The 90,300-nt window shown below is 59.8% G+C and carries 72 protein-coding genes and 2 tRNA genes (1 of these 74 only partly in view); 29 read left to right on the top strand and 45 right to left on the bottom strand.

Features of this window, described 5'->3' with window-relative positions:
- Positions 1 to 82: 82 nt before the first annotated feature.
- From F3G95_RS06750 to F3G95_RS13780, 4 genes are all read right to left on the bottom strand, one after another.
- Entirely contained in the window at positions 83 to 469 is a 387-nt protein-coding gene (locus F3G95_RS06750; RefSeq protein ID WP_149794339.1) for a DUF2500 domain-containing protein, read from the bottom strand.
- A 1-nt stretch (position 470) separates the two neighbouring features.
- Positions 471 to 818, bottom strand: coding sequence for a DUF6054 family protein (locus F3G95_RS06745; protein ID WP_112122180.1), 348 nt, complete (start codon positions 816 to 818; stop codon positions 471 to 473).
- Between the two features lie 173 nt (positions 819 to 991).
- Positions 992 to 1,195 (bottom strand): transposon-transfer assisting family protein, encoded by a 204-nt coding sequence (locus F3G95_RS06740; RefSeq protein ID WP_149794338.1) that lies wholly within the window; start codon positions 1,193 to 1,195, stop codon positions 992 to 994.
- The gene (locus tag F3G95_RS13780; protein ID WP_188117522.1) at positions 1,185 to 2,270 is read right to left on the bottom strand and encodes a YodL domain-containing protein; all 1,086 of its coding nucleotides are present in this window, start codon (positions 2,268 to 2,270) and stop codon (positions 1,185 to 1,187) included. Before F3G95_RS13780 ends, F3G95_RS06740 begins: the two co-directional genes overlap by 11 nt.
- 332 nt (positions 2,271 to 2,602) lie before the next feature.
- On the opposite strand from F3G95_RS13780, the gene F3G95_RS06730 reads away from it, so the two are divergent.
- Positions 2,603 to 2,664, top strand: a tRNA-Ala gene (locus tag F3G95_RS06730).
- 127 nt (positions 2,665 to 2,791) lie between these two features.
- Here F3G95_RS06730 and F3G95_RS06725 read toward each other — a convergent pair.
- The 5 genes from F3G95_RS06725 to F3G95_RS06705 form a co-directional block, all read right to left on the bottom strand.
- Positions 2,792 to 3,451, bottom strand: coding sequence for an alpha/beta hydrolase (locus tag F3G95_RS06725; protein WP_243130303.1), 660 nt, complete (start codon positions 3,449 to 3,451; stop codon positions 2,792 to 2,794).
- Positions 3,452 to 3,533: 82 nt separating this feature from the next.
- Positions 3,534 to 4,274, bottom strand: a complete 741-nt coding sequence (locus F3G95_RS06720) for a GNAT family N-acetyltransferase (RefSeq protein ID WP_149794337.1) — start codon at positions 4,272 to 4,274, stop codon at positions 3,534 to 3,536.
- 122 nt (positions 4,275 to 4,396) lie between these two features.
- Positions 4,397 to 4,552, bottom strand: coding sequence for a hypothetical protein (locus F3G95_RS06715; protein WP_243130302.1), 156 nt, complete (start codon positions 4,550 to 4,552; stop codon positions 4,397 to 4,399).
- Between the two features lie 10 nt (positions 4,553 to 4,562).
- Positions 4,563 to 5,459 carry an NAD(P)-dependent oxidoreductase gene (locus F3G95_RS06710; RefSeq protein WP_149794336.1) on the bottom strand — a complete coding sequence of 299 codons (897 nt, stop codon included), beginning with the start codon at positions 5,457 to 5,459 and terminating at the stop codon, positions 4,563 to 4,565.
- Between the two features lie 15 nt (positions 5,460 to 5,474).
- Entirely contained in the window at positions 5,475 to 6,275 is an 801-nt protein-coding gene (locus F3G95_RS06705; RefSeq protein ID WP_149794335.1) for an aspartate dehydrogenase domain-containing protein, read from the bottom strand.
- A gap of 339 nt (positions 6,276 to 6,614) precedes the next feature.
- Between F3G95_RS06705 and F3G95_RS06700 the strand changes: the two genes are divergently transcribed.
- The 7 genes from F3G95_RS06700 to F3G95_RS06670 all read left to right on the top strand — a co-directional run bounded on the left by F3G95_RS06700 (position 6,615) and on the right by F3G95_RS06670 (position 12,546).
- The gene (locus F3G95_RS06700) at positions 6,615 to 8,534 is read left to right on the top strand and encodes a hypothetical protein (RefSeq protein WP_149794334.1); all 1,920 of its coding nucleotides are present in this window, start codon (positions 6,615 to 6,617) and stop codon (positions 8,532 to 8,534) included.
- 74 nt (positions 8,535 to 8,608) lie between these two features.
- On the top strand, positions 8,609 to 9,466 hold the full coding sequence (locus F3G95_RS06695) for a PHP domain-containing protein (protein WP_149794333.1): 858 nt from the start codon (positions 8,609 to 8,611) through the stop codon (positions 9,464 to 9,466).
- A gap of 98 nt (positions 9,467 to 9,564) precedes the next feature.
- Positions 9,565 to 9,825, top strand: a complete 261-nt coding sequence (locus F3G95_RS06690; RefSeq protein ID WP_149794332.1) for a TIGR03905 family TSCPD domain-containing protein — start codon at positions 9,565 to 9,567, stop codon at positions 9,823 to 9,825.
- Between the two features lie 279 nt (positions 9,826 to 10,104).
- A tRNA-Gly gene (locus tag F3G95_RS06685) sits at positions 10,105 to 10,180 on the top strand.
- A 72-nt stretch (positions 10,181 to 10,252) separates the two neighbouring features.
- Positions 10,253 to 10,633 carry a hypothetical protein gene (locus F3G95_RS06680; RefSeq protein ID WP_149794331.1) on the top strand — a complete coding sequence of 127 codons (381 nt, stop codon included), beginning with the start codon at positions 10,253 to 10,255 and terminating at the stop codon, positions 10,631 to 10,633.
- Positions 10,630 to 11,544 (top strand): DnaD domain protein, encoded by a 915-nt coding sequence (locus F3G95_RS06675; protein ID WP_149794330.1) that lies wholly within the window; start codon positions 10,630 to 10,632, stop codon positions 11,542 to 11,544. Before F3G95_RS06680 ends, F3G95_RS06675 begins: the two co-directional genes overlap by 4 nt.
- A 21-nt stretch (positions 11,545 to 11,565) precedes the next feature.
- Positions 11,566 to 12,546: an ATP-binding protein gene (locus F3G95_RS06670; protein WP_149794329.1), complete on the top strand. Its 981-nt coding sequence runs from the start codon at positions 11,566 to 11,568 to the stop codon at positions 12,544 to 12,546.
- Between the two features lie 70 nt (positions 12,547 to 12,616).
- On the opposite strand, the gene F3G95_RS06665 is transcribed toward F3G95_RS06670, so the two are convergent.
- The gene (locus tag F3G95_RS06665) at positions 12,617 to 12,814 is read right to left on the bottom strand and encodes a hypothetical protein (protein ID WP_149794328.1); all 198 of its coding nucleotides are present in this window, start codon (positions 12,812 to 12,814) and stop codon (positions 12,617 to 12,619) included.
- A complete protein-coding gene (locus F3G95_RS06660; RefSeq protein WP_243130300.1) occupies positions 12,798 to 13,187 on the bottom strand; it encodes a BrnT family toxin in 390 nt (129 codons plus the stop codon). The genes F3G95_RS06665 and F3G95_RS06660 overlap by 17 nt, the downstream gene beginning before the upstream one ends.
- Positions 13,188 to 13,387: 200 nt before the next feature.
- Between F3G95_RS06660 and F3G95_RS06655 the strand changes: the two genes are divergently transcribed.
- Both F3G95_RS06655 and F3G95_RS06650 read left to right on the top strand, forming a co-directional pair.
- Entirely contained in the window at positions 13,388 to 14,320 is a 933-nt protein-coding gene (locus tag F3G95_RS06655; protein WP_149794327.1) for a carbohydrate kinase family protein, read from the top strand.
- A gap of 167 nt (positions 14,321 to 14,487) precedes the next feature.
- A complete protein-coding gene (locus tag F3G95_RS06650; RefSeq protein ID WP_149794326.1) occupies positions 14,488 to 15,858 on the top strand; it encodes a sodium-dependent transporter in 1,371 nt (456 codons plus the stop codon).
- Positions 15,859 to 15,910: 52 nt separating this feature from the next.
- Here F3G95_RS06650 and F3G95_RS06645 read toward each other — a convergent pair whose 3' ends face one another.
- Positions 15,911 to 16,447 carry a TIGR00730 family Rossman fold protein gene (locus F3G95_RS06645; RefSeq protein WP_149794325.1) on the bottom strand — a complete coding sequence of 179 codons (537 nt, stop codon included), beginning with the start codon at positions 16,445 to 16,447 and terminating at the stop codon, positions 15,911 to 15,913.
- 14 nt (positions 16,448 to 16,461) lie between these two features.
- Complete coding sequence (locus F3G95_RS06640; protein ID WP_149794324.1) at positions 16,462 to 17,421, bottom strand: 2-dehydropantoate 2-reductase; 960 nt, start codon at positions 17,419 to 17,421, stop codon at positions 16,462 to 16,464.
- A gap of 414 nt (positions 17,422 to 17,835) precedes the next feature.
- Here F3G95_RS06640 and F3G95_RS06635 point away from each other — a divergent pair, with 414 nt between their 5' ends.
- Positions 17,836 to 18,117, top strand: coding sequence for a hypothetical protein (locus F3G95_RS06635; RefSeq protein ID WP_149794323.1), 282 nt, complete (start codon positions 17,836 to 17,838; stop codon positions 18,115 to 18,117).
- Positions 18,118 to 18,298: 181 nt separating this feature from the next.
- Here F3G95_RS06635 and F3G95_RS06630 read toward each other — a convergent pair whose 3' ends face one another.
- From F3G95_RS06630 to pheS, 14 genes are all read right to left on the bottom strand, one after another.
- Positions 18,299 to 21,085: a PT domain-containing protein gene (locus F3G95_RS06630; protein WP_149794322.1), complete on the bottom strand. Its 2,787-nt coding sequence runs from the start codon at positions 21,083 to 21,085 to the stop codon at positions 18,299 to 18,301.
- A 298-nt stretch (positions 21,086 to 21,383) separates the two neighbouring features.
- The gene (locus tag F3G95_RS06625; RefSeq protein ID WP_347562904.1) at positions 21,384 to 21,734 is read right to left on the bottom strand and encodes a cupin domain-containing protein; all 351 of its coding nucleotides are present in this window, start codon (positions 21,732 to 21,734) and stop codon (positions 21,384 to 21,386) included.
- Positions 21,735 to 21,891: 157 nt separating this feature from the next.
- Positions 21,892 to 23,097 carry an elongation factor Tu gene (gene tuf, locus F3G95_RS06620; RefSeq protein ID WP_149794321.1) on the bottom strand — a complete coding sequence of 402 codons (1,206 nt, stop codon included), beginning with the start codon at positions 23,095 to 23,097 and terminating at the stop codon, positions 21,892 to 21,894.
- Positions 23,098 to 23,268: 171 nt separating this feature from the next.
- The gene (gene fusA, locus F3G95_RS06615; protein WP_149794320.1) at positions 23,269 to 25,395 is read right to left on the bottom strand and encodes an elongation factor G; all 2,127 of its coding nucleotides are present in this window, start codon (positions 25,393 to 25,395) and stop codon (positions 23,269 to 23,271) included.
- Between the two features lie 24 nt (positions 25,396 to 25,419).
- Positions 25,420 to 25,890 (bottom strand): 30S ribosomal protein S7, encoded by a 471-nt coding sequence (gene rpsG / locus F3G95_RS06610; protein WP_005930552.1) that lies wholly within the window; start codon positions 25,888 to 25,890, stop codon positions 25,420 to 25,422.
- A 163-nt stretch (positions 25,891 to 26,053) separates the two neighbouring features.
- Positions 26,054 to 26,482 carry a 30S ribosomal protein S12 gene (gene rpsL, locus F3G95_RS06605; protein WP_015564943.1) on the bottom strand — a complete coding sequence of 143 codons (429 nt, stop codon included), beginning with the start codon at positions 26,480 to 26,482 and terminating at the stop codon, positions 26,054 to 26,056.
- Positions 26,483 to 26,775: 293 nt separating this feature from the next.
- On the bottom strand, positions 26,776 to 30,351 hold the full coding sequence (rpoC, locus tag F3G95_RS06600; RefSeq protein ID WP_149794319.1) for a DNA-directed RNA polymerase subunit beta': 3,576 nt from the start codon (positions 30,349 to 30,351) through the stop codon (positions 26,776 to 26,778).
- Positions 30,352 to 30,484: 133 nt separating this feature from the next.
- On the bottom strand, positions 30,485 to 34,312 hold the full coding sequence (locus F3G95_RS06595) for a DNA-directed RNA polymerase subunit beta (protein ID WP_149794318.1): 3,828 nt from the start codon (positions 34,310 to 34,312) through the stop codon (positions 30,485 to 30,487).
- A 389-nt stretch (positions 34,313 to 34,701) separates the two neighbouring features.
- Positions 34,702 to 35,781 carry an RNA polymerase sigma factor RpoD gene (gene rpoD, locus F3G95_RS06590; protein ID WP_149794317.1) on the bottom strand — a complete coding sequence of 360 codons (1,080 nt, stop codon included), beginning with the start codon at positions 35,779 to 35,781 and terminating at the stop codon, positions 34,702 to 34,704.
- 36 nt (positions 35,782 to 35,817) lie between these two features.
- Positions 35,818 to 37,596 (bottom strand): DNA primase, encoded by a 1,779-nt coding sequence (gene dnaG / locus F3G95_RS06585; RefSeq protein WP_149794316.1) that lies wholly within the window; start codon positions 37,594 to 37,596, stop codon positions 35,818 to 35,820.
- A gap of 21 nt (positions 37,597 to 37,617) precedes the next feature.
- Positions 37,618 to 38,616: a deoxyguanosinetriphosphate triphosphohydrolase gene (locus tag F3G95_RS06580; RefSeq protein ID WP_149794315.1), complete on the bottom strand. Its 999-nt coding sequence runs from the start codon at positions 38,614 to 38,616 to the stop codon at positions 37,618 to 37,620.
- Positions 38,617 to 38,802: 186 nt separating this feature from the next.
- Positions 38,803 to 39,423 carry a YigZ family protein gene (locus F3G95_RS06575; protein ID WP_149794314.1) on the bottom strand — a complete coding sequence of 207 codons (621 nt, stop codon included), beginning with the start codon at positions 39,421 to 39,423 and terminating at the stop codon, positions 38,803 to 38,805.
- A 129-nt stretch (positions 39,424 to 39,552) separates the two neighbouring features.
- The gene (gene pheT, locus F3G95_RS06570) at positions 39,553 to 41,964 is read right to left on the bottom strand and encodes a phenylalanine--tRNA ligase subunit beta (RefSeq protein WP_149794313.1); all 2,412 of its coding nucleotides are present in this window, start codon (positions 41,962 to 41,964) and stop codon (positions 39,553 to 39,555) included.
- Positions 41,965 to 41,982: 18 nt separating this feature from the next.
- A complete protein-coding gene (gene pheS, locus F3G95_RS06565; protein ID WP_149794312.1) occupies positions 41,983 to 43,005 on the bottom strand; it encodes a phenylalanine--tRNA ligase subunit alpha in 1,023 nt (340 codons plus the stop codon).
- A gap of 924 nt (positions 43,006 to 43,929) precedes the next feature.
- On the opposite strand from pheS, the gene F3G95_RS06560 reads away from it, so the two are divergent.
- Entirely contained in the window at positions 43,930 to 45,123 is a 1,194-nt protein-coding gene (locus F3G95_RS06560) for an MFS transporter (protein WP_149794311.1), read from the top strand.
- A gap of 361 nt (positions 45,124 to 45,484) precedes the next feature.
- Here F3G95_RS06560 and F3G95_RS06555 read toward each other — a convergent pair whose 3' ends face one another.
- From F3G95_RS06555 to F3G95_RS06540, 4 genes are all read right to left on the bottom strand, one after another.
- The gene (locus tag F3G95_RS06555) at positions 45,485 to 46,666 is read right to left on the bottom strand and encodes an MBL fold metallo-hydrolase (protein WP_149794310.1); all 1,182 of its coding nucleotides are present in this window, start codon (positions 46,664 to 46,666) and stop codon (positions 45,485 to 45,487) included.
- A 296-nt stretch (positions 46,667 to 46,962) separates the two neighbouring features.
- The gene (gene rmuC, locus F3G95_RS06550) at positions 46,963 to 48,321 is read right to left on the bottom strand and encodes a DNA recombination protein RmuC (protein WP_149794309.1); all 1,359 of its coding nucleotides are present in this window, start codon (positions 48,319 to 48,321) and stop codon (positions 46,963 to 46,965) included.
- On the bottom strand, positions 48,322 to 49,806 hold the full coding sequence (locus F3G95_RS06545; protein WP_149794308.1) for a transglutaminase-like domain-containing protein: 1,485 nt from the start codon (positions 49,804 to 49,806) through the stop codon (positions 48,322 to 48,324).
- A 15-nt stretch (positions 49,807 to 49,821) separates the two neighbouring features.
- Positions 49,822 to 50,877, bottom strand: a complete 1,056-nt coding sequence (locus tag F3G95_RS06540) for an alpha/beta hydrolase (RefSeq protein WP_188117521.1) — start codon at positions 50,875 to 50,877, stop codon at positions 49,822 to 49,824.
- Positions 50,878 to 51,023: 146 nt separating this feature from the next.
- Here F3G95_RS06540 and F3G95_RS06535 point away from each other — a divergent pair, with 146 nt between their 5' ends.
- Both F3G95_RS06535 and F3G95_RS06530 read left to right on the top strand, forming a co-directional pair.
- Positions 51,024 to 51,821, top strand: coding sequence for a histidinol-phosphatase (locus F3G95_RS06535; protein ID WP_149794306.1), 798 nt, complete (start codon positions 51,024 to 51,026; stop codon positions 51,819 to 51,821).
- A 91-nt stretch (positions 51,822 to 51,912) separates the two neighbouring features.
- Positions 51,913 to 52,431, top strand: coding sequence for a GNAT family N-acetyltransferase (locus tag F3G95_RS06530; RefSeq protein WP_149794305.1), 519 nt, complete (start codon positions 51,913 to 51,915; stop codon positions 52,429 to 52,431).
- A gap of 56 nt (positions 52,432 to 52,487) precedes the next feature.
- Here F3G95_RS06530 and F3G95_RS06525 read toward each other — a convergent pair whose 3' ends face one another.
- The 3 genes from F3G95_RS06525 to F3G95_RS06515 all read right to left on the bottom strand — a co-directional run bounded on the left by F3G95_RS06525 (position 52,488) and on the right by F3G95_RS06515 (position 54,643).
- Positions 52,488 to 53,003, bottom strand: coding sequence for an HD family phosphohydrolase (locus tag F3G95_RS06525; protein WP_149794304.1), 516 nt, complete (start codon positions 53,001 to 53,003; stop codon positions 52,488 to 52,490).
- A gap of 332 nt (positions 53,004 to 53,335) precedes the next feature.
- On the bottom strand, positions 53,336 to 53,761 hold the full coding sequence (locus F3G95_RS06520; protein ID WP_149794303.1) for a hypothetical protein: 426 nt from the start codon (positions 53,759 to 53,761) through the stop codon (positions 53,336 to 53,338).
- 102 nt (positions 53,762 to 53,863) lie between these two features.
- Positions 53,864 to 54,643 carry an alpha/beta hydrolase gene (locus tag F3G95_RS06515; protein ID WP_149794302.1) on the bottom strand — a complete coding sequence of 260 codons (780 nt, stop codon included), beginning with the start codon at positions 54,641 to 54,643 and terminating at the stop codon, positions 53,864 to 53,866.
- Positions 54,644 to 54,938: 295 nt separating this feature from the next.
- Here F3G95_RS06515 and htpG point away from each other — a divergent pair, with 295 nt between their 5' ends.
- The 3 genes from htpG to galT all read left to right on the top strand — a co-directional run bounded on the left by htpG (position 54,939) and on the right by galT (position 60,235).
- The gene (htpG, locus tag F3G95_RS06510) at positions 54,939 to 56,867 is read left to right on the top strand and encodes a molecular chaperone HtpG (RefSeq protein WP_149794301.1); all 1,929 of its coding nucleotides are present in this window, start codon (positions 54,939 to 54,941) and stop codon (positions 56,865 to 56,867) included.
- A 588-nt stretch (positions 56,868 to 57,455) separates the two neighbouring features.
- A complete protein-coding gene (locus tag F3G95_RS06505; protein ID WP_149794300.1) occupies positions 57,456 to 58,742 on the top strand; it encodes a galactokinase family protein in 1,287 nt (428 codons plus the stop codon).
- The gene (gene galT, locus F3G95_RS06500) at positions 58,739 to 60,235 is read left to right on the top strand and encodes a UDP-glucose--hexose-1-phosphate uridylyltransferase (RefSeq protein WP_149794299.1); all 1,497 of its coding nucleotides are present in this window, start codon (positions 58,739 to 58,741) and stop codon (positions 60,233 to 60,235) included. Before F3G95_RS06505 ends, galT begins: the two co-directional genes overlap by 4 nt.
- Positions 60,236 to 60,281: 46 nt before the next feature.
- Here galT and F3G95_RS06495 read toward each other — a convergent pair whose 3' ends face one another.
- Entirely contained in the window at positions 60,282 to 61,109 is an 828-nt protein-coding gene (locus tag F3G95_RS06495; RefSeq protein WP_149794298.1) for an RNA methyltransferase, read from the bottom strand.
- Positions 61,110 to 61,313: 204 nt separating this feature from the next.
- Here F3G95_RS06495 and F3G95_RS06490 point away from each other — a divergent pair, with 204 nt between their 5' ends.
- Together F3G95_RS06490 and F3G95_RS06485 are read left to right on the top strand one after the other, a co-directional pair.
- Entirely contained in the window at positions 61,314 to 62,036 is a 723-nt protein-coding gene (locus tag F3G95_RS06490) for a YoaK family protein (RefSeq protein WP_149794297.1), read from the top strand.
- 113 nt (positions 62,037 to 62,149) lie between these two features.
- Positions 62,150 to 63,640 (top strand): DUF1846 domain-containing protein, encoded by a 1,491-nt coding sequence (locus F3G95_RS06485; protein WP_149794296.1) that lies wholly within the window; start codon positions 62,150 to 62,152, stop codon positions 63,638 to 63,640.
- Between the two features lie 78 nt (positions 63,641 to 63,718).
- On the opposite strand, the gene F3G95_RS06480 is transcribed toward F3G95_RS06485, so the two are convergent.
- The 5 genes from F3G95_RS06480 to F3G95_RS06460 form a co-directional block, all read right to left on the bottom strand.
- Positions 63,719 to 65,032, bottom strand: coding sequence for a 2-hydroxyacyl-CoA dehydratase (locus tag F3G95_RS06480; RefSeq protein ID WP_149794295.1), 1,314 nt, complete (start codon positions 65,030 to 65,032; stop codon positions 63,719 to 63,721).
- Between the two features lie 14 nt (positions 65,033 to 65,046).
- Positions 65,047 to 67,974 (bottom strand): acyl-CoA dehydratase activase, encoded by a 2,928-nt coding sequence (locus F3G95_RS06475; RefSeq protein WP_149794294.1) that lies wholly within the window; start codon positions 67,972 to 67,974, stop codon positions 65,047 to 65,049.
- Between the two features lie 357 nt (positions 67,975 to 68,331).
- Positions 68,332 to 69,117 (bottom strand): sensor histidine kinase, encoded by a 786-nt coding sequence (locus F3G95_RS06470; protein WP_149794293.1) that lies wholly within the window; start codon positions 69,115 to 69,117, stop codon positions 68,332 to 68,334.
- A 33-nt stretch (positions 69,118 to 69,150) separates the two neighbouring features.
- Positions 69,151 to 69,876, bottom strand: a complete 726-nt coding sequence (locus F3G95_RS06465; protein ID WP_149794292.1) for a hypothetical protein — start codon at positions 69,874 to 69,876, stop codon at positions 69,151 to 69,153.
- Complete coding sequence (locus F3G95_RS06460) at positions 69,873 to 70,184, bottom strand: hypothetical protein (protein WP_149794291.1); 312 nt, start codon at positions 70,182 to 70,184, stop codon at positions 69,873 to 69,875. Before F3G95_RS06460 ends, F3G95_RS06465 begins: the two co-directional genes overlap by 4 nt.
- 426 nt (positions 70,185 to 70,610) lie before the next feature.
- On the opposite strand from F3G95_RS06460, the gene F3G95_RS06455 reads away from it, so the two are divergent.
- The 8 genes from F3G95_RS06455 (at position 70,611) to F3G95_RS06420 (ending at position 81,112) form a co-directional block, all read left to right on the top strand.
- Entirely contained in the window at positions 70,611 to 73,850 is a 3,240-nt protein-coding gene (locus tag F3G95_RS06455; protein ID WP_149794290.1) for an ABC transporter ATP-binding protein/permease, read from the top strand.
- Between the two features lie 400 nt (positions 73,851 to 74,250).
- A complete protein-coding gene (locus tag F3G95_RS06450; protein WP_149794289.1) occupies positions 74,251 to 75,258 on the top strand; it encodes a LacI family DNA-binding transcriptional regulator in 1,008 nt (335 codons plus the stop codon).
- Positions 75,259 to 75,325: 67 nt separating this feature from the next.
- Positions 75,326 to 76,663 carry an ABC transporter substrate-binding protein gene (locus F3G95_RS06445; RefSeq protein WP_149794288.1) on the top strand — a complete coding sequence of 446 codons (1,338 nt, stop codon included), beginning with the start codon at positions 75,326 to 75,328 and terminating at the stop codon, positions 76,661 to 76,663.
- 86 nt (positions 76,664 to 76,749) lie between these two features.
- Positions 76,750 to 77,601, top strand: coding sequence for a sugar ABC transporter permease (locus F3G95_RS06440; RefSeq protein WP_149794287.1), 852 nt, complete (start codon positions 76,750 to 76,752; stop codon positions 77,599 to 77,601).
- Positions 77,601 to 78,443 (top strand): carbohydrate ABC transporter permease, encoded by an 843-nt coding sequence (locus tag F3G95_RS06435; protein WP_149794286.1) that lies wholly within the window; start codon positions 77,601 to 77,603, stop codon positions 78,441 to 78,443. Before F3G95_RS06440 ends, F3G95_RS06435 begins: the two co-directional genes overlap by 1 nt.
- Positions 78,444 to 78,461: 18 nt before the next feature.
- Complete coding sequence (gene malQ, locus F3G95_RS06430; RefSeq protein WP_149794285.1) at positions 78,462 to 79,937, top strand: 4-alpha-glucanotransferase; 1,476 nt, start codon at positions 78,462 to 78,464, stop codon at positions 79,935 to 79,937.
- A gap of 326 nt (positions 79,938 to 80,263) precedes the next feature.
- Entirely contained in the window at positions 80,264 to 80,743 is a 480-nt protein-coding gene (locus tag F3G95_RS06425) for a hypothetical protein (RefSeq protein WP_149794284.1), read from the top strand.
- 39 nt (positions 80,744 to 80,782) lie between these two features.
- Positions 80,783 to 81,112, top strand: coding sequence for a hypothetical protein (locus F3G95_RS06420; protein ID WP_149794283.1), 330 nt, complete (start codon positions 80,783 to 80,785; stop codon positions 81,110 to 81,112).
- A gap of 71 nt (positions 81,113 to 81,183) precedes the next feature.
- Here F3G95_RS06420 and F3G95_RS06415 read toward each other — a convergent pair whose 3' ends face one another.
- Entirely contained in the window at positions 81,184 to 82,476 is a 1,293-nt protein-coding gene (locus tag F3G95_RS06415) for a galactokinase family protein (RefSeq protein WP_149794282.1), read from the bottom strand.
- 201 nt (positions 82,477 to 82,677) lie between these two features.
- Here F3G95_RS06415 and F3G95_RS06410 point away from each other — a divergent pair, with 201 nt between their 5' ends.
- Both F3G95_RS06410 and rlmD read left to right on the top strand, forming a co-directional pair.
- A complete protein-coding gene (locus tag F3G95_RS06410; protein WP_149794281.1) occupies positions 82,678 to 83,541 on the top strand; it encodes an AraC family transcriptional regulator in 864 nt (287 codons plus the stop codon).
- Positions 83,542 to 83,555: 14 nt separating this feature from the next.
- Positions 83,556 to 84,938, top strand: a complete 1,383-nt coding sequence (rlmD, locus tag F3G95_RS06405; protein WP_149794280.1) for a 23S rRNA (uracil(1939)-C(5))-methyltransferase RlmD — start codon at positions 83,556 to 83,558, stop codon at positions 84,936 to 84,938.
- A 153-nt stretch (positions 84,939 to 85,091) separates the two neighbouring features.
- On the opposite strand, the gene glpK is transcribed toward rlmD, so the two are convergent.
- The 4 genes from glpK to F3G95_RS06385 form a co-directional block, all read right to left on the bottom strand.
- Positions 85,092 to 86,591 carry a glycerol kinase GlpK gene (gene glpK / locus F3G95_RS06400; protein ID WP_149794279.1) on the bottom strand — a complete coding sequence of 500 codons (1,500 nt, stop codon included), beginning with the start codon at positions 86,589 to 86,591 and terminating at the stop codon, positions 85,092 to 85,094.
- Positions 86,592 to 86,627: 36 nt separating this feature from the next.
- Positions 86,628 to 87,419 (bottom strand): MBL fold metallo-hydrolase, encoded by a 792-nt coding sequence (locus F3G95_RS06395; RefSeq protein WP_149794278.1) that lies wholly within the window; start codon positions 87,417 to 87,419, stop codon positions 86,628 to 86,630.
- A gap of 133 nt (positions 87,420 to 87,552) precedes the next feature.
- Positions 87,553 to 88,836: a UDP-N-acetylglucosamine 1-carboxyvinyltransferase gene (locus tag F3G95_RS06390; protein WP_149794277.1), complete on the bottom strand. Its 1,284-nt coding sequence runs from the start codon at positions 88,834 to 88,836 to the stop codon at positions 87,553 to 87,555.
- A gap of 252 nt (positions 88,837 to 89,088) precedes the next feature.
- A protein-coding gene (locus F3G95_RS06385) for a fructose-1,6-bisphosphatase (protein ID WP_149794276.1) crosses the window boundary here: on the bottom strand, positions 89,089 to 90,300 show its 3' portion. Its footprint extends 795 nt past the window's final position; the window shows 1,212 of its 2,007 coding nt (coding positions 796-2,007); its start codon lies beyond the right edge, outside the window — the gene reads right to left on this strand; the stop codon is at positions 89,089 to 89,091.

The raw sequence follows: 90,300 nt of genomic DNA, 5'->3' as shown, positions 1-90,300 counted from the left end.
AACTCTGTTCCAGTCGATGGTCAGCCCTTGGATAAACAGATCATTCATACAGTACTCCTTACTATATAATGTAGGAGAACGCTTAGTTCCGCTCAAACCCAAGATAGCGGGTGCCCTGAAAACTCAGTTTTCCGATGTCGCCCTGCACGAGCAGACCATAATCGCTTCCGTCCACTTCAAATTCCATCCGGTCTCCGCTTTCTACCTGAAAGGTCACATAATAGGAAGTGTAGGTGCTGGTTCTATATCCATGTGCACCAGACAAATCCCCAGCGTTTGCAGCGTCGGAATGCGAAATATCAGTTCGCTTTGCTACCACTGCTGCTGGAACAGATAGACGGGGTGAGTGGTTGTTTTTGTTCCATGTGCGAAGATTTGAAATCAGCGTAAAAATAAATAGACACATCAATCCGAAAAAGATAAGTGGGAATACTATGCTGAACACAGTGTTAAACCAGCCAAAAAACATATTACTCCTCCAAAATTTCCTCCAGCAGGTCTTTTACATCGTCCAGAAAAGATTCTTCTCCGAGGGTGTTCACCTTGAAGAACACCGCTTGACTGCCGCCCGCTGTAATTGCAGACAGCCGAATCGGGCTATCTCCATTCTGGAACATGGTCAGTGTCAGACTCAGGCGGTTGCCGCCCATCATGCTGTACCGTTCAAACACACGGACACTGCACCGGGCATCGCCCTCTTTGAAATCACTGCCTGCCTCTAAATCTGCCGACCAACTGCTGTCCGGGATTTCTTGTTCCAGCTTCCGAAGCAACTTGTCAAAATTCTTGTTTCGGATGGTCTTTTCAAAGATTGCCATAATGGTTCCTCCGTTCTGACAATTAAAAATCAGTCCCTTATTTTTGATACGAGCAGAGCCACAGGAAAATTGCGGAGAAATCGCTTGAAGAGAGGAATTTTGTCTAATTTGATTATAGCATATCTTTTGGAAGAACAAAATACTTTATGTACGCCGCCCGCAGGCGGCAAAAGTCAGTCCGGGGGAAATTCCAGTTCGGCAAACTCTGCATCGGTCAGCAGTTTCAGTTTTTCGATAACGCCCTCCGACAGTTCCCGTAGAGCGGTCTCGTCCGGCATCAGATAGCATTGCATGAGCCGCAGTTCGTGGATAAGCCCCAGCTGGGTGCCGGTGTTGTAGAGCATCATCAGCATGAGTTCCTCATGGTCAAAGTTCATGTTCAGTCCTCACTTTCCGACAGACGGTGGGATTGCACTCCGGGGCATCGCACTTCTCTTTGAGATTTTGCAGGACAGAGGTGCGTTCCGGCTGCTTGTCCAGAAAACCCTGTAAATCCTTGAAGCCGATGCTGTCCACATAATGCACAGACACCTCGCCATTGCGTTTAAGTGCGATCACATCGCTGACGGACAGGCTGTGTCCATGATAATCCGTTGGGCGGGCGCAGCTGAATTTCTGGTACAGTTGTTCCAGTAACTCCGCTTGCGGAACGCTGCGCTTTCCTTCCGGGAGATTGCCCCGGTACAGGATTTCGTAATTTTCAATGGACGGAGCAATGTTCTGCTTATTCAGATAGCGCATGGCGGCAAATCGGAGCGCAGGGTCTGCATCCTGATGCAGCTGCATGACCAGATAACAGTCGTGGCCGCTTTGCTGGAATTGCTTCATACGGTATGACTGTATCTCATTTCGGTCTGCAAGTTTCTGGGTAAACTCCTCTTGCGTGAGCGGAATGCAGTCCTTGTTCCGTAGGTTGTGGGTGTACATAATTTCGTCCCGCACTTCTTCGATCATCAGTTCGGGCGCGTCAATTTTTCCGCGCTCCAACAGGCAACAGTCGCCCTGATAGAGAGCATAATTCCATGCGCCATCCTCTGCCTGCACGGTGAGGTAATAGTCATATTCCAGATTCCACGCCCACTGCTCCTGCTGTGTCAGCGGCTCCGGCTCCACGATGGCATGACTGCGCGCCATGCGCTCTGCAAATTCACAGATGTGCTGCACTGTGGACCCAATCTTCATGTGATAGTCATCGAGATATTCGACCACCTCGGAACGCTGGTGCCCATCCGGGAAAGTCATCTGCACAACGCCGCCGTCCGGCACACGGAACAGAGCGTCATCCAGTTCAAGATATTTCCGCCCCAGTTTTTCATCCCGCAGCCTCCGGAACTCACGTTCAATTTTGTCGCGCTCACAGGCAGCCCGCTGGTAGCGAGGTGTCTTCATCAGCTCCGTCCATATTGGACGTACTATTTTGTCGTAGTAGGTCAGCATAAAATCTTTATCCATAGGCATTCTCCTTTTGAAATATGTTGGTGGGTAAAAACAAAAGCGCATCTTCCATTCATCAAGAGTGGAAGTTGCGCTTTTACGTTATATCGTATTTTATTGTGAATTGGGATGCGATACATCTGAACCCCATGTGAGTTGCATCTCAAGGGCCTGTAGCTCACTTGTCCGCCAACCATATTACGCCCCAAACTGCATCATCTTGAAAATCCGCGGCTTGGAGACCATACTTGCGAGCGAGAAAGGTCGTTTGGATGGCGGAACATTTTATACAGACGAATATACGTTGATTTTTCTTTTCTCGCAGTGCATAAGGTGTGCATAAAAGCGATATTGCTGGGAGAGCGTTCGGTTCGCATCCGAGAGGTCAAGGGTTCGAATCCCTCTAGGTCCACTTTTAGCAGCAGCGTAATTTTAACGCTGCTGCTTTTCTTTTGCGTACACATAAGTCACACGCTGGCTTTGTGACCCAGAGGGATTCGAACAGCACGGCCCTGCCGCAGGCAGGGCAAGCAACCAACTCAGTTCCCAGAACCATAAGCAGGAGAAGCGAAGCCGTCCTTATTTTCTGTTTCATTGCAGGGTCTCCTATTCTTTATCCAGTGATCCAGAAATTGCATCTGCTCTTTCGTATGAAACCAATGCTCTCCGCCCGGCATAACGGTCAGCTCTGCGTTGTTCTTTTCCGCAAAGGCTTTTATGGTTTCCATGGAGGTCAGAGCATCCTTTTCCCCATACAAAATGCGGGTAGGGATTTTCCATGAAATCGGATGCTCTCGGACATAGCAGAGATATTTCCACGACAGCGTTTCTCCAAATGTCGTGGGAATTTCCAGTTTCTCTGCAAGTTCTGCTTCGGAGACGTCAGCCCATTGCATCATGTTGCAAATCAGTTGCTCCATATCAACTACTGGAGAAATAAAATAAGCGGTATCCACCAATTTCTCATTCAACGAGGACAAAGATAAAAACGCACCAATGCTATTTGCCACCAGTGTGAGCTTCCCGCAGCGTTTCCGCACTGCCGTAAAAAATCCGGAAAATTCCTCCGTGGCTTCCCATGGAGATTGTGCGTGGTAGTCGAAACCAATTACTTCACAATTAGGGAATAGGGCTTTATAATGCTCGGCCTCTTGTGCCGAACCGCCCTTTCCGTGAACATATACAACAATTTCTTCCATATAAAATCCTCCAAAAAACGCAGCGCACCCCAATTCTATGGGCTGCACTGCGTCTGAGCGTCTAGCGTCTGGCTTGATTCAATTATTCTGCCGCCAATTTCAAAAATTTCTTGTCCGACTGGATGCTCTGGGTCACAAACTTCCCATCCCGGAACAACGCGTATGTTGTGACAGGTGCAGGCACATTCTGGGCCGTCTCCTTCTCGGTGATGTGAACGGCTTTGAACGGGATCCCATGTTCCTTTGCGACCTCCTGCACCTTTGGCACCCAATAATAGGTGTAGGGGCACTGGTCGGTATAGTAGAGGACAAAGCCGTTTTCCTCCACCTTGGGATGCTTGGCACAGTCCTTGAATTTTGGCGGCCGGGCATTCTCTGCAAGGGGCAGGCACATGAGGTTGATGCCGCAATCGGAGATGTCTGAGACCTTGAATCCCTTATGGGTCAAAAACTTGGAGTCGGCGAGAAATTCCCGTTTACGTCCCTCTGCACACAGAATGCAAACGCCGTTTTTGCCCTGCGCCTTGGCATCCCGAAGGCATTCTTCCAGCAGATCGCTGGAATAGCCGTGACCTTTCAAGGAACCGGAGACCCACAGACAGTTGATATAAAGCCAGCCTGCTGCATCAATGGGTACCCATGCGTTTTCTGCCGGGATGTACTCGATAAAGCATTTGCCGCGCTCTGCACTGCGGTAAAAAACAAGTCCCTCCTCAAAGCGCTGCTTGAGCCATTCTTTCTTGGCAAAGCTCTGTTTGCCGGACATGGCACAACAGATGTGTTCCTTGTCGATGTTTTCTTTGGTAACTCTGATATAGTCCATCGAAGCACTCTCCCCTATCTTTGTACTTTTTCATGCCTTCTCCGACACAGTTTCTTCCAGTTTTCCATCGGTGCCGCAGAGCACTTCTCCGACACAGCGACCTTTTCGTTTTTGGCTGCGGCTTACCGCATCCGTCCATCGCCGCCCATCAAGGCAGTCATTTCCTCAATATAATCCAGCGGGAACGGCGGAGCGCACAGCGGCTTCATGGCAATGCTCATGAGCTTCATGGGGTTGTCGTCTGCCGCCGCACGGTCTCCCATGCAGCGGCTTTTCAAAAGTTATAGCTTATTCTCCCAGCGCCGTCTCGATGTTCGCCAGCACCTTCTGGCTCAGCAGAACGAAAGCCTGCCTGGTGCGGCCTGCCGAGACACCCGGGCTGTGGACATTGGGCCGCCGGAAGAAGCCCTCGCTGACGGGGCCTGCGGCGGCGTAGGTATCACAGAAGAAGTGGGTGCCGGGCTTATCCAGCCACTTTTCCAGCGCGGCGGAGTCAAAGCCGGGGCCGATGGAGGTATTGAAAAGGACTTTCCCCTCCCCCAGCGCCTCGAACTCCGACTCACCCAGGAGCAGGACATTCTTGTTCAAACAGGTAAAGACCACTTCGCTCTCCCGGAGCAAAGCGTCCAACGGCTTATACTTCATGCCTGCGGCCTCGGCGTCGGGCTTATGGCTGCGGCTGTAGTAGGAGATGTCCGCGCCGAGGAAGGTCAGTGCATCGGCGATCATCCGGCCCGAGACGCCCAGACCCACGATACCCACCTTGAGGCCGTAAATCTCCACCGGCTCGTCGTGGAGCATCGGCATCCCGAAGCCGTGGAGCAGGCCGGTCAGCTCGTGGAGGACGTACTCCACCACGCCGCGGTCGCCGTAGTCCCGGATGCCCAGCACCTTGATGCCCTTTTCCCGGGCAAAGGCGATGTCCACATTGGCGCTTTCCTCCGAGTAGAGGCTGCAGCACATCCCGATGTAGCGCAGGTTCGGGCAGCGCTCGATGACGTTTTTGCCCATGCGGGAGGTATAGCTCAACAGCGCCGCGTCGGCGTCTCCGATGCGGCGAACAATTTCTTCGTCGTCGGCGGGAATATCGCGGTAAAGCTCGACCTGCTCGGCGTACTGATGCAGCGCTTCCTCTGCTGTGGGGATGAGGCTGACCGGCTCGATGGCCACCAGTTTCTTGAACATGAGGCTCCCTCCTTTTTAATAGAAGCAGACCGGCGAGGCGAGGTTGCGCAGAAGAGCCACGGCGCTCCAACCGGCGATGGCACTGGTGGACGAGCAGATGTCCACCACGGCCTTCACGCCCTCGATCTCGGCAGTGATGCAGTGGTCGTCGCCCACCCAGCCGGGTACGGAGTGCATGGTCACGCCGGTGATGTCGGGGCCGGTGGTGGCCAGCGAGGTGGCCACAGCGACGTTGACCCGGCGCGGGAAGGTTGCGATGGCTTCCTTGGCGCTGCCGGTGAAAACGGTAGTCTTCTCGGTGTCGGTCAGCAGATGGTCGGCCCAGACGGGGGTGTTGCGGAAGCCCTTCGCACCGGTGTGGGTCTCGATGCCGGCCTTCTCGTCCAGCTTCAGGGCCTCGGCCATGAGAGTGACGGTCTGCAGCACATCGAAGCCGCCGATGGCGCCGCTGGCCAGATGCACCTTTGCGCCGCCCTCCCGGGCCGCCTGCTTGACCTCTTCATAAAACGCAAGATCCGCAAATGCACCGATGGACAGCACCACGAGGTTCACGCCCCGGCGCAGCACCGGAACGGCCATTGCACGCACCGCTTCCACCGAAGCGGCTTCCACGATGTATTCTGGCTCCAGCGCCAGCAGAGCGTCCACGTCCGCGCAGGCCGCACACCCCACGCTTGCCGCCGTCTTCTCTGCCGAAGCGAAGGTGCGGCTGGTGACGCCCACCAGCTCGTAGTCTTCCAGCAGGCCCTTCTTCCACGCATCGGCCACGATATTGCCGAGGAAACCACAGCCCACGATGCCAAATTTCGTTTTCATGTTTCCGTTTCTCCTTTTTCCCGCCGGGTTGGCGGATTTTTCTTTTCCAGTATACCATGCCTTGTGCAGAAAAGCAAAAGCCGGCATTTTTCATAGTTTTTTGTCATTCACGCACAAAAAGCAGCATTTCACGCAGGTTTGCTTGCTTACTTCCCCAGAAGTGCTATAATTGTATCAATCAAACGTCCATATTTTTTCAACATCCAAAGGAGGTTTTTGTATGCTGTCTTATCGTAAGCTTGCGATGCGTGTTCTGGGTCGCCCCCTCCATACGGGGGGGGTATCAATTCGCCTCGTCCGGCCTCTCAGCGGGCAGCAGCGTTTATCCTGACCGCCGCAATGCTCACCACCCTTGCCGCCCCGGCCTTTGCAGGGACATGGTACATCGAAAATGGTGACATTACGATTTCGGCAGGCGAGACCGGCAACGACGTCACCCAGAACAATAAGACCACCTACGGCGACACCGGCACCATCATCACCGGCACGTCGGATGAGAACACCGTGACCATCGAGGCCAAAGATAAGGACGATAAGGTCGAGGTCACGCTCAAGGATGTGAACATCGAGGCTACTGGCGGCAAGGCCGCCGTGAGCGTGACCGGCAGCGGCAATACCACGATTGAGCTGGATGGCGACAACAAACTCTCTGGTAGTGGTGCACACGCCGCCCTTGAACACAACCAGACCGTAGACAGCGAAAGAAATGTGACCAGCGGCAAGCTGACCATTCAGGACGACAATGATAAAGCTGGCAGTCTGACTGCCACAGGCGGCATCCAAAACGGTGCTGGTATCGGTGCTGGTGGTTACGGCGTAAGTTCTGGCAAAATCGAAATCACTGGTGGTGACATTACAGCCGTCGGTGGAAAAAGTGCGGCAGGCATTGGCGGCAGCGGCTATCGAGGCAACGCCGATATTACCATAAGCGGCGGCACTATCCGCGCCACGGGCGGCGATCAAGCCGCAGGCATCGGCGGCGGTACTTCTGGAAACGGCAAAGTCACTATCACTGGTGACGCCGTTATCGAAGAATCCATTGGCGGTTCCTCTGGCGCGGGCGCAGGCAATGCTACCGGCGGCGCTGGCATCGGCGGCGGTGCAAACGGACACGGTACGATTGACATCTCCGGCAATGCTCAGGTCAAAAACGCTTTGGGCAAAGACGGCGGCGCTGGCATTGGCAGCGGCTATGAGGGCGATGGCAACGTGAATATTTCCGATAACGCCACCATTGAAAATGCAGAAGGCGGCAAATTCGCCGCTGGTATTGGCGGCGGCTATCGTGGTGATGGCAACGTGACCATCTCCGGTAACGCTAAAATCGATAATGTCTCTGGCGGTAAGCAAGCTGCCGGAATCGGCGGCGGCTCTTTTGGCGACGGCACGATAATCATCAAAGATAATGCAATGATCGGTACCGCTGCGGGCGGCAACTATGGCGCAGGTATTGGCGGCGGCGCGCTCGGTGTCGGTGACGTGACCATCGAAGGCAATGTCACCATCAAAGATGCACGGGGCGGCTCGAACGCCGCTGGCATTGGCGGTGGGTACGGTGCAAAAAACGACAAAGACGGCAACGGCAACCAGATCACCATCAAGAGCAACGAGAGCGGCGCACCCACTGTGAACGCGACCGGCGGCGTGTCGGATGTAGACAGCGATACCGGTGAAACGATTCCCGGCGGTGCAGGCATCGGCAGCGGCTTAGGCGACGCCAAGGCCGACATCACCCTCGAGGGCAAAGTGACCATCGCTGCCAAGGCGGGCGAGGGCAATGCCGCCATCGGCGACATGAACGGCGAGCAGGAGTTCAACGGCCTTGCTGAGGGCAGTTCCATCACCCGCTACGACTCCAAGGGCAATGACACCACCCTCCCCACCGACCCCGGCTACCCCGTCCCTGCGGACACCTCCTCTTCCGGCGGCGGCTCTGCGGGCGCCTCTGTGCAGGAGTCGGTCTTCCCGGGCCTCGTCGTCACCGACAAGGACGGCCAGCGCATCTCCTACACGAGCACCCAGAGCGGCAATACCCTCACCGTCTGCGTCGGACGGTTCACAGCCTCCTTCCGCATCTCGCTGGCCGCGCTGCGTCAGCTGCGGGCTGAGGGCATCGAGACCATCACCTTCCAGACCATCCTCTGCTCCACCACCCTCTCGGTGGACGAGCTGCTGGCCATGGGCGGCGAGGACGCCGAAGTCGTTCTCACCCACCACATCCGTTCTTCCACGCTCACGGTGGGCGGCAAGGCCGTGTAAGGCTCCCTTGTTCCCCGATGATTTTTGTGGTACACTAATCGCAGAAATCTGTAAAAATCGAGGGAAAGTAACTTATGGCTGGCGACCTTCATACTCATTCCACCTGTTCTGACGGCTCTGTCCCCATCCACCGCCTGCCCCTGATGGCAGCGCGGCTGGGGCTGAGCGCTCTGGCCCTTTCTGACCACGATACCACACTCAGCGCCCAGTACGCCTACGACCACCCGGTGCAGGACGGCGTGCGGCTCATCCCCGCCGCCGAGCTCACCGGCTACGACTTCGAGCGCAGCCACCGCGTCCACCTGCTGACCTTCTGGCCCGACCTCGACTGCCCTGCCCTGCGCCGGCACTGCGACATCATGCGCCAGCGCCGCAACGAGTGCGCTCTGCAGAGCTGCCGGGAGATCGAGGCGCTGTACCCCCAGTTCCGCACCGAGCAGGCGCTGGAATATGCACAGGACAGCGGCGTCCTCTTCAAGAGCGGCATCATGCAGGCGCTGCAGCAGCTGGGCCTGTGCGACGGCATCTACACCGGGCTTTATCACGAGTTGTTCGGCTGGGAGCCGCGGGGCAAGTGCCTCCACTCCCCCACTTACCCTCCGGTGCGGGAGGTGCTGGCCACGGCAAAGGCCGCCGGAGCCGTGGTGGTGTTCGCCCACCCGACGGTGTACAAGAGTATGCCTCTGCTGCGGGAACTGGTGGCCGAAGGGGCCATCGACGGCATCGAGGTGCATCACCCCCGCAACAGCCCCGAGGACAGGGCCGAGTGCGCTGAGCTCTGCAAGAAGCACGACCTCATCGTCACCGGCGGCAGCGACTTCCACGGCGCGAACCACGGCAAGCCCCACCCGGTGGGTGCCTGCGTCACCGAGGACGACCAGATCGCGCGCATCGAGGCACTGGCCCGCAAGCGCCGGGGCGGCGCTCTGTGACCGGGTCACATTGACTTCCTCGTCTGACAAGTATATAATAAAAATGCTATGCGAGTCCGCTCGCCTGTCAGTCGGATATAAAGAGAGGAAGTTTGAATATGAGCAAGTCTTTCAGCTACCCCAACAAGGGTACCTGCTCCAAGGAGACCCACATCGTGCTGAACGATGACCACACCATCGAGTCCATCGAGGTCATCGGCGGCTGCAACGGCAACCTGAAGGGCATCAGCCGCCTGCTCAAGGGCATGAAGGCTGAGGACGCCATCGCCCGCATGGAAGGCACCACCTGCGGCCCCCGCCCCACCAGCTGCCCTGACCAGATCGCCCAGAACCTCAAGCGCGCTCTGGCTGAGCTGTAATTCACAGTCCGTTCAAAAGACCACCGTTCTGCCCTTATTTCCTGCGGGCAGAACGGTGGTCTTTTTTGTTTATCGCAATTTTCAAAAATAGTGCCTATCGAAACGGCATCTTTGCGATAGGCAATTCAACGCTGTTGCTGTTGCATTAAAAAGTTGAATTGCTATAAAGTAAAATTTGATCTTCTACGCTGCCGACAGAGGAGTTTCTGGTTCCGACCAAAATCGAGCCAAAAAGCGGTTGACAAAACCCGCGTCCTTTGCTACAATAAATGAGTAAACGCAGGGTTAGCTCATCCGGTAGAGCGACTGCTTCCCAAGCAGTAGGCGGCGGGTTCGAGTCCCGTATCCTGCTCCACAAAAAGAGCGCTGATTCGTCAAGAATTGGCGCTTTTATCATTTCAGCAAGTCTAAAATTGAGAGGGACGTCATGATTTTTGTACCCCTTCTGCACTATTTCAAGTGCAAGAATCAATACAGCGGCAGCGAAGACGGGATGCGCTATCTGCTCTCGCCCGGCAAGCGCAGCGTGCCTGACCCGGACGGCGGCGAGGGCGCACAGAAAGAGGAAGCCATCCTCACGGTGGACATCTGGCCCGATCCCTGGGCGCTGGACCGCACAGACCCCGCCCTGCGTCGGCAGATGGTCTTTCCGCTGACGGACGAGGGCCGGGCCGCAGCGGCAGAGTATCTGTCCTCTGCCTACAGCACTGACCTGGCGCTCTGGAAGCAGCGGCCCTCCATCCTGGACTGTGAGCCCTGGTCACCGCCGCCGAAGGACGAGGACGCAGAAAGCGGGGAAAGCAAATGATATACCGTCTCAAAGAGCTCAAGGGCGACACCATCCCGGTGCCGCAGCTCATCTTTTCCAAGCTGGGCATCGCCGAGGAATACAACGTCCGGGTAGCGCTGTATGTGCTGGCCACCGGCGTCACCGACCCCGAAAAAATTTGTGCCGACCTTAAACTGCGCAGCCGCATCTCAGCCGAAAGCGCCCTCTCCTTCTGGGCCGGTGCGGGGCTTCTCGAGCGCTACGACGAGAACGCCGCGCCGGGAGCAGAGCCCTCTGCTCCTGCCCCCATGACCTGGGCGGAGATCGCCGCCGCAAGCCGCACCGACCCCATGATCTCGAGCCTCATCGACTGCGCTCAGACCGGCTTTGCCCGCCCGCTGACCCACAGCGAGATGGAAAAGCTGGTCAACCTCTACGTGCAGGAGGGTTTTGCCCCCGAGACCGTCATGCTCTGCGTGGCCTATGTGGCCAGCCGGGGCAAGCGGACGATGGCCGCCGTCCTCCACGAGCTGAAAGTCTGGCGGGCCGAGGGCGTGGAGACCGGCGAACAGGCCGACGCTCACCTCAAGCTGCTGGCCCTCCGCCAGACCCGGGAACAGTATGTTGCCTCCCTGCTGGGCATCCCGGACAGCGAGCTCACCCTCGGCGGGCGGAAAGCCATCGCCCGGTGGTATGAGGTCTACGGCTACGACGATGCCATGGTGCAGGAGGCCGCTGTGCAGGCCGGGCCGAAGCGCGACCTGTGGTACTGGAACAGCATCCTCAAAACCTGGAACGCCAAGGGGCTGCGCAATATCCACGATGTGCGCACTCCGGTGGCCGCTGCCGGAGCCAGCCGGAACATCCGGGTGGACCGCGAGACCCCCAGCGGCAACGACTTCCTCAAGAACGCTGCCCGCCGCCGCACCCTCAAGAAAAAGTCCGAGTGACCCCCGGCATAAGGAGACACTATGCGTACCAAAAACGAACTGTATCAGGAAGCCCTGCGCACCGTCGCCCGCCGTCGTCAGACCGCACGGGCCAAGGCGGAGGACGCCCGCGCTGAGGCCGAGGCTGCTGTCCCCGGGCTGCGCCACGCCGAAGAAGAGGTGCGGGTGCGGGGCATCCGCTGCGCACTGGCCGGTGCGGCGGGCAAGGACCGCACCGATGCCGCTGCGGCCCTCACCGATGCCCGCAAAAAGCTGGCCGACCTGCTGGCCTCCAGCGGCCGTCCCGCCGACGCACTGGAGCCGCACTTCACCTGCAGGCTCTGCGAAGACACCGGCATTGTGGACGGACACACCTGCAGCTGCGTCCACAAGGTGATGCAGCAGCTCCGCCGGTCGGAGATCGAGGCTCTGTCCAGCCTCTCCATTTCCAGCTTCGATACCATGGAGCTGCGCTACTACCCCGCCCGGATGGACGCCTCCCTCGGCGAGCCGGTGCGGAGTTATATGTCCACCCTTCTGGACGACCTGCGCGGCTACGCCGACGAATTCGACACCACCAGCGAGAGCCTGATGCTCCTCGGCAACGCCGGTCTGGGCAAGACCCATGCCGCTCTGGCCATCGCCGGAGAGGTGCTGGAAAAGGGCTTCGACGTCATCTATGTGTCCAGCCCCGACTTCTTCTCGAAGCTCGAGGCCCTGCACTTCGGCTCCGACCCCGCCGGGGAGGAAGAGATGCTCCTGCGCACCGCCGCCGGGGCCGACCTGCTCATCCTCGACGACCTGGGTTCCGAGTTCAACTCCAGCTTCCTCATCAGCACCCTTTACAGCCTGCTGAACAACCGTCTGGGCGCGAAGCTGCCCACCATCGTCACCACCAACATCACCGACGGCGCTCTGCTGGAAAAGCTCTACACCGAAAAAATCTCCAGCCGCCTCTCCTCTTTTGTCCCCTTCCTCTTTATGGGCGACGATATTCGGGCGCAAAAGGCAGAAGAAGCGTAAATTCACACATTTCATATGCAAAAAGCACCTGCTCACAGCTTTCGCCGTGAGCAGGTGCTTTTCTATCTCTTTATGCTCCGTGAGCATCCAAACGCTTTCGCGGCGGGTTCACACGCCGGAATTTCAGCGCTTTTTCCGGTGTAACTTCCGGGCAGTCCTCATCGAAGGTGATCGGCATCTTTCTGGCACGCTCAAGCTCTGCCAGCTCTTTTTCCGTAAATGCCAGTTCTTTTTCCAGTCTGGATGTCATATCATTCGCATTTACCATAATAAAGCCCCCTTTCAAAGTTGGTTGCCAGTCGGGCTGAGATCAGTCGCGTCACGTCTGTTTTCTCACCATTTTCCTCTACGCGAATCCTTTCTGTGTAGACAACGAACAAAATATCATTTGCCTGCCCGATGAGAGTGTTTCCCCCTCCCTGCCGGAGCATTCCCGCAGAGGTGTCGCCTATCGTGTCGTACCGATTTTCCTCTTCACTGTGCTCTTCATCAAACAGCTCGATGCGGTCGTAGTCAAAAAACACACGGGCTGCACTCTTAAAGGAAATGCCATGCTTGCAGATATTCGTCTGATTCTTCTGCTCGTCATATTCAAAACACATTCCGCCCAGTGTAAAGCTGACCTGCCGTTCGTCGTCCATCGCACTTTTCTCCGCCATTTGTTTTGGAACACCGTTCTTTTCTTTATATTACCACAATCATATGCCTTTCGCAAGCCGCTCCGGCGCCTTCCTATCTCTAAAACAATCGACAAAGAAATGTAAAAAAGATGGATTCTCCCTGTAAAATACGCTATAATGGAAATAAAAAAGAGCTTTTATTCAGGAAAGGAATTTCAAATATGGGAATCGTAGTCATCGGCGCAGTTTTCGTGGACATCAAGGGCTATCCCCTCTCCACCTACATCCCCGGCGGACGGAACGCCGGCCGCATTGAACAGGTGCATGGCGGTGTGAGCCGGAACGTGGCGGAGGACATCGCCAATGTGGAGCTGCGCCCCACCTTCGTGGGTCTGGTGGACGACACCGGCATGGGCCAGGACGTCATCGACAAGCTGGACAACCACAAGGTCAACACCAGGTACATCCAGAAGGTCCCCGATGGCATGGGGACATGGCTGGCCATCTTTGACAACGACGGCGATGTCCACGCTGCCATCTCCAAGCGCCCTGACACCACCCCGCTGACCACCCTGCTGGAGGAGAAGGGCGACGAGATCTTCAAGGACTGCGACGCCATCGCCATCGAGTTGGACCTGGAGAAAGACACGGTCAAGCAGGTGCTCCGCTATGCCAGGAAATACAACAAAAAGGTCTTTGCCGCAGTCTCCAACATGAGCATCGCCATGGAGCGCCGCGACTATCTGCAGCAGATCGACTGCTTCGTCTGCAACCAGCAGGAGGCCGGTCTGCTCTTCTCGGACGACTATGAGCATCTCGCCCCCAGCCAGATGGCTCAGGTACTGGCCCGGAACGTCCACAGCGCCAACATGACCAGCATGGTGGTGACCATGGGCGGTCAGGGTGCCGTGTACGCCAAGCACACCGGCGAGTGCGGCGTCGTACCCGCCAAGAAGGTGGACGTCATCGACACCACCGGCGCAGGCGACGCCTTCTTTGCCGGTACGGTCATCGGCCTGACCTACGGCAAGAATCTGGCCCAGTCCTGTGAGATCGGCAGCCGCCTGGCCGCGTCGGTCATCTGCATCACAGAGAACGTCTGCCCCCGTTTCCGCCCGCTGGAATTCGGGCTGGATGTGCCGGTAGTGGACTGAATCTGTATCTTCAAGCGCAGAGGTCTCTGGGCCTCTGTGCTTATTTTTTAATGCTGCCGTTCGATTCTTTCGATGCATTTCGCGGTTTTTATCGGGAAATCTGTTGAATCCCACCTGCGGCAGTGTTACACTGGACTTATTCAAATTTTTGAAAAGAGGAGAATCTAATGAACCAAAATCAACACAAGCGAAGCGCCTTTTCGGGCAAGATCGGCTTTGTCCTCTCGGCGGCAGGCGCTTCGGTAGGCCTCGGCAATATCTGGCGTTTCCCCTACCTCGCAGCAAAGTACGGCGGCGGCATTTTCCTGCTCATCTACATCATCCTCGCCTTCACCTTCGGCTACACCATGATCGTGGCCGAGACGGCGCTGGGCCGGATGACCAGGAAAAGCCCGGTGGGCGCATTCGCCGCCGTCCGCAAGGGCGGGCGCTCCTTCGGCGGCTGGATAAACGCCATCATCCCCATCCTTATCGTGCCTTATTACTCGGTCATCGGCGGCTGGGTCATCCGGTATCTGGCCGACTACGTCAGCGGCCACGGCAGTGAGCTGGCCACAGACGGCTACTTCTCGGCCTTCATTTCCAGCGGCGCTTCGGCGGAGATCTGCTTTGTCATCTTTACCATCTTCACCCTTGCCATCATCTTTGCAGGCGTGCGCAACGGCGTGGAGCGGGTCTCCAAGGTAATGATGCCCATTCTCGTGGTGCTGTCCGTCATCATCGCGGGCTACTCCGTCACCCGCCCGGGTGCGCTGGAGGGCGTGAAGTATTTCCTCGTGCCGAATCTCTCCAACTTCTCCTGGATGACCGTCGTGACCGCCATGGGGCAGATGTTCTACTCCCTCTCCATCGCAATGGGCATCCTCGTCACCTTCGGCTCCTACATGAAGAAAGATGTCTCCATCGAGGAGTCCACCGAGAACGTGGAGATCTTCGACACGGCCATTGCCATCATGGCGGGCCTGATGATCATTCCGGCGGTCTTCTCCTTCTCGGGCGGTGACCCGGACACCCTGCAGGCCGGCCCGGCCCTCATGTTCATCACCATCCCGAAGGTCTTTGAGAGCATGGGCCTCGGCACCGTGGTGGGCATCCTCTTCTTCACGCTGGTGCTTTTCGCCGCCGTCACCAGCTCCATCGCCCTGACGGAAAGCGCCGTCTCCACCTTCGAGGACGAGCTGGGCTGGAACCGTAAGCAGGCCACCGTCCTCATCGGCATCATCATGCTGGTGCTGGGCAGTCTGTCGGCTCTGGGCTACGGCCCTCTGGCCCGGTTCACGGTCTTCGGGATGCAGTTCCTTGACTTCTTCGATTTCCTCACCAACTCGGTCATGATGCCCATTGCAGCCATCACCACCTGCCTGCTGGTGTCCCGGGTCATCGGTGTAGAGAAAATCGAGGAAGAGGTCACGCTGGAAGGCAAGCCCTTCCGCCGCAAGCGCATCTTCAACTTTATGATAAAGTACCTCTGCCCCATCTTCGCGGCCATCATCCTCATCAGCTCGGTGGCAAACGCTCTGGGCGTCATCTCCATGTAAGCAGACAGTATAAAAAGCGCTGGAAGCCTTTACACCGCTTCCAGCGCTTTTCTTATGCCCGTTTCAGGATGCTCTTTATCTCGTCCAGATTCTTTACAAAATAAATGCCGCTCTGCCGCTCGGGGCTGGACAGCCCCATCTCGACCATGTGGGCCAGCAGAGCTTTCAGGCCGGCGTAGTAGCCGTCGAGGTCATAGAGGATGCAGGGCGCGTCCAGATGGCCCAGCGAGACCTTGGACATCACCTCGGCGATCTCTTCCAGCGTGCCGGTGCCGCCGGGGAACGCGATAAAGGCGTCGCCCAGCTCGATCATTCTGGTCTTGCGCTCGGTCATGTCCTGCGTGACGATGAGTCTGGTCAGGCCGTCATACTGCACCTCAGAGTCGATGAAGAACTGCGGCTCGACGCCGGTCACTTCGCCGCCCGCCGTCAGAACGCTGTGGGCCAGACGCCCCATCAGGCCGCTGCGGGAGCCGCCGTAGACCAGCGCGTTCCCGCTCTCGCCGATCCAGCGGCCCAGTTCCTCCACCGCCTGTTTCAGGGCCGGGTCGCTGCCCTCATTGGCCCCCAGATAGACCGTAATATTCATCTGCATTTCTCCTGTCACTTTGCCCATGTCATTTCCTGATTCGGGCCGGTATAATCAAACTTACCGTCGTTCTTTTCTTCCAGCGCTTTTATCATGTGATACGCAAACTCATTGTAGGGCGTCGGGATGCCCAGCTCTTTGCCCATCCGGATGAGCGCACCCGAGAACATATCGATTTCGGTATGGCGTCCGGCGTCGAGGTCTTGCAGCGTCGAGTAGCGGGCCGAGGGCTTGACGGCACAGCCCTTGCCGGACACGGCATCCACCTTCTGCATATCAATGCCTTTGGCTGCGGCAACGGCTTCCAGCTCACGGCGGAGACCGTCGCTGATGGCCTTCATATGGACGCTGTCACGGTAGCAGCCTACGCCTGCGCCGAGGATGGCCTGGGGCAGGTTGTTGCAGACATTGAGGCGGAACTTGCTCCACATCTCTTCCCGGATGCAGTCGGTGGCCCGGAAGTGCAGCTCTGTGCCGCCGAACAGGGCCTCCACGGCCTTGACGCGGGGGCTGTCGCAGGGCGGCTCCTTCTCGCCGAAGATGATGCCAACGGTGGTCGCCGGGTCAAAATGGAAGCCGTCCGCCTCCTTGTGGGACGCCACTTTGATGAGGGAGTAAAGCAGATGCTCCCCACCCACGGCAGAGGCAATGATGTCCTCGCTGTCCACGCCGTTCATCAGGCTCATGATGGTGGTATGGGGGCCGGTGACGGCTTTGATGCTGTCCAGTGCGCCGGGCAATGCGCCGTATTTCAGGCAGACGATGAGAAGGTCGGCGTCATGCGCCTCCTGCGGCGTCCAGACCGCCGGGCGGTAGATTTTGCCGTTGATGGCACAGCCATCCTTCTTCAGACGCTCGCCGTGCGGGCCATCGGCCACCACGCCAAGCTCAATGTCCCTGCGGGCCGAAAGCCCCCAGATCACGTAGGAGCCGACCGCACCGGCTCCCAGAACTGCCACTTTTTTGATGTCCATATCGTTCCACCTCAATATCATCCGCATGATTTGCGGGATCCATTTCTGCTTAGCGATATTATACCATGAACGCAGTGAAATGGTATCATTGCGCATCCAAAGCCGGTTGCCACGCAGCTCCGCAGGAGCAAGCGGCGAGGCGCTGCGCATAAAACTAGAATATCGCGTTAGCGATATTATACCACGCTTTTCTCTTTCGGAAAAGCCCGGAGTGTTTCGTTTTTGCACGTCAAAAATCCTTGACTTTTGGAGAAAAGTTATAACAAAAGTGTAGAATCTCTCTGGCAAATAGAATCTTTGCCAAAAAAGGGCTTGATTTTTTTCGAAAACGGACTAGAATATCTTTTTGCGGAAAGGTTTCACCTGTACAGCCTTCCGCGAAACTGTTTTTTCAAAAGTAAGGAGATTTTCGATATGAAACTCAAGAATGTTTGTGTTACCGTTGCTGCTCTGGTCCTGGCTGTCAGCATGACTGCCTGCGGCAGCTCTTCTTCTACTGCTGCTTCTACCTCTGAGGCTGCTTCTGCTGCCGCTCAGTCTGAGGCTGCTTCCACCTCTGCCGTGGCCGAGGAGAACAGCGCTTCCTCCGAGGCTGCAAGCGAGGCTGCATCTTCTGAGGCCGCATCCGAGGTCTCCAGCGAGGCTGCATCTTCTGAGGCTGCTTCCTCCGAGGTCGCTTCTTCCACTGCCGCCTGAGCTTGCCCGGCAGCACCCCCCAAAGCATGAGCAAAGGCTCCGGCCTCGCCCCCACCGGGCAGGCCGGGGCCTTTTTTTGCCCTGCGGCGCAAAGAGACCCCCGGCACCCTGCGGAAGGTGCCGGGGGTCTTGCAATATGGAGGTGGGGGGGCCATGCGGAGAGCCCCGCCGCCGGGGATGGTTAGTCTTTCACCAGTTCGCTGTGGTCTGCCTCCACCAGCAGCAGGGTGGGCTCTTCGGCCCCACGGTGGGTGAGGTAGAACACCTCGCTGCCGCTGCCCTGTGCCAGCAGGTCGTTGATGACAAAGCTGCTGGTCTGGCCATTGGTGACGAACTGGATGGTCTGTGCGCCGTGGTCCTGCAGGTAGCGCAGGGTGTCCAGGTCGCCGGTAAGGGTGGCCGTGTCGTAGGCACCGGTGTAGGTGCGCAGGGTGCCGTTCTGGTTCACGGTAAAGGGCTGGTCCATGCCCTCAGCGTCCACCACCCGCAGCTCAAGGGCGCTGTTGGTGTTGAAAGGCTGGCCCTCGGTGGCACCGCACTTGGTGCAGGTGTGGGTGCCGTCGCCGTTGTCCTTCCAGTGGTGGCCGGTGGCGGGGGTCGTTCTGGTCTCCACATGGCTGTGGTCACGGTTGCAGTAACGGGTCTCCACGCCCTCTTTGGTGCAGGTGGCGGGGGTGGTCACTTTCCATTCGCCCCAATCATGTGCGTCGGGGTCAATAGCTGTATTCTCCGTCCACTGTTCGGTGTGCTCCGGGTTGACAGCGCTGTTATTGCTCTCAAAGCTCTCAAAGGTGCATTTGTACGTTTTGCTGCCGGGGGTAGTGCAGGTAGCGGCGGTTTCACTCACCAGCTCTTTCTTGCAAAGGTTCTTGCTATGGACGATCTTCTGCAGTACACCATTGTAGTCAGTATACCACAGCTCTGTATTATCGCCAATAGTATTTACAAGACCCCCTGCTGTGGGGTTACTTCTTGTGCCCACCGCAGCCTCGTCATTGAACATGTTCTCTGTGATATACCTGCTACCAGACGAAGACCTCCCCTTCATTTTAAGTAAGACGTTGTTGCCGATCTTGACCTCGGTGCCGGAAATTGCACCATACAATCCAGATAATACACTGTTCTTGCCGATCTCCACTTTTCCGTTTTCTCCGCCGTCAATGGTCACCTTGACCGTTCGGTCTGCAGAGCTGTACATAGTGACGCCGCCGATAGCGGAGCTTGAGGTGGGCGAATTGCCCACGAACGCAGTATCCTCTGTATCAATCGCAGCATTGTCCTTTATGGTGACCTCTACATTCCCGTTTTCACTTCCAATCGCCACAAAATTTACAGTGCTTGCCGTCCGGATGGTCGCATGGCCCTGAATGGTGACTTTGGTATCTTTTCCACCATTGCCAATGGCAGCTCCGCCGCATCCGGTTGCCGTCACATGGACATCTTCCTTCTCTGCCGTAGCGCCATCCGTGCCAATGGTCACCTCGCCATTTCCACCCGACGCAGCACCGATGGCGGCACCACTGCCAGTGTTCTTTGCAACGACCGTTGCATGGTCACGGATCACAATATTTTTGGCCTCAGTAATCTTGGAACACGCGTAGCCGCTGCCGACGCCGCCGCCGATGGCAGCTCCTCCGCATCCGGTTGCCGTCACCTTGGAATAACCCTGAATGATGATGTTCTCCGCATCCCCATCACAACTAATGCCAGTGGATCCACCGCCGATACCGGCTCCGGTCTTCCCGCCGTCTGCCGTAACATTGGCATGGCCCTGGATGGTGATATTGCTGCCTTTTGCGCCAGCGCCGCCACCGATGCCGGCTCCATTATTATCCTTTGTATTTGCTTTTACCGTTGCATACCCTTCGATGGTGATATTCTCCGTGGCTTGACCGTAATTTCCACCAATAGCAGCACCTCCACCGGAAAGACTGTTACTTCTGTAACATCCTCCTTCTGCCCTCAGGCTTCCGGAGGTCTCTGTTTCCTCCTTTGCGGTAATGTTCTCGCCCTTGTCGCTGGTCTCATCCGTAATGGTCAGGTTTCCGCTGCCCTTTTTGCTCAGGCCCGCCCAAAAAACACATTTACTGCTGTCCAGAACATTCTGGCCGTCCAGCTCAATTTTGGTATTTCCGGTACCCTGTACCTCTGCTGCCGACACGCTGTGGTGAGTGTCAAACAAAACGTCCGTTGTTCCGTCCGCATATTTGCTGTTGGTATCCGATTCGATATTCACATTGCTGAGCCGGATATTCAGCACCTTCTCAGCCCAATCGTTGATGACCCGGATGACGTTTTTAGTGGGTTTTTTGGCGCTGCCCTCTGCCGGGGTCGTAGTGGCGGGATCAGCCGCCGGGGTGGCGGTGGGGGCGGCGGCCAGAGTGGTCTCATTGGTCTTTGCCGCAGGGGCGGCAGAGGTGGGGGCGAGTTTCGTGGCCTGCTGCTCCGGATTCGGGTCTGCCGGGTCGTACTCGTACACCACATCCTTCTTGGGATTCTCCGTGGGGTCGTCCGTAGGATTCTCTGCGGGAGTCGCCGTGGGGTTGTCCGTGGGGTTCTCTGTGGGGTCCTTACCCTCCTCAGAGTCCTCCTCTTCCTCGCTCAGGGTAAAGGCATCGTCCGGGTCAGGCTGGCTCTCCCCGGCAGCGTCCGCAGGCCCGGCTGCTTCCTGCGTGGCGGGGGTGGCGGCAGGGGCTACCGCAGGGGTCGCCGCAGCACGGTCAGCATCCTTCAGGGTGGTATCATTTTCGTCGGTGCCGTCCTTGATCACGATCTCGTTGTCCCTATCTATGTAGGCGATTCCGTTCTGAATCACATGTACATGCTCGCCGTCCGTACTCGTTACTACGTCAATGCTGCCTTTGCCGATATAGTAAGTACCCGCAAAGGCCGGGGCTGCAATGGACGTAACAATCGACATGATGGCTGCCGTAGACAGCACCCGCAAAGCTAAATCTTTTCGCTGCATACAAAATCCTCCCTGTTGTACATTCCAAGCCTGTCCCGCAGCAAAAAGGATCCCTCGTTCGCCTCCGCATGGCGGGCATCCCGGGGTGTCGTTCCCGCTTTTTGCACCAGCTCGGCACAGGTCTTTTTTACCATTCTACCCCCCCCCCCTACTTTTTCAATGGTAATAATCTACAAAGTTTCGCCATTTTATTTGTTTACTTTTCGCCGGGCCGGAAATGCAAAAACACCCTTCCCCTGCCGGTCAAGGCAAAGAAAGGGTGTTTTTATGCCCCGTGATGGGCGCGGCGGGCAGCCTCTCAGACAAAATCCTCCCGCATGGGGGTGAAGATGTCCAGCAGGATGCCGGCCTCGGTGCAGACGCAGCCGTGCTCCACGCCGTCCTCTTTCAGGATGGTATCCCCTGCCCTCACAGTGTGGGTCACGCCGTCCACCGTGAAATCGAACGCGCCCGACACCACATAGGTGATCTGGGTGTGGGGGTGGTGATGCAGTGCGCCCACGGCCCCCTTTTCGAAGGTGTTCTCCACACACATCAGGCCGTCGGTGTAGGCCAGCACCCGGCGGGTGACGCCCTCGCCTGCCGTCTGCGGCAGAGCCTCTGCATGATAGACCCAGCGCTGTTTCTTCTCGGGAAGCTTCATATCCATTCCTCGTTTTCCGCCGCCGGACAGCGGCTTTTTCTTTTATTATAGCGGCCCGGCCCCCGCAGCACAAGAGCAAACAAAAAAGACCTTCCCACTCTCCGGAATGGGAAGGTCTTTATCAGTGCTTAGTTCGCCTTAGAACTGACGTTCAAGGACATGATCACTCAATGATCTTGCCGACGACGCCGGAACCAACGGTACGGCCACCCTCACGGATAGCGAAACGCAGGCCCTCTTCCATAGCGACGGGGGTCAGCAGCTCAACGTGCATCATGACGTTATCGCCAGGCATGCACATCTCAGTGCCTTCCGGCAGGGTGATGATGCCGGTCACGTCGGTGGTACGGAAGTAGAACTGAGGACGATAGTTGGAGAAGAACGGGGTGTGACGGCCGCCTTCGTCCTTGGTCAGAACGTAGACCTGGGACTCGAAGACCTTGTGGGGATGAACAGAACCGGGCTTAGCCAGAACCTGGCCACGCTCGATCTGGGTACGGTCAACACCACGCAGCAGAGCGCCGATGTTATCGCCAGCCTCAGCGAAGTCCAGAGACTTACGGAACATTTCCAGACCGGTGATGGTGGTGCTCAGACGATCGGGCTTGATGCCGACGATCTCCATTGCATCGCCAACCTTGGCCATACCACGCTCAACACGACCGGTAGCAACAGTACCACGGCCAGAGATGGTCATGACATCCTCGATGGGCATCAGGAAGGGCTTGTCCTCCTCACGATCGGGGTTGGGGATATAGGTATCGACAGCGTCCATCAGCTCCTTGATGCAAGCATACTCGGGAGCATCGGGATCCTTAGAGTCAGACTCCAGAGCCTTCAGAGCGGAACCACGAATGATCGGGGTGTCGTCGCCCGGGAAGTCGTACTCGGACAGCAGCTCACGGATCTCCATCTCGACCAGATCCAGCAGCTCCTCGTCGTCGACCATATCGCACTTGTTCATGAAGACAACGATATAGGGCACGCCGACCTGACGAGCCAGCAGGATGTGCTCACGGGTCTGGGGCATGGGACCGTCGGTAGCAGCAACGACCAGGATAGCGCCGTCCATCTGAGCAGCACCAGTGATCATGTTCTTGACGTAGTCAGCATGGCCCGGGCAGTCAACGTGAGCATAGTGACGAGCGTCGGTCTGATACTCAACGTGAGCGGAGTTGATCGTGATACCACGAGCACGCTCCTCAGGAGCCTTATCGATGTTGGCGTAGTCCATGAAGTCTGCGTCACCCTTCAGAGCCAGGTACTTGGTGATAGCAGCGGTCAGAGTGGTCTTGCCGTGGTCAACGTGACCGATGGTGCCGATGTTAACATGCGGCTTAGAACGGTCGAACTTTGCCTTTTCAGCCATTGGAATATCCTCCCTTAAATTAGGTTTTGATATTGGTTACAACAGTCCTGCTAATACAGAATTGCATTGCAAAACTATTCTACTAGATTCCACCTGTAAAATCAAGTGTTTTACAGGAAATTTTGCCGGAGCTACACTACCCCGGCAAAATCTTTATCCGTTTTTCAACGATCAGCCCTTGGTGCGGCCTGCGATGATCTGATCAGCGATGTTCTTAGGCACCGGCTCGTAGTGAGACGGCTCCATGACATACTGGCCACGGCCCTGGGTCTTGGAACGCAGGTCAGTGGCGTAGCCGAACATCTGAGCCAGAGGAACGAATGCGTTGACACGCTGGGTGCCAGCCATTGCCTCCATGCCCTGGATCTGACCACGGCGAGCATTCAGATCGCCGATGACATCGCCCAGATACTCATCGGGAACGATGACAGCGACCTTCATGATAGGCTCGGTGATGATAGGATCAGCCTTGCGCATAGCATCCTTGAAGGCCATAGAACCTGCAATGGAGAAGGCCATCTCAGAGGAGTCGACCTCATGATAAGAACCATCCCACAGGGTGACCTTGACGTCAACGACAGGATAGCCTGCCAGAACGCCGGACTTCATAGCACCCTGGATACCGTTGTCGATAGCCGGGATGTATTCCTTCGGGATAGCGCCGCCAACGATGGCGTTGACGAACTCATAACCCTTACCGGGCTCGTTGGGCTCGATCTTGATCTTGACGTGACCGTACTGACCCTTACCACCAGACTGACGAGCGTACTTGGTCTCCTGGTTGGCCTCCTTGCGGATGGTCTCACGGTAAGCGACCTGAGGTGCGCCGACGTTAGCCTCGACCTTGAACTCACGGAGCAGACGGTCGACGATGATCTCCAGATGGAGCTCGCCCATGCCGGCGATGATGGTCTGACCAGTCTCTTCGTCGGTGTAGGTCTTGAAGGTAGGATCCTCTTCGGCCAGCTTTGCCAGCGCGATGCCCATCTTCTCGTTGCCGGCCTTGGTCTTAGGCTCGATGGCGACGCGGATAACGGGCTCGGGGAACTTCATGGACTCCAGAATGATGGGATGATTCTCATCACACAGAGTATCACCGGTGGTGGTGTTCTTCAGACCAACGACAGCAGCAATATCACCTGCGTAGCAGCAGTCGATATCCTTGCGGTGGTTGGAGTGCATCTGCAGGATGCGGCCCATACGCTCCTTGCTGTCCTTCACGGAGTTGTAGACAGTAGTACCTGCCTCGACCTTACCGGAGTAGACACGGAAGTATGCCAGCTTACCAACGAAGGGGTCGGTAGCGATCTTGAAAGCCAGAGCTGCGAAGGGAGCGTCGTCGGAAGACGGACGGGTCTCCTGCTCTTCGGTCTCAGGATTCACACCCTTGATGTCCTCGACATCGGTAGGTGCGGGCATATAGTCAACGATAGCGTCCAGCAGCTTCTGCACGCCGCGGTTCTTGTAGGAAGAACCACAGACAACGGGGACCAGAGTGTTCGCAATGGTCTCTTTGCGGATAGCAGCCTTCAGTTCCTCACGGGTGATCTCCTCACCCTCGAGGTACTTCTCCATCAGAGCCTCGTCGTTCTCGGCAACAGCCTCAACGAGGATGTTGCGATACTCCTCAGCCTGCTCCTTCATATCCTCAGGAATAGGCTCGGTGCGCATATCGTTGCCCATATCGTCGTAGTAGACCTCAGCGTTCATATCGACCAGGTCAACGATACCACGGAAGGTATCCTCCTGACCGATAGGCAGCTGGATGGCCACGCCGTTGGCGTGCAGACGATCGTGCAGCATCTTGATGCAGCGGAAGAAGTCAGCACCCATGGTGTCCATCTTGTTGACGTACACCATACGGGGGACTTTGTACTCATCAGCCTGACGCCAGACGGTCTCAGACTGAGGCTCGACACCGCCCTTGGCAGCCAGAACGGTCACAGAACCGTCCAGGACGCGCAGGGAACGCTGGACCTCAACAGTGAAGTCAACGTGGCCCGGGGTGTCGATGATGTTGATGCGGTGACGATTCTTCTTGAATGCAACAGGGTCCTTCTGAGTCTCAGAGTGGCTCCAGTAGCAAGTGGTAGCTGCGGAGGTGATGGTGATACCACGCTCCTGCTCCTGGACCATCCAGTCCATGGTAGCGCCGCCGTCGTGAACCTCGCCGATCTTGTGGTTGATGCCGGTGTAGTACAGAATACGCTCGGTAGTGGTGGTCTTACCAGCATCGATGTGGGCCATAATGCCGATATTTCTCGTCATCTGAAGAGAAACTTCTCTGGGAGTAGCCATGAAATTAACCTCCTACAGAACAGATCAATAACGGAAATGAGCGAAAGCCTTGTTGGCCTCGGCCATCTTGTGGGTATCCTCGCGCTTCTTCACGGCGTTGCCGGTGTTGTTGGCAGCGTCCATGATCTCAGCAGCCAGGCGCTGGGCCATGGTCTTCTCACCACGGCTGCGGCTGTAAGCAGTCAGCCAGCGCAGGCCCAGAGTCTCGCGGCGAGCGGGGCTGACCTCCAGGGGGACCTGGTAGTTAGCGCCGCCAACACGGCGGGTCTTGCACTCGAGGCTGGGCATGATGTTCTCCATCGCCTTCTCGAAAGTCTCGAGAGGATCGTTGCCAGTCTTCTCCTGAATCATGGAGAAAGCCTCGTAAACGATCTTCTGAGCGACGCCCTTCTTGCCGTCCAGCATGACGCTGTTGACCAGACGGGTGACCATCTTGGAATTGTAAATAGGATCAGCTAAGACATCGCGCTTAGCAATGTTACCTCTTCTAGGCATCTTTCTTCCCTCCTTCACAGAATGATATCATCGGTACTCGAAAGTAATAAAACTCCCGTTGTGTCACAAAGAGCTGACCTTACATAAACTGTTGCCCTCCGCACGTTTCTGCGGACTTGTTATTTATATAATGGAAAGCCGTTTATGGCGGTTCGTTCCTCAATTACTTCTTTGCAGCACCGGCCTTAGGACGCTTTGCGCCGTACTTGGAGCGGGCCTGATTACGGCCTGCAACACCCTGGGTATCCAGAGTACCACGGATGATGTGGTAACGCACACCGGGGAGGTCCTTAACACGACCGCCACGGATCAGCACGACGGAGTGCTCCTGCAGGTTATGGCCGATACCGGGAATGTAAGAGGTGACCTCGATACCATTCGTGAGGCGGACACGGGCGACCTTACGCAGAGCAGAGTTAGGCTTCTTGGGGGTCATGGTACGGACTGCAGTGCAGACACCGCGCTTCTGGGGGCTGTTCAGATCAGAATACTGTTTCTTCTGAGAGTTGTAAGTCTTCAGCAGTGCGGGAGCAGTGCTCTTCGTAGCCAGGACCTGGCGGCCTTTGCGTACAAGCTGGTTAAAAGTAGGCATTGGTTTTCTCCTTTCTTAATGATGAACATCGGATGTTTTCCGACTTTTTTGCCGCACTATCCCTGTGTGGGACGCGCAACGGTTATATAATACCCGTTTTCATCAGGAATGTCAACAGTTTTTCCAATATTTTTTTGTTTTATTCGCCGAAAGGGTTTTTAGAGCGCTTTACCGGCAGGCTTTGACTGAGAGGTTTTAACGGAACAGCATTCCAAACAAAAAGAGCCGCCTTCGCGGATACTCTCCACAAAAGCGGCTCTCCTATTTACCTTAAGAGAACTGTGACGGGAAGCTTACTGCCGTGCGGCAGCTGCCAGCTCAGCGGCGACCTCGGCGTCGCGCTCTTCCTCACGGCGCTTCAGGTCCTCACGCACCTCCGGGAGACCGGTACCTGCGGGGATGAGCTTACCGATGATGACGTTCTCCTTCAGACCGGCCAGCGGATCGACCTTGCCCTTGATGGCGGCCTCGGTCAGCACGCGGGTGGTCTCCTGGAAGGAGGCGGCAGACAGGAAGGACTCGTTTGCCAGAGCAGCCTTGGTGATGCCCAGCAGCACCTGCTGATACTCGACCAGCTTGATGCCCTGCTCACCGGCGTCGATGCGCTTCTGCAGCTCGGCGTTGATGTTCTCGACTTCCAGACGGTTTGCCAGAGCACCGCCGATGAGGTCGGAAGAACCGGAGTCGGTCACGCGGACCTTGCGGCACATCTGACGGACGATGACCTCGATATGCTTATCGTTGATCTCAACGCCCTGCAGACGGTAGACCTTCTGGACCTCGCTGATGAGGTAGTTCTGAACATCGCTCAGACCCTTGATGGCCAGGATGTCCTGAGGATACAGGACGCCTTCACGGGTGATGATGTCGCCCTTCTCCACGCGGTCGCCCGGCATCACACGTGCGTGCTGGGTGAACGGGATGGAGTAGCTCTTGACGACCTCAGCGCCGTTCTCGTCCTTGCCAGTGACCTTGACGACGACGTTCTTCTTGGTATCGTCGTGAGAGACGACACCGGAGATCTCGCTCATGATGGCCATGCTCTTGGGACGGCGGCTCTCGAACAGCTCCTCGACACGGGGAAGACCCTGAGTAATATCTTCAGCAGATGCGATACCGCCGGTATGGAAGGTACGCATGGTCAGCTGAGTACCGGGCTCGCCGATGGACTCTGCGGCGATGACGCCGATGGACTCGCCCAGCTGGACGGGCTCACCGTTTGCCATATCGCTGCCGTAGCAGTGTGCGCAGACGCCGATCTTGGCACGGCAGGTCAGCAGGCTGCGGATCTTCAGCTTGGTGATGCCTGCGGCCTCGATGTCGTTTGCATCGTAGAGGTCGATCATCTTGCCTTCGGGAACGATGACCTTGCCGGTGACGGGGTCGAGGACATCACCCACGGCATAACGGCCGATGATACGCTCACGGAAGCTCTCGATCTTCTCCTTGCCCTCGTGGATCTCGGAGACCCACAGGCCGTCGGTGGTGCCGCAGTCGATCTCGCGGACGATGACTTCCTGAGAGACATCGACCATTCGACGGGTCAGGTAGCCGGAGTCAGCGGTACGCAGAGCGGTATCGGCCAGACCCTTACGAGCGCCACGAGCGGAAACGAAGTATTCCAGGATATTCAGACCTTCGCGGTAGTTCGCACGAATGGGCATCTCGATGGTCTTACCGGCGGTGTTTGCCAGCAGGCCGCGCATGCCGGCCAGCTGCTTGATCTGGTTCATAGAACCACGAGCACCGGAGTCTGCCATCATGAAGATCTCGTTGTCCTCGGGCAGGTTTGCAGCCAGAGCCTTGGAGACCTTATCGGTGGTAGCCTGCCAGATGTTGATGGTCTGGGAGTAGCGCTCGTTCTCGGAGATCAGGCCGCGGTTGAACAGCTTGCTGACCTGAGAGACCTGCTTGTCGGCGTCGGCGATCAGCTCGTCCTTCTGGGGCGGGATGACAGCGTCGCAGACAGCGACGGAGATAGCGGACAGCGTAGAGTACTTGTAGCCCTGTGCCTTGATGGCGTCCAGCATCTTTGCACACTTGCGGCTGCCGTTGCGGGTCATGCAGCGGGAGATGATGTCGGGCAGGGTCTTCTTGGTCACGCGGAAGCTGACCTCGTACTCCAGCCAGTGCTCAGGGTCGGTGCGGTCGATATAGCCCAGATTCTGAGGCACGGGGTTGTTGAAGATGATGCGGCCGACGGTGGCGTCTACCAGACCGGTGCGCTCCACGCCGTCGATGACCATGGTGCGGCGCACCTTGATGGGTGCGTGCAGGGTGACGATGTGCTCAGCGTAAGCCATCAGAGCCTCGTTCTCATCGCGGAACACCTTGCCTGCGCCCTCTTCGTTCTCACGAACGGTGGTCAGGTAGTAGCTGCCCAGGATCATATCCTGCGTAGGAACGGTGACAGGTGCGCCGTCAGAGGGCTTCAGCAGGTTGCCGGAAGCCAGCATCAGCATCTTGGCCTCGCGGCAGGCATCCTCGCCCAGGGGCAGATGGACTGCCATCTGGTCGCCGTCGAAGTCGGCGTTGAATGCGGTACAGGCCAGGGGGTGCAGCTTGATGGCACGGCCCTCGACCAGCACGGGGTTGAATGCCTGGATGCCCAGACGGTGCAGGGTAGGTGCGCGGTTCAGCAGGACGGGGTGGCCCTTGATGACAGTCTCAAGGCTGTCCCAGACCTCGGGCTTTGCGCGCTCGACCATCTTGCGGGCAGACTTGATGTTGTTGGCAACACCCTTCTCGACCAGGTCCTTCATGACGAAGGGTTTGAACAGCTCCAGAGCCATCTCCTTGGGCAGACCGCACTGGTCCATCTTCAGCTCAGGACCGACGACGATAACGGAACGGCCGGAGTAGTCAACACGCTTGCCCAGCAGGTTCTGACGGAAGCGGCCCTGCTTGCCCTTCAGCAGATCGGAAAGGCTCTTCAGTGCGCGGTTGTTGGGACCGGTGACGGGACGGCCGCGGCGGCCGTTGTCGATGAGGCTGTCAACTGCTTCCTGCAGCATACGCTTCTCGTTGCGCACGATGATGTCGGGAGCGCCCAGCTCCAGCAGGCGGCGCAGACGGTTGTTGCGGTTGATGACGCGGCGGTACAGGTCATTCAGGTCGGAGGTGGCGAAGCGGCCGCCGTCCAGCTGGACCATGGGACGCAGGTCAGGCGGCAGCACGGGCAGCACGTCCATAACCATCCACTCGGGGCGGTTGCCGGAAACGCGGAAAGCCTCGACGACTTCCAGACGCTTCAGGATACGCACCTTCTTCTGGCCGGAGGACTTCTCCACCTCGGCAGTCAGCTCAGCGCTGAGCTGGTCGAGGTCGATCTCCTTCAGCAGGTCCTGAACGGCCTCAGCACCCATCGCAGCCTCGAACTCGTCGCCGTAGCGCTCGCGCATCTCGCGGTACTCTTTCTCGGTCAGCAGCTGCTTCTTTTCCAGCGGGGTCAGGCCGGGATCGGTGACGATATAGCTTGCAAAGTAGAGGACCTTCTCCAGCAGGCGGGGGCTGATGTCCAGCATCAGGCCGATGCGGCTGGGGATGCCCTTGAAGTACCAGATGTGGCTCACAGGAGCGGCCAGCTCGATGTGGCCCATACGCTCACGGCGGACCTTGGCCTTGGTCACCTCGACGCCGCAGCGGTCGCAGATCTTGCCCTTATAACGGATGCGCTTATACTTGCCGCAGTGGCACTCCCAGTCCTTGGTAGGTCCAAAAATGCGCTCGCAGTACAGACCGTCGCGCTCCGGCTTCAGGGTGCGGTAGTTGATGGTCTCAGGCTTCTTCACCTCGCCATAGCTCCAGTTGCGGATCTGGTCAGGAGAGGCAAGGCCGATTTTGATCGAATCGAAGACGTTGTTTTCCATGAAACGAACCCTTTCTTAATCTTTATAGTCTCGATGATAACAGTTGACGTTGGAAGACCCGCTGCCCTCCCCTGCCCTGCGGCGGCAGCACGCGCACCGCGCAGGGAAACACAGCTTTCTCAAAGGGGCCTTATTATTCGTCGATGTTCACTTCGTCAGAAGCGGACTCTGCAGCGGCAGAGTTGTCATCCTCCAGCACGGAGGGATCATCGAAACCAGCATCGGCGTCCTTGATGGTGTAATCGTTCAGCAGCTCGTTCTCGTTGGCGACAGTCTCGGTGCCGGCAACATCACGCATATCGAAGCCGGTCTCTTCGTCGTCGAAGTTCTGGCGCATATCGATCTCGTTGCCTTCCTTGTCCTGGACCACGACGTCCAGACCCAGAGACTGCAGTTCCTTGAGCATAACGCGGAAGGACTCGGGGATGCCCGGCTGCGGGATGGGCTCGCCCTTGACGATGGCCTCGTAGGTCTTGACACGGCCCTCGACGTCATCGGACTTGACGGTCAGGATCTCCTGCAGGGTGTAAGCAGCACCGTAAGCTTCCAGAGCCCAGACCTCCATCTCGCCGAAGCGCTGGCCGCCGAACTGGGCCTTGCCGCCCAGAGGCTGCTGAGTGACCAGAGAGTAGGGGCCGGTGGAACGGGCATGGATCTTATCATCAACGAGGTGATGCAGCTTGAGGTAGTACATATAACCGACGGTAACGCGGTTATCGAACTTCTCACCGGTACGGCCATCGTAAACGGTGGTCTTGCCGTCGCGGTCCAGCTCGATCTTGGAGAAGTCGATGATGTGGCCCTTCTCGCCCATCAGCTTGGGGAGCTTGGTGGGATATGCAGGAGCATTCTCGCCGTGCCACATCTCGCGGGCGGTATCGAAGGTATCGCCGATGTCAGCCTCGCGGGCGGAGTCGAAAACGGGGGTCATGACCTTGATGCCGCAGGCCTTGGCAGCGTAGCCCAGGTTGACTTCCAGCACCTGACCGATGTTCATACGGGAAGGAACGCCCAGGGGGTTCAGCACGATGTCCAGCGGGGTGCCGTCGGGCAGGTAGGGCATATCCTCCTGCGGCAGGATGCGGGAAACGACACCCTTGTTGCCGTGACGGCCTGCCATCTTATCGCCGACGCTGATCTTGCGCTTCTGAGCGATGTAGCAGCGGACGACCTCGCGCACACCGGGCTGCAGCTCGTCGCTGTTCTCCGGGGTAAAGACCTTGACGTCCACGATGATGCCGTACTCGCCGTGAGGCACACGCAGAGAGGTGTCACGCACCTCGCGGGCCTTCTCGCCGAAGATGGCACGGAGCAGGCGCTCCTCAGCGGTCAGCTCGGTCTCGCCCTTCGGGGTGACTTTACCGACCAGAATATCACCGCTCTTGACCTCGGCGCCGATGCGGATGATGCCGCGCTCGTCCAGGTCCTTCAGAGCATCCTCAGAGACGTTGGGGATGTCGCGGGTGATCTCTTCGGGTCCCAGCTTGGTGTCGCGGGACTCGGTCTCATATTCCTCAATGTGGATAGAGGTGTAAACGTCCTCACGGACGATCTTCTCGTTCAGCAGGACGGCGTCCTCGTAGTTGTAGCCCTCCCAGGTCATGAAGCCGATGAGGGCGTTCTTGCCCAGAGAGATCTCGCCGTTGCGCATTGCGGGGCCGTCGGCCAGCACCTGACCGGCCTTGACGTTCTCGCCCACCTCGACGATGGGGCGCTGGTTGATGCAGGTGCCTGCGTTGGAGCGGGCGAACTTGACCAGAGAATAGTTGTCCACGGCGCCCTGAGCGTTGCGCACCTCGACATGGTCAGCGTCCACCTTCTCAACGATGCCGTCGTTCTTTGCCAGAACAGCGGTGCCGGAGTCGGTAGCAGCCTTGTACTCCATACCGGTAGCAACGATGGGCTGCTGGGTGACCATCAGAGGCACTGCCTGACGCTGCATGTTGGAGCCCATCAGAGCACGGTTACAGTCATCGTTCTCCAGGAAGGGGATGCAGGCGGTAGCGACAGAGACCATCATTCGGGGCGAGACGTCCATATAATCGACCTTCTCGGCGTCGATCTCCAGGATGTCGTCGCGGCGGCGGGCAGAAACGCGGGCGCGCTTGAAGTGCTTGGTCTCGTCCAGAGGCTCGTTGGCCTGAGCAACGACGTACTCGTCCTCGACGTCAGCGGTCATATACTCGACCTCGTCGGTGACGACCTGGTCGATGAGGCGGCCCTTCTCGTCGTAGGTCTTCTTGACCTTGCGGTAAGGAGCCTCAACGAAGCCGTACTCATTGATCTTGGCGTAGGATGCCAGATAGGAGATCAGACCGATGTTGGGGCCTTCAGGAGTCTCGATGGGGCACATACGGCCATAGTGGCTGTAGTGGACGTCGCGGACTTCGAAGCCTGCGCGGTCACGGCTCAGACCGCCGGGGCCCAGAGCAGACAGACGGCGCTTGTGGGTCAGCTCAGCCAGAGGATTGTTCTGGTCCATGAACTGGGACAGCGGAGAAGAACCGAAGAACTCCTTGATGGCGGCGACCACAGGACGGATATTGATGAGGGCCTGCGGAGTGATGACGCTCTGGTCCTGGCTCTGCAGGGTCATGCGCTCACGGATGACGCGCTCCATGCGGGAGAAGCCGATGCGGAACTGGTTCTGCAGCAGCTCACCGACACTGCGGATGCGGCGGTTGCCCAGATGGTCGATGTCATCGGTGGTGCCGATGCCGTGGCCCAGGCCGTTCAGATAGTTGATGGAAGACAGGATGTCGGTCACGGTGACGGTGCGGCCGATGAGCTGGTCGTGGTTGCGGCGCAGCAGCTCCTTCTGCTCTTCCACATCCGAAGTGGTGTCGAGGATCTTCTTGATCTCCTCAAAGGAGCAGCGCTCGTTGATGCCGCACTCCTTGACGTCGAAGGAGAAGAAGCCCTGAGCGTCAACACAGCCATTGGTGATGACCTTGACCTTCTTGCCCTCGACGTTCAGCACGACGATGTTGACGCCGGCGTTGTCAGCGGCCTCAGCCATCTGACGGGTGATCTTGGCATCCTTCTCGATGAGCAGTTCGCCGGTCAGAGGAGCAACGACGTTCTCAGCGGCGATGTAGCCGGTGATGCGGCGTGCCAGAGACAGCTTCTTGTTCATCTTATAACGACCAAACCGGGACAGATCGTAGCGGCGGGGGTCGAAGAAGAGCATATTGAGCTGGCTGGTAGCGGACTCCACCGTGGGAGGCTCACCGGGGCGCAGCTTGCGGTAGACTTCCAGCAGGCCTTCCTCGGTGTTCTTGGTGGTATCCTTTTCCAGAGTGGCAAGGATGCGCTCATCCTCGCCGAAGTAGTTCAGGATGTCCTCGTTGGAAGACAGGCCCAGTGCGCGGCAGAGCACGGTGACGGGCAGCTTGCGGTTCTTATCGATACGGACATAGAACACGTTGGAAGCGTCGGTCTCGTACTCCAGCCAGGCGCCGCGGTTGGGGTTCATGGTGGCGCTGTACAGGTCGTTGCCCACCTTATCGTGATCGTGGCCGTAGAATACGCCGGGAGAACGGACCAGCTGGCTGACGATGGCGCGCTCTGCACCGTTGATGACAAAGGTGCCGGCGTCGGTCATCAGGGGGAAGTCGCCCATGAAGATCTCCTGGTCCTTCACCTCGCCGGTCTCCTTGTTCAGCAGACGGGCGGTGACGCGCAGGGGTGCTGCATAGGTCACGTCGCGCTCTTTGCACTCTTTGATGCTGTACTTGGGCTCTTTATCGAGACGGAAGTCCACGAAGCTCAGTGCCAGATTGCCGGTGTAGTCCTCAATGGTGCCGATGTCGTGGAAGACCTCTTTCAGGCCCTCGTCCAGGAACCACTGATAAGAGTTCTTCTGGACCTCGATGAGGTTCGGCATACTGATGACTTCGTCGATGTGGGAGAAGCTCATGCGCTCGGTCTTGCCGAGCTTGACGGGCTTGACTTTCATCATAAAATCAACCACTCCTTACTTTTATACTCTACGGATGTTGCAAAATGCAGGTCGAATTTGAGCAGACACACATAATTCGGCCTGCACCGCGCGCAGAAGTCCGGCGTTTTGCACAAACTTTTCGGTAGGACCCGTTCCGCTCATGCTGCGCAAACTCCCTTTTTGGCGCACTAGGCCATTATGTGATACTAATGCAGTATACACCCTAAAACCCCTGTTGTCAAGCCATTTTTCCGTTTTGAGGCAAAAAAATTCCCGGGCGCCCTCTTTTATCGGACGCCCGGGAACGTGTATGCTTCGCGTGATTTTGGGGTTGATTTTTTTGTTTTTTACGTTCCAGACAAAAACACCCTTGTGCATTTTGTCACCATTTACTCTTGCAATGCAGTTTATTCATCCAGATAATCCCGCAGGCGCTTGGCCCGGCTGGGGTGGCGGAGCTTGCGCAGGGCTTTGGCCTCTATCTGGCGCACCCGCTCCCGGGTGACGTTGAACTCCCGGCCCAGCTCTTCCAGTGTCCGGGCGCGGCCATCCTCCAAACCGAAGCGGAGGGCGATGACCCGCTCTTCCCGGGGCGTCAGGCTCTTGAGCACATTCATCAGCTCCCGGCGGAGCAGCTGCCGCCCGGCCTCGTCGGCGGGGACGCCTGCCTCATCGTCCTGGATGAAGTCCTCGAGGTGGGCGTCCTCTTCCTCCCCCACCGGCGTCTCGAGGCTGATGGGGTCCTGAGCCAGCTGTATCAGCTCCCGCACCCGGGCGGGCTCCATGTCCAGCTGGGCGGCGATCTCCTCGGCGGTGGGCTCCCGGCCTGTGCGGCGCAGCAGCTCTCCTGCCGTCTTCTTCACCCGGTTGATGCTCTCCACCAGATGCACCGGGATGCGGATGGTGCGGCCCTGGTCGGCGATGGCCCGGGTGATGGACTGGCGTATCCACCAGGTGGCGTAGGTCGAGAACTTGAAGCCCCGGTCCGGCTCGAACTTCTCCGCCGCCTTCATCAGGCCGAGGTTGCCTTCCTGGATCAGATCGAGGAAGGGCAGGCCCCGCCCGGCATACCGCTTTGCCACCGAGACGACGAGGCGGAGATTCGCTTCGCTGAGACGGCGGCGGGCGTCCTCGTCCCCTGCCTGCGCAGCACGGGCAAGGGCGGCTTCTTCTTCCGCCGAGAGCAGCGGCACCCGGCCGATCTCTTTCAGATAGGTCTTCACCGGGTCGTCCAGCGCCACGCCTTCGGCGGACAGCTCATGCTCAAGCTTTCCGATCTGCTCTTCGTCCAGAAGCGGCAGCTCTGTCTCTTCCTCGGCCACCTGCACGCCCCGCGTCTCCAGTGCGGCATACAGCTCATCCAGCCCCGCCGGGTCGAAGTCCTGCTCTTCCATGGCACGACTCACCTGCTCGGGCGTCAGGACATGGCGGCGGGCGCGTCCCGCCAGCATCTTCGCCATTTCTTCCGTCTGTGACATTTTCTGCATCTGTGCTTCTCCTTCCGGCCCCAGCCGGTGGAGAGATCAGACCGAATCTTCTGCGTCAGCAGTTCCCTGCTTTTGTTCCCGCATCGACTGGAGATACTGTTCAATATCGTTGGTTGACATACTGGCGGCGCGGCTGGCCACGGGAGTCCCCCGGGCGATGCGTTCCAGATAGAGCTTGATGTCCTCCGGCGTACAGTTCACATCGCTGTATTGTGCCGCAAGACGGCTCAATTCATTCAGAGCTTCCTCGCTGACAAAGGCCCGCAGGGTGGCGAGGCTCACCTCCACCCCCTGCTCCCTGCAGCGGAGCATGGCTTCGTACAGCTCCTTCTGCTGGGGCTGCAAGAACTGTTCCGGCCTGAGCTGGGCGCTCACCTTATCGATATAGCCCGGCTCCCGCAGCATGGCGGCAAGAAGCCGCTGCTCTGCGCTGGCCATGCCCAGTGCGCCCCGGCCTGCGCTGTAGGGGACTTTGATCTGGTTCATCTCCCCCTCCTGCAGGCGGGCGCGGTTCTGCTCCCGGCGGCGCTTGCTGCCCGCTTTCTTCACGGCGTCGGCCAGCTGGGCCATGATGGCAGTCTTGGAGATGTTCGTCTCCTCGGCCAGACGCCCGGCGTAGACCTCCTGCTCGGTGGGGTTGGAGCGCTCGGCCAGCATTTCCACCGCTTCCTTGACGTACTCGAGGCGCTGAGCATCCTGTTTGAGGTCGTACTGACTGCGCAGACGGCCCAGCCGGAAGTCCAGCGCATTGCCCACGCCGTCCAGCAGGGCTTTGAAGCGGTCGGCACCGTATTTCTTGATGTACTCGTCCGGGTCTTTCGCGCCCGGGATCTGCAGCACGCCCACCCGCACCGGGCTGTTGCGGAACAGCTCCAGCGAGCGGAGGGTGGCTTTCTGGCCTGCCTCATCGGAGTCGTAGCTGAGGATGACCTCATCGGCATACTGGCTGATGAGCTTGATCTGGTCGGGCGTCAGGGCCGTGCCGCAGGCGCAGACAGCGGTGTCGATGCCCGCCTGATGCATGGAGATGACATCCATGTAGCCCTCGCAGAGGACGTACCGATGGGAAGCGCTCCGCTTTGCGATCTGGAGCGCGAACACCGTGTCCGACTTGTGGTAGACCAGCGTCTCGGGGCTGTTGACGTACTTGGGCTTGGAGTCGTCCAGCACACGGCCGCCGAAGGCGATGATGTTGCCCCGCAGATCGAAGATGGGGGTCATGACCCGCCGCCAGAACAGGCAGTAGATGCGGCCCGACTGGCTCCGCTTGAACAGGCCGCTGGCGTCCAGCTCCTGCTGGTTGTAGCCCTTGTCCCGGAGATGCTGGTAGAGCGCCTGCCCGTCGTCGGGGGCGTAGCCCAGCCCGAAGCGGTTGATGGTCTTGTCGTCGAGGCCTCGCCGACGCCAGTAGGCACGGGCCTGCCGGGCCTCCTCCACGGTGGAGTTGAGGCAGGCGTGGAAGAAGCGGGCCGCGTCCTTGTTCATGGTGAGGATGCGGCTGCGCAGACGGCCCGTCTTGTCGTCCTCGGTGGGCTCAGGCATACCGGCCCGCTGGGCCAGCAGCTTGACGGCCTCCACGTAGTCGATGCTGTTTATCTTTTTGGTAAAGGTCACTGCATCGCCGCCAGCACCGCAGCCAAAGCAATAGAAGCTCTGGGTGTCCGGATAGACGTAGAACGAGGGGGTCTTCTCGCTGTGGAAGGGACACAGACCGCCGTAGAGCCGGCCCTTCCGCTTGAGCTGGACATAGTTGCCCACCAGCTCCACGATGTCGGTGCGGCGGGTCAGCTCTTCAATATATTCGTGTGGGATCATAAAGATGTTCGGCGCTCCTTTTTACAAAACGTGCCACTTGCGAGGCACAAAGACGTCCTCAAAGGTCCGGATGGCAAATTCGTCGCTCATGCCGCTGATATAGTCGGTGACGGCCCGCTCGGGGTTGTCCTGATAGGCCAGCTGGACGTAGAAGTTGGACATCTGGTCCACATGGGCCAGATAATACTCGTACAGCTCCCCGATGACCTTGTCCACCTTCTGCTCCTCGGCCTTGGCGGTCTTGTCCACATACACGGTGGCATACATGAAGTCCCGCAGGGCGAGGAAGGCTTCATTCTCCTCCGCGCCGACCCCCACATCCCCGTCGCTGTGGGCGAGGATGCTGTTTATCATGGTGGTGATGCGGGCGGACTTTGTCTGGCCCAGCACGGCGGTGCAGTCCTTCGGCAGGGTGGCCGGGTCCAGCACACCGGCCCGGACGGCGTCCTCGATGTCGTGGTTGACGTAGGCGATCTGGTCGGCCATCCGCACGATGCGCCCCTCGGGCGTCGCGGCCCAAGTGCCTTTTGTGTGGGTGACGATGCCGTTGCGCACCTCCCAGGTCAGATTGAGGCCCTGCCCGTCCTTCTCGAGCTTGTCCACCACCCGCAGGCTCTGCATATAGTGCTTGAAGCCGCCGGGCGTGAGCTTATCCAGCGCCCGCTCTCCGGCGTGGCCGAAGGGGGTGTGGCCAAGGTCGTGGGCGAGGCTGATGGCCTCGGTCAGGTCCTCATTGAGCCGCAGCGCCCGGGCGATGGTGCGGGCGATCTGGGAGACTTCCAGCGTGTGGGTCAGGCGGGTGCGGTAGAGGTCGCCCTCCGGCGAGAGAAAGACCTGCGTTTTCTGCTTGAGCCGCCGGAACGCCTTGCAGTGGAGCACCCGGTCGCGGTCCCGCTGGAACACAGGGCGGATGGGGTCCTGTTCCTCCGGTCTCTGCCTGCCCCGGCTCTCATCGCTGAACGTCGCCCACGGGGCCAGCGTCAGCCGCTCGATCTCTTCGGTGCGTGTGCGCACATCCATCCTGTGTCCCTCCTTTTTCTCTCGTTTTCCCTCCTCTCCGCGCGCGGCCGATCCCAATGCCGCGTCTGCGGCTATTGTAACCGATTCGCCCTGTCGAAGGGGGAAAATCCATGTCTCTTCGTCAGAAAATGTTTCGACTTGTCATTTGGTAATTTTTGGTATTTGTTATTTGTTCGACGTTATTTCTTAAAACGCCGCATAGAACGGCTCGCTCACGGTGACATTGGCCGTGCCTCTTGTCAGCTCCTGCAGCTGCGTCAGCAGCGGCCCTTCGGTATGCTCCGGCATCTGCCAGCGGAGGGTGACTTTATCGGTGAACTCCGGTTCGGCCAGCTTGCCGCCCGCCGCCTTGATGAGCAGGTCTGCCCGCTCATAGAGGCCGTAGTCCACCGTCACATCCAGCGCCACCACGCTGCGCACCGTCACCACCTCGGCGGCTTCCAGTGCGCGGGACGTGGCGGTCGTGTAGGCCCGGACAAGGCCGCCGGTCCCCAGCAGCACGCCGCCGAAGTATCGTGTGATGACCACGATGAGGTCGGTCAGTCCGCTGTGCTGCAAGACCTCCAGGGCAGGCGTACCCGCTGTTTTGGCCGGTTCGCCGTCGTCGGAATAGCGCTCCCGGCTCCCCTCCCGCAGGCGGTAGGCATAGACATTGTGGCGGGCGGTGCGGTTGGCCGCGCGCACCTGCTCGAGGAAGGCCACGGCCTTCTCCTCGCTGTCTGCAAAGGAGAGCTGCGCAATGAAGCGGCTCTTCTTCTCTTCGTATTCTCCGATGGCTGTCCCCCGGATGGTGCGGTAATCCTCCACGCTGAATCCTCCTGCTGTGTTTCTATATAAGATAAGTATAGCATAAATCGGCATAAAGAAAAAGAAGCTGCTGCACAAAACACCGTGCAGCAGCTTCTCAGTCTTCATTTCCGGACGGGTGAAACAGTTTTAGCGGATCTCGATGCCCAGCTTGAACTTCAGGTTGCCCAGCACCTTCTTGACGGTGCGCTCCACCTGCTCGTTGGAGACTTCGGCAGCGGGGTCAGAGAGGGTCAGGGAGAAGGCCATGCTCTTCTTGCCCTCGCCGAGGTTTGCGCCGCGATAAATATCGAACAGCTTGACCTCCGTGATGAGGGAGCTTGCCTTCTTGATGGTCTCTTCGATGTCGCCGCAGGCCACAGCCTCGTCGCAGACCAGAGCCAGGTCGCGCTTGACTGCGGCGTAGGGGCTGAGGGGCTTATAGCGCAGCTCACCCTCGACGCAGGACATCAGAGCCTCATAGTCCAGCTCGCCCAGATAGATGTTCTGGCTGTCCTTCTGCTCCTTGGCGATCTCCAGCTCCGCGTTGATCTCGTTGGCCAGCTTGCCGAAGACGCCCAGACGCTTGCCGTTGCAGTAGACGGCGGCGCTGATGCCGGGGTGGAGCCAGCTGGTGGTCTCACGCTGATAGGTGAAGGTCAGGTCAAAGCCCTCCGCCAGTCCTTCCAGAGCGCCCTTGACGGTGAAGAAGTCCTCTTCGGGGCCGAAGGCACCGATGCAGAGGGTCTGGCGCTCGTGGGGATGCTCGTTGATGGGCAGCTCCTTGGCGAGGTAGACGGGAGCCATCTCGAACAGACGGCCCTCAGCGTTGCCCTTCTTGAGGTTGTCCACGATGACGTTCAGCATGGACGGAGCCAGCAGGGTGCGCATGACGGACAGGTTCTCGCTGATGGGGTTCAGGATGCGGATGGCCTTGCGGGCCTCATCCTCCGCCGGGATGTGGAGCATATCGAACTCGGCATTGGAATAGAAGGCCAGCGTGGAAGCCTCATAGAAGCCCTGTGCGGCCAGCAGACGCTTGGTCTTGAGCTGCTGCTTCTGCTCATAGTTCAGACCGCCGTTGGTGACAGCGGCAGTGTTCAGGAAGGTGGGCACGATGTGGTCATAGCCGTACTCACGGATGACTTCCTCGGCCAGGTCGGGGAAGCTCTCCACATCCTCACGGTAGAGGGGTGCGGAGACGTCCCAGCTGCCGTCGGCCTGCACGTCCACGGTGAACTCAAGGCGCTTGAGGATGTCGATCATGGTCTGGTCCGGCACGGTGATGCCCAGCACGCCGCAGATCTTGGCCGGGGTGGTGACGATGTGCTTGCGCTCGAGAGGACGGCCATCGGTCAGATCGTATTCCAGCGTGGTGATGTCGCCGCAGTCCAGCTCCTGGATGAGGTGCAGGGCGCGGGCAAGGCCCAGCTCGGGAGAGTGGCGGTCAACGCCCTTCTCGTAGCGGGCGGAAGAGTCGCTGTTCTGGCCCAGAGCGCGGCTGGTCTTACGGACGGAGTCGCGTGCGAAGGTAGCGCACTCGAAGAGCAGGCTGGTGGTGTTGTCGTCCATGCCGGAGTTTGCACCGCCCATGATGCCGGCCAGAGCGACCGGCTTCTCTGCGTCGCAGATGACCAGATTGTTGGGGTTCAGGGTGAACTCCTTCTCATCGAGGGTGGTGATCTTCTCGCCTTCCACGGCGCGGCGGACGGTGATGCTGCGGCCGGCGACCTTGTTCAAATCGAAGGCGTGCATGGGCTGGCCCATCTCCAGCAGGGTGTGGTTGGTAATATCGACCACGTTGCTGATGGAGCGCAGGCCGCACAGGGCCAGATGGCGCTTCATCCAGCGGGGAGACTCGCTCATCCGGATATTGCGGACGTAGTGTGCCATGTAGCGGGGACAGAGGTCCGGAGCCTCCACCTTCACGCTGATCGGCTCGTCGGCGTCGCAGACGGTGTTGTAGTCCATGGCGGGCATGTGCAGGGGCTTGCCGAGGATGGCGGCCACCTCGCGGGCGATGCCCAGCACGGACTGGCAGTCGGGACGGTTTGCGGTGATGGAGATGTCGAAGATGTAGTCATCCAGACCCACCACAGGGGCGATGTCGGTGCCGGGGACGGAATCCTCGGGCAGGATGAGCAGACCGTAGACCTCAGAGCCCGGGAACAGGTCATCGTTCAGGCCCAGCTCCTCGCCGGAGCAGAGCATGCCGTTGGACTCAACGCCCTGCATCTTGCGGGCCTTGATCTTGATGCCGCCGGGCAGGGTGGAGCCGTCCAGAGCGGCAGGCACGCAGTCGCCCAGCTTCATGTTCGCCGCACCGGTGCTGATGCGGATGTCGTGGCCATACTCGCCGCAGTCCACAACGCACTTGGTCAGATGGGTGCCTTCCTGAGGCTCCATCTCCACGATCCTGCCCACGACGACCTTGCTGATGCCGGCGTCCAGCGGGATGAGTTCCTCGACTTCAAAGCCGCAGGAGAAAAGCTTTTCTTCAAGCTCCTGTGCGGTAACGTCAATATCGACGAGTTCTTTTAACCAACTGAAAGGTACTTTCATTGTTTGCTCTCTCCCCTCTTATTCGTGGAACTGCTTGAGGAACTGCAGGTTGTTCTCAAACATCAGGCCGATGTTGTTGATGCCGTACTTCAGCATGGCGATGCGCTCAATGCCGATGCCGAAGGCAAAGCCGGAGTACTCGTCCGGGTCGATGTTGCAGTTCTCGAGGACTTTGCGGTTGACGACGCCGCCGCCCAGCACCTCGATCCAGCCGGTGTGCTTGCACAGGGGGCAGCCCTTGCCGTGGCACTCGAAGCAGCTCACGTCCACCTCGACACTGGGCTCCGTGAAGGGGAAGTAGGAGGGACGCAGGCGGGTGCGGGTGTCGGCACCGAACATCTTCTGCACGAAGGTGTTCAGAGCGCCCTGCAAATCGCCCAGCGTGATGCCCTTATCCACGACCAGACCTTCCATCTGGTGGAACATGGGGCTGTGGGTAGCGTCGGAGTCAGAGCGGAAGACACGGCCCGGGATGAGCACCTTGATGGGAGGCTTCTGGCTGTCCATGGTGCGGATCTGGCCGCCGGAAGTCTGGGTGCGGAGCAGGAACTCATCGGACAGGTAGAAGGTGTCCTGCATATCGCGGGCGGGATGGTCCTTCGGGACGTTCAGGCGGGTGAAGTTGTGGTCGTCGTCCTCGATCTCGGGGGCGTCTGCCACAGCAAAGCCCATGCCCGAGAAGACGTCGATGATCTGGTTGGTGACGAGGGTCAGGGGGTGCAGACCGCCCACGGCGCGGGTCTTGGCGGGCAGGGTGATGTCCACCGTCTCGGCGGCGTTGCGGGCAGCAAGCTCAGCCTGCTTCACCTTGTCGGCAGCGGCGTCATACTCGGCCTGGACTCTGGCCTTCAGTTCGTTGATGATCTTGCCCATGGCCGGCCGCTCCTCGGGGGCGACAGAGCGCAGATTCTTCATCAGGGCGGGGATCTTGCCGTTCTTGCTCAGATATTCCTGCCAGAAAGTTGCCAGCGTTTCTTTGGAAGAGACCTGGCACAGGCTCTCTTCGGCCTGCTTTGCCAGCTCGTCGATCATTGCTTGCATGGATGTTCTCTCCTTCTCATTCGTGTTGTTCAGCGGACAGCAAAAAAAGCTCCGTCCCCTGCCCCGGCCTCCTGAAAGGCCCGGCAAAAGGGACGAAGCTCTAAAAGTTCACAGCTCCGCGGTACCACCCGGTTTCCGCCCGGCTCTTTCGCAAGCCGCGCGGCGCTCAAAACGCCGTAACGGGGCGCACCGTCCGGCCCTACTGTCGTTCAGGCCGGCCGCTCGGGAGCGAACTTCAGCCTGCGCCCGCGCGGAAGCCCTCTCAGCCGGTGAAGCTTCTCTCTTTGCTGCGGTGCGCCTGCCTACTCTCTCCGTCGCTGCGTTTGGAGTATTCAGGTCGTGGTCATTTTGATAACCGAGAACCATCTTATCACATTTTGGGGCGGTTTGCAAGCACAGCGGGCAGATTTTAAGGAATATCCGCATTTTTCTTGCTTTTCAGCAGTTATTATGGTATGCTGAGCTCAACGCTTTACGGAAAGGAGGGTACACCTGCGATGGGTTGGAACGGCTGTGTTTTCTTCAAAAAAGGAAACCCCTAAGCTTTTCCGGCTCGAAGTGTACCCTTTTATACCTTTCAGCAGAGCGTGGAGCATGATCTATGCGCCCCGCAGCTTTGCTATGGGGCGCTTTTGTTTTGCATAGGCGCTTTCCCTTTGTCAAAGCCTCTCCCCTTGGGAGAGGTGTCACCAAAGGTGACGGAGAGGGCAAGGCCGCTGACGGAGAAGCTCATATGCAGCGATACTCTTACTCTGACAAAGAGACAACTTCTCGCTGCGCAGAGGCTCTTCTCTACCGGGCTTGCCCTCTCAGGCGCTCACGCGCCAGCTCTCCCAAAGGGAGAGCCTTTTGGCCGAGGGAAGGCAGCAAACAGCCTACAAAGGGTACACATTTCTATCCATAATAATAGAAAGGGTGTTCCCCATGAACCTGAAAAAGCAGCTTGCCTGCATCTATACAAACAACTTCTTCTCCGGCCTGCGCATCGCCGACGCGGTGTGGGTGGCGCTGCTGGCCGCGCGGGGCTTCTCGCTGTGGGAGATCGGCGTTGCCGAGAGCGTGTTCCACATGGTCAGCCTCACCTTCGAGGTTCCCAGCGGCATGGCGGCTGACCTGCTGGGCCGCAGGAAGACACTCGTGGCCGGCGGGGTCTGCATGGTGCTCTCCAACCTCCTGATGGCCTTTGCGCCGGACCTCTTTTTCATCTGCCTGGCGATGGCGCTGAGCGCACTGGCCAACGCCATGTTCTCCGGCACCGCCTCGGCCCTGACTTACGACAGCCTCAAGCAGTGCGGACGGACAGACGACTACCTCCGGGTCTCCGCCAACTGCTCCCTGCTCTCCCTGCTGGCCACGGCTGTGGGGTCCCTCGCCAGCACGCTGGAACGGTTTCTCCGCTTTTCCGGTTTCTACCTGCTGAGCGCCGCCTTTGAAGGCACTGCCGCTGCCGCCACCGCCCTGATGACCGAGCCCATCGTCACCGAAATGCAGGCTCGCCGCGAAAAGCAGACCTTCCGCGACCTGCCCGGCCAGCTCGCGCGGCTGGTGCGGGACAGCATCACCGCTCTTCGCGCCACCCCGCTGGCGGCAAAGCTCATCGTCTCCGCCGCTGTCCTCTGCATCCCCAGCTACCTGACCAAGATGTTCGTCCAGCAGCGGCTCGTCGAGCTGGGCTGGCCCACAGCGCTGCTGTTCGTGCCGATGCTGCTGAGCGGGCTTGCCTCCATGCTGGGCGTTGAAGCGGCCCGGCGGCTCCATCCGAAGAGCCTGCGGCGGTTTTACGCCGTCTGCGCCCTGCTCTGCGGCGGGGGCTGCGCGCTGGTGGGTGCCGCCCCGGTGCTGGGCTGCATCTTCGGCTGTATGCTGGTGCAGGGCGTCATCGACGCCTACCTCCTGCATGAGGACCAGAAGCTCAACGATGTCATCCCCAGCGACCAGCGGGCCACCCTCATCAGCGTGGACGGCATGGTCTACAGCCTGCTCATGATACCCGCCAGCCCCCTCGTGGGCGCGGTGGGCGACGCCTTCGGGCAGGCCGGTGCGGGCCTTGCCGTGCTGGGCGTCCTCGTGGCCCTGACCGGCGCGGCGGCGCTTGGCCGGAAGACGCGCGCCTCCTGAGCAAAAAACGCACTGCCGGGTTTCTTGACAGATGTCCGGCAATGCGCTATAATAGCGATAGAAAAGGCACTGTGACAAGCGGTTTGGCCTCTTTCTAAGGATTTGGCTTTTTGAAAACCGTCACCTTGGCAGAGGTGGCGGTTTTACTTTTTGATTCGCAGTGTGAACGTGAGTCCAAACAAGTGAAACGTCAAAGTAATCGGCATCTTCTCACCTCCTTTCGGAAGTGAGAGACCAAACCGCCTACCGTATGTACAGCGCCTTACCGCCTTGCGGCGGCAGTATCAGTGTATCATAAACGCTGACAGAAAACAAGAAAATCCCCCACGAAAGTGGGGGATTTTCTCATGTTCGCAATCTTTTACTTCGCCAGCAGCTCATCCACCATGGCATCCATCTGCGCCTCAGCGGCGGCGTTGGAAGCAGAGCGGAGGGTGACGACGGCGTCACAGACGGTGATGTTCTTCATGCCGTCCAGCTCGGCGCGCATGAGCTTTGCAGCCATGGGCGCCCAGGTGCCGTTCTCCATCAGGGCGATGGTGCGGCTCTGGAATGCCTTGGTCTTGAGGTGGGCCAGCAGGTTCTCCATCGGCGGGAAGAGGAAGCCGTCATAGGTGGCGCAGGCCAGCACGGTCTTGCCGCAGCGGAAGGCCTCGGTGACGGCGTAGGAGACATCGACCCGGGTCAGGTCGATCTCCACCACCTTCGCCCCCTTGGCGCGGAGCTTTTCGGCCAGAATGTGGGCGGCGGCGCGGGTGTGGCCGTGGATGGAGGCGCTGGCGACCAGCACCTTCTCCGGCTCTTCGGCCTTATAGCTGGACCACAGATCGTAGTAGTTCAGGTACTTGCCAAGGTCGCCGGTGAGGACGGGGCCGTGGAGCGGGCAGATGGTCTTGATGTCCAGCGCAGCGGCCTTTTTCAGCAGAGCCTGCACCTGCGGGCCGTACTTGCCCACGATATTCAGGTAGTAGCGGCGGGCCTCGCTGGCCCAGTCGGCCTTCTCGTCGAACTTTGCCACCGCGCCGAAGCGGCCAAAGCCGTCGGCGGAGAAGAGGACTTTTTCGGTGGACTCATAGCTCACCATGACCTCGGGCCAGTGGACCATGGGTGCGAACACGAAAGTCAGGGTGTGAGCGCCCAGCGAAAGGCTCTCGCCGTCCTTCACGACGACGCGGCGCTCCTTGGCGATGGCCTCCGGGCCGAAGAACTGCTCCATATACTGGAAGGTCTTGGCGTTGCCCACCACCTGCATCTCGGGGTAGAGGGCGGCGAGGCGGGCCACATTCGCGCCGTGGTCCGGCTCCATGTGGTGGACAACGAGGTAGGCGGGCTTCTCCCCTGCCAGCGCCTCGGTGACGTTGGCCATCCACTCGTCGGTGGCACGCGCGTCCACGGTGTCGAGGATGGCGGTCTTCTCGTCCCGGATGACGTAGGAGTTGTAGCTGACGCCGGTGGGGACCGGGTACTGGCTCTCAAACAGATCGATGGTGGTATCGTCCACGCCCACGCCCAGAATGGCGCTGCTGATGTTCTTTACGCTCATAAGCACATTTCCTCTCTGTTATTGGTGTGTATGGTCTGCCATGGCCGGCAATTATTTTAAGAATCGTCTCAGTATAGCACAGTCTGCCGTCTTCGTCAACTATTTATCAGGCCGGATGGCCGAATGACGTTCTACTGCGGTAGATTATGTGGCAAAGTGACAAAATAATAATATAGATACGTTATATTTCCCCACTTTGCCAACTTGGCAAAGTGCTCATATCTGGCAAAGTGGTCAGTTTGCCAGCTCAGGCCAGTTTGCCACCCTGGCAAAGTGCACTTTTGACCGTCACTACGTCAATATTCTCCCACTTTGCCAGATGTCTCGCTGGTCTCAGAGAGTGCTTTCGGCAGCTCGTTCATATCGTCTATCTCCAAGAGGGCGCTGGCGCTGGCCTCGTCGAGGCTCTGGACGCTGCGCAGCTTCCGGCTGATGGCCCGGCTGCGGACGCCGATGAGCTGGTCCAGCTCTTCGTCGGTCTGGCGCAGACGCTGCTGCATCTTGGCGAGGCCCTGCCCGAACTTGTCGAACTCCGTCTTCACCGCGCCCAGCAGCTGCCAGACCTCGCCAGAGCGCTTCTGGATGGCGAGGGTCTTAAAGCCCATCTGCAGGCTGTTCAGCAGGGCCGCCATGGTGCTGGGGCCTGCCACGTTGACCTGATAGTCCCGCTGCAAGACCTCCAGCAGCCCCGCGTTCACCACCTCGGCATACAGGCCCTCAAAGGGCAGGAACAGGATGCCGAACGCCGTGGTATAGGGCGGCTCGACGTACTTTTCCCGGATGTCTCTGGCCTCGCTGCGGAGCACCAGCTCGAGGGCATGGCGGGCATCCTCCACGGCCTGCGCGTCGCCGGAAGCGTAGGCGTCCTGCAAGTGGGCGTAGGTGTCACCGGGGAACTTGGAGTCGATGGGGAGCCAGACGCTGCCGCCGTCAGCACCCGGCATCCGGATGGCGTATTCCACCCGCTGGGTGCTGCCCGGGATGGTGGCCACGTTGGTGTTATACTGCTCCGGGGCGAGGATCTCTTCCAGGATCGCGCCCAGCTGGATCTCGCCGAGGATGCCGCGGGTCTTGACGCCCGAGAGCACCTGCTTCAGGCCGCCCACGTCGGCGGCGAGGGACTGCATCTCGCCAAGGCCCTTGTACACCTGCTCGAGCTGCTGGTTGACGGCCTTGAAGCTTTCCGTCACCCGCTTCTGCAAAGCGTCCTGAAGCTGCTCGTCCACCGTGTGGCGTATCTCGTCCAGCTTGCGGGTGTTCTCAGCCTGCAATGCCGTCATGCTCTCGACCATGGCGCGGCGCAGCTGCTCCATCTGCTGGTTGTTGGCATGCTCGAGGCTCTGCAGACGCCGCTCCAGAATGCGCTGCTGGCTGTCCTGTCCCTGACCGAGGGTGGTGCTCATGCTCTGCACAGCCGTCTGCAGCGTCTCGCTGACGCTGCGGATGGCGGCGTAGTTCTGCTGGGCGATGGCGTCCTGACGGGCGTTGAACTCTTTGGCCTGAGCGGCCAGCTGCTCTTCGAGCCAGTCTTTCAGCTCTTCGCAGTCGGCTTCGTCCAACCCGCCGGTGGGGCGTCCGCTGCGGAAGAGCAGCACCGCCATCATCAGGCAGATGGCCACCAGCAGGACGGTATACAGCATTGCGAGAAATTCCATTTATTCTACTTCCTCAAACTTCAAAACTTCTTTGGTGGTCACGGTATCGTCACCGTACAGGCCCACGCCGTCGGCCTCCATCTCGCCGCTCTGGTTGTCGTAGGGGTCGCTGCGGAAGCCCAGCATCGGCGGGTCGAAGGGCGCTTCAAAGGCGCTGTTTGCCACCATGCGGCCCGTATCCAGACTGCCGAAATAGTGGCGGCGGAGCACTTCATCGCCCCGGCGGGCCATGGAGGCACCGTAGGAGCAGTCGGCATACATCCAGCCCTTGGGGGCGACGTAGAACCGCGCCCAGTCGTGACAGCCCGCATCCCCCGGGGCCACTGCAAAGCCGCTCTCCCACCGGGCCGGGATGCCCGCGATGCGGCAGAGGGTGATGAAGGTCAGCGCCATGATGCCGCAGTCTCCCCGGCGGCTGCGGGCGCAGTTCTCGGCGATGGACTCATGGACGAAATAGGACGGCTGGAAGTGATACCGGACGTTCAGGGTGACATAATCGTAGATGCGCTTCGCCTTCTCCGCCGGGCTGGCGATGCCCTCGGTGAGCTGAGCCGCCAGCGCCCGCAGGTAGGGCGTAAAGACGATGTGGGGCGCTTCCTCGCCGGTGTAGAAGTCCGGCTGCTCCGGGTCGGGCGTGAAGGAAAGCGGGTCGGCATAGACTGCCGTCTCCCGGTAGCTGTACTCGGCCCCGAAGGTGCGGTTCTCGGTCAGGTCGGCCTCCCAGCAGACGGTGCGCTGGGGCGCGTCCTCGGCGGCGATATGGGCGGGCGTCTCGGTGAAGCGGTCCAGCGTGATATGGCTCTGGGACGGGCAAGCGGCAGGCAGGGCCAGCCATGCCCGGACGTGGACGGCATCTCTGCCCTCGGCTTTCGCCTTTTCCAGCGCGGCGGCGAAGGCTTCGTCGGACATCCGGATGCTGGTGCGGAGGGTGATGTCGGCGCTGGCGCTCCCCTCCCGCTCCATCTTCTCGTGGAGGCGGTGGCGCTCTTCGTTCTTGTTGTTGGGGGCATCCGGCGTCAGCTTCCGGGCGGCGAGGTCGGCGTGGGTGGCCAGCAGCGTCTCGGCGAACCGGGCCTGATACCGCTTCTCCCCTTCCACGAACCGCCAGTCCATCCGGCCCTCCCAGTCGAGCTTCTTAAATTCCTCTGCGGTGAAGTCCCTGACCCGCTCCTGCATCCGGGCGATGGCCTCGGCTTCCGTCCAGCAGTATTCCCCGGGCAGCCGGCGCATGATCTCCTTCTGGACAGTCAGGGCCTCCCGCAGGGCGTCCACACCGTGGGGCGTGGGGTTCTCGGGCGGGACATACCCCTCCGGCGGGGCGATGCCGTTGGATGCCGGGCCGTTCTGGGTCTTTGTCCAGTCCTCGGCCAGCAGCCGGTCGATGCGGGCGATGGCCTCTTGATAATATCCGGCCGCTTTCAGCCGGGCGATGTCGTCGGGCAGGCCCACATTCAGGCTGCGGACAGCTTCATTCCAGTCGTACATATTCTTTTCCCCCTGTTATTCCGAAACGCTCTGCCAGAACTCGGCAGCACGTTCCACCCAGCCTTCGGCATCCGTCCCCACGCCGATGCCGATGCCATGTTTGGCGTTGTCGTAAACTTCCACCCGGTTGGGGACGCCGCTGGCTTCCAGTGCCTTTGCAAGGGTCGGCCCCTGCAGGGGGTAGACGAAGGCTTTCAGCATGGTGTCATTCCTGCCGTACCACAGGAAGGTGGGCGGATAGTCCGGCGTCACGAGCTTCGAGACGGTGTAGGAATAGTAGCGTCTTTCCAGCCGATCGGTATCCATCAGGAGATGGTAGGCAGGCTTTGCCCCAAGGAAGTTGTTGATGGGGTAGACCAGCAGCAATACGCCGGGCTTCGGCACACCGTAGCGGCCCCAGCCCTTTTCCTCATTGCCAAAGACGCCTGCGATCTGTCCGCCGGAGGAGTAGCCCAGCAGGGCGTAGTCTTCCGTAGAGACGCCGAAGGTGTCGGCATTGTCCATCACGAAGCGGATGGCCCGGGCCAGGTCTTCCAGCGGAGCGTCGTCCCCGGCCTCCCATCCGATGCGGTAGCGCAGCGAGAAGACGGCATAGCCCTGCTCGTGCAGCTCCCACGCCGTGGACACGCCGCCCCGCAGCTCGCCGCTGTAGTAGAGCGCGTTGCCCGACAGCACGATGGCAAACTTAGCCCCCGGCTGCTGGGCCGGGCAGTAATACAGCTCCGCATGAGCGCGGGCAGGCACGGCGGCGATCTCCTCTTCCGAATAGAGCGGATAGGTCACCCGGGTGCCGTCGTGGTAGACCTGCGCCAGATAGTTGAGGCCCGCTGCGCAGGCTTCGGCGGAGGTCTTGCCGACCACCTCGGTCAGCGTCTCGTCGTCGCGGCTGGTGGAGAGCTTTTCGCAGTCCCGCTCCCACACATAGGTGTATGTATAGAGGCCGCTGGCCTTGATGTCGGGGTCGTCGCGTATCTCCTTCATGGTGGTCTGGGGGGTAATGCTGGCTGCTGAGGCCGGGACGGCGAGGACACCGAGCATCAGCACAGCGGCAGCGATTCGTTTCCAATCCATCTTCATTTCTCCTTTTTCAGAGCAGCCTTCATTGCATTTTTCGGCAAAGAGGTCTATAATAGTCCCTGCCCCAAACGGGTATATATTCTATTGTATCACAACGGTGATGATTGTCAAAAAATTTCTGCCCGGGAGGGAGCCTTGTCATGCTGACCAATTACCACACCCACACCACCCGCTGCGGCCACGCCGAAGGCACCGAGGAGGAATACATCCTCACGGCCCTGCGCTGCGGCTACAAGGTGCTGGGGTTTTCCGACCACACCCCCTGGGCCTACGCGACGCCGGGCTTCGTCAGCCGCATCCGGATGCTGCCCTCCCAGCTGGACGATTACGTCCTGACCCTGCGCGGGCTGCGGGAAAAATATGCCGACAAGCTCCACATCCGCATCGGCCTCGAGGCGGAGTATTTCCCGGCCTATCTGGGCTGGCTCAGGGAAGAGACGGAGCGGCTGGACATCGAATATCTCATCCTCGGCTGTCACTACGACACCACCGACGAGCAGGACGCCAGAGCCAGCCGCTTCGGCGGCAGCACCTCCACCGCCCACGGCAGGCGGTATGCCGAACAGGTGGTGGAAGCGCTGGAAACGGGGCTTTACCGGTATCTGGCCCACCCCGACCTCTTTTTGAACCGGGTGACGGCCTTCGACGCCGACGCCGAGAAAGCCTGCCGGGACATCTGTGCCGCAGCGGCGCGGCTGGACATCCCCCTCGAGTACAACATGGCCGGACTGACCCTGCAGGACCGTCCCGACGGCTCTCTGGGCTACACCCGGGACGAGTTCTGGCACATCGCGGCGGAGTACCCCGTCAAGGCCATCGTGGGCTGCGACGCCCACGCCCCCTCGGAGCTGGACGTCGTCCCCGCCATCGAGGAAAAGAAAGCCTTCCTGCACAGCCTGGGCATCCCGGTGCTGGACACCCTGCCGGGGCTGGAATAAGGGGTCATTGCGCGGACAGGCTGCATCTGCTATACTGAGATAAGAGGAATGATGCAGGGCGCATTGGGGCGCTCTGCCGGGGAAGAATATCATGAGCAATATCACCATCCGGCCCATGGAGCCGGAAGACTGGGACGCTGTGTCCAAGATCTATTCAGAGGGCATCGCCACGGAGCACGCCACCTTCCAGACCACCTGCCCGCCCTACACGGCGTGGGACGCCTTTCACATCAAAGAATGCCGCCTCGTCATTCTGGACGGCGGCGAGCTGGCCGGTTGGGCCGCACTGCGGCGGGTAGACCCCCGCTGGTGCTACCGGGGCGTGGCCGAGGTGAGCATCTACGTCGGCGAGAAGTTCCGGGGCCGGGGCCTCGGCTCCCGCCTGCTGACGGCCCTCTGCGAGGAGTCGGAAAAAGAGGGCTACTGGACCTTACACTCCACCGTTTTGCAGGACAACACCGCCAGCCTCGGTCTCCACACGAAGTGCGGCTTCCGGGTGGTGGGGCGGCGGGAGCGCATCGCCCGGGACTGTCATGGCCGCTGGCTGGACACCTACCTGATGGAGCGCCGCGCCAGAGCCGACGAGCCTACGGGGTACAGGAAATTATAAAAAATGAGCTGCTGCACGTTACGTGCAGCAGCTCATTTTCGTATCAGACAAGGCCTTTACCACTCGTTGTCCGCCGCGTCCGTATCGGCCACCCGGGTGCGCTGGAACATGCTTTCCAGCACGGCGCAGTATTTGTCGGCCAGGCAGACGATGACCGCCTCCCGGCAGGTGGGGACATGGCGGAAGGTCAGGGGCCACATATGGCTCGAGATGATGTTCTGCTCTTTTCTGGTGATGGCGAAGCAGCGCTCGGCATTGACGCAGGCAGAGCCGGGATGGGCAAAGCCGTGCATCTCGAACAGGCGGCGCAGGCCCTGGAAAGAGCTGCGCTTGTGCCAGTCGTAGAGATAGAAGTCATGGAGGAAGGCCCCCACGGCCAGCGACGTCTCATCCGCGCCCAGATGGAAGCGGCGGTTGAGCCAGAAGCTCACCAACACCACATTCTTGCAGTGCTGGTAGGTGGTCACATCGCCGTGCTGGATAAATTCCCGCATCCGCTGCACTTCGGGGTGCTGGTCATATTGGGCCAGAATGGCGGTGAGGTGCTGACGCTCCGTATCAGAAAGCTGCATTGGTTCGATTCCTTTCTCTGCAAAAGGCTCTCCCTTTGGGAGAGCTGTCGAGCGAAGCGAGACTGAGAGGGCAAGGGCACTGACGGAGAAGACAGATACAGCGATAGCTTCGCTCTGACAAAGAGACAGCTTATCGCTGTACGAGCCGCTCTATCGCAACAGGCTTGCCCTCTCCGTCATCGCAAGCGATGCCACTGCCCGGGTTGCGGCTCCCAGCGTCTGCTTCGCTGCCGCTCGCATCCTGCTGGCCGCGGCCCCAACAGCTCCTCCCTGTTTCCGCCGCTGGCGGCAGTCGTCGCCGTTGCTCCCAAAGGGAGAGGCTTTCGCCGAGGTTAACTTCTCAGCTGCACCGGGTTGGAATTGCCGAAATTCTCGGCCTCGGTGGGGTTTGTGCGCTTGAGGCTCATATCCACGAGGTACTGCTTGCCGTCGCCCAGCTCCTCGAGCTGTGCCAGTTTTGCCTTGGCGGATGCTTCGTCCGGGTACCACTGGATGAGGAAGAAATTCTCCGCCTCCACGCCGTAATACAGCCACTGGCCGTCGGCCCGGAGCAGGTCGTCCAGATGGTCTACCTCGTCACCGTCGGTCAGGCCGAGACCCTCTTCCGCGTAGACGTTTTCCGGCTCCACCTGCAGCACTTCGATGACCTGAATGGCGCTCTGCAGATATTCGTCCTGAGCGATGCTCTTGTCGGAGAGCTCCCAGCCCGTCAGGAATGCCTGCATCAGCAGGTCTTTGACCGAGATCTTCTTTTCCATGTATGTTTCCTTCTTCCTCGTTTGTTTCCGCTGACCAGTATACGCTCAAATCTTGGGCAGGTCAACCATAAATTTATGAATTTTTTGTAGGAATGTCCAAATTTAACTCAATTTGAACCCAAACGTCTCCCCCAGCCACTCGAGGCAGAGAGCCACCCAATGGGCGCGGTGAGGGTCGGCGGCATCCACTTCGGCGGTACTGATGCTGGTGCCGTGAGCGCCCTTCTCGAACAGATGTGCCTCGCACGGCACGCCCGCCCTCCGCAGGGCGGCCAGCAGGAGAAGCGTGTTCTCCACCGGAACGGTCTTATCCTCCATGGTATGCCAGACGAAGACCGGCGGTGTGTCGGAGGTCACCTTATCCTCCAAGGTGAACACCTGCTGTGCGGCAGCATCCTCGCTGCCCGCCAGCTGGACGAAGCTGCCCCGGTGGGCAAACTCCCCTGCCGTGATGACCGGGTAGCCCAGGATCACTGCATTGGGCCTCTGCTGGGCCGTCTCGCCCGGAATGTCCAGCACCGCGCCGGACAGGGCCAGATGTCCGCCCGCCGAGAAGCCGCAGACGGCGATCTTATCCGGCAGGATGTGCCACTCTCCCGCATTCTGCCGCAGCAGAGCCAGCGCTTCGTTCAACTGTCGGAGAGGCCGGTAGTCCTGCGCCCCCTCCCCCACGCTGTAGGTCAGCACGGCGGTGTGATAACCCGCCGCCGCAAACTGCAGGGCCACCGGGTCGCCCTCCCGGGGGCTGACATGGTTGTAGCCGCCGCCCGGCACCACCAGCACCAAAGGCCGCTGCTTCACGGCGGGCATGGCGTCCAGCGACGCCCGCAGGGAAACCGTCAGCACACCGCCGCCTGCAAGTTCCAGCTCTATCTGCTGCATCTTTCATCCTCCTTATAAACAGGTCTGTCATTCCGGCCCATTATACGGCTTTGGCGCGGGAAAGTAAAGGCGGCTTTGGCCCCGAAAGGAAAGTTTTTTGAACTTTTTATGAAACCCCTTGATTTTTGTCTCTCAGCGGTGTATATTAGCACTCGAAAGTTATGAGTGCTAAGTTTTCACGAGTGGTTTTCCGCTCCGTGTGCCGGCACTCTCCACAGGCAGATCCTGATGCGACACGCGCCCGGGCAGTTCCGCCGCCGGGACGCTAAAATCTGATAAAAAGAGGTTTTGTATTATGGCGAAAAAAGAATTTCAGGCCGAGAGCAAAAAGCTGATGGACATGATGATCAACTCCATCTACACCAACAAGGAAATTTTCCTGCGTGAGCTGATCTCCAACGCTTCGGACGCCATCGACAAGCTGTATTATAAGAGCCTGACCGACACTTCCGTCGGCATGAACAAAGGCGATTTCCGCATCCTGCTCACCCGCGACAAGGACAGCCGCATCCTGACCATCTCCGATAACGGCATCGGCATGACCCGGGAAGAGCTGGAGCAGAACCTCGGCACCATCGCCCACTCCGGCTCCCTCGACTTCAAGAAGGACAACCAGGACGAGAACATCGACATCATCGGTCAGTTCGGTGTCGGCTTCTACTCTGCCTTCATGGTGGCCGACAAAGTGACGGTCATCTCCAAGGCTTACGGCTCCGACGAGGCCTGGCAGTGGGAGTCCAGCGGTGCTGACGGCTATGAGCTTGAGCCTGCTGAGAAGGAGACTGCCGGTACCGACATCATCCTCCACATCAAGCCCGACACGGAGACCGACAACTACGACAACTTCCTCGACGAGTACGGCATCGTGGCCATCGTCAAGAAGTACAGCGACTATGTGCGCTACCCCATCCAGATGGAACGGGAGAAGAGCCGTCAGAAGCCCGAACCCGACCCCAAGCCCGACGACTACAAGCCCGAGTGGGAGACCTACACCGAGCTGGAAACTCTGAACAGCATGGTGCCTATCTGGAAGAAGCAGAAGAGCGAAGTCACCGACGAGGAGTACGCAAACTTCTACAAGGATAAGTTCAGCGACTACGCTGACCCCGCCCGCGTCATCGTGAGCCGCACCGAGGGTACTGCAAACTATAACGCCCTGCTCTTCGTGCCCAGCCACCGCCCCTATGACTTCTACACCAAGGACTACGAAAAGGGTCTGGCTCTGTACGCATCCGGCGTCCTCATCATGGAGAAGTGCGCCGACCTGCTGCCCGACTACTTCAGCTTCGTCAAGGGCATCGTGGACAGCCAGGACCTGAGTCTGAACATCAGCCGTGAGATGCTGCAGAAGGACAATCAGCTCAAGCTCATCCACAACGCTCTGGAAAAGAAGATCAAGAACGAGCTCCACGCCATGCTGGCCAACGACCGCGAGAAGTACGAGAGCTTCTGGAAGGAGTTTGGCCGTCAGCTGAAGTTCGGCGCATACTCCGACTACGGGATGCACGCCGAGCTGCTGCGCGACCTGCTGCTGTTCTGGTCTGCCAAGGAGCAGAAGATGGTCACTCTGCAGGAGTACGTGGACAAGATGCCCGCCGAGCAGAAGTACATCTACTTCGCCGCCGGTGACTCCACCGACCGTCTGGCAAAGCTGCCTGCCGCTGAGCTGGTCATGGACAAGGGCTATGACGTCCTGCTCCTGACCGAGGATGTGGATGAGTTCTGCCTGCAGATCATGCGCACCTATCCCCGCAAGGATGCCGAGGGCAAGGACGGCACCGTCGAGTTCAAGAACGTCAACAGCGGCGATCTGGGCCTTGAGACCGAGGACGAGAAGAAGGCCGCCGAAGAGGCTACCACCGCCAACAAGGCTCTGTTTGACGCCATGAAGGACGCTCTGGACGGCAAGGTCAAGGAGGTCAAAGTCTCCACCCGCCTGAAGGACCACCCCGTCTGCCTGTCCGCCGACGGCCCGCTGTCCATCGAGATGGAGAAGGTGCTCTCCAAGCAGCCCGGCAGTGAGGGCGTCAAGAGCGACAAGGTGCTGGAGCTGAACGTCAACCACCCCGTCTTCGCTGCGCTGAAAGCCGCACAGGAGGCTGGCGATACCGAGAAGCTCAAGAAGTACAGCGCTCTGCTCTACGCACAGGCACAGCTCATCGAGGGCCTGCCCGTGGATGACCCCGCCGCTTACGCCGAGGCCGTCTGCAGCCTGATGCAGTGATCTTTCCCTGTGTTCCCGGGCCGGAGGGCGCTGCTCCCTCGCCTTCCGCCTGACATCATAATTTTCTTCCCTTAACAAGAAGGCCGCGCTCCGCTGGAAAAGTGGATCGCGGCCTTTTCTTTTGCACTGCCCGCCGCAGTAAGGTTTCTCCATATCGCGGCCCGCTCCCCCGCCGGGACGCGGCAGCGGGAAGTTTTGGCGCAGTTACACAATGCTTTCCCGGTTCTGAAAAAACTTTTGTCTCAGTTGTAATTTATCCGAGATTTTTATTTTGCATCCCTGCCGGACAGCCCCGGCGGGGATTTTTTGCAACTTTTCATTGAGATGCAACAATAACACATGGTTTTTTCCGGACAAATCCTTTACTATAGGATTAGAAGCGGGTTCTGTTGAATGTATTAACCTCTCAGTCTCGCTCACGCTCGACAGCTCCCCTACCGAGGGGAGCCTCTGGCGAAGAGATAAAGCTTTACGAAATGCCAAAGCCTCCCCTCGTTAGGGGAGGTGGCACGCCGTAGGCGTGACGGAGAGGTTTTCCAGCACCACCCAACAAAATTAAAAGTATCTGTCTGTCAGGAGGAAGATTCCATGATGAAGTCCATTCCCGTATGGAAGCAGGAGCTGTCCGACGGCGTCCACGCCGCACGCCTCGCCTCCCTGTATTGCTGTTCTCCCGCTGAGACGGCCTCCGAAGCCGCCCGTTACACCGCTGTGCTGGATGGGCTGGAAAAGACCTTCGGCTCCCACGCTGAGGCCGGCCTTTACAGCGCACCGGGCCGCACCGAGATCGGCGGCAATCACACCGACCATCAGCATGGCCGGGTGCTGGCCGGCAGCGTGAACATCGACATGATCGCCGCCGCAGCCCCCAACGACAAGAACCAGCTCCGCGTCCAGAGCGAGGGCTATGATCTGTGCGTCATTGATCTGAATGACCTCGAGGCCCGCAAAGAAGAGGAGAACACCACCGCCGCCCTGCTGCGCGGCGAGTGCGCCGCCTTCACCCAGCGGGGCGCAAAGCTGGCCGGTCTGGACATTTACATCTCTTCCAACGTGCCGAAGGGCAGCGGTGTCTCCTCTTCTGCCGCCTTTGAGGTGCTCATCGGCGTCATCCTGAACGACTGCTTCATGGCCGAGAAGGTCTCCCCCATCGCCATCGCGCAGATCGGCCAGTGGGCTGAGAACGTCTACTTCGGCAAGCCCTGCGGCCTGATGGACCAGATGGCTTCCAGCGTGGGCAACATCATCACCATCGACTTCGCCAGCCCCGCAAAGCCTGTCGTGGAACCGGTGGCTGTGGACTTCTCCAAGGCTGGTCTGGCCCTCTGCATCCTCGACTCCGGCGCAGACCACGCCGACCTGACCGACGAGTACGCCGCCATCCCGGCTGAGTGCCGCGCCGTGGCCGCTGTCTGCGGCGGCGAGGTGCTGCGGGATGTGCCGTTCGAGACCTTCCTTGCAAAGCTGCCCGAATGCCGCAGGCAGTGCGGCGACCGCGCCGTCCTCCGCGCCTTCCACGTCTACGCCGACAATGACCGTGTGGCAAAGCAGGTGGCCGCACTCCACGATGGCGACTTCGACACCTTCCTCTGCCTCGTGAACGAGTCCGGCCGCAGCAGCTGGGAATATCTGCAGAACGTCATCCCCGCAGGCTACAAGGAGCATCAGGAAGTGGGCGTGACCATCGCTGCCGCCAAGCATCTGCTGGGCGATAAGGGCGCTGTCCGCGTCCACGGCGGCGGTTTCGCCGGCACGGTGCAGGCTTTCGTGCCTGTGGAGATGCTGGACGAGTTCAAGGCCGGTATGGAAGCCATCCTCGGCGAGGGCCGCTGCCACGTCCTGTCCATCCGTCCGGAAGGAGGTGCTGTCCTGTGATCTCCACTGCCATCCAGCAGCTCGTCAACTACGGTCTGGACACCGGCCTCATCCTGCCTGACGACGAGATCTACATCCGCAACCAGCTGCTCATGACCATGCAGCTCGACAGCTTCACAGAGCCGGAGGGCGACGTCTGCTACGCCGACCTCGAGAGCATTCTGAAAACGCTGGTGGACGATGCCGTCGCCCGGGGCGTCTGCGACGACAGCCCCACGGCCCGCGACCTCTTCGATACCCGGCTCATGGGTGTGCTGACGCCCCGCCCCAGCATCGTCCGCGCCAACTTCGAAGAGCGGTACGAGACCGACGGCCCCCAGGCCGCCACCGACTGGTTCTACAAGTTCAGCCAGGACACCGATTACATCCGCCGCTACCGCATCAAGCGGGACGTCAAGTGGGTCACCAAGACCCCCTACGGCGACCTCGACATCACCATCAACCTGTCGAAGCCCGAAAAAGACCCCAAAGCCATCGCAGCCGCAAAGCTGGCTCCTCAGAGCGCCTACCCCAAGTGCCAGCTCTGCGTGGAGAACGAGGGCTATGCCGGCCGGCTGAACCATCCCGCCCGGGAAAATCACCGCATCATCCCGCTGACCATCAACGACAGTGCGTGGAATTTCCAGTACAGCCCCTATGTCTACTACAATGAGCACTGCATCGTCTTTAACAGCCAGCACACCCCCATGAAGATCGAGCGTGCCACCTTCCGCAAGCTGCTGGACTTCGTGGCCCTCTTCCCCCACTACTTCGTGGGCAGCAACGCCGACCTGCCCATCGTGGGCGGCAGCATCCTGAGCCACGACCACTTCCAGGGCGGCCATTACGAGTTCGCCATGGCCAAAGCGCCCATCGAGAAGAAGTGGGTCTTCCCCGGCTTTGAGGACGTGGACGCCGGCATCGTCCACTGGCCCATGAGCTGCATCCGCCTGACCTGCGCCGACGACGAACGCCTTGTGGAGCTGGCCGATCAGATTTTGACCGCATGGCGGGGCTACACCGACGAGAGCTGCTTTGTCTACGCCGAGACCGACGGCGAACCCCACAACACCATCACCCCCATCGCCCGGATGCGGGACGGCAAGTTCCAGCTGGATCTGGTGCTGCGCAACAACATCACCACGCCGGAGCATCCGCTGGGCGTCTATCACCCCCACGCAAAGCTCCACCACATCAAGAAGGAGAACATCGGCCTCATCGAGGTCATGGGTCTGGCCGTTCTGCCCAGCCGCCTGAAGCAGGAGCTCTTTGACCTGGCCGACCTGCTGGTGGCCCGGGCTCCCACCGCCGGGTACCCCGAGGCCCTGCAGAAGCACGCGGAGTGGGCTCAGGACATCCTGGACCGCCACCCCGAGCTGAACGCCGATAACGTCCATCTGATCCTGCAGGACGAGGTGGGCCATGTGTTTGCCGAAGTCCTCGCAGACGCCGGCGTCTACAAGATGGATGAGGCTGGCCGTGCCGGCTTTGAGCGATTCTTAGCAAGTATCTGAGCATAAAAAGGAATGCCTCCCCGGCGGGGAGGCATTCCTTTTTCGTTTATTGTTTGCCCAGCTGCCAGAACGCAACGGCGCTGGCGGCGGCGACATTCAGCGAATCCACGCCGTGGGACATGGGGATCTTGACCGTGTAGTCGCAGGAAGCGATGGTACCGGCGGCGAGGCCGTCGCCCTCAGTGCCAAGCACGATGGCAAGCTTCGGCTCTTTCGCAAGCTGCTCGTCGTCGATGCTCACCGAGCGGTCGCTGAGGGCCATCGCGGCGGTCTTGAAGCCGAGGGAGTGGAGGATGTCCATCCCCTTCTCCGGCCAGTCTGCCGGGGTCTCGCCCAGCTGCCCCCAGGGCACCTGGAATACCGTACCCATGCTGACGCGGACGGCGCGGCGGCAGAGCGGGTCGCAGCAGGAAGGGTTGATGAGGACAGCGTCCATGTTCAGTGCCGCCGCCGAGCGGAAGATGGCGCCCACATTGGTGGAGTCCACGATGCCCTCCAGCACGGCCACCCGGCGGGCGTTTTTGCAGAGCTCCTCCACCGGGCGGGGTGCCGGGCGGTGGAAGGCGCAGAGGACGCCCCGGGTCAGCTCAAAGCCGGTGAGCTCTGCCAGCATCTCCCGATCTGCCGTGTACACCGGCGCGTCGCCGCAGCGGCTCAGGATGCCCGCTGCCGGGCCGGTGATCTGCTTGCGCTCCATCAGCAGGGACACGGGCTTGTAGCCTGCGTCCAGCGCCCGGTCGATGACCTTGGGGCTCTCGGCGATGAAGATGCCTTTCTCCGGCTCGAGGCGATTGCGCAGCTGGTTCTGGGTCAGCCGGGCATAAGGGTCCAGCTCGGGTGCGTGGAAATCCGTGATCTCGATGATATTGGGCATACAGAAAGCCCCTCCTTCTCCTGAAAAAAGCTGTTTTATGTATTCTACCACAGTCTGCGCCGCATTGCAAAACAAAGCGCATCCTGCGATACCCGCCCGGAATCGTCATTATCTATAAAAAATATGGCACGGTTTTTGACAAAACGCCGGTTTTGCGCTATAGTATGGCATGGAATTATTTTCTGGATACAAGGAGGAGCTTTTATGCCATCTCTCAAACCTCACGGACAGATGTCCGAAGCTTTTATCACCGCCCTGTTTCTCTCCGTCTCGGGCGGCTTACAGGATGTTTACACCTATTTATACCGCGGCAAGGTCTTCGCCAACGCCCAGACCGGCAACATCGTGCTGATGGCCGTCAAGCTGTTTGCGGGCGAGTGGGGCGAGGCACTGCACTACCTGATGCCCCTTTGTGCCTTTGCACTGGGCATTTTTGTGGCCGAGTTCATCCGCCTCAAGCTCAAGCGGATGCAGTGGCTCCACTGGCGTCAGCTGGTGGTGCTGTTCGAGATCCTGCTGCTCTTCGTCGTGGGCTTTTTGCCGCAGGAGCTGAATCTGCTGGCCAACTCCCTCGTTTCCTTCTCCTGCGCCATGCAGGTACAATCCTTCCGCAAGGTGAACGGCTATGCCTTCGCCAGTACCATGTGCATCGGCAATCTGCGCGGCGGCATGGATTCCCTCTGCGCATGGCTGGTGGGCGGCAACACCAAAGCCTTCGGCAAGGCGCTTCACTACTTCGCCATCATCTTCCTGTTCGCGCTGGGTGCCGGCCTCGGCAGCCTTGCTCTGGCTCCCATGGGCAGCCGGGCCATCTGGCTGTCCTGCCTGCTGCTCTTCATCAGCTTCTGCCTGATGTTCCTGAAAGAGGACATCGAGGAGCTGGAAGAATTTGAGCACCTGGAGCACGAGGAAGCTCTCAAAAAATAATTGCGCCGAAGCCTGTCGTATGCTATACTATAGAGTGTTTGTGTGACCTTCCGGCCCGCCGCACCACCGACGTGCCGGAGATGAAGTTGTAGAATCAGGAAGAGGAGCATTCCATGAAAAAAGGCTTTGACAACGCGAAATACCTTCAGATGCAGTCCCAGCACATCCGGGAGCGCATCGCACAGTTCGACAACAAGCTCTACCTCGAGTTTGGCGGCAAGCTGTTCGACGACTACCACGCCTCCCGCGTGCTGCCGGGCTTTGAGCCGGACTCCAAGCTGCAGATGCTGCTGCAGCTCAAGGAGCAGGCCGAGATCGTCATCGTCATCAGCGCGCAGGACATCATCAGCAGCAAGGTGCGCGGCGACTACGGCATCACCTACGACCTCGACGTTCTCCGCCTCATCGACGCCTTCCAGGGCATGGGCCTGTTCGTGGGCAGCGTCTGCGTGACCATGTACACCGCCGCCCCCGAGGTCGAAGCCTTTGAGCACAAGCTGAACAGCGTGGGCGTGCGCACCTTCCGCCACTATAAGATCCCCGGCTACCCCAACGACGTAGCCCGCATCGTCAGCGACGAGGGCTACGGCAAGAACGACTACATCGAGACCCAGCGTCCCCTCGTCGTCATCACGGCCCCCGGCCCCGGCAGCGGCAAGATGGCCACCTGCCTGTCCCAGCTCTACCACGAGCACAAGCGGGGCGTCAAGGCCGGTTATGCCAAGTTCGAGACCTTCCCCATCTGGAACCTGCCCCTCAAGCACCCGGTCAACCTCGCCTACGAGGCCGCTACCGCCGACCTGAACGACGTGAACATGATCGACCCCTTCCATCTGGAGGCCTACGGCGTCACCACCGTCAACTACAACCGCGACATCGAGATCTTCCCGGTGGTCAACGCGATGTTCGAGCTCATCGCGGGCAAGAGCCCCTACAAGTCCCCCACGGATATGGGCGTGAACATGGCCGGCAACTGCATCGTGGACGACGAAGCCTGCCGCGAGGCCTCCCGCAACGAGATCATCCGCCGCTACTTCAAGGCCCTCTGCGACCACAAGACCGGCAAGAACGTGGACAGTGAGATCTTCAAGCTGGAGCTGCTGCTGAATCAGGCCGGTCTGGCTGTCGGCGACCGTGCCGTGGAAAAGCAGGCTCACGCCGTGGCCGAGCGCACCGGCGGCGCACCCGCTGCCGCCATCGAGCTGCCGGACGGCACCGTCGTCACCGGCAAGAACGGTCCCCTGCTGGGCGCAGCCTCTTCTGCCCTGCTCAATGCCCTCAAGAAGCTGGCCGGCATCGACCATGAGATCGACCTGGTCTCCGCCCGCGCCATCGAGCCCACCCAGACCCTCAAGACCAACTCCCTCGGCAGCCGGAATCCCCGCCTGCACACCGATGAGATCCTGATCGCGCTGTCCAGCTCTGCCGCCGAGAATGAGACGGCTGCTGTCGCTCTGCAGCAGCTCTCCAAGCTCAAGGGCTGCGACATGCACTCCACGGTCATCCTGTCCAGCGTGGATACGGACACCATCAAGCGTCTGGGGATGTACCTCACCTGCGAGCCCGCCTATGAGCAGGAAGACCGCAAGTATCACAAGAAATAAGCGCTCCGGCGCATAAGAAAAGCCGCACAGTGCAGCGAAAACTGTACCGTGCGGCTTCTTTGTTTCTTCTGTAGTTTCTCAGACGTGAGACAGGCTGGGCGCACCGCCCGCGATCTCCTCGGCGGTCAGGGGCTTCGCCTCGGCAGGAGCGTTCAGACGCTCCTTTGCTACGGCCAGCATCAGTTTGATGCGGTTCTCCTGATTGACCTTGGTGGCGCTGGGGTCGTAGTCGATGGGGGTGATGTTGGCGCTGGGGTACATCGCGCGGATCTTGTTTACCATGCCCTTGCCCACGATGTGGTTCGGCAGGCAGCCAAAAGGCTGTGCGCAGACGATGTTGCCGTAACCGCCCTGTACCAGCTCGATCATCTCAGCCGTCAGCAGCCAGCCCTCGCCCATCTTGGCACCCAGCGAGATGATGCCCTCGGGCTTTTCCACCAGCTCCTTGAAGGGGCCGGGGGCGTAGAACCCGGCGTCGGCCTCGGCCTTGAGCATGGAGCGCTCCACGCTGTCCAGCCAGTTGAGCAGCTGGTCGGTCCCCATCTTCATGGCCAGCTTGCCGCCGTAGAGGACATGGTCCTCGCCCATGTTGAAGATGCAGTACTGCACAAAGCCCATCAGACCCGGGAAGTTGACCTCGCAGTCCTGGCTCTCGAGGAACTTCTGCAGGTCGTTGTTGCCCAGCGGGCTGTACTTGACGTAAATTTCGCCCACGACGCCGACTTTGACCTTCGGCACACGGGTGACGGGAATAGACTTGAAGTCCTTTGCGATGAGGGGGAAGGTGTGCTTCATCTCACGGGAGGTGAAGCCCTTGCCCGCCAGCAGCACACGGCCCAGACGCTGGACCCAGAGGTCTACCATCTTATCGGCAGCGCCTTTTTCGTTCTCATACGGAGCGACCTGATTGCGCAGGGCGCAGAGCATATCGCCGTAGAACACGCTGGCGATGGCCCGGCGGGCCAGAGGCAGAGTCATCTGGAAGCCGCTGTCCTTCTCGAGGCCCGAGAAGTTCAGGCTGGCCACCGGGATGTTCGGATAGCCTGCCTTGACCAGTGCCTTGCGGAGCAGGTGGATGTAGTTGGAGGCACGGCAGCCGCCGCCCGTCTGGGTGATGAGCAGGGCCGTGTGCTCGAGGTCATATTTGCCGCTGTTCAGCGCATCGAGGAACTGGCCGATGACCAGCAGTGCCGGATAGCAGGTGTCGTTGTGGACATATTTCAGGCCCAGCTGCGCCACAGCGCTGCCGCAGTTGCCCAGGATCTCGCACTTGTAGCCGTCGTAGCGCAGGGCGTATTCCAGCAGGCGGAACTGGGTGATGGCCATGTTGGGGATGAGGATGGTGTGGGTCTTCTTCATCTCCGGGGTGAATTTGGGGTAATTGTATTCCATAGGTTCCTCCTATGTTACTTCTTATCTTCGTCTCGCTCATCCAGCGCGGCGAACAGGCTGCGCAGGCGGATATTGACCGCGCCCAGGTTTGTAATTTCGTCAATTTTCAGCTGGGTGTAGAGCTTGCCGCCCTCCTGCAGGATCTCGCGGGTCTCGTCGGTGGTGATGGCGTCCACGCCGCAGCCGAAGGACACCAGCTGCACCAGGTCCATATCGTTCTGGGTGGTGCAGTACTTGGCGGCGGCATAGAGGCGGCTGTGGTAAGTCCACTGGTTCAGCACGCTGGTGGGGAACTTCTCCACGCGGTTGGAGATGCTGTCCTCGGTGACCACCGCCGCGCCGTGGCGGGTGATGAGGTGGTCGATGCCGTGGTTGATCTCCGGGTCCACATGGTAGGGGCGTCCGGCCAGCACGATGATCCGCCTGCCCTGACGGCGGGCCTCATCTATAATCTCGCTGCCCTTGACCCGGATCTGTGCCATGTGGGCTTCATACTCGGCGTAGGCGGCGTTGGCAGCCTCCTGCACTTCCTTCTCGGAGATGCCGCCGAAATACTTGGGCAGCACGTCCTTCGCCATCTTGTGGACGAAATCCTTCGGACGGTGGATGCCGACGTAGTCGTAGATGAACTTCTGGCCTTCCAGCTCGGGGCAGTTGCCGGCGAGGACTTCGGGATAGTAGGCCACGACGGGGCAGTTGTAGTGGTTGTCGCCCAGACCCTCGTCGATGTTGTAGGTCAGGCAGGGGTAGAAGATGGCGTCCAGATGCATCTGGGTCAAGGCCTTGATGTGGCCATGGCTGAGCTTGGCCGGGAAGCAGGCGGTGTCGCTGGGGATGGTAGCCTGACCAGCCAGATAGAGGCCGCGGCTGGACACCGGGCTGGTGTGGACGGCAAAGCCGAGCTTTGTCCAGAAGGCGTGCCAGAAGGGCAGCAGCTCGTACATATTCAGGCAGAGCGGGATGCCGATGGAGCCGCGCTTACCGGCCACGGGCTTATAGCTGGCCAGAAGCTGCTGCTTGTAGGCATAGAGGTTGAGGCTGTTGTCCTCGCTCTTGCCGGTGACGGGCTTGTCGCAGCGGTTGCCGGAAATGAACTTGCGGCCATCGGCGAAGGTGTTGATGGTGAGCTGGCAGTGGTTGCCGCAGCCGCCGCACTTGACGCTGACGACTTTCTGGTCGAAGCTCTCCAGCTCTTCCTCGCTCATCATGGCGGAGGTGGTCTGGCCGTTCTTGCGGCACTGGCGCAGGCCGAAGAGGGCCGCACCGTAAGCGCCCATCAGACCGGCGATGTCGGGGCGGATGACCTCGACGCCCATCTCCTTCTCGAAGGCGCGGAGGACGGCCTCATTGTAGAACGTACCGCCCTGCACGACGATCTTCCGGCCCAGCTCTTCGGGGCTGGACGCACGGATGACCTTGTACAGCGCGTTCTTGACGACGCTGATGGACAGGCCTGCCGAGATGTTCTCGATGGACGCGCCGTCCTTCTGGGCCTGCTTGACCGAGCTGTTCATAAAGACGGTGCAGCGGCTGCCCAGATCCACGGGGCGGTCGGCGAAGAGGCCGAGGGCCGCGAACTCCTTGACGTCGTAGCCCAGTGCCTGCGCAAAGGTCTGCAAAAAGCTGCCGCAGCCGGAAGAGCAGGCTTCGTTCAGGAAGATGTTGCTGATGGCGCCATCCTCGATCTTGAAGCACTTCATGTCCTGACCGCCGATGTCGATGATGAAGTCCACGTCCGGCATGAAGTATTTTGCTGCCGTGAAGTGGGCCACGGTCTCCACGAGGCCGAAGTCGCAGCGGAAGGCGTTCTTGACCAGTTCTTCGCCGTAGCCGGTGGTGGTCACGCTGGCCACCTTGAGGCCGGGGTGCTCTTTATAGATTTTCAGCAGCTGCTGCCGGATAAGGGGCAGCGGGTTGCCGAGGTTCGGCTGATAGTTGGTGTAGAGGATCTGGCTCTGCTCGTCCACGACCACCAGCTTGACAGTAGTGGAGCCGGAGTCGATGCCGATATGCACCGGGCCGCACTGGGCGCTGAACGCCACCCGCGGCACGCTGTGGGACATATGGCGGGCATGGAATACCTCGTACTCTTCCCTGTTGGCGAAGAGGGGCGGCTCGCTGGCGTAGGTCGCCGTGGCGGCGTACTCATCCAGCGCAGCGGCCACATCCGAGAGGACGAACTCCTTGTCGGCGTAGAGGGCAGCGCCCAGCGCGACGTAGAGCAGGCTGTTCTCGGGGCAGGTGCCGGTGACGCCCAGTGCCTCGTCGAAGCTCTTGCGCAGCACGGTGCTGAAGGTCAGCGGACCGCCCAGATAGAGGATATTGCCCTGGATGGGGCGTCCCTGTGCCAGACCGGCGATGGTCTGGTTGACCACGGCCTTGTAGATGCTGGCCGCGATGTCCTCGGTCTTTGCGCCCTGATTGATGAGGGGCTGCACGTCGCTCTTGGCGAAAACGCCGCAGCGGGATGCGATGGTGTATGTACGGGTGGCCTGTTCGGCCGCCTTGTTCATCTCATCGGCACTCATCTTGAGCAGCGTCGCCATCTGGTCGATGAAAGCGCCCGTGCCGCCGGCGCAGCTGCCGTTCATCCGGACTTCGGTGCCGTTGGTCAGGAACAGGATCTTTGCATCCTCACCGCCCAGCTCGATGACGCAGTCCGTCGCAGGGACGAACTTTTTGACCGCCACGCGGGTGGAGAACACCTCCTGCACGAAAGGCACGCCGCAGCTGTCGGCCAGGCCCATGCCTGCGGAGCCGGAGATGCTGAGCAGCGCTTTCCGGCCATGCAGCTGCTCTGCGTCGATGCGGCGCAGCAGCTCCTGCGCCTTTTCCAGAATGTGGCTGTAGTGGCGCTCATACGTCGAATATAAAAGGGTATCGTTTTCATCCAGCACCACGCATTTGATGGTAGTGCTGCCGATGTCAAGACCTACTCTCACAGTTGTTTTTCCTCCTGAAGGACAATGCACTCTCCCTCTGCACACAGGGCTCTCCGGCCCGGGCAGAAGTTGTTTGCTAACGAATCAAATTTCAGACTCGCATACACGGGTATTATAAACCAAATCCGGCTGACAATCAATCATTCGGGATTATTTTACACCTTAAAAACAGTAAAATCACCTTTCAAAGTTAAACATTTTGTTAATTTCGCAAACTTTTCTGTGAATTTCGGGCTGTTTCTACTAAGATTCTTTACCGTCTGTCAATTTTTCTGTTCTCTTCCCTGCCCCGCACACAAAGCAAAGGCATCTGCGCTGCGCCGTCCCGGCCGCATTGCAGATGCCTTTTTGTCTCGTTCAATATCTCCGCAGCAGAAGGAGCTCCTGTGCCGCCCGGCTTGCGAACCGCGCTGCGCGGATGTCGTTCTCCTCGTCGGAGTGGAGTTCCATTTCCGGCGGGATGTCCTCGCAGGAGGCCAGCGGGAACACCACCTGCGCCCGGGTGCCGCCGCCCGGACGGGCCGTCAGCGTCAGCTTCCAGCCCGCACGGCGGCAGATGAGCTTGCAGATGCGGAGGCCCAGCTTTGCGCCGCTGAGGAAGCGGCGGTTGTTCTCGATGGGGTCTTCCTCCATCAGGCCGCAGCCGTTGTCTTCTACCCGGAGCGCGACGCCCGTCTTTTTCTGTTTTAGGCTCACCCACACCCTGCCGCCTGCATCGCAGGCCCGCAGCGCGTTGGAGATGAGGTGGAGCAGCAGCTGTTCGGCCTCATCGGGGACGCCCATGACGGTGCAGTGCTCGATGCCCCCGCTCTCCGCCGTGAGCGTTATTTCCAGCGACCGCTGGATGTCCGGGGCCAGACGGCCCGCCTTTTCCAGCAGACCGCACAGGTCCAGAGGCTGCAGCTCGCTCAGCTCTTCATTTTCCAGCTGATAAAGTGTTATGGCATTGCGTACCGTGCGGTCCAGCCGGGCAGACTCTATCTGGATGTCTGAAAGTGCCTGCCGGGTGGGCAGGTCGGCCGACGCCAGCAGATGCATCTGCAGATACTCCCGGTTCTGGTCGATGATGCCAAGGGCATGGAAGCACACATCCCCAAACTCCTCCTGAGGGGAGACTCCTGCTCCATCGTTTCGCCTGCGCATTCTGCTCTACCTCCGCGTCGTGTGGTCAGCACCTCACTGCTGACTCAGTCTACTTTCCAGCGCATAAAGCAGGCGGCCGATGGTCACCTTCCTGCGCTCTAAGCCATACTCTTTTCGAAAATCCCGCCATGTCTGGGTACCGGTCTCGTCCAGCGTCTCCAGCAGCCGCCGGAGGGCGCTGTCCACAGCCGCAACGGTGAGACCGTATTCCTCCGCCACCGGCCCTAATATCTCCTTGCGGATGGCCAGACGGTGGTCGGAGCCCATCATCACCCGAAGCGCACCGGTCAGGTAGCGCTTGTTGGCGTCGCAGGTGCTCACGCCCCAGCTGCGATAGATGCGCTCGCAGCGTTTTTCCAGGCTCTCCGCCGGGCGGTGGGCCGGGGCGCGCAGCTCCTGCAGCATATCTTCCAGTGTGGCCTGACGGATGAGGTAGCATGCATCCTCCTGACTCAGGCTTTCCACTGCCGACTTCTCGTTGCGTCCGTCGTCCCGCAGAAGCACCAGAGGCTTGCGGGCAAGGCCGCGTATCCTGGGCAGAAACTGGATGCTGTCCATGTCCTCCAGTCTGCCGCCCAGCACCAGAACGTCCACATCGCCCTGCTCGAGCCGTTCCAGCAGCGGCCGGCTGCTGCGGTAGCCCGTGCAGCGGATGGCCGGGTTGCGCTCCTCGAGATAGCGTGTCCATACCCGCATCTCTCTGGGGTCATAGCTGGCCAGCGCTACGCGCCATATGACGTCCTGTTCCTCATAGCTCACACGACGCGCCTCCCTTCCTGCAGGTGTTCTGCCTGCTCCGCCTGCGGATACCAGCAGGAAATAACATCCTGCCACAGCTCCGGCTGGACCGAATTCTCATACAAAAACTGCAGCAGCCGTCCGCACTCCTCTTCCGGGGCCGGGACCCATGTACGGGCCGTGTCTGCCGGGTCGTCCGGAGCCTTTGTCCGGCTCACGGTCAGCCAGCAGCCCTGTCCCTCCGTCTCCAGAGAACAGGCAAGGGTATACGCCTCCTGATACGGTTCCAGCGTCGAAAATCTCCTCACCAACGGGATATCCTGTTTCATTCTGCATCCTCCTCGCCCCATCTGTCCGGCCCTTCCACTTATGCCGGACAAATTATTTTATACTATACTGTATAAAATTGTATGGAGCGTCGAAAGGAGTTACAACGACAAATTTGCGTCAGTTTTCGTCGAATTTTGGAACACTGAAGATATTAACATGGATACTGTCTCAAGAATACCATCAACTGCTCCAAAAATCAAGACACATCTGCCGCATCCTCCTGATTTGGGACGCTTTTCCGCGCAGGATGCAGCGCTTTTCCATCCTTCGGCAGAAAACACAGAACTTGGCACCCGTTACGACATAAATTGTTCATATTCTTCTGATAAAATCAAGCAGATACTATGTTTCCCTCTCCGTCCACAAATGCCGGGCGGAATAGGCCAGCAGACACTTCCCCGTTCTGCTGCCGGAAAGGCAGGCCAATGCTTCAGCTTATCAATATCGAAAAGAAATACACCACCGGCGATCTGACACAGGCAGCGCTCAACGGGGTCAGCCTCAACCTGCGCGACAGCGAATTTGTCGCCATCCTCGGCCCCAGCGGCTCGGGCAAGACCACGCTGCTCAACATCATCGGCGGCCTCGACCGCTACGACAGCGGCGAGCTCATCATCAACGGCATCTCCACCCGCCGCTACACCGACCGGGACTGGGACTCTTACCGCAACCACACCGTCGGCTTCGTGTTCCAGAGCTATAACCTCATCCCCCACCAGACCGTCCTCGCCAACGTCGAACTGGCCCTGACCATCTCGGGCGTATCGGGCGCTGAGCGCCGCCGCCGTGCCGCCGAGGCGCTGCGGCAGGTGGGCCTCGGGGACCAGCTCCACAAGCGCCCCACCGAGATGTCGGGCGGCCAGATGCAGCGCGTGGCCATCGCCCGCGCCCTCGTCAACAACCCCGACATCCTGCTGGCCGACGAGCCCACCGGCGCACTGGACAGCGAGACGAGCATCCAGGTCATGGAGCTGCTGAAGGATGTGGCAAAAGACCGCCTCGTGGTCATGGTCACGCACAACCCCGAACTGGCGGAGCAGTATGCCAACCGCATCGTCCGTCTGCGGGACGGCGCTATCACCGACGATACCCGCCCCTTCGAGCCGGACGACACAAAGCTTGCCCCTCCCATCCATAAGAACATGGGCCGTTCGTCCATGTCGTGGCTCACCTCGCTGGCCCTGAGCTTCAACAACCTGCGCACCAAAAAGGCCCGCACCCTGCTCACAGCCTTCGCGGGCAGCATCGGCATCATCGGCATCGCCCTCATCATCTCGCTGTCCACCGGCGTCAACGCCTACATCGCCGACATGGAGCGCTCCACCCTGAGCGAATACCCGCTGCAGATCCTGAGCAGCGGCGTGGACATCACGAGCTTTTTGTCCTCGGGCGGCAGCGGCGGCACCACAGCCACCGGCCTGCCCACCGACGAGGACGGCAAAAAGGACACCTCCGGCGGCGTGGAGGGAATGGTCTCGGTCCGCCAGCTCATCACCAAGATGGTGTCGGGCCTGACGTCCAACGACCTCACTTCCTTAAAGAAATATCTCGACAGCGACGAGTCCACCATTGCGGATGACGCCACCTCCATCGAGTATTCCTACAGCGTCTCGCCCCAGATCTACCGGCAGGACGCCGACGGCAGTGTGCATCAGGTCAACCCGGACTCCACCCTCTCGATGCTGGGTCTGGGAAGCTCGGGTTCCGGCTCCACCTCCGTCACCAGCAGCCTGATGAACAGCATGGGCAGCAACACCAGCGTTTTCTATCAGCTGCCCGCCAACAGTGACCTTTATAAGTCCCAGTACGAAGTCAAGGCCGGCCGCTGGCCCGAAAAGCCCACCGAATGTGTCGCCGTGCTGAGCAAATACGGCACTGTGACCGACTACGCCCTCTACTCCATGGGTCTGCGGGACTCCGCCGAGCTGGACAAGATGATACAGCAGTTCGCCCAGAACCAGAACGTCGATGTCCCCAGCGACTTCCGCACCTACAGCTACGACGAGCTGATGGGCCTGAAGTTCAAGCTGGTGAACAGCGCCGACACCTACGTCTACGACGACACCTACGGCATCTGGAAGAGCAAGGCCGACGACAAGGACTATATGCAGCAGCTGGTGGAGAACGGCGAGGACATCACCATCGTGGGCATCGTCCAGCCGGACTACACCGCCTCCGCTTCCATGCTCACCTCCGGCATCGCCTACCCCGCCTCCCTGACCGAGAAGGTCATGAAGGACGCTGCCGACAGCGACATCGTGAAACAGCAGATGGCCGACCCCGCCACCAACGTCCTCACCGGCGAGAGCTTCGGCAAGGCCGAGAGCCTCCGCGACTTCGATTTGACCAGCCTCTTCTCCATCGACACCAACGCCCTCAAGAATGCCTTCTCTTTTGATGCCGATGCCCTCGACTTCGATTTGAACGGTGCCTTCGACCTCAGCAGCGGCAGTTTCGATTTGAGCAGCCTCATCGACTTCTCGGATTTTTCCCTCGACATCGACGAGCTGCCCGACATCGACCTCAGCGACGCCTTTGCAGAGCTGGACCTCTCCGTCTCGCCGGAGGCTCTGCAGGACCTCGTGCAGAAGGTGTTCAAAGACTATAAGAAATATATCATCGGCAACGGCATCCTCAACTTCAAGAAGTGGAGCTTTTCTGCCTACCTCAAGTCGGAGCAGTTCCAGAAGCTGATGGCCGAGTCCATGAAAGACCTCGTTGACCCGGACAAGCTGCAGGGGCAGCTCTCGAGCGCTCTGCAGACCACCATCCAGACCGTGATGGAGACCTACTCCGACCAGATCACAGAGGTGCTGAAAAGCCAGCTGGACGCTGCCATTCAGAAGGGCATCGTCACCTTCCAGGACCAGATACAGTCCCAGCTCAAGACGGCCATCCAGCAGAACATCGGCAAGCTGAGCAGCCAGATGGAGAACGCCATCAAGATCGACGCGTCAGCTTTCCAGAAGGCCATCCAGCTCAACATGACCGCCTCTGAGCTGACCGAGCTGATGCGCTCCACCCTCCGCTCCTCTTCCGCCACCTATGAGGCCAACCTGACGGCCTTCGGCTACGCGGACGAGGCCGCCCCCAGCCAGATTAAGATCTATCCGAAGGACTTCGCCAGCAAGGCCACCATCCTGGAAAAGCTGGATGCCTACAACGCCGGGATGTCTGCAAAGGGTGAAGACGAAAAAATGGTGCAGTACACCGACCTCGTGGGTACCCTGATGACCAGCGTGACCGAGATCGTGGACATGATCAGCAGCATGATGGTGGCCTTCGTCTCCATCTCGTTGGTCGTCTCCTCCATCATGATTGGCGTCATCACCTATATCAGCGTCCTCGAGCGCCGGAAGGAGATCGGCATCCTGCGCGCCATCGGCGCTTCCAAGCGGAACGTCTCCGAGGTGTTCAACGCAGAGACCTTCATCATCGGCCTCTGCTCGGGCGTCATGGGCATCGTCCTCAGCGAGATCCTGCTCATCCCCGGAAACATCATCATCCAGAAAGTCTCCGGCACTTCGACCCTCGTTGCCTCCCTGCCCGTGGATGCAGCCCTCTTCCTCGTGGCACTGGCTACCCTGCTCACCATTCTGGCCGGCATCATCCCGGCCCGCGGCGCAGCCAAGTGCAACCCCGTCAAAGCCCTGCGCGCCGAGTAAACCCCAGAGATCTCATTCCCGGTATCCTTTCCGCTCCGGCGGCAGGGATACCGGGATTTTTTCGGCTTATTTTTGCTCCGGCCCGTCGGTTCAGCTTGTATCCATCCTGCATGAGAACGCGCTTTTTTGCTCTAAAAGTTACAAAAGAGTACGGTCGTCCCGGGAGGTTCTGACGCGTACCGGGAATTACCGGAAATCAATTTGCTTTTCGCTCTGTGGGCAAATCAACCTGCACAAAGGAGGGTCGATTTGTTATGCAATTCTGCCAAAAGTGTTTCAGGGTTATTGATTTATTCCACAAATTATGCCATACTATAGTCACTGAAACCGTTCCCGACATCGTTCCCGCACGATTTCAGTAAAAACCAGAACTTCGACCGAAAGAGAGGTGCTTCCCGGAATGCCGAACATGACCATCAAAGACATTGCCCGTCTGAGCGGCTGTTCCGTCAGCACCATCTCCCGCGTCATCAATGACCGGCCGGATGTGCGTCCCGAAACGAAAGAAAAGGTGCTCCAGATGATGCGGGAGTCGGGCTTCGTGCCGAACACCAACGCCCGGCAGCTGAAGATCCAGCAGTCCCGCAGCCTCGTCTTTGTGGTCAAGGGTACCCGGAACCTCTTCTTCTCGGACTTCCTCGTTCAGCTGCAGCGGGCCGCGACCCTCTACGGGTACAGCGGCATCGTCTCCTACCTGGACGAGAATGCCAACGAGATAGACGCCGCCCAAAAGATCCTGCGGGAGATAAAGCCCAAAGGCATGATATTCCTCGGCGGCAGCGTGGCGAACTTCCAGCAGGGCTTTGCGAACATCACCGTCCCCTCGGTGCTGACGACGCTGGTCTCCGACGAACTGGATTTCCCGAACCTCTCGATGGTGGGCGTGGATGACCGGGCTGCGGCCCGCACCGCCGTCTCCCACCTCATCGCGCAGGGCCACCGGAAGATAGCCGTTCTCGGCGGCCCCACCACCAGTTACCCCAGTCGGATGCGCCGCCTTGGCGCACAGGATGCCATGGAGGATGCCGGGCTCACCTTTGACGACCGGCTCTACGGCCTGTCCAACTACGATTTCGAGTCTGCCTACCACGCCATGAACAGCCTGCTGGCCCGCCGGGCCGAGTTCACCGCCCTGTTCGCCATGAGCGATGTCATCGCTTTCGGTGCCATCCGGGCGCTGGTGAGCGCCGGGTTCCGGGTGCCGGAAGATGTATCGGTCATCGGCTTCGACGGCATCTCGATGTCCCGCTACTGCGTGCCGGTGATGACCACCATCGTCCAGCCCGGCGAGCAGATCGCGCTCCAGAGCATCGAGCTGCTGGTGCGGCAGATCGAGCATGGCGCCCCGGCCCAGAAGATCACCCTCCAGCCTGAGCTGCAGGTCGGTGAGAGCGTAAGGGCTGTCTGATTTATTTCGTCTCATTTCCGCTACCAGGCGGAATGTGTATATCACATGATGAAGAAGGAGAACAATTATGAAAAAAATGATCTCTCGTCGTAATTTCCTGAAAGTCGCCGGCGCTTCTGCTGCCGCCCTCGGTCTGGCTGCCTGCGGTGGTTCCTCCAGCAGCACCGCTGCTTCCACCGCCAGTTCTACCGCAGCTTCTGCCGCTCCCGCAGCTGCCGGCAAGGTCTACTACCTGAACTTCAAGCCCGAGCAGGATCAGGATTGGCAGGATCTGGCCGCTGAGTACACCAAGGAGACCGGCGTGCCTGTGACCGTTGTCACCGCTGCTTCCGGCCAGTACGAGACCACCCTGATGAGCGAGATGGAGAAGAGCGAGGCTCCCACCCTGTTCCAGGTCAACGGCCCTGTGGGTCTGGCAAACTGGAAAGATTACTGCCTGGACCTCTCCGACAGCAAGCTGTACGGCGAGCTGACCAGCGACTCCTTTGCACTGAAGGATGGCGACGCCGTTACCAGTATCGCTTATGTCATCGAGACCTACGGCATCATCTACAACAAGGAGCTGCTGACCGCCGCCGGCTACACTCAGGACGACATCAAGGGCTTCGATGACCTGAAGAAGGTCGCCGACGACATTCAGGCCCGCAAGGCTGAGCTGGGCGTTGATGGTGCTTTCACCTCCGCCGGCATGGACGGTTCTTCCGACTGGCGCTTCAAGACCCATCTGGCAAACCTGCCCATCTACTACGAGTACAAGGCTGACGGCATCGGCTCCACCGACGCCATCAAGGGCACCTACCTCGACAACTACAAGAAGATCTGGGACCTGTACATCACCGACTCTACCTGCGACCCCAAGCTGCTGGCTTCCAAGACCGGCAACGACGCCGTGGCTGAGTTCGTGGGCAAGAAGGCCGTCTTCTACCAGAACGGCACCTGGGCTTACAATGACGTGAAGGATCTGGGCGACGACAACCTGGGTATGCTGCCCATCTACATCGGCGCTGAGGGCGAGGAGAACCAGGGCCTGTGCACCGGCTCCGAGAACTTCTGGTGCGTCAACAACACCTCCTCCGATGAGGACATCCAGGCTACTCTGGACTTCCTGTACTGGTGTGTCACCTCTGAGGCCGGCACCAGCGCGATGGCTGACAAGATGGGCTTCGTCATCCCCTTCAAGGCCGCTAAGGACTCTACCAACCCCCTCATCGCCATCGCCAACGATTACGTTGCTGAGGGCAAGACCAGCGTTGACTGGTGCTTCTCCACCATGCCTTCCGAGGAGTGGAAGAACGGCGTCGGCTCTGCACTGACTGCTTATGCAGCAGGCACCGGCAGCTGGGACGATGTGGTCACCGCCTTTGTGGACGGCTGGGCCAAGGAGTACAAGCTGGCCAACGGCTAAGCGTTCCCTTTCTTCCGCAATAGCTGGATAACGGGGAGGCGGGCGATGTGTTCGCCCGCCTCTCCTTCTTTTTCAGGAGGTATATCATGCAAAAGGCCATCAGTAAATATTGGCCGGTGTTCGTACTGCCCACCCTGCTGGCGTTCATCATCGGCTTCATCTGGCCCTTCATCTGGGGCATCTATCTTTCCTTCCAGCGTTTCACCACCGTGAGCAAAACCACCTTCGTGGGCCTGCAGAACTACATCAACGTCTTTTCGGACGAGACCTTCCTCCACGCCTTTGGGTTCACCGCTGCCTTTACGGTGGTAAGCACCGTGCTCATCAATGTGTGCGCCTTCGCCATCGCGCTGGTGCTCACCCGCGGCATCCGCGGCACCAACATCTTCCGCACCGTCTACTTCATGCCGAACCTTATCGGCGGCATCCTGCTGGGCTACATCTGGCAGATCCTGCTCAACGGTGTGCTGGCCAACCTGCAGAGGCCTCTGCTGGCGCTGGACGCCAAGGCCGGTTTCGTCGGTCTGGTCATCCTGATGTGCTGGCAGCAGATCGGCTACATGATGATCATCTACGTCGCGGGCCTGCAGAGCGTCCCCGGCGACCTCATCGAGGCTGCGAAGATCGACGGCGCAAATGACCGTGAGATCCTGTTCAAGATCAAGATCCCGATGGTCATGCCCAGCGTCACCATCTGCACCTTCCTCACCCTGACCAACAGCTTCAAGCTGTTCGACCAGAACGTGGCCCTGACCGCCGGTGAGCCTGCCAACGCCAGTGAGATGCTGGCCCTGAACATCTACAACACCTTCTATGGCCGCTCCGGCGCTCAGTGGAAGGGCATCGGCCAGGCAAAGGCTGCGGTGTTCTTCCTCATCGTCGTGGTCATCTCGCTCATCCAGCTCAAGTTTACCCGCTCCAAGGAGGTGCAGCAGTAATGCCGAAAGATAAAAAAATGTGGGACAACATCCTCACTGTCATCATGAGCCTGCTGTGCCTGCTCTGGATCTACCCCATCGTCCTGATCTTGCAGAACAGCCTGAAAATTGAAGGCACCTTCACCACTTCCACCGTCTTCAAGCTGCCTACGGCTGAGACCTTCGCGGGCCTCAGCAACTACATCTACGGCGTCACCAAGATGGGCTTTCTGTCCAGCCTGGGCTACAGCCTCGTCATCACCGTGTCCAGCGTGGCCCTCATCCTGCTGTGCTGCTCCATGACCGGCTGGTACCTTACCCGCGTGAACAACAAGCTGAGCAAGTTCATGAATCTGCTCATCGTCTTCTCCATGGTCGTCCCCTTCCAGATGGTCATGTTCACCCTGTCCAAGACCGCCGACACCCTCAACCTGAACACCCCCTGGAACATCTGCATCATCTATCTGGGCTTCGGTGCCGGTCTGGCCGTATTCATGTTCACCGGCTTCATGAAGAGCGTCCCCATCGAGATCGAAGAGGCTGCCATGATCGACGGCTGCAACCCGATCCAGATCTTCTTCAAGGTCGTCTTCCCCATCCTCAAGCCCACCATGATCTCCACCGCCATCCTTGAGACGATGTGGGTCTGGAACGACTACCTGCTGCCCACGCTGGTGCTGGACATCAAGAAGTACCGTACCATCCCCATGGCCATTCAGTATTTCCGCGGCGGCTATGGCCGCGTCGAGCTGGCCCCCATGATGGCCTGCATCATCATCGCCATCATCCCCATCATCATCCTTTACATGACCTGCCAGAAGTACATCATCGAGGGTGTCGTGGCAGGCGCTGTCAAAGGTTAAAACAAGGAGGTTCCAGCCATGCGTGCAAGCGGCATTCTGATGCCCGTCTTCAGCCTGCCGGGTCCTTACGGCATCGGCACGCTGGGAAATGAAGCCTTTGCCTTCGTCGATTTCCTTGCGGCTGCAAAGCAGACCTACTGGCAGATACTCCCCATCGGCCCTACGGGCTACGGGGACAGCCCCTACCAGAGCTTTTCTGCCTTTGCCGGCAACCCCTACTTTATCGATTTCCGTCTGCTGGCAGCGGACGGCCTCCTCACCGAGGCTGAGCTGCCCGCGCCCCAGCCGGTGGGTCCCGTCGATTACGGCACGCTCTACCAGCAGCGGCCTGTGGTGCTCCATAAAGCGGCCGACCGGCTGCTGGCTTCCCCTACCCCGGCCTATGAGGCTTTCTGTGAAGCCCAGAGCGGCTGGCTCGAGGACTATGCCCTCTTCATGGCCGTCAAGGCCGAGCAGGGGCAGGCCGGTCTCGCCGACTGGCCCGACGACCTGCGCACCCGGGAGCCTGCGGCCCTCGCCGCCGCCAAGGAGCGGCTGGCCGCCGAGGTGGACTACTACAAGGCCGTGCAGTTCTTCTTCTACACCCAGTGGAACGCCCTCAAGACCTACGCCAACAGCCACGGCATCCAGCTGGTGGGCGACATCCCCATCTACGTCAGCCCCGATTCCAGCGACCTCTGGACTCACCCGGAGCTGTTCCAGACCGACGGCGCCGTCCACCTGACCAGCGTTGCCGGATGTCCCCCCGACGCCTTTGCCGCCGACGGTCAGCTCTGGGGCAACCCGCTCTACGACTGGCCCCGCCACGAGGCCGAAGACTTCCGCTGGTGGAAGCAGCGCATCAAACACGCCACTTCCATCTACGACGTCGTCCGCATCGACCATTTCCGGGGCTTCGAGAGCTACTACTCCATCCCCGCCGGGAACAAGACCGCTGCGGGCGGTCACTGGGAGAAAGGCCCTGACCGCGCCTTCATCGACGCCATGCACAAGGCGCTGGGCGAGGGCGGCATCATCGCCGAGGACCTGGGCTATCTGACCCCCGAGGTCAAGGCCATGCTGGCCGCAAGCGGCTACCCGGGCATGAAGATCATGCAGTTCGCCTTCGACAGCCGCGAACCGGGCAACTACCTGCCCTACACCTACCCCCGCAACAGCGTGGTCTACACCGGCACCCACGACAACGTGACCGCCGAGGGCTGGCGTCAGAGCGCCAGCGCCGAGGATGTGGCCTATGCCTGCCGCTACCTGCGCTGCGCACCCGAAGACCTCACTGAGGCTATGATCTGCGCCTGCCTTTCCTGCGTGTCGGACATGGCTGTCATCCCGCTGGCCGACTGGCTCCATCTGGACGCTGAGGCCCGCATCAATACCCCCAGCACCCAGGGTGCCAACTGGCAGTGGCGGCTCACCCAGCCGCTCACCCCGGCCCTCAGCGCTCACATCGCTGAGCTGACCGCGCTGTACCACCGTGTGCCGGGCGAAGAACTTTAAGTTTTCCCTATTTTTCTCCGATTCATCCTGATAGCAGCAGCGCCCTGCCTGCCGTTCCCTCACCGGACAGCAGCCGGGGCGCTGCTGTTTTCCGCGCCTTTTGCCGAAATTTTAACACAACATTTTTTCGGAGCCTTTTCCGGGGCATTCCCTTTATATTTTAGCGTTTTTCCGTCCGTTTCGCTTGATTTTTGTGCTTTGGCGTCCCAAATCCCGTTCCGATTCTGTTTCTGCGCTCTCTTGTTGTTTTTCGGCAGTTATGCTATAATCCAGATAGTTTAGTCTCCGTCTCCGGCGGAGCGTATGTGTGAAAGGAGCATTCCCCTATGGAACTTACATATCAGAGTCCGATGATGCCGGCTGCTTATGCCGTCATCTCTGCCGACGAGATGACCTACATCGACGGCGGTGCCCTTCAGATCGGTTCTTACCTCATCGAATTTCACCCCGAGAACCTCCTCACTGCCGCTGTGAACTTCACGGTCAACTTCGCCCAGCTGATGGGCAAAGCTGCCCTTACGGCGGCTGTGGGCGGGCTGCTTCTGATGCACGAGGACGGCCTGACCCTGTCCCAGTCGGTCTCCTATTACTGGGACGGCCAGAACAAGGCCGGCAAAGCTGCCACTGTGGCGGTCGGCGCTCTCGCTGGCTGGGACGGCGCAATGCAGGCGATCCAGATCTATAACACGGTCAAGTCCATCTTCATCGAGCTCAAGAATGCTTACGCCCAGACCAAGGCAAATATTGCCGCGTCCCAGCAGCAGGATGCCGGCATCACCGACCCCATCGTGGCTGCAGCTGCCTGAGTCTGTTTGATTTGACGGAGTGATAGAAAGGAGTCGTTTATGAAACGCATCCAGATGCCTTCTTCCTATGCTGTTGTAACGGACGGAGAAAAAGCCCTTCTTGGCGGCGGCGGCGCATTTCGTGACGCATGGACCTCATTTACGGACCATCTCCGTTTCACTGATTTCTTCTTTAGGGGTGGACTGCTCTCTCTCTCCATCTCGTTCATTCCGAAGCTGCTGTTCAATGTGGTCAAGGCCGGCTTCAATGCCGTGGAAGGCGTCCACACCTTCATCTTCGGCGGACCGAGCAAGGCTGCAGAAGACCTTCAGACCTACAAAAACGATATGAGCGCTCTGCGTGCAGACGCAAAGTCTCAGCGCGGCTGACCTTTCTAAAAACAAAAGAATGCCCTGCGGCGGTGGACTCTCACCGTGCCGCAGGGCATTCTTTTTGTGTTTTACATGACCCGCACGGCTCCCTGCTCCCGCAGCGAGAGCAGATAGCAGCAGCCCGGGCCGAACAGTGCTTCCATCGCAGCGCAGTAGCGCTTTACCAGCGCATCCGGTACAAAAGCCTGGATCGTTCCGGCAAAGCCGCCGCCCTGCATCCGCCATGCACCGCCGGTGCCTGCAAGGATGCTCTGGCTGATGGCCAACGCCGCCGACAGCCCCTGATGCTTCGGCGAAGAAGCGCAGTAGACATTCTGGCAACACTCAAAGGACGAGTGGCCGCTCTTCTCCACCAGCCGGGCAAAGGCGGCAAAGTCTCCCGCCGCAAGAGCAGCTCTCTGGGCAAGGGTACGGGCATTCTCCTCAAAATAGTGGATGGCACGCAGCACGGCGCGGTCGCCGCATTGTTCCCGCAGGCGGGGCAGCTCCTGCCAGAAGCGTTTCTCGTCCACCTCGCCCAGCACCTTGCCGCCCAGACAGGCTGCCACGGCCTCCATCTCGTTCCGGATGGCCGCGAACTCGCCGGTCAGCTCGCTGTGGCTGGCGCGGGTATCGGTGACGCAGAGGGTCATGCCCTCGGGCAGGACGCCGTCGGCATGGATCTTCTCGATCTTCGGTGCCGTCGGGTCGGCGAAATCCGCAAAGAGCACACCGCCCACGGCGCTGGTCAGCTGGTCCAGCAGACCGCTGGGCTTGCCGAAGTAGGTATTCTCCGCAAACTGGCAGATGCGGGCCAGCGCAGGGGCGTCCAGGCCGCAGCCGTATTCCGTGTTGAGGATCATGGCCACGCCCATCTCAAAGGCTGCTGAGCTGGACAGTCCCGAACCCCGCAGCACATCGCTGGCCGTGTAGGCATCGAAGCCGCCCACATCGCAGCCCTTTGCCCGGAAGCCCTCCGCGATGCCCCGGATGAGGCTGGCCGAATGGGTGCTCTCCCCCTGCTGCGGCTCCGCTTCGGTCAAATCAATGACGTCCAGCTTGTTGAAGCCACGGGACTTGACCCGGATGAAGCCATCCTCGTTCCGGGATGCCACCGCCACAAGGTCCAGCGTGACCGCACCCGCAAGACCGTAACCGTGCTGGTGGTCGGTGTGGTTGCCGCCAAGCTCTGTGCGGCCCGGGGCCGAATAGACCTGCACCTGCCGCCCCGGCCCATAGTAAAGCTCAAACTGTTCGAGGGCCGCACCATAACGGCTGCGCTGGCGGGCCAGGACCTCCTCGCTGCCGCCGTAGAGCGCGGCCAGCGCGGCGTCCCACCTCCCTGCTGCGATCTGTTCTCTGAGCTGCCTGCTGGTTGCCATCCAGAACCCCTCCCTGCACTCTCTGCAATGTTCGGTTTGTTACCGCTATTGTAATGCATCCGCTGCCATTTTGCAATTTCAACCCGCAAAAAAAGTAATTTTCGGTGTCCAGCCCAAAGAATAAGATGTACTTTTGTTGAATTTGCGGGGGCAGATGTGGTATACTCAGGCTATAGAGCCAACAGGCAGGAGGAAACCGCAATGGCAGACGTCTACAAGCAGTCGTTCAAGCAGAACTACACCAACAACATCGAGCTGTCCATCTTCAACTGCGGTCTGGAGCGCTGTGCTCCGGGGCAGACCTGGGGTCCCGGCATCCGGGACCACTACCTTATCCATCTGGTCGTCTCGGGCAAGGGCGTGTTCGAGGTCGGCGGGCGCACCTACGAGGTCGTGCCGGGCGATCTGTTCTTTGCCCGCCCCAGCCAGCTCATCCGCTATACTGCCGACGAGGCCCAGCCGTGGGAGTACAGCTGGGTCGGCTTCAACGGTGCCTGCGCCCACAAGCTTGCGGCGCAGCTGCCTTTCACCGACGCTGCCCCCGTCCACCACACCCAGGACCTGGAGAGGATGCGGGCGGCCCTGAGCAGCATCTACTCTTCCCGCGGCCTGCAGCCCCAGGACGAGGCCGCGATGGTGGGCTATCTCTACCTCTTCATCGCCGCCCTGATGCGGGAGACCAGTGAGAGCCGCCCTCACAGCACCTCTTCTTCCAGCCAGTATGTCCTGAACGCCATCAAGTACATCCAGTTCAACTACTCCCACGACATCTCCATCGACGATGTTGCCAAGAGCGTCGGCGTCTCCCGGAGCCATCTGTACCGGGTGTTCATGCTCAATGTGGGCAAGAGCCCCATCGACTATCTGACCGAATACCGGGTCAACGAAGCCTGCAAGCTGCTGCGCAGCGGCACACTGTCCATCGCCGAGGTGGCGGCATCGGTGGGCTTCCTCGACCAGTTCTATTTTTCGCGGGTGTTCAAGCGCGCCAAAGGTGTGCCGCCCAGCAAGTATATGACTTCGCAGGCTGACGCAGACGTCCAGCCCGCCCCTGACGAGACATAAGGAGAGATCATCCCATGCCCTTACAGAAAAACCAGCTTCTCACCCTCCGCATCGAGCGTCTTTCCAGCGACGGCAGCGGCGTTGCCCACTCGCCGGAGGGCGAGGCCGTCTTCGTCCCGGGTACTGCCCCCGGCGATGAGGCTCAGGTGCGTATCGTCAAGGACTGCGGCCGGTATGCCTTCGGCATCCTGGACAAACTGCTCACCCCTTCGCCTGACCGCATCCCGGTGGACTGTGCTGTCGCCGGCCCCTGCGGCGGCTGCAGCCTGCGGCACATGGACTACGCCGCCGAGCTGCGGTCCAAGCAGGAAAGCGTCGCCGACGCCTTCCGCCGCATCGGCGGACTGGATGTGCCGGTGCTGGATGCCCTTCCCTCCCCCGAGGTGGACCGCTACCGCAACAAGGTACAGTTCCCGGTGGGCCGCGACAAAAACGGCGCGCCCTGCATCGGCTTTTACGCCGGCCGCACCCACCGCATCGTCCCCTGCCCCGATTGCAGATTACAGCCCAGCGTCCTGAACGACATCGGCAACGCGCTCTGCAGCTTCTTCGCCGCCCATGGCATCCAGCCCTACGATGAGGAGAGCGGCAAGGGCCTTGTTCGGCATATCTTCCTGCGCCGGGGTGCACACAGCGGCCAGATCATGGTCTGCCTCGTCTGCACCCGCCCGAAGTTCCCCCACAGCGAGGAGCTCGTGACCGCGCTGCGGGAGCAGTTCAGCGATATTGCGTCCGTCCTCATCAATGTCAACGCCAAGAAGACCAACGTCATCCTCGGCGAGGAGACCATCTCCCTCTACGGCCCGGGCTATATCGAGGATACTCTTTGCGGTGTGCCGGTCCGGCTCGGCCCCCTCTCCTTTTATCAGGTCAACACACTGGCCGCTGAGCGGCTCTACGGCATCGCTGCCGAGTACGCCCAGCTGGAGTCCTCGGACGTTCTGCTCGACCTCTACTGCGGCATGGGTACCATCGGTCTCTCCATGGCCGACCGCTGCCGGGAGCTCATCGGCGTGGAGATCGTGCCTGAGGCCATTGACAGCGCCAAGGCCAACGCCGCCCGGATGGGCGACGCCGTCGCCGCCAAGAGCCGCTTCTTCTGCGCCGACGCCGGTCAGGCTGCGGCCCGCCTCGCCGCTGAGGGCCTGCGTCCTGATGTCATCATGCTCGACCCGCCCCGCAAGGGCTGCGACGAAACGACCCTTTCCGCCGTCGTCCAGATGTCCCCCCGCCGGGTGGTCTACGTCAGCTGCAACCCCTCCACCGCCGCAAGAGATGCCGCATGGCTCGAAGAGCATGGGTATCATGCGGAGAAGGTGCAGCCGGTGGACCTTTTTCCACGAACCCGGCATGTGGAGTGTGTCATCGCACTTTCCAAGGGCGAGATCGACTCCTGAAAAGGGATACTTTAAGATGATATAAATTCAAACCACAGCTCGTCGGAGCGTCGTGTTCTCTGCAAGCCGTGATTTTCCCTCGCTCAAGCTGCCCAATAACAAAAAACGGTCGGAGTTACTCGTCAGGCAACTCCGGCCGTTTTATTTTTCTTCTTATTCCTCTTCGTCCCTGGCCCAGTGATAGGCGCAGCGGACAGCCTTATTCCAGCCCTTGATGCGCTTGGTGCGTTCCTCTTCCGAGATGGCCGGGCGGAACACGCGGTCCACCGACCAGTTGCGGGTGATGTCCTCGGCAGACTGCCAGTAGCCTACGGCGAGGCCGGCCAGATAGGCCGCGCCCAGCGCCGTCGTTTCCACACAGCGGGGGCGCTTGACTTCGAGGTCGCTGATGTCGGCCATGGTCTGCATGAGGTAGTTGTTGGCCGACGCGCCGCCGTCCACCCGGAGAGACTTCATGGCGATGCCGGAGTCCGCCGCCATGGCGCGGAGGACGTCGTTGACCTGATAGCAGATGCTGTCCAGCGTGGCGCGGATGATGTGGTACTTGTTGCAGCCCCGGGTGAGGCCCACGATGGTGCCGCGGGCGTACTGGTCCCAGTGGGGCGCGCCGAGGCCGGTGAAGGCCGGCACGACGTAACAGCCGTTGGTGTCCTTGACCTTCTGGGCCATATACTCGGAGTCGCGGGCCTCTTCCAGCAGGCGCAGCTCATCGCGGAGCCACTGGATGGCCGCACCGGCCACGAAAATAGAGCCTTCCAGCGCATAATTCACCCTGCCGTCGGGGCCGCAGGCGATGGTGGTGACAAGACCGTTCCGGGATGTGACCGGCGTCTCACCGGTGTTCATGAGCAGGAAGCCGCCGGTGCCGAAGGTGTTTTTCGCCTCGCCCGAAGCAAAGCAGGTCTGGCCGAAGAGGGCCGCCTGCTGGTCGCCTGCCGCACCGGCAATTTTTATCTCGCCGCCGAAGTGCATCGGGTCAGCGTACTCATAAAAACCGCTGGACGGCACCGGCTTCGGGAGCATACATTTCGGGATGTTCAGCTCCTGCAGGATCTCATCGTCCCATTCCAGCGTGTGGATGTTGAACATCATGGTGCGGCTGGCGTTGGTATAGTCGGTGACATGCAGTTTTCCGCAGGTCAGCTTCCAGATGAGCCAGGTCTCCACGGTGCCAAAGAGCAGTTCTCCCCGCTCGGCCCTTTCGCGGGCGCCGGGGATATGATCCAGTATCCACTTGAGCTTAGTAGCCGAGAAATAGGCGTCGATGATGAGGCCGGTCTTCTGCCGGAATTTCTCCGTCAGGCCCCGGGCCTTCAGCTCGTCGCAGTATTCGCTGGTGCGGCGGCATTGCCAGACGATGGCGTGGCAGATGGGCTCCCCGGTCTCCTTGTCCCAGACGATGGTGGTCTCCCGCTGGTTGGTGATGCCGATGGCGGCGATGTCCTCGGCTCGGGCACCGACCTTGTTCATGGCCGAGAGGGCCACGCCCAGCTGGGTGGCCCAGATCTCATTGGCGTCGTGCTCCACCCAGCCGGGTCTCGGGTAATACTGGGCAAATTCCTTCTGCGCGACGCTGCAGATCTCGCCTGCCTTATTGAACAGGATGCAGCGGTTCGAGGTGGTTCCGGCGTCCAGCGCCATGATGTACGACATAGGCTCTTCTCCTTTTCCTGCTCTGGTTTTATAGTGTCAGAACGCCAGCGCGGGGCTCACTTCGTTCCGCCGCTGGGTCTGGACGATACAATCCTTATCCGGCACGACGCCCGCCGCACCGAGGGTGGAAAAGACGGTCTGCAGCGCCAGCATAGGGGTGTTGTTCTCCTGCGAGAGGTGACAGAGGGCAAACTTCTTGCAGCCCTCCTGGATGAGTTCCAGCAGCTTTGCCGCGCACTCATCGTTGGAGAGGTGGCCCCGGACCGACTCGATGCGGGCGCGCAGATAGTAGGGGTACGGCCCGCTGCGGAGCATGTGCAGGTCGTAGTTGCTCTCGAGGGCCACAAGGTCGCAGCCGGAAAGGGCTTCATGTACAGCAGGCGTCAGCACACCGAGGTCGGTGGCGATGGTCATGGTCTTCTCGTCGGGGGTGTGGATGCGGTAGCCCACACAGGGGACGTCGTGGCTGGTGGGGAAAGCTTTGACCCCAAAGACACCGATGTCCTCTTCCCTGCCCAGCGTCAGGGCCGTCAGGTCGCAGCTGGCAGGAACGACCCCGTTTGCGTCCAGAAATTCCAGCGTTTCCTCTGCGCCGTACACCGGCAGCGGATATTTTTTCAGGAAGGTGGAAAGGCCCTTCACATGGTCGCTGTGCTCATGGGTGATAAGAATGCCGTCGCAGTCGGAGATGTTCAGCTCCAGCGCCTTGAGGGCTGCGCCGGTGGTGCGGACGCCTTTGCCCATATCCACGATGAGATACCGCTCCCCACAGCGCACGACGCTGCTGTTGCCGGAGGAACCGGAATAAAGAGAGATGAATTCAGACATGATAAACCTCAACAAATAAAACCTCTCCGTCTGCTGCGCAGTCATAAAAACGCAGGGACCTGACGGACTGCCAATGCCTCCCCCTCGGCAGGGGAGATGGCACGCCGCAGGCGTGACGGAGAGGTTTTTCTAATTACAGAGCCTGTTCCAGTGCAGCGGGCATCCGCTCCACCTTCCTGATGTCAGCACCGAGGCCGCGCAGCTTCTCCACGATGTTCTCGTAGCCGCGCTCGATATGGCCGATCTCCTCGATCTCGCTGGTGCCGTCGGCCATCAGGGCTGCAACGACCATCGCTGCACCGGCGCGCAGGTCGGAAGCGCGGAGCGGAGCGGGAGAAAGCTTCTCCACGCCCTCGAACACGGCCACCTGACCGTCCACCTGGACATTCGCGCCCATCTTGCGCAGCTCGTCCACATAACGGAAGCGGTTGTCCCACACGCTCTCGGTGACGGTGGAAGTCCCCTTTGCCACGCTGAGCAGAACGCCCATCAGGGGCTGCATATCGGTGGGGAAGCCCGGGTGGGGCATGGTGTTGATCTTGAGGGGCAGGATGTCGCCGGTGCGGCGAACCCGCACAGCATCGTCAAACTCCTCCACCTCAATGCCCGCACGGCGGAGCTTTGCGGTGATAGGCTCGAGGTGCTTGGGGGTGACGTTCTTCACCAGCACATCGCCGCCGGTGGCTGCAGCAGCCACCATGTAGCTGCCGGCCTCGATCTGGTCGGGGATGATGCTGTAGGTGCAGCCGTGCATCTGCTCGACGCCGCGCACCTTGATGACATCGGTGCCTGCACCGCGCACATCAGCGCCGCACATATTCAGGAAGTTGGCCAGATCGACCACATGGGGCTCCTTGGCACAGTTTTCCAGAATGGTCTGACCCTTGGCCATGACAGCGGAGAGCATACCGTTCATGGTAGCGCCCACGCTCACCTTATCAAAGAAGATATGAGCGCCGTTCAGCTCGTCGGCGTGGACGGTGATCATGCCGTAGTCCACGCTGTCCTCTGCGCCCAGAGCGCTGAACACCTTCAGGTGCTGGTCGATGGGGCGGGGGCCGAGGTTGCAGCCGCCGGGCATGGCCACCTCGGCCTTGCCGAAGCGGGACAGCAGTGCGCCGAGGAAATAGTAGCTGGCGCGCATCTGGCGGGACAGGTCGTCGGGGACGTTGGTGCCGGTCAGATGGGTGGTGTCGATCTCGTAGGTGTTCTTGTTCAGCATCCGGACCTTAGCGCCCAGCACGCTGAGGATCTTGAGGCTCACCGCCACATCGCTGATGTCCGGCAGGTTCTCGATGACGCAGACGTCCGCTGCCAGAATGGTAGCGGGCAGGATGCCCACAGCCGCATTCTTCGCGCCGGAGATGATGACTTCGCCGTGCAGGGGCTTACCGCCCGTAATAACAAACTTTTCCAATTTTATGATCTCCTTGTCACAGGCCCGCTCCCCGCAGGCCCAAAAGGTCAGTTCAAGGTACGTTATTCCTTCTCGCTGTACAAAGCTCACAACCAGTTGACACAATTACAGCTACTTTATTATACACAACTTCCAGCAAAAAGCAAAGCCCCAATGCACGCTCGTCGATTATTTTCTGTTTTGCCCAGTTTCTTTTCTATTATTCTCGGGTTTTGTCTCTTATTTTCAGGAAAATTTTACATTTGCCGCTGCTTACCACACACTGTCGTCGCAGCGGGTCTCCTTGATCCAGCCCAGCTGATAGGCCCGGACCAGCTGTTTGAGGTCGTGGACCTTCTCCCGCAGGATCTCGCCCTCGTCCGTCTCCTCCACAAGGATGCGGTGGTTCTCCGTCTCGAGGATGTTCTTCTGAGAGAGGATGTCCAGATTCTCGTTCACAGCCTTTTCGGCGCTCTCGAAGGGCTGGTGGGTGCGCAGGGACATGGTGCGGCTGGAATAGACCAGCGTGTAGCCCGCGATGCCGGTCTTTTCGTGGTAGGCGCGGCAGAAACCGCCGTCGATGACCACGAGGCGTCCGCCGCCCTTGATGGGGCTCTCGCCCTTCTTCTCCTGCACGGGGACATGGCCGTTGACGATGTGGCTGGTGCCGGGCAGGCCGAACTCGGCGAGGATGCGGCGGCAGACAGCTTCCTCATTATACCATGTATAATAGGGGTCCTTCACCTCAGTGTGGGTGGAAGCGTCTTCGACATACAGCCGCTCGAAGGTGGTCATGGCGCTGCGGCCATACAGGGGCGACAGCTTGCCGCACCACAGATACCACAGGAAATCCTGTCCGCTCTGGCGGGCGGCGCTGCCCTCGGGGGCGAAGTAGCCCCGGCGGGCGCGCTCGTCACAGTAGTCCATGAGGGCGCGGCCCGAGTAGGCGTGGCCCTCGAACCGCTCCACAGCGAAGGTGCCTTTCTTCGTCATCGGCACAGCGCCGTGGTAGAGCAGGTTGCCGTTCTCGATGTGGTAGACGCTGCCCTTGGCGTACAGGAACTCGACGTGCTGCTGTAATTTCTCGCTCTGGCGGAAGGACTGCACCAGCTTTTGCAGCACCACCTTCTCGTCGCTGTTCAGCGCGGTGGGGTCGGCGGGGTCTACCGTCGGGAAAGACATATCCCGCATGGGGTACTCCCTGCCGTTCACCATGACGGTCCCCTTCTCCCAGTTGATGCGGCGCAGGAAGTCGCGGTCCTGCATCTTGAAATCCGGGTTGCGGTCGATGACCTGACACTCGAGCTTGAGCATCAGGATGGTGATGGCCTTATGCATGACGGCGCAGCGATGGAGCATACCGGGGGTGTAGGGGCCGCGGGCAGTGTCGGTGTGAGGCATCCAGATGGTCAGATCGTCGCCGCCGTAGAACTGCTCGGCCATCCGCTGCAGGTGGCGGAGGTTGATGCCGTAGCAGTCCTCCAC

This window comes from Faecalibacterium sp. Marseille-P9312 (assembly GCF_902497445.1).
GTDB classification, from domain to species: domain Bacteria; phylum Bacillota; class Clostridia; order Oscillospirales; family Ruminococcaceae; genus Faecalibacterium; species Faecalibacterium longum.
Note: the sequence above shows the minus strand (reverse complement) of the source record. Positions and strands in the feature narration are given on the sequence as shown.

What these genes read in the sequence shown, in the direction of transcription:
- F3G95_RS06750 (WP_149794339.1), bottom strand. Translation starts at nt 469, where the DNA reads ATGTTTTTTGGCTGGTTTAACACTGTGTTCAGCATAGTATTCCCACTT.
- F3G95_RS06745 (WP_112122180.1), bottom strand. Translation starts at nt 818, where the DNA reads ATGGCAATCTTTGAAAAGACCATCCGAAACAAGAATTTTGACAAGTTG.
- F3G95_RS06740 (WP_149794338.1), bottom strand. Translation starts at nt 1,195, where the DNA reads ATGAACTTTGACCATGAGGAACTCATGCTGATGATGCTCTACAACACC.
- F3G95_RS13780 (WP_188117522.1), bottom strand. Translation starts at nt 2,270, where the DNA reads ATGGATAAAGATTTTATGCTGACCTACTACGACAAAATAGTACGTCCA.
- F3G95_RS06725 (WP_243130303.1), bottom strand. Translation starts at nt 3,451, where the DNA reads ATGGAAGAAATTGTTGTATATGTTCACGGAAAGGGCGGTTCGGCACAA.
- F3G95_RS06720 (WP_149794337.1), bottom strand. Translation starts at nt 4,274, where the DNA reads ATGGACTATATCAGAGTTACCAAAGAAAACATCGACAAGGAACACATC.
- F3G95_RS06710 (WP_149794336.1), bottom strand. Translation starts at nt 5,459, where the DNA reads ATGTTCAAGAAACTGGTGGCCATCGAGCCGGTCAGCCTCATCCCCACA.
- F3G95_RS06705 (WP_149794335.1), bottom strand. Translation starts at nt 6,275, where the DNA reads ATGAAAACGAAATTTGGCATCGTGGGCTGTGGTTTCCTCGGCAATATC.
- F3G95_RS06700 (WP_149794334.1), top strand. Translation starts at nt 6,615, where the DNA reads ATGCTCACCACCCTTGCCGCCCCGGCCTTTGCAGGGACATGGTACATC.
- F3G95_RS06695 (WP_149794333.1), top strand. Translation starts at nt 8,609, where the DNA reads ATGGCTGGCGACCTTCATACTCATTCCACCTGTTCTGACGGCTCTGTC.
- F3G95_RS06690 (WP_149794332.1), top strand. Translation starts at nt 9,565, where the DNA reads ATGAGCAAGTCTTTCAGCTACCCCAACAAGGGTACCTGCTCCAAGGAG.
- F3G95_RS06680 (WP_149794331.1), top strand. Translation starts at nt 10,253, where the DNA reads ATGATTTTTGTACCCCTTCTGCACTATTTCAAGTGCAAGAATCAATAC.
- F3G95_RS06675 (WP_149794330.1), top strand. Translation starts at nt 10,630, where the DNA reads ATGATATACCGTCTCAAAGAGCTCAAGGGCGACACCATCCCGGTGCCG.
- F3G95_RS06670 (WP_149794329.1), top strand. Translation starts at nt 11,566, where the DNA reads ATGCGTACCAAAAACGAACTGTATCAGGAAGCCCTGCGCACCGTCGCC.
- F3G95_RS06665 (WP_149794328.1), bottom strand. Translation starts at nt 12,814, where the DNA reads ATGGTAAATGCGAATGATATGACATCCAGACTGGAAAAAGAACTGGCA.
- F3G95_RS06660 (WP_243130300.1), bottom strand. Translation starts at nt 13,187, where the DNA reads ATGGACGACGAACGGCAGGTCAGCTTTACACTGGGCGGAATGTGTTTT.
- F3G95_RS06655 (WP_149794327.1), top strand. Translation starts at nt 13,388, where the DNA reads ATGGGAATCGTAGTCATCGGCGCAGTTTTCGTGGACATCAAGGGCTAT.
- F3G95_RS06650 (WP_149794326.1), top strand. Translation starts at nt 14,488, where the DNA reads ATGAACCAAAATCAACACAAGCGAAGCGCCTTTTCGGGCAAGATCGGC.
- F3G95_RS06645 (WP_149794325.1), bottom strand. Translation starts at nt 16,447, where the DNA reads ATGAATATTACGGTCTATCTGGGGGCCAATGAGGGCAGCGACCCGGCC.
- F3G95_RS06640 (WP_149794324.1), bottom strand. Translation starts at nt 17,421, where the DNA reads ATGGACATCAAAAAAGTGGCAGTTCTGGGAGCCGGTGCGGTCGGCTCC.
- F3G95_RS06635 (WP_149794323.1), top strand. Translation starts at nt 17,836, where the DNA reads ATGAAACTCAAGAATGTTTGTGTTACCGTTGCTGCTCTGGTCCTGGCT.
- F3G95_RS06630 (WP_149794322.1), bottom strand. Translation starts at nt 21,085, where the DNA reads ATGCAGCGAAAAGATTTAGCTTTGCGGGTGCTGTCTACGGCAGCCATC.
- F3G95_RS06625 (WP_347562904.1), bottom strand. Translation starts at nt 21,734, where the DNA reads ATGGATATGAAGCTTCCCGAGAAGAAACAGCGCTGGGTCTATCATGCA.
- tuf (WP_149794321.1), bottom strand. Translation starts at nt 23,097, where the DNA reads ATGGCTGAAAAGGCAAAGTTCGACCGTTCTAAGCCGCATGTTAACATC.
- fusA (WP_149794320.1), bottom strand. Translation starts at nt 25,395, where the DNA reads ATGGCTACTCCCAGAGAAGTTTCTCTTCAGATGACGAGAAATATCGGC.
- rpsG (WP_005930552.1), bottom strand. Translation starts at nt 25,890, where the DNA reads ATGCCTAGAAGAGGTAACATTGCTAAGCGCGATGTCTTAGCTGATCCT.
- rpsL (WP_015564943.1), bottom strand. Translation starts at nt 26,482, where the DNA reads ATGCCTACTTTTAACCAGCTTGTACGCAAAGGCCGCCAGGTCCTGGCT.
- rpoC (WP_149794319.1), bottom strand. Translation starts at nt 30,351, where the DNA reads ATGGAAAACAACGTCTTCGATTCGATCAAAATCGGCCTTGCCTCTCCT.
- F3G95_RS06595 (WP_149794318.1), bottom strand. Translation starts at nt 34,312, where the DNA reads ATGATGAAAGTCAAGCCCGTCAAGCTCGGCAAGACCGAGCGCATGAGC.
- rpoD (WP_149794317.1), bottom strand. Translation starts at nt 35,781, where the DNA reads ATGCAGAAAATGTCACAGACGGAAGAAATGGCGAAGATGCTGGCGGGA.
- dnaG (WP_149794316.1), bottom strand. Translation starts at nt 37,596, where the DNA reads ATGATCCCACACGAATATATTGAAGAGCTGACCCGCCGCACCGACATC.
- F3G95_RS06580 (WP_149794315.1), bottom strand. Translation starts at nt 38,616, where the DNA reads ATGGATGTGCGCACACGCACCGAAGAGATCGAGCGGCTGACGCTGGCC.
- pheT (WP_149794313.1), bottom strand. Translation starts at nt 41,964, where the DNA reads ATGAAAGTACCTTTCAGTTGGTTAAAAGAACTCGTCGATATTGACGTT.
- pheS (WP_149794312.1), bottom strand. Translation starts at nt 43,005, where the DNA reads ATGCAAGCAATGATCGACGAGCTGGCAAAGCAGGCCGAAGAGAGCCTG.
- F3G95_RS06560 (WP_149794311.1), top strand. Translation starts at nt 43,930, where the DNA reads ATGAACCTGAAAAAGCAGCTTGCCTGCATCTATACAAACAACTTCTTC.
- F3G95_RS06555 (WP_149794310.1), bottom strand. Translation starts at nt 46,666, where the DNA reads ATGAGCGTAAAGAACATCAGCAGCGCCATTCTGGGCGTGGGCGTGGAC.
- rmuC (WP_149794309.1), bottom strand. Translation starts at nt 48,321, where the DNA reads ATGGAATTTCTCGCAATGCTGTATACCGTCCTGCTGGTGGCCATCTGC.
- F3G95_RS06545 (WP_149794308.1), bottom strand. Translation starts at nt 49,806, where the DNA reads ATGTACGACTGGAATGAAGCTGTCCGCAGCCTGAATGTGGGCCTGCCC.
- F3G95_RS06540 (WP_188117521.1), bottom strand. Translation starts at nt 50,877, where the DNA reads ATGGATTGGAAACGAATCGCTGCCGCTGTGCTGATGCTCGGTGTCCTC.
- F3G95_RS06535 (WP_149794306.1), top strand. Translation starts at nt 51,024, where the DNA reads ATGCTGACCAATTACCACACCCACACCACCCGCTGCGGCCACGCCGAA.
- F3G95_RS06530 (WP_149794305.1), top strand. Translation starts at nt 51,913, where the DNA reads ATGAGCAATATCACCATCCGGCCCATGGAGCCGGAAGACTGGGACGCT.
- F3G95_RS06525 (WP_149794304.1), bottom strand. Translation starts at nt 53,003, where the DNA reads ATGCAGCTTTCTGATACGGAGCGTCAGCACCTCACCGCCATTCTGGCC.
- F3G95_RS06520 (WP_149794303.1), bottom strand. Translation starts at nt 53,761, where the DNA reads ATGGAAAAGAAGATCTCGGTCAAAGACCTGCTGATGCAGGCATTCCTG.
- F3G95_RS06515 (WP_149794302.1), bottom strand. Translation starts at nt 54,643, where the DNA reads ATGCAGCAGATAGAGCTGGAACTTGCAGGCGGCGGTGTGCTGACGGTT.
- htpG (WP_149794301.1), top strand. Translation starts at nt 54,939, where the DNA reads ATGGCGAAAAAAGAATTTCAGGCCGAGAGCAAAAAGCTGATGGACATG.
- F3G95_RS06505 (WP_149794300.1), top strand. Translation starts at nt 57,456, where the DNA reads ATGATGAAGTCCATTCCCGTATGGAAGCAGGAGCTGTCCGACGGCGTC.
- F3G95_RS06495 (WP_149794298.1), bottom strand. Translation starts at nt 61,109, where the DNA reads ATGCCCAATATCATCGAGATCACGGATTTCCACGCACCCGAGCTGGAC.
- F3G95_RS06490 (WP_149794297.1), top strand. Translation starts at nt 61,314, where the DNA reads ATGCCATCTCTCAAACCTCACGGACAGATGTCCGAAGCTTTTATCACC.
- F3G95_RS06485 (WP_149794296.1), top strand. Translation starts at nt 62,150, where the DNA reads ATGAAAAAAGGCTTTGACAACGCGAAATACCTTCAGATGCAGTCCCAG.
- F3G95_RS06480 (WP_149794295.1), bottom strand. Translation starts at nt 65,032, where the DNA reads ATGGAATACAATTACCCCAAATTCACCCCGGAGATGAAGAAGACCCAC.
- F3G95_RS06470 (WP_149794293.1), bottom strand. Translation starts at nt 69,117, where the DNA reads ATGCGCAGGCGAAACGATGGAGCAGGAGTCTCCCCTCAGGAGGAGTTT.
- F3G95_RS06460 (WP_149794291.1), bottom strand. Translation starts at nt 70,184, where the DNA reads ATGAAACAGGATATCCCGTTGGTGAGGAGATTTTCGACGCTGGAACCG.
- F3G95_RS06455 (WP_149794290.1), top strand. Translation starts at nt 70,611, where the DNA reads ATGCTTCAGCTTATCAATATCGAAAAGAAATACACCACCGGCGATCTG.
- F3G95_RS06450 (WP_149794289.1), top strand. Translation starts at nt 74,251, where the DNA reads ATGCCGAACATGACCATCAAAGACATTGCCCGTCTGAGCGGCTGTTCC.
- F3G95_RS06445 (WP_149794288.1), top strand. Translation starts at nt 75,326, where the DNA reads ATGAAAAAAATGATCTCTCGTCGTAATTTCCTGAAAGTCGCCGGCGCT.
- F3G95_RS06440 (WP_149794287.1), top strand. Translation starts at nt 76,750, where the DNA reads ATGCAAAAGGCCATCAGTAAATATTGGCCGGTGTTCGTACTGCCCACC.
- F3G95_RS06435 (WP_149794286.1), top strand. Translation starts at nt 77,601, where the DNA reads ATGCCGAAAGATAAAAAAATGTGGGACAACATCCTCACTGTCATCATG.
- malQ (WP_149794285.1), top strand. Translation starts at nt 78,462, where the DNA reads ATGCGTGCAAGCGGCATTCTGATGCCCGTCTTCAGCCTGCCGGGTCCT.
- F3G95_RS06425 (WP_149794284.1), top strand. Translation starts at nt 80,264, where the DNA reads ATGGAACTTACATATCAGAGTCCGATGATGCCGGCTGCTTATGCCGTC.
- F3G95_RS06420 (WP_149794283.1), top strand. Translation starts at nt 80,783, where the DNA reads ATGAAACGCATCCAGATGCCTTCTTCCTATGCTGTTGTAACGGACGGA.
- F3G95_RS06415 (WP_149794282.1), bottom strand. Translation starts at nt 82,476, where the DNA reads ATGGCAACCAGCAGGCAGCTCAGAGAACAGATCGCAGCAGGGAGGTGG.
- F3G95_RS06410 (WP_149794281.1), top strand. Translation starts at nt 82,678, where the DNA reads ATGGCAGACGTCTACAAGCAGTCGTTCAAGCAGAACTACACCAACAAC.
- rlmD (WP_149794280.1), top strand. Translation starts at nt 83,556, where the DNA reads ATGCCCTTACAGAAAAACCAGCTTCTCACCCTCCGCATCGAGCGTCTT.
- glpK (WP_149794279.1), bottom strand. Translation starts at nt 86,591, where the DNA reads ATGTCGTACATCATGGCGCTGGACGCCGGAACCACCTCGAACCGCTGC.
- F3G95_RS06395 (WP_149794278.1), bottom strand. Translation starts at nt 87,419, where the DNA reads ATGTCTGAATTCATCTCTCTTTATTCCGGTTCCTCCGGCAACAGCAGC.